The 115,343-nt window shown below is 35.3% G+C and carries 107 protein-coding genes and 5 pseudogenes (2 of these 112 only partly in view); 38 read left to right on the forward strand and 74 right to left on the reverse strand.

Annotation, left to right across the window (positions count from 1 at the left end):
• Together AB3U99_RS21545 and AB3U99_RS21550 are read left to right on the forward strand one after the other, a co-directional pair.
• A protein-coding gene (locus tag AB3U99_RS21545) for a cation:proton antiporter (RefSeq protein WP_400243800.1) crosses the window boundary here: on the forward strand, positions 1-168 show its end. The gene continues 1,410 nt to the left of window position 1, outside the view; 168 of the gene's 1,578 nt are visible here — the last part of the coding sequence; its start codon lies beyond the left edge, outside the window; its stop codon occupies positions 166-168.
• A gap of 553 nt (positions 169-721) precedes the next feature.
• On the forward strand, positions 722-1,375 hold the full coding sequence (locus tag AB3U99_RS21550) for a GyrI-like domain-containing protein (RefSeq protein ID WP_400243801.1): 654 nt from the start codon (positions 722-724) through the stop codon (positions 1,373-1,375).
• A gap of 214 nt (positions 1,376-1,589) precedes the next feature.
• Here AB3U99_RS21550 and AB3U99_RS21555 read toward each other — a convergent pair whose 3' ends face one another.
• The 13 genes from AB3U99_RS21555 to AB3U99_RS21615 form a co-directional block, all read right to left on the reverse strand.
• On the reverse strand, positions 1,590-4,097 hold the full coding sequence (locus AB3U99_RS21555) for an EAL domain-containing protein (protein WP_400243802.1): 2,508 nt from the start codon (positions 4,095-4,097) through the stop codon (positions 1,590-1,592).
• A gap of 23 nt (positions 4,098-4,120) precedes the next feature.
• Positions 4,121-4,357, reverse strand: coding sequence for a hypothetical protein (locus AB3U99_RS21560; RefSeq protein ID WP_400243803.1), 237 nt, complete (start codon positions 4,355-4,357; stop codon positions 4,121-4,123).
• 510 nt (positions 4,358-4,867) lie between these two features.
• A complete protein-coding gene (locus tag AB3U99_RS21565) occupies positions 4,868-6,568 on the reverse strand; it encodes a methyl-accepting chemotaxis protein (RefSeq protein ID WP_400243804.1) in 1,701 nt (566 codons plus the stop codon).
• 1,133 nt (positions 6,569-7,701) lie between these two features.
• Positions 7,702-8,478: an isochorismatase family protein gene (locus AB3U99_RS21570; RefSeq protein ID WP_400243805.1), complete on the reverse strand. Its 777-nt coding sequence runs from the start codon at positions 8,476-8,478 to the stop codon at positions 7,702-7,704.
• A 151-nt stretch (positions 8,479-8,629) separates the two neighbouring features.
• The gene (locus tag AB3U99_RS21575; RefSeq protein ID WP_400243806.1) at positions 8,630-9,904 is read right to left on the reverse strand and encodes a TRAP transporter large permease; all 1,275 of its coding nucleotides are present in this window, start codon (positions 9,902-9,904) and stop codon (positions 8,630-8,632) included.
• Between the two features lie 34 nt (positions 9,905-9,938).
• Positions 9,939-10,400 (reverse strand): TRAP transporter small permease, encoded by a 462-nt coding sequence (locus AB3U99_RS21580; RefSeq protein ID WP_400243807.1) that lies wholly within the window; start codon positions 10,398-10,400, stop codon positions 9,939-9,941.
• 172 nt (positions 10,401-10,572) lie between these two features.
• Positions 10,573-11,040 carry an IS200/IS605 family transposase gene (tnpA, locus tag AB3U99_RS21585; protein WP_100525941.1) on the reverse strand — a complete coding sequence of 156 codons (468 nt, stop codon included), beginning with the start codon at positions 11,038-11,040 and terminating at the stop codon, positions 10,573-10,575.
• Positions 11,041-11,221: 181 nt separating this feature from the next.
• Positions 11,222-12,283, reverse strand: a complete 1,062-nt coding sequence (locus AB3U99_RS21590; protein ID WP_400243808.1) for a TRAP transporter substrate-binding protein — start codon at positions 12,281-12,283, stop codon at positions 11,222-11,224.
• A gap of 33 nt (positions 12,284-12,316) precedes the next feature.
• The gene (locus tag AB3U99_RS21595; protein WP_400243809.1) at positions 12,317-13,126 is read right to left on the reverse strand and encodes a DUF3891 family protein; all 810 of its coding nucleotides are present in this window, start codon (positions 13,124-13,126) and stop codon (positions 12,317-12,319) included.
• 53 nt (positions 13,127-13,179) lie between these two features.
• Positions 13,180-14,376 (reverse strand): FAD-dependent oxidoreductase, encoded by a 1,197-nt coding sequence (locus AB3U99_RS21600; protein WP_400243810.1) that lies wholly within the window; start codon positions 14,374-14,376, stop codon positions 13,180-13,182.
• Positions 14,377-14,415: 39 nt separating this feature from the next.
• Positions 14,416-14,778, reverse strand: a complete 363-nt coding sequence (locus AB3U99_RS21605) for a DsrE family protein (protein WP_400243811.1) — start codon at positions 14,776-14,778, stop codon at positions 14,416-14,418.
• A 22-nt stretch (positions 14,779-14,800) separates the two neighbouring features.
• On the reverse strand, positions 14,801-15,436 hold the full coding sequence (locus AB3U99_RS21610) for an isochorismatase family protein (protein ID WP_400248145.1): 636 nt from the start codon (positions 15,434-15,436) through the stop codon (positions 14,801-14,803).
• Between the two features lie 38 nt (positions 15,437-15,474).
• Positions 15,475-16,233, reverse strand: coding sequence for an Asp/Glu racemase (locus tag AB3U99_RS21615; RefSeq protein ID WP_400243812.1), 759 nt, complete (start codon positions 16,231-16,233; stop codon positions 15,475-15,477).
• A gap of 618 nt (positions 16,234-16,851) precedes the next feature.
• On the opposite strand from AB3U99_RS21615, the gene AB3U99_RS21620 reads away from it, so the two are divergent.
• Together AB3U99_RS21620 and AB3U99_RS21625 are read left to right on the forward strand one after the other, a co-directional pair.
• Positions 16,852-16,962 carry a zinc-ribbon domain containing protein gene (locus tag AB3U99_RS21620; RefSeq protein WP_400243813.1) on the forward strand — a complete coding sequence of 37 codons (111 nt, stop codon included), beginning with the start codon at positions 16,852-16,854 and terminating at the stop codon, positions 16,960-16,962.
• A gap of 31 nt (positions 16,963-16,993) precedes the next feature.
• The gene (locus AB3U99_RS21625) at positions 16,994-17,926 is read left to right on the forward strand and encodes a S1C family serine protease (RefSeq protein WP_400243814.1); all 933 of its coding nucleotides are present in this window, start codon (positions 16,994-16,996) and stop codon (positions 17,924-17,926) included.
• Between the two features lie 281 nt (positions 17,927-18,207).
• On the opposite strand, the gene AB3U99_RS21630 is transcribed toward AB3U99_RS21625, so the two are convergent.
• From AB3U99_RS21630 to AB3U99_RS21670, 9 genes are all read right to left on the reverse strand, one after another.
• Positions 18,208-19,584 carry an APC family permease gene (locus AB3U99_RS21630; RefSeq protein WP_400243815.1) on the reverse strand — a complete coding sequence of 459 codons (1,377 nt, stop codon included), beginning with the start codon at positions 19,582-19,584 and terminating at the stop codon, positions 18,208-18,210.
• A 3-nt stretch (positions 19,585-19,587) separates the two neighbouring features.
• Positions 19,588-20,505 carry an acetamidase/formamidase family protein gene (locus tag AB3U99_RS21635; RefSeq protein ID WP_400243816.1) on the reverse strand — a complete coding sequence of 306 codons (918 nt, stop codon included), beginning with the start codon at positions 20,503-20,505 and terminating at the stop codon, positions 19,588-19,590.
• Positions 20,506-20,609: 104 nt separating this feature from the next.
• Positions 20,610-21,863 carry a hypothetical protein gene (locus tag AB3U99_RS21640; protein ID WP_400243817.1) on the reverse strand — a complete coding sequence of 418 codons (1,254 nt, stop codon included), beginning with the start codon at positions 21,861-21,863 and terminating at the stop codon, positions 20,610-20,612.
• Entirely contained in the window at positions 21,856-22,560 is a 705-nt protein-coding gene (locus AB3U99_RS21645) for a response regulator (RefSeq protein ID WP_400243818.1), read from the reverse strand. Before AB3U99_RS21645 ends, AB3U99_RS21640 begins: the two co-directional genes overlap by 8 nt.
• On the reverse strand, positions 22,557-23,291 hold the full coding sequence (locus AB3U99_RS21650) for a sensor histidine kinase (protein ID WP_400243819.1): 735 nt from the start codon (positions 23,289-23,291) through the stop codon (positions 22,557-22,559). Before AB3U99_RS21650 ends, AB3U99_RS21645 begins: the two co-directional genes overlap by 4 nt.
• A gap of 79 nt (positions 23,292-23,370) precedes the next feature.
• Entirely contained in the window at positions 23,371-24,258 is an 888-nt protein-coding gene (locus AB3U99_RS21655; RefSeq protein WP_400243820.1) for a hypothetical protein, read from the reverse strand.
• A 332-nt stretch (positions 24,259-24,590) separates the two neighbouring features.
• The gene (locus AB3U99_RS21660) at positions 24,591-24,869 is read right to left on the reverse strand and encodes a hypothetical protein (RefSeq protein ID WP_400243821.1); all 279 of its coding nucleotides are present in this window, start codon (positions 24,867-24,869) and stop codon (positions 24,591-24,593) included.
• A 673-nt stretch (positions 24,870-25,542) separates the two neighbouring features.
• Complete coding sequence (locus AB3U99_RS21665) at positions 25,543-26,556, reverse strand: hypothetical protein (RefSeq protein WP_400243822.1); 1,014 nt, start codon at positions 26,554-26,556, stop codon at positions 25,543-25,545.
• A gap of 163 nt (positions 26,557-26,719) precedes the next feature.
• Complete coding sequence (locus AB3U99_RS21670) at positions 26,720-28,036, reverse strand: SH3 domain-containing protein (protein WP_400243823.1); 1,317 nt, start codon at positions 28,034-28,036, stop codon at positions 26,720-26,722.
• A gap of 862 nt (positions 28,037-28,898) precedes the next feature.
• Here AB3U99_RS21670 and AB3U99_RS21675 point away from each other — a divergent pair.
• Positions 28,899-29,162 carry a hypothetical protein gene (locus tag AB3U99_RS21675; RefSeq protein WP_400248146.1) on the forward strand — a complete coding sequence of 88 codons (264 nt, stop codon included), beginning with the start codon at positions 28,899-28,901 and terminating at the stop codon, positions 29,160-29,162.
• Positions 29,163-29,807: 645 nt separating this feature from the next.
• Here AB3U99_RS21675 and AB3U99_RS21680 read toward each other — a convergent pair.
• From AB3U99_RS21680 to AB3U99_RS21690, 3 genes and pseudogenes are all read right to left on the reverse strand, one after another.
• A complete protein-coding gene (locus AB3U99_RS21680; protein ID WP_164463770.1) occupies positions 29,808-29,960 on the reverse strand; it encodes a hypothetical protein in 153 nt (50 codons plus the stop codon).
• Positions 29,961-30,260: 300 nt separating this feature from the next.
• Positions 30,261-30,459 (reverse strand): annotated as a pseudogene (locus AB3U99_RS21685) (IS66 family transposase); the annotation flags it as partial.
• A gap of 672 nt (positions 30,460-31,131) precedes the next feature.
• Complete coding sequence (locus AB3U99_RS21690) at positions 31,132-31,500, reverse strand: hypothetical protein (protein ID WP_400243824.1); 369 nt, start codon at positions 31,498-31,500, stop codon at positions 31,132-31,134.
• 514 nt (positions 31,501-32,014) lie between these two features.
• On the opposite strand from AB3U99_RS21690, the gene mntA reads away from it, so the two are divergent.
• The gene (gene mntA, locus AB3U99_RS21695) at positions 32,015-32,425 is read left to right on the forward strand and encodes a type VII toxin-antitoxin system MntA family adenylyltransferase antitoxin (RefSeq protein WP_400243825.1); all 411 of its coding nucleotides are present in this window, start codon (positions 32,015-32,017) and stop codon (positions 32,423-32,425) included.
• On the forward strand, positions 32,418-32,831 hold the full coding sequence (hepT, locus tag AB3U99_RS21700; protein WP_400243826.1) for a type VII toxin-antitoxin system HepT family RNase toxin: 414 nt from the start codon (positions 32,418-32,420) through the stop codon (positions 32,829-32,831). Before mntA ends, hepT begins: the two co-directional genes overlap by 8 nt.
• Before the next feature lie 317 nt (positions 32,832-33,148).
• Here hepT and AB3U99_RS21705 read toward each other — a convergent pair whose 3' ends face one another.
• Complete coding sequence (locus AB3U99_RS21705; protein ID WP_400243827.1) at positions 33,149-34,222, reverse strand: hypothetical protein; 1,074 nt, start codon at positions 34,220-34,222, stop codon at positions 33,149-33,151.
• Between the two features lie 865 nt (positions 34,223-35,087).
• Between AB3U99_RS21705 and licT (AB3U99_RS21710) the strand changes: the two genes are divergently transcribed.
• The 5 genes from licT (AB3U99_RS21710) (at position 35,088) to AB3U99_RS21730 (ending at position 40,516) form a co-directional block, all read left to right on the forward strand.
• Positions 35,088-35,918 carry a BglG family transcription antiterminator LicT gene (gene licT, locus AB3U99_RS21710; RefSeq protein ID WP_400243828.1) on the forward strand — a complete coding sequence of 277 codons (831 nt, stop codon included), beginning with the start codon at positions 35,088-35,090 and terminating at the stop codon, positions 35,916-35,918.
• Positions 35,919-36,020: 102 nt separating this feature from the next.
• Positions 36,021-37,973, forward strand: a complete 1,953-nt coding sequence (locus tag AB3U99_RS21715) for a beta-glucoside-specific PTS transporter subunit IIABC (RefSeq protein WP_400243829.1) — start codon at positions 36,021-36,023, stop codon at positions 37,971-37,973.
• Entirely contained in the window at positions 37,970-38,977 is a 1,008-nt protein-coding gene (locus AB3U99_RS21720) for an ADP-ribosylglycohydrolase family protein (RefSeq protein ID WP_400243830.1), read from the forward strand. Before AB3U99_RS21715 ends, AB3U99_RS21720 begins: the two co-directional genes overlap by 4 nt.
• A gap of 659 nt (positions 38,978-39,636) precedes the next feature.
• Positions 39,637-40,095 (forward strand): competence protein ComK, encoded by a 459-nt coding sequence (locus AB3U99_RS21725; protein ID WP_400243831.1) that lies wholly within the window; start codon positions 39,637-39,639, stop codon positions 40,093-40,095.
• A 151-nt stretch (positions 40,096-40,246) separates the two neighbouring features.
• Positions 40,247-40,516: a helix-turn-helix domain-containing protein gene (locus AB3U99_RS21730; RefSeq protein ID WP_400243832.1), complete on the forward strand. Its 270-nt coding sequence runs from the start codon at positions 40,247-40,249 to the stop codon at positions 40,514-40,516.
• 280 nt (positions 40,517-40,796) lie between these two features.
• Here the strand turns inward: AB3U99_RS21730 and AB3U99_RS21735 are convergent, their stop codons facing one another.
• Positions 40,797-41,348, reverse strand: coding sequence for a transposase (locus AB3U99_RS21735; protein ID WP_400248147.1), 552 nt, complete (start codon positions 41,346-41,348; stop codon positions 40,797-40,799).
• On the reverse strand, positions 41,345-42,880 hold the full coding sequence (locus AB3U99_RS21740; protein WP_400243833.1) for a YifB family Mg chelatase-like AAA ATPase: 1,536 nt from the start codon (positions 42,878-42,880) through the stop codon (positions 41,345-41,347). Before AB3U99_RS21740 ends, AB3U99_RS21735 begins: the two co-directional genes overlap by 4 nt.
• Before the next feature lie 655 nt (positions 42,881-43,535).
• On the opposite strand from AB3U99_RS21740, the gene AB3U99_RS21745 reads away from it, so the two are divergent.
• From AB3U99_RS21745 to AB3U99_RS21755, 3 genes are read left to right on the forward strand one after another with little or no spacing between them, the layout of a single operon-like run.
• Positions 43,536-44,450 (forward strand): hypothetical protein, encoded by a 915-nt coding sequence (locus AB3U99_RS21745; protein ID WP_400243834.1) that lies wholly within the window; start codon positions 43,536-43,538, stop codon positions 44,448-44,450.
• A 4-nt stretch (positions 44,451-44,454) separates the two neighbouring features.
• Positions 44,455-44,676: a hypothetical protein gene (locus AB3U99_RS21750; RefSeq protein WP_400243835.1), complete on the forward strand. Its 222-nt coding sequence runs from the start codon at positions 44,455-44,457 to the stop codon at positions 44,674-44,676.
• A 53-nt stretch (positions 44,677-44,729) separates the two neighbouring features.
• Complete coding sequence (locus AB3U99_RS21755; RefSeq protein ID WP_400243837.1) at positions 44,730-44,873, forward strand: hypothetical protein; 144 nt, start codon at positions 44,730-44,732, stop codon at positions 44,871-44,873.
• Between the two features lie 448 nt (positions 44,874-45,321).
• Here AB3U99_RS21755 and AB3U99_RS21760 read toward each other — a convergent pair whose 3' ends face one another.
• The 3 genes from AB3U99_RS21760 to licT (AB3U99_RS21770) form a co-directional block, all read right to left on the reverse strand.
• Positions 45,322-46,764 (reverse strand): glycoside hydrolase family 1 protein, encoded by a 1,443-nt coding sequence (locus AB3U99_RS21760; RefSeq protein ID WP_400243838.1) that lies wholly within the window; start codon positions 46,762-46,764, stop codon positions 45,322-45,324.
• Between the two features lie 59 nt (positions 46,765-46,823).
• Positions 46,824-48,671: a beta-glucoside-specific PTS transporter subunit IIABC gene (locus AB3U99_RS21765; protein WP_400243839.1), complete on the reverse strand. Its 1,848-nt coding sequence runs from the start codon at positions 48,669-48,671 to the stop codon at positions 46,824-46,826.
• A gap of 199 nt (positions 48,672-48,870) precedes the next feature.
• Positions 48,871-49,707: a BglG family transcription antiterminator LicT gene (gene licT / locus AB3U99_RS21770; RefSeq protein WP_400243840.1), complete on the reverse strand. Its 837-nt coding sequence runs from the start codon at positions 49,705-49,707 to the stop codon at positions 48,871-48,873.
• Positions 49,708-50,311: 604 nt separating this feature from the next.
• Here licT (AB3U99_RS21770) and AB3U99_RS21775 point away from each other — a divergent pair.
• Positions 50,312-50,572 carry a hypothetical protein gene (locus tag AB3U99_RS21775; RefSeq protein WP_400248148.1) on the forward strand — a complete coding sequence of 87 codons (261 nt, stop codon included), beginning with the start codon at positions 50,312-50,314 and terminating at the stop codon, positions 50,570-50,572.
• 932 nt (positions 50,573-51,504) lie between these two features.
• Here the strand turns inward: AB3U99_RS21775 and AB3U99_RS21780 are convergent.
• Positions 51,505-51,651: a hypothetical protein gene (locus tag AB3U99_RS21780; protein ID WP_235252859.1), complete on the reverse strand. Its 147-nt coding sequence runs from the start codon at positions 51,649-51,651 to the stop codon at positions 51,505-51,507.
• 738 nt (positions 51,652-52,389) lie between these two features.
• Between AB3U99_RS21780 and AB3U99_RS21785 the strand changes: the two genes are divergently transcribed.
• Positions 52,390-52,866 carry a hypothetical protein gene (locus AB3U99_RS21785; protein ID WP_400243841.1) on the forward strand — a complete coding sequence of 159 codons (477 nt, stop codon included), beginning with the start codon at positions 52,390-52,392 and terminating at the stop codon, positions 52,864-52,866.
• A 671-nt stretch (positions 52,867-53,537) separates the two neighbouring features.
• Positions 53,538-53,792 (forward strand): hypothetical protein, encoded by a 255-nt coding sequence (locus AB3U99_RS21790; protein WP_400243842.1) that lies wholly within the window; start codon positions 53,538-53,540, stop codon positions 53,790-53,792.
• A 387-nt stretch (positions 53,793-54,179) separates the two neighbouring features.
• On the opposite strand, the gene AB3U99_RS21795 is transcribed toward AB3U99_RS21790, so the two are convergent.
• Positions 54,180-54,326, reverse strand: coding sequence for a hypothetical protein (locus tag AB3U99_RS21795; RefSeq protein WP_235252859.1), 147 nt, complete (start codon positions 54,324-54,326; stop codon positions 54,180-54,182).
• 148 nt (positions 54,327-54,474) lie between these two features.
• Between AB3U99_RS21795 and AB3U99_RS21800 the strand changes: the two are divergent.
• The 3 genes and pseudogenes from AB3U99_RS21800 to AB3U99_RS21810 all read left to right on the forward strand — a co-directional run.
• Positions 54,475-54,746 (forward strand): annotated as a pseudogene (locus AB3U99_RS21800) (IS4 family transposase); the annotation flags it as partial.
• Between the two features lie 533 nt (positions 54,747-55,279).
• Positions 55,280-56,497 (forward strand): ATP/GTP-binding protein, encoded by a 1,218-nt coding sequence (locus AB3U99_RS21805; RefSeq protein ID WP_400243843.1) that lies wholly within the window; start codon positions 55,280-55,282, stop codon positions 56,495-56,497.
• A 3-nt stretch (positions 56,498-56,500) separates the two neighbouring features.
• Complete coding sequence (locus tag AB3U99_RS21810; RefSeq protein WP_400243844.1) at positions 56,501-57,043, forward strand: hypothetical protein; 543 nt, start codon at positions 56,501-56,503, stop codon at positions 57,041-57,043.
• A 722-nt stretch (positions 57,044-57,765) separates the two neighbouring features.
• Here AB3U99_RS21810 and AB3U99_RS21815 read toward each other — a convergent pair.
• Positions 57,766-58,014, reverse strand: a complete 249-nt coding sequence (locus AB3U99_RS21815; protein ID WP_400243845.1) for a CAT RNA binding domain-containing protein — start codon at positions 58,012-58,014, stop codon at positions 57,766-57,768.
• A 604-nt stretch (positions 58,015-58,618) separates the two neighbouring features.
• Here AB3U99_RS21815 and AB3U99_RS21820 point away from each other — a divergent pair.
• From AB3U99_RS21820 to istB, 5 genes and pseudogenes are all read left to right on the forward strand, one after another.
• Positions 58,619-58,879 (forward strand): hypothetical protein, encoded by a 261-nt coding sequence (locus tag AB3U99_RS21820; RefSeq protein ID WP_400248148.1) that lies wholly within the window; start codon positions 58,619-58,621, stop codon positions 58,877-58,879.
• 739 nt (positions 58,880-59,618) lie between these two features.
• Positions 59,619-59,968 (forward strand): annotated as a pseudogene (locus AB3U99_RS24430) (IS4 family transposase); the annotation flags it as partial.
• Positions 59,969-60,647: 679 nt separating this feature from the next.
• Positions 60,648-61,865, forward strand: coding sequence for an ATP/GTP-binding protein (locus AB3U99_RS21825; RefSeq protein WP_400243846.1), 1,218 nt, complete (start codon positions 60,648-60,650; stop codon positions 61,863-61,865).
• Positions 61,866-61,868: 3 nt separating this feature from the next.
• Positions 61,869-62,411 carry a hypothetical protein gene (locus AB3U99_RS21830; protein ID WP_400243844.1) on the forward strand — a complete coding sequence of 181 codons (543 nt, stop codon included), beginning with the start codon at positions 61,869-61,871 and terminating at the stop codon, positions 62,409-62,411.
• A gap of 694 nt (positions 62,412-63,105) precedes the next feature.
• A pseudogene (istB, locus tag AB3U99_RS21835) lies at positions 63,106-63,549 on the forward strand (IS21-like element helper ATPase IstB); the annotation flags it as partial.
• A 176-nt stretch (positions 63,550-63,725) separates the two neighbouring features.
• Here istB and AB3U99_RS21840 read toward each other — a convergent pair.
• The 4 genes from AB3U99_RS21840 to tnpB all read right to left on the reverse strand — a co-directional run bounded on the left by AB3U99_RS21840 (position 63,726) and on the right by tnpB (position 66,370).
• The gene (locus AB3U99_RS21840) at positions 63,726-64,037 is read right to left on the reverse strand and encodes an ATP-binding protein (protein ID WP_400243847.1); all 312 of its coding nucleotides are present in this window, start codon (positions 64,035-64,037) and stop codon (positions 63,726-63,728) included.
• On the reverse strand, positions 64,030-65,571 hold the full coding sequence (gene istA, locus AB3U99_RS21845) for an IS21 family transposase (RefSeq protein ID WP_400243848.1): 1,542 nt from the start codon (positions 65,569-65,571) through the stop codon (positions 64,030-64,032). The genes AB3U99_RS21840 and istA overlap by 8 nt, the downstream gene beginning before the upstream one ends.
• Before the next feature lie 105 nt (positions 65,572-65,676).
• The gene (locus tag AB3U99_RS21850) at positions 65,677-65,913 is read right to left on the reverse strand and encodes a hypothetical protein (RefSeq protein ID WP_400243849.1); all 237 of its coding nucleotides are present in this window, start codon (positions 65,911-65,913) and stop codon (positions 65,677-65,679) included.
• Between the two features lie 202 nt (positions 65,914-66,115).
• Positions 66,116-66,370, reverse strand: coding sequence for an IS66 family insertion sequence element accessory protein TnpB (gene tnpB, locus AB3U99_RS21855; protein ID WP_400243850.1), 255 nt, complete (start codon positions 66,368-66,370; stop codon positions 66,116-66,118).
• A gap of 69 nt (positions 66,371-66,439) precedes the next feature.
• Here tnpB and AB3U99_RS21860 point away from each other — a divergent pair, with 69 nt between their 5' ends.
• Complete coding sequence (locus tag AB3U99_RS21860; protein WP_400243851.1) at positions 66,440-66,565, forward strand: hypothetical protein; 126 nt, start codon at positions 66,440-66,442, stop codon at positions 66,563-66,565.
• Between the two features lie 567 nt (positions 66,566-67,132).
• Here the strand turns inward: AB3U99_RS21860 and AB3U99_RS21865 are convergent.
• The 19 genes and pseudogenes from AB3U99_RS21865 to AB3U99_RS21955 all read right to left on the reverse strand — a co-directional run bounded on the left by AB3U99_RS21865 (position 67,133) and on the right by AB3U99_RS21955 (position 86,149).
• Positions 67,133-68,299, reverse strand: a complete 1,167-nt coding sequence (locus AB3U99_RS21865) for a nucleotide sugar dehydrogenase (RefSeq protein WP_400243852.1) — start codon at positions 68,297-68,299, stop codon at positions 67,133-67,135.
• Between the two features lie 49 nt (positions 68,300-68,348).
• On the reverse strand, positions 68,349-69,731 hold the full coding sequence (locus tag AB3U99_RS21870; protein WP_400243853.1) for a sugar phosphate nucleotidyltransferase: 1,383 nt from the start codon (positions 69,729-69,731) through the stop codon (positions 68,349-68,351).
• A gap of 138 nt (positions 69,732-69,869) precedes the next feature.
• Positions 69,870-70,370: an acyltransferase gene (locus tag AB3U99_RS21875; protein ID WP_400243854.1), complete on the reverse strand. Its 501-nt coding sequence runs from the start codon at positions 70,368-70,370 to the stop codon at positions 69,870-69,872.
• Positions 70,351-71,709 (reverse strand): lipopolysaccharide biosynthesis protein, encoded by a 1,359-nt coding sequence (locus tag AB3U99_RS21880; RefSeq protein WP_400243855.1) that lies wholly within the window; start codon positions 71,707-71,709, stop codon positions 70,351-70,353. The genes AB3U99_RS21875 and AB3U99_RS21880 overlap by 20 nt, the downstream gene beginning before the upstream one ends.
• Positions 71,710-71,785: 76 nt before the next feature.
• Positions 71,786-71,992, reverse strand: a pseudogene (locus AB3U99_RS21885) (CatB-related O-acetyltransferase); the annotation flags it as partial.
• A gap of 474 nt (positions 71,993-72,466) precedes the next feature.
• Complete coding sequence (locus AB3U99_RS21890; protein ID WP_400243856.1) at positions 72,467-73,300, reverse strand: hypothetical protein; 834 nt, start codon at positions 73,298-73,300, stop codon at positions 72,467-72,469.
• A gap of 21 nt (positions 73,301-73,321) precedes the next feature.
• The gene (locus tag AB3U99_RS21895) at positions 73,322-74,410 is read right to left on the reverse strand and encodes an alpha-1,2-fucosyltransferase (protein WP_400243857.1); all 1,089 of its coding nucleotides are present in this window, start codon (positions 74,408-74,410) and stop codon (positions 73,322-73,324) included.
• A 6-nt stretch (positions 74,411-74,416) separates the two neighbouring features.
• Positions 74,417-75,592 carry a hypothetical protein gene (locus AB3U99_RS21900; RefSeq protein ID WP_400243858.1) on the reverse strand — a complete coding sequence of 392 codons (1,176 nt, stop codon included), beginning with the start codon at positions 75,590-75,592 and terminating at the stop codon, positions 74,417-74,419.
• 22 nt (positions 75,593-75,614) lie between these two features.
• Positions 75,615-76,760: a glycosyltransferase family 4 protein gene (locus AB3U99_RS21905; protein WP_400243859.1), complete on the reverse strand. Its 1,146-nt coding sequence runs from the start codon at positions 76,758-76,760 to the stop codon at positions 75,615-75,617.
• Positions 76,761-76,770: 10 nt separating this feature from the next.
• Positions 76,771-77,862: a glycosyltransferase family 4 protein gene (locus tag AB3U99_RS21910; protein WP_400243860.1), complete on the reverse strand. Its 1,092-nt coding sequence runs from the start codon at positions 77,860-77,862 to the stop codon at positions 76,771-76,773.
• Between the two features lie 9 nt (positions 77,863-77,871).
• Positions 77,872-78,960, reverse strand: a complete 1,089-nt coding sequence (locus tag AB3U99_RS21915) for a glycosyltransferase family 4 protein (protein WP_400243861.1) — start codon at positions 78,958-78,960, stop codon at positions 77,872-77,874.
• 13 nt (positions 78,961-78,973) lie between these two features.
• Positions 78,974-79,525, reverse strand: coding sequence for an acyltransferase (locus AB3U99_RS21920; RefSeq protein WP_400243862.1), 552 nt, complete (start codon positions 79,523-79,525; stop codon positions 78,974-78,976).
• 11 nt (positions 79,526-79,536) lie between these two features.
• Positions 79,537-80,793, reverse strand: coding sequence for a glycosyltransferase family 4 protein (locus tag AB3U99_RS21925; protein WP_400243863.1), 1,257 nt, complete (start codon positions 80,791-80,793; stop codon positions 79,537-79,539).
• 177 nt (positions 80,794-80,970) lie between these two features.
• A complete protein-coding gene (gmd, locus tag AB3U99_RS21930) occupies positions 80,971-82,050 on the reverse strand; it encodes a GDP-mannose 4,6-dehydratase (RefSeq protein WP_400243864.1) in 1,080 nt (359 codons plus the stop codon).
• A 23-nt stretch (positions 82,051-82,073) separates the two neighbouring features.
• Positions 82,074-83,015 (reverse strand): GDP-L-fucose synthase, encoded by a 942-nt coding sequence (gene fcl / locus AB3U99_RS21935; RefSeq protein ID WP_400243865.1) that lies wholly within the window; start codon positions 83,013-83,015, stop codon positions 82,074-82,076.
• 12 nt (positions 83,016-83,027) lie between these two features.
• Positions 83,028-83,702 carry a sugar transferase gene (locus tag AB3U99_RS21940; protein WP_400243866.1) on the reverse strand — a complete coding sequence of 225 codons (675 nt, stop codon included), beginning with the start codon at positions 83,700-83,702 and terminating at the stop codon, positions 83,028-83,030.
• A 119-nt stretch (positions 83,703-83,821) separates the two neighbouring features.
• Positions 83,822-84,586, reverse strand: coding sequence for a tyrosine-protein phosphatase (locus AB3U99_RS21945; protein WP_400243867.1), 765 nt, complete (start codon positions 84,584-84,586; stop codon positions 83,822-83,824).
• Positions 84,587-84,708: 122 nt separating this feature from the next.
• Positions 84,709-85,416, reverse strand: a complete 708-nt coding sequence (locus AB3U99_RS21950; RefSeq protein ID WP_400243868.1) for a CpsD/CapB family tyrosine-protein kinase — start codon at positions 85,414-85,416, stop codon at positions 84,709-84,711.
• Positions 85,403-86,149, reverse strand: coding sequence for a YveK family protein (locus AB3U99_RS21955; protein ID WP_400243869.1), 747 nt, complete (start codon positions 86,147-86,149; stop codon positions 85,403-85,405). Before AB3U99_RS21955 ends, AB3U99_RS21950 begins: the two co-directional genes overlap by 14 nt.
• Before the next feature lie 228 nt (positions 86,150-86,377).
• Here AB3U99_RS21955 and AB3U99_RS21960 point away from each other — a divergent pair, with 228 nt between their 5' ends.
• Positions 86,378-87,175: a hypothetical protein gene (locus AB3U99_RS21960; RefSeq protein ID WP_400243870.1), complete on the forward strand. Its 798-nt coding sequence runs from the start codon at positions 86,378-86,380 to the stop codon at positions 87,173-87,175.
• A 403-nt stretch (positions 87,176-87,578) separates the two neighbouring features.
• Here AB3U99_RS21960 and AB3U99_RS21965 read toward each other — a convergent pair whose 3' ends face one another.
• Positions 87,579-87,716, reverse strand: coding sequence for a hypothetical protein (locus tag AB3U99_RS21965; RefSeq protein ID WP_400243871.1), 138 nt, complete (start codon positions 87,714-87,716; stop codon positions 87,579-87,581).
• 146 nt (positions 87,717-87,862) lie between these two features.
• On the opposite strand from AB3U99_RS21965, the gene AB3U99_RS21970 reads away from it, so the two are divergent.
• Both AB3U99_RS21970 and AB3U99_RS21975 read left to right on the forward strand, forming a co-directional pair.
• On the forward strand, positions 87,863-90,601 hold the full coding sequence (locus tag AB3U99_RS21970; RefSeq protein WP_400243872.1) for an N-acetylmuramoyl-L-alanine amidase: 2,739 nt from the start codon (positions 87,863-87,865) through the stop codon (positions 90,599-90,601).
• Positions 90,602-90,760: 159 nt separating this feature from the next.
• Complete coding sequence (locus AB3U99_RS21975; RefSeq protein WP_400243873.1) at positions 90,761-91,876, forward strand: mechanosensitive ion channel family protein; 1,116 nt, start codon at positions 90,761-90,763, stop codon at positions 91,874-91,876.
• Between the two features lie 466 nt (positions 91,877-92,342).
• Here AB3U99_RS21975 and AB3U99_RS21980 read toward each other — a convergent pair whose 3' ends face one another.
• From AB3U99_RS21980 to AB3U99_RS21990, 3 genes are read right to left on the reverse strand one after another with little or no spacing between them, the layout of a single operon-like run.
• A complete protein-coding gene (locus AB3U99_RS21980; protein ID WP_400243874.1) occupies positions 92,343-93,044 on the reverse strand; it encodes a hypothetical protein in 702 nt (233 codons plus the stop codon).
• Positions 93,041-93,178 (reverse strand): hypothetical protein, encoded by a 138-nt coding sequence (locus AB3U99_RS21985; protein WP_400243875.1) that lies wholly within the window; start codon positions 93,176-93,178, stop codon positions 93,041-93,043. The genes AB3U99_RS21980 and AB3U99_RS21985 overlap by 4 nt, the downstream gene beginning before the upstream one ends.
• A complete protein-coding gene (locus AB3U99_RS21990) occupies positions 93,147-93,842 on the reverse strand; it encodes a hypothetical protein (protein WP_400243876.1) in 696 nt (231 codons plus the stop codon). The genes AB3U99_RS21985 and AB3U99_RS21990 overlap by 32 nt, the downstream gene beginning before the upstream one ends.
• Positions 93,843-94,036: 194 nt before the next feature.
• On the opposite strand from AB3U99_RS21990, the gene AB3U99_RS21995 reads away from it, so the two are divergent.
• On the forward strand, positions 94,037-94,984 hold the full coding sequence (locus AB3U99_RS21995) for an LPO_1073/Vpar_1526 family protein (protein ID WP_400243877.1): 948 nt from the start codon (positions 94,037-94,039) through the stop codon (positions 94,982-94,984).
• A gap of 557 nt (positions 94,985-95,541) precedes the next feature.
• On the opposite strand, the gene AB3U99_RS22000 is transcribed toward AB3U99_RS21995, so the two are convergent.
• The 5 genes from AB3U99_RS22000 to AB3U99_RS22020 all read right to left on the reverse strand — a co-directional run bounded on the left by AB3U99_RS22000 (position 95,542) and on the right by AB3U99_RS22020 (position 101,249).
• Complete coding sequence (locus AB3U99_RS22000; protein ID WP_400243878.1) at positions 95,542-95,724, reverse strand: hypothetical protein; 183 nt, start codon at positions 95,722-95,724, stop codon at positions 95,542-95,544.
• Between the two features lie 481 nt (positions 95,725-96,205).
• Positions 96,206-96,727, reverse strand: coding sequence for a MarR family winged helix-turn-helix transcriptional regulator (locus AB3U99_RS22005; protein WP_400243879.1), 522 nt, complete (start codon positions 96,725-96,727; stop codon positions 96,206-96,208).
• A gap of 82 nt (positions 96,728-96,809) precedes the next feature.
• Positions 96,810-98,660: an ABC transporter ATP-binding protein gene (locus tag AB3U99_RS22010; RefSeq protein WP_400243880.1), complete on the reverse strand. Its 1,851-nt coding sequence runs from the start codon at positions 98,658-98,660 to the stop codon at positions 96,810-96,812.
• Positions 98,653-100,410 carry an ABC transporter ATP-binding protein gene (locus tag AB3U99_RS22015; RefSeq protein ID WP_400243881.1) on the reverse strand — a complete coding sequence of 586 codons (1,758 nt, stop codon included), beginning with the start codon at positions 100,408-100,410 and terminating at the stop codon, positions 98,653-98,655. The genes AB3U99_RS22010 and AB3U99_RS22015 overlap by 8 nt, the downstream gene beginning before the upstream one ends.
• A 281-nt stretch (positions 100,411-100,691) precedes the next feature.
• Positions 100,692-101,249: a thioredoxin family protein gene (locus AB3U99_RS22020; protein ID WP_400243882.1), complete on the reverse strand. Its 558-nt coding sequence runs from the start codon at positions 101,247-101,249 to the stop codon at positions 100,692-100,694.
• Positions 101,250-101,416: 167 nt separating this feature from the next.
• Between AB3U99_RS22020 and AB3U99_RS22025 the strand changes: the two genes are divergently transcribed.
• Complete coding sequence (locus tag AB3U99_RS22025) at positions 101,417-102,487, forward strand: hypothetical protein (protein ID WP_400243883.1); 1,071 nt, start codon at positions 101,417-101,419, stop codon at positions 102,485-102,487.
• A 368-nt stretch (positions 102,488-102,855) separates the two neighbouring features.
• Here AB3U99_RS22025 and AB3U99_RS22030 read toward each other — a convergent pair whose 3' ends face one another.
• Positions 102,856-103,806, reverse strand: a complete 951-nt coding sequence (locus AB3U99_RS22030) for an NERD domain-containing protein (protein WP_400243884.1) — start codon at positions 103,804-103,806, stop codon at positions 102,856-102,858.
• A gap of 748 nt (positions 103,807-104,554) precedes the next feature.
• Positions 104,555-105,397, reverse strand: coding sequence for an aldo/keto reductase (locus AB3U99_RS22035; RefSeq protein ID WP_400248149.1), 843 nt, complete (start codon positions 105,395-105,397; stop codon positions 104,555-104,557).
• A gap of 209 nt (positions 105,398-105,606) precedes the next feature.
• Here AB3U99_RS22035 and AB3U99_RS22040 point away from each other — a divergent pair, with 209 nt between their 5' ends.
• Positions 105,607-105,897 carry an AbrB/MazE/SpoVT family DNA-binding domain-containing protein gene (locus tag AB3U99_RS22040; RefSeq protein WP_400243885.1) on the forward strand — a complete coding sequence of 97 codons (291 nt, stop codon included), beginning with the start codon at positions 105,607-105,609 and terminating at the stop codon, positions 105,895-105,897.
• A 74-nt stretch (positions 105,898-105,971) separates the two neighbouring features.
• Here AB3U99_RS22040 and AB3U99_RS22045 read toward each other — a convergent pair whose 3' ends face one another.
• From AB3U99_RS22045 to AB3U99_RS22055, 3 genes are read right to left on the reverse strand one after another with little or no spacing between them, the layout of a single operon-like run.
• Positions 105,972-106,292 (reverse strand): YnfA family protein, encoded by a 321-nt coding sequence (locus tag AB3U99_RS22045; protein ID WP_400243886.1) that lies wholly within the window; start codon positions 106,290-106,292, stop codon positions 105,972-105,974.
• A 54-nt stretch (positions 106,293-106,346) separates the two neighbouring features.
• Positions 106,347-106,817, reverse strand: a complete 471-nt coding sequence (locus AB3U99_RS22050) for a CBO0543 family protein (protein ID WP_400243887.1) — start codon at positions 106,815-106,817, stop codon at positions 106,347-106,349.
• 58 nt (positions 106,818-106,875) lie between these two features.
• The gene (locus AB3U99_RS22055) at positions 106,876-107,442 is read right to left on the reverse strand and encodes a CBO0543 family protein (RefSeq protein ID WP_400243888.1); all 567 of its coding nucleotides are present in this window, start codon (positions 107,440-107,442) and stop codon (positions 106,876-106,878) included.
• 156 nt (positions 107,443-107,598) lie between these two features.
• Here AB3U99_RS22055 and AB3U99_RS22060 point away from each other — a divergent pair, with 156 nt between their 5' ends.
• From AB3U99_RS22060 to AB3U99_RS22075, 4 genes are all read left to right on the forward strand, one after another.
• Positions 107,599-108,501, forward strand: a complete 903-nt coding sequence (locus AB3U99_RS22060; protein ID WP_400243889.1) for an HD-GYP domain-containing protein — start codon at positions 107,599-107,601, stop codon at positions 108,499-108,501.
• A 216-nt stretch (positions 108,502-108,717) separates the two neighbouring features.
• Positions 108,718-109,170, forward strand: a complete 453-nt coding sequence (locus AB3U99_RS22065; RefSeq protein ID WP_400243890.1) for a MarR family winged helix-turn-helix transcriptional regulator — start codon at positions 108,718-108,720, stop codon at positions 109,168-109,170.
• Complete coding sequence (locus AB3U99_RS22070) at positions 109,167-109,817, forward strand: HlyD family secretion protein (RefSeq protein WP_400243891.1); 651 nt, start codon at positions 109,167-109,169, stop codon at positions 109,815-109,817. The genes AB3U99_RS22065 and AB3U99_RS22070 overlap by 4 nt, the downstream gene beginning before the upstream one ends.
• A 9-nt stretch (positions 109,818-109,826) precedes the next feature.
• Positions 109,827-111,809 carry a DHA2 family efflux MFS transporter permease subunit gene (locus AB3U99_RS22075; RefSeq protein WP_400243892.1) on the forward strand — a complete coding sequence of 661 codons (1,983 nt, stop codon included), beginning with the start codon at positions 109,827-109,829 and terminating at the stop codon, positions 111,807-111,809.
• Positions 111,810-112,882: 1,073 nt separating this feature from the next.
• Here AB3U99_RS22075 and AB3U99_RS22080 read toward each other — a convergent pair.
• Complete coding sequence (locus tag AB3U99_RS22080; RefSeq protein ID WP_400248150.1) at positions 112,883-113,860, reverse strand: Gfo/Idh/MocA family protein; 978 nt, start codon at positions 113,858-113,860, stop codon at positions 112,883-112,885.
• 78 nt (positions 113,861-113,938) lie between these two features.
• Positions 113,939-114,847 (reverse strand): glycoside hydrolase domain-containing protein, encoded by a 909-nt coding sequence (locus AB3U99_RS22085; protein ID WP_400243893.1) that lies wholly within the window; start codon positions 114,845-114,847, stop codon positions 113,939-113,941.
• A 170-nt stretch (positions 114,848-115,017) separates the two neighbouring features.
• Between AB3U99_RS22085 and AB3U99_RS22090 the strand changes: the two genes are divergently transcribed.
• Positions 115,018-115,194 carry a hypothetical protein gene (locus AB3U99_RS22090; RefSeq protein ID WP_400243894.1) on the forward strand — a complete coding sequence of 59 codons (177 nt, stop codon included), beginning with the start codon at positions 115,018-115,020 and terminating at the stop codon, positions 115,192-115,194.
• A 57-nt stretch (positions 115,195-115,251) separates the two neighbouring features.
• Here AB3U99_RS22090 and mgrA read toward each other — a convergent pair whose 3' ends face one another.
• On the reverse strand, positions 115,252-115,343 hold the 3' portion of the coding sequence (gene mgrA, locus AB3U99_RS22095; RefSeq protein ID WP_400248151.1) for an L-glyceraldehyde 3-phosphate reductase. 898 nt of this gene lie beyond the right edge of the window; the window shows 92 of its 990 coding nt (coding positions 899-990); the start codon falls outside the window, past its right edge — the gene reads right to left on this strand; the stop codon is at positions 115,252-115,254.

A 115,343-nucleotide genomic window follows, 5' to 3' on the forward strand; every position in this document is an offset into this window, starting at 1 on the left:
CCTTCTCTCAAGGAACAACAGCACATATTATTAGAAAAGCAATCATTGTACGCCCAATATGAAGCGATTGAAAAGCTTCTTAAAGAAGAAATTATCTCGGATGAAACAGCCAAGGACGAGCAAGCAAATATAATCGATCAGCTTGTTAAATTAGAGAATAATCATTAGGGTAGTAATGCGACGGTTCTTGTGAGGTCAACATCTTTACAAGAATCGTCCTTTCTTCACCAACTATTTAACGTCCTCTTTAACTTCTCCTTCGCTCCTTTCTTTCAAGAATTTAGAATCAATACAACCATTTTCCCTCTCTTCCTTTCAAACGCATCACCTCTTTAGAACTATTATGCAGGAGACTAGTTGATGGCACCACTGCCTATAGGTAGGATTTTGTTAACATTTGTTACTTTTTTAGATATTAGATGTAAGAAGTAAAGGGAGGGTTCGAGACCACTGTAAAAGCTATCGAGTTCTAACTTATTTAGATGGAAGGTAGGGGATTCGTTGAGTCACCTATTGTTTTGGTGAACTTATTATATTTGAAAGCAATAGTTTGCTCATTCACTACTTTCCATTAACTGCCAATTGGATATTTTGCTTGTAAAGACATTTCTGTTACACTGAGTATCCTAAACCTGACATAACGTAGTCATATTAAACAATATATAATGAAAATTAAAATTGGCGGGCTTTTCTTAATAGAATAAAATGGAGGATAGGATATATGACTGAACACAGACAAAATAAGACGAATAGCAACTACACGAAAAGAAAAATCATCGATGAGCTTCCCACAACAGATCACTTGCATGCTGCGGACATTCCTGAAATCGTAATAGCTCCTGAGGCTACATTTGTTTCCATCTTAGGAGTGGGTGCACCAGGAACAGATGCATTTTATCGAAAAATGGCGTTCATTACCGATATTGGGCGTATACTTACGTATGGAGCCAACCCGCCTAATGCCTCTCCAGTTGTCGAAATTATCTACTGGTACCCAGACGACGCAATACAAGTTGGTATCGCTGACTTCTATAGCGTGAATCCTATATCCTCATTGAAATATCGCATGATGGTACGAATTAACGAAACTACTACAAAGACAGATGTCGAAATGGCTCGTCATTCGGCAATGAGTGCATCTGATACGGAAAACGAAAAGCTGGAAATAGTAACAATCCCTGAGCAAGTGGTTGTACAGGTGATGCATCATGGCCCGTTTGCTAATGAAAACGACACTCTAGCTAGACTAGGAGCTTTAGCCGATCATTACGGAGTTAGAAGAAGCGGACCACATCATGAAATTCATCTTGACCCGTTCAATCGTAGTACACCTCAAGACACACTACGTACGATTCTACGTGATCCAGTTTCTTAAAAATACCATTAACATAGAAGACAGGGATTACTTATGTATTGTAAAAAGACATGTGTTTAAACTATAAGTTTGTTGAGTAAGGTGTAAAAATGTCAGCTCTATCAAAAAATAGAAATAATGCCAAGACCCCACTTGAGTGTAAACTACAAGCACAGGTCTTGGCACGTAATTATTTGGGAAATGACACTTAATATTGGAACCTTTCCCAACAGAATCAGTAGAGCCGTCCCTCTGCTTCCCTTAATAATGAAAGTATTTCGTTAGGTGGCAGGGGTTTGCTATATAAGTAGCCCTGGAGTTGACTGCATCCTTTGCCTTTTAGGAAGTCGAATTGTTCTTGCGTTTCTACACCTTCTGCAATCACATTCATACCTAATTCTGAAGCAAGAATGATGATGGCTGAAACAATGGCTGTATCTACCTGACTAGTAGGAAGATTGCTAATAAATGATTTATCAATTTTAATAGTATCCGCCTGAAACTGTTTTAAGTACATGAAGGAAGCATATCCAGTTCCAAAGTCATCAATGGAAACCTTTATTCCCATGTTCCGCAATTTAGAGACCGTATCCCTGACCAGCGATTCATGGTTAGATAACACACTTTCTGTTATTTCTACTTCAAGATATTCTGAAGAAATCTTAAATTCCATCAGCTTTTCGCTCACTAGTGTTGCGAAATCTTGTTTTAATAGCTGTTTAATCGATACATTTATGGCGATGGGCATTTTTATATTTAACTTTTCCCATTCTTTTATTTGCTCACATGCTTTATTAAGTATCCACTCACCTAGCAGTAAAATAAAATCACTTTCTTCCGCTAAGGAAATAAAGGTGGCAGGATTGATCATTCCTTTCTCTGGATGAATCCATCTAATTAATGCTTCCACTCCAATAATAGTACCTGTTTCGGTATTAATTTTGGGTTGATAATAAAGAACAAACTGATTTTCTTTCAGTGCTTTTCTGAGATTACTTTTTAATTGAAAAGCACTCATAGCATTTTTATTCATTTCTGGATCATACAGATTAAAGGCATTCCCACCCATTTTTTTCATACTATACATAGCAATGTCAGCGTTTTTCATAAGCTCCTCAAATGTTTGACCATGTTCCCCGCTAAGACTTATGCCTATGCTCCCAAAGGTGGAAAATTCTTGACCATTAATAATGATCGGCTCTTCAATTGCTTTAAGAATTTTATCAGCCAATGCACGTAGCATGGATTTATTATTACAATTACTAATTAATATAACAAATTCGTCCCCGCCCATACGTGCAACAACATTCGCTTCTCCAATGGCTTCTTGAATTCGTTTCCCTACTTCTTGTATTAACTTGTCTCCAGAAGAATGACCAAAAGTATCATTATGTGGTTTTAAGTTATCTAAATCTAAAAACATAACAGCATGGTTGTTCGTTTCTTGTAAGCGTTCCAGAAAGACCTCTTTTAAATATCGCAAATTCGGTAGATTTGTTAAACTATCATAATTAGCTAAATATTTAATCTCTTCTTCATGGTAATGGCGCTCCAATGCAATTCCAGTCAGATGACTAAAACTTTTAAGCATTTCTATATCAGAATCCTTTGGCTCCATTGATTCTTTATAATAAACAGCAAATGTTCCTAACACAGAGTCTTTAGAAGAGATAATAGGCATGGACCAGCAGGATCGCAACCCCTTTGTCAAGGCAATTTCCTTCCAATTTGACCATGATGGATCTGTTTTTATATCAGATACAATTTTTAAATCTTTCGAAAATGCTAAATGCCCACATGATGCAAAACTTTCATCTACTGGAACCTTATCAATTTTTTCAATAAATTCAGGGTCTAACTTTGGACCATAACCAAAACGCAACCAATTATTTTCTTCTTCATAATACATAATAGAACAAATCCCTTTTGTAAGTTCTTCTACACTTTCAGTAATGTATTCTATTATTTGTTCCAATGGCTCCCCAACGGCAATACTCGATAAGATAGTCTTTTGTTTCTTTTGTAGTTCCTCTATGTTTTTCTTTTCTGTTATATCTTGCGCGATTCCATATATACCGATAACTTGATCATTTAACTTCAATGGGATAGTCGTAATTTTGATATCCCTAATTCGACCATCTTTTCGAATTATTTGAGACTCAAGACCTTGAATACTTCCACTTATTACTTTGTTAAAACGCTGCATTACTTTCGGAAGTTTTTCAGGTACTATCAAATCGCGGAAATTTAATTTCGTTAATTCCTCTTTTTTATACCCACTAATTTCTTCTGTTACTTTATTAACATCTAAAAAATAGCCTGCCTTGTCCAAGGTGTATACTCCATCTGGATCGTGTAAAAATAGAGATTTATACGTTTGTTTACTTTTTTCCAATTCCGTTATGTCTCGCCCAAATACTATCAAGTTTTGGCGATTTCCTGCTGAATCAAATATCGGTATCTTAATTACCCCATATATACGTTCCGAATTATTGAAAATAACAGACTCTTTTACTTCTAACTGTTTTCCAGTCTCCCAAGCCTCACGATCACTCCTCACAAAAACAGGCACATATACAGCAAAATGAGGGTATAATTCTCCTAATTCATCTTCCGTTTTACCTTGATATTCCTCTATATTAAAAAGTTCTAAAGTTTTACTATTCGCTTGAATCCAGCGTCCATCTTTATCTTTTAAAACAATAATATCCGGACTTGCATTAATAAATGATTGTAATTTCATAGCTTTCTCCCTATTTTTCACGGTCATTTACAATATATTATAGCATTTTTCCAATATTCCAATTCTGGATGATCGATGCCTACAATGGAATAATAACTGTAGGCAGTATGTTCCATATCAATCAGAGCGGAGAAGAATTCCTTCTTCATGTGTTGGCCTATTTCAGGAAGTCCTTCTTCTGAGAACTGATGACAAAGGGCTTCTATTACTGTGTCTTGATCTTCCAAATTATCTAATGTGGAATAAGCTTTTTTTAACACCTAAACCGCCAAATCTGTTTTAAGATTTTCAATAATAGATGCGGCAAAAATAACGGATGCGGACTTCTTCACAAAAGGTTCTACAGATGTCACTACTTTGTCAGATTGAAAACTAATAAGAGCGATGGCAACTTCTTCTAATAAATCTGGACTGAGTAAGTGTGGTTGTATTTTTTTCTAAAAAAGTCATTTATCTCGTTCCCTTCCAACACATAGTATGGAGATTGTTTCTTTACCTTCAATATTATTTATTTTACTTTATGAAAATTGGAAAGTAAATTTAGCTTCGAAGACTACTTGAATGAATTTGATACATGAAACTGTTTATTATTTTCTCCAATGCACAAAAGCCCATCACCTATTTAAGGTGATAAGCTATTTTAAATTGAGATTATATGAATGGTTACCTAAAAGAACGTAATAGAATGGTACATATCTTCCTAGTCCTTCTCAGATAAATACTTTTGGGATTCTATCTTTTTATGGTGCCTGGCACCCATTAGACACCCATTATAATTTAAATCTATTAACAAGCATTTGCAAGTTTTCGGCCATCTTAGAAAGAGAAGCGGAGGAAGCTGTAATTTCCTCCATAGATGCCATCTGTTCTTCCGCAGCAGATGCAACATTTTGTGTATTGTTTGCAGAGCTTTGAGAAATACGAGCCATTTCCTCCATGGAAGCATTAACTTGTTCAATACTAGCGGACATTTCCTCTGTTACAGCAGAAACCTCCTGAATTTGAGTAGTAACTTCTTCAATTGATCGAAGAATTTTTTGAAAGCCTTCGCTTGTTTCATGTATTACATCCATTCCTAATGATGTTTCAACAGATCCTTTGTTCATTAGGTCTACAGCTTGTGTGGTATCTACTTGTATATGACTTATTAAACTAGCTATTTGATCTGCTGAATCCTTCGATTGCTCAGCAAGTTTTCTTACTTCTTCAGCAACTACAGCAAAGCCTTTTCCTTGTTCTCCTGCTCGTGCTGCTTCAATCGCTGCGTTAAGTGCTAATAGATTGGTTTGATCAGCAATTCTTGTTATCACTTCTGTAATTGTACCGATTTTATTGGATTGTTCTCCTAATTTTTTTATAACAGTAGCCGAGTCACTCACAGATGAATGAATAACATTCATTTGTCTTATTGCTTTTTGAATGGATTCATTCCCTAGATTGGCTTCATTATTAGTTTCCGCAGCTAATTCTGAAACAGAGGATGTAGTTACAGCTACTTGTTGCATTCCAATAGCCATCTCTTTCATTGCCTGTGAACCTTCCATTGCTCCTTGCTCCTGTATTTCTGCACCACTGGCCATTTCTTGAATAGAAGAGGCAATGTGACTTGTTGCTCGGGAGGTCTGTTCTGCACTTGCTGTTAACTCCTCTGAGGAGGCAGCTACTTGATCTGATGTAGAACCAATTTGTCCAATCATCTTGCGTAGGCTACCAATCATTCGATTAAAGGAATGAGCTAACTCTCCAACTTCATCTTGGGATTTCACTGAGAGCTCTTTCGTAAGATCTCCTTCTCCATCAGAAATTTCCTTTAACTGTTTATTAATTATTTGAATGGGACGTACAATTGTCCTTGTAAAAAATATACTGTAGATAATAGCAATTATTCCGGATATTAGCATCACTACTATGAGCATAGTTAGTAAAGACTGAACTGTATCATTAATTACCTTAATTTTCGGACCTACCATCCACATACCAATTACATTTCCATTTTTATCCTTAAGTGGTTTATACATCGTCAAATATTCCTGTCCAGCAATGTCCGCTTCTCCTACGTAGGTTTCCTCTGTTTTCAACACAACTTCTGATATCGAGGTATCTGCTTTTTGACCAATCCTTCTTTCTCCATTCACGATTACGTTGGTAGCAACGGTTGTATCTCCTTGAAAGATATTAGCTATTCCACTAGTTACTTCCCCTATTTTATCCAGCAGCTCACTATTATCGTTGATCTTTACATTTCCTTTATAAAGCTCACCATCTTTAATAGCCCAATCTCCTTTGTACGTTTCATCTAGCCAATTATACCCGAGATCAGAAACTACCCTTACTCTATCAGAAAATACATCCTTCATTGCTTTATTTACTTGAAAATACGTTACACAACCAATAATAATGGATAAAAATAAAATAACGACTATTATCATAAGATTAATTTTCATTCTAATCTTGAAGTTTTTAATTTTCATTCTTTCATACTTTCCTTTCTTATATAAACATACAAATTTATACACTATACTTTTGCTTACTAACAAACCGAACTAAATAGAATGTGGATATTGATCCAACCAAATAATTTCTTTTTATCACCTTCATACTTCAGCGTTATCGTTTTATATTCCCTATTTTAATAAAAGTCCTAAGACTAAAATGAACATAGGGATTTATACCCTTACTATCGGAAGAAAAAATACGATTTCTAGATTTTCTTATACTGAAAATTTTACCAATATATTATCTGAAGTAGCAGGACAAAAAAACTAAATTAGTATCCATAATCCTCCAAGACTCCCTACGTGTGTATGGGAGGCCACTGAAAAACTGTTAGCTATTGATGATTGAAAGTAACCTCTTTCTAAACTTAGATGTGGGAATTGTTTTCCGAGGTGACTTTCTCGCAGCTCCCATAGTCGAGCGGTCACCTCTCCAAACCAACATATTTTCGCTTTCATAGCTCAAAATCCTAGTTGAATTTAGATTAAACATACTTTTTCAGTGGCCTCTGTGTATGGCTAGTTCTTACTCGGTGGGAATTCCACCCACTATATATATTGCAACCTATGCTCGGTCGCTCTGCCTGACACCGTAATTCATTGTTTGATCTTACACAAAAAAGACCACAATCCTCAACAGAAGAACAGTTGTCTTTTTGTGGTGCCTACCTGGATTTTTCCTCATGGGTAATGGGTATCACTTTGGCCATTCCTTTAGTTGAAAACAATTGGTATAAGCAATATAAAAAATGTATATAGAAAAAGAGAAGTGCGCGAACACTTCTCCCTGCAACCTCTACCGTCAGGGTGTTGGCTGTCAATTAAATAGATTACTTTCGTTGAGAACCATCCTTCTACTTCCGACGAAGTAGGGTGGTTTTCTTGTTTTCTAATATATTTTTCCGAAAGAAATAAGCACAACAACCAAATACCCTCCAAATATGCAGTTGCAAATTCAGTTTATCCCATTCACACAATCTAACTCTCTATCAATCATCGACAAATTTCGAGGATTCCCTGTGACCAATAGTGAAATAGAGGGCTTTTCTTAATGTTTGCCTTTTTTCTAAGAAATTTTCATTTGACTTATTTACCATTATACGCTGACTCTACTTTTCCTTCCTTAAAAATTCTAATACCTTATTAATTGTCATTACGTCAGCATATCTAGCATTTAAATCCATTAGAGTAAAAGTTTGAATGGCAAAACTTCGATCAGCCACTGCCTCTTTTGGAATTATTACTTTAAATCCGTGCTGAAGAGCATCCACTGCCGTTGCTCTGATACTTCCACTTGTAGTTGTCCCCGCTAAGATTAGAGTATCGACTTCATTTTCTATTAAAAAGTCTTCAACTGGAGATTTATAAAAGTCTGTAATATACACTGTTTTGTTTACTAAGCTATATGCCTTATCTGCTAAATCAGGATGTATTTGAGTCCATATACTATTTTCATCTAGAAGTTGAATGTTAGGGAACTTTTGGCCCCATAATTTGGACGATTTATTTGATGCGTCATAAATTGTCATACTAAAAATGACCGGTACCTCGTTCTCTATTGCTTCATCTATTAATTCCGAAATTACTTTTATTTGGTCTTCCTCTAACTTTACTGTTAGCTGAGAATCATTTGTGGTAAATGCTACAGTTAAATCTCTTATCAAAAGAGCAGGTCTTTTACCTAATCCTAAATGCCCTGAAAAGCCTTGGTTTGTATAAAGGCTTTGCACCTCATCAAATACGTATCTTCTTTGACCGCCTGGTGTATAGTTAACTCGTAATCCATAACCTTCCACAACCCCATTTTTTTCAAGCCTTCTTAGTGTACTAGGCGAAATGCCTAACAATCTTGCTGTCTCTGATACGCTTAAAAACTCATCATTCATTACCAACTACTCCTTTAAATCACACCTAAATCAGATATCATTTTTGTTACTAGGCTTTCCATTTCGAAAAGGAAAAGAAATCGTTTTCATCTAACTACCTTACATAAAAGTAACATATTCTTATTCATTTAATCTATCTTTTGCCCGGTATTTATTTAAAAATTACATTTGGTAAATACATTGTAATTGCAGGTATATAAGTTATTATAGCTAAAGCTACTAACGAAACAATTAAAAATCTTGTTATTCCTCCTATCATTTCGTTCATCTTTAATCCCAATACACTATTAGCTACAAATATATTTAAACCAAAAGGTGGTGTAAATGTTCCAATTGCTAGATTTACAACCATAATAATACCAAGATGAACTGGATCAATCCCTAATCCTACCGCTGTAGTTAATATTAATGGAGCTATTACAATTAAGGAAATAGAAGCTTCCAAGAACATACCTAAGATTAATAACATAATGTTTAATAATAACAAAAATCCCCAAGCGGATGAAAATGTATTTAAATATTGAGCTAGTAATTGTGGTGCATGACCAATAGTCAAAATCCAACCTAACGAAGATGCAGCCGCAATGGTAATCATTATTTGTGCGGAAGTTACTGCGGATGATAAGCATAGTTTGTACAATCCCTTTAGATTAATTTCTCGATACACAAACATCCCAATAAAAATAGCATAAACTGCAGCCACTCCAGCAGCTTCCGTCGGTGTAAAAAATCCTAAGGATATTCCAAGGATAATAATTAGCGGAATTCCTAAAGACCATGAAGCATCTTTCGTGGATTTCCATAATTCACTAAATTTAAAGGATTCATCTTTGGGAAAGTTATTTCGTCTAGAATGTAAATAAATATACACTAGGAGGACAATTCCAAATACGATTCCTGCAGATAATCCGCCCATAAACAATGCACCTACAGACGTATTAGTAGCACTCGCAAATAATATCAATGTAATACTTGGCGGAATGACAAGGGATATAGAACCTGATTGAAGAATCAATCCACTTGCAAACTGTTTTGGATACTTTTGCTTCAACATCTCCGGATACATAATTCGTCCAATTGCAGCAACAGTAGCTGGACTAGACCCTGATAATGCTCCAAAAAACATTGCTGCAGTCTGAGCGGTCATCGCCAATCCTCCATGAAAGTGACCCACAAGTGACCTAGCCCATTTTAAAATTCGATCAGAAAGCCCGCCAACATCCATCGCATTAGCAGCTAATATGTAAAAGGGAAGAGACATTAGAACAAATTTATCAATTCCTCCAAAGGCCCTTTGTATAGCAATCATTGGTTGTATATCGGTAAATAACCAAATTACTACGATACTGGAGAGTAATAAGGAGATAAAAATTGGCACCCCAATAAATAACAAAATAAACATTAAAATAACGAGAGCTAAAATCATCTATTCCACCTACTTTATAATTAAATGACAAACATTAAATCGAGGACTTTCTTAATTGAATGATCTTTTGTACATAACGAATAACCATCAGTGCACCTGAAAGTGGCAGCGCGTAAAACACTAGATACATTGGGAGATGTAGAGCAGGAGATACTTGATGCGTGTTATAAGAAAATTGTATAAACTGTACACCTAGAACCGTCATTACCATGCTAAAAATAGTAGCAATTATATAGATTAGAGCAAAAATTAGTTTTCTGCTTCTCTCTTTTTTTACCATCTGCAAGAAAAAATCGATACTAATATGTGATCCCTCCCGTACACAGATGCTACAGCCAATAAATGTAACCCAAATCAGCAAGTATCGAATTAACTCCTCTGACCAGGAAAGTCCGCTACTAAAAAAACGTAATAGGACATTAATAAAGACAAAAATTGTCGCTATAAATAGAGATATGGCAATAAACCCTTCCTCCAATTTGTCTAACCATTTCATTTCAACTCACCTCACGTTTTAACGAATGTTTATTTAATCAAAACCACCAGTGTGAACTGGTGGTTTGCTCTGCGGCTAAAAGCCTCTCTTACCGGCCTCGGCCTTAAAGGCCCACTGAAAAGGTTTCCCTTCTGCACCACATTCACTCACCAATTCTAAAGAATTTCTTTATTTACTTCCGATTTTTCTCACCCGTGAACGGATCGAATTCTTCGAACAACGTTAGCTGATCAGCCATATAATCTTCTTTCAGCTGATTTCTTATATATTCTTGTATTTGTTTCTTATTTCTCCCCACGGTATCAACGTAGAAACCACGACACCAAAATTTCCGATTCCCATAGCGATATTTCAAATTCGCATGTCGATCAAATATCATCAGGCTACTTTTTCCTTTTAAGTAACCCATGAACTGCGATACACTTAATTTTGGTGGGATACTAACCAACATATGGATATGATCCGGACAGGCATTTGCTTCATGTATGATAACACCTTTTCTTTCACATAGCTCTCTTATGATTTGTCCAATACTCTTTTTGTATTTGCCATAAATAATTTGCCTTCTGTATTTTGGGGCAAAGACTATGTGGTACTTACAATTCCATGTTGTATGTGCTAAACTGTTCATGTCCTTCATAAGGGCATACCTCCTTCTTGCGTGAGATAAAGTGGTCGGGAAACCAACTTTATCCTACCATGAAAGGAGGTTTTTTTGTTACCTCGCTATAAGCTCTCCGGAACCCCCGGCATAGCCAGGGGTTTTCGAAACCATCAATAATATATAAGAGGAGTTTAAAACTCCTCTTATACTTCCACTTTTATTCCTTTACAGCATCCTGAATTTCTTTTAATAGAGCTGCTTTTTCTTCATTACTTGTAGCACTCTTATATAAACTTGTAGATAATTCTTGGAACTGTTTAATCGCCTCACTAGATAACTCATTCACTTCAATTCCTTCATCCTCTAATGCTTGAAGCTGTTCAGCATTTTGCTCTTGGTTCATATTTTTAGAAAATTCCCTTGCTTCCTTTTCCGCTTCTACTAGTAATTGTTGAACATTTTCATTTAAGCTATCAAACCAAGACTCATTTGCCATAATCATATGGAACTGATAGGCATGATTAGAGATGGTTAAGTACTTTTGCACTTCATAAAATTTTTGAGATAAAATGGTTACTAATGGATTTTCTTCTGCATCTACTACACCTTGCTGTAAAGAAGTATAAAGTTCAGCAAAATCGATTGGTGTTGGATTTGCTCCCCATGCTTTATATTGATTAATCAAAGATTCTGATGGAATAACACGAATATCTAAGCCTTTCATGTCTTCAGGAGATTCAATTGATTTCTTATTACTAGTAATTTGCTTAAATCCACCTGCCCAAAGACCTAACCCTTTTAAACCACTCCCTTTTGTAGTATCCAATACATCTTGCCCAACATTTCCATCAAGAACATCCCACATTACATCTTCATCATTAAACAAGAAAGGTAATTCTAATATTTGTAAATCATCCACAAAACTTCCCACTGTAGATACTGGAGCAATGGACATTTGGATAGATCCCATTTGCGTCATTTCTGTTTGATCTCTCATGGATCCAAGCTGCTGGTTCGGATAAACATCTACTTTTATTTGACCTCCAGACTTTTCTTCCACGATTTCCTTGAATTTTTTTGCCCCTTCTGTTGTATTATGACCGTCCGCTTCTACAGTAGCTAATTGAATCGTCATGGAATCATATTGTTCAGAATCTGTCGAGCCATCCGTATCTACATCTGCACTTGTCTTATTTGAACTGTCATTATTTCCGCACGAGGCAAGGATTAAGATCAGTATAAACAACAGACTAGTCCCTATTACTTGATTAAATTTCATTCCATTATCCCCCTCAGATAAATAAATCTCATTTTATTTAGCAACTAATGTACAAGTAATCATTTCTTTTTGTGTAGATTGATAGACTTCTTTAAAATGTTCGCGATTTTCATAGCTTATATTTGGAATTTTAAGAGCAGGTACCGAAATGCTAAACTCCCTATCAAAAGGAAATGGATCTACCTTGATTCTCCCATTCCCCAATGATTGAACATTAAGGTACTGTTGTTTTCCTTCTTGGGTAAAGCGAACTGGTCCAAGCTTAACAGAGCCTGTTTCACTTAAATCATTCAAACATATAAATAGGGAAAGGCGATCAATGACTTGAAAGATTTCATAATGCATCCAAATCTTATCTTCAAAATCCCTTCTAGATTCTAGTCCATTCCACATTGTTTCCTTAATATCAACCCAAGCCTTTTGTTGTTCGACAATCGTTTCGTTCATAAATGGTCTAAGTGCATCACTTGTTTCATATGTAAAGGTTGGGTCATATCCAAATCTACTAGTGTAGAGTCCAATCCAATGCATTCCAATTAATAAGCCTGCATAAGGGTCCTCCTCAAGTACGCTATTAAATCCTTGTCCATAAAACGCCACATGCTGTTTTAAGTCAACATCAATAAAGTTTAACGGTTTTCCTTCCTTTTCATTAAATAATAATTGATCATCTGAAACACCCCAGCCAACATCATGAAACCCAATCGCTTTTACAACCGATTCATTCGGTGTTGGTTTTCCAACTCTTTCATTTCCCCAATGTTTGGCTAGTTCACCTGCATGAGCCATATGTTCATCTTGCCGAACTAATACTAAATTTTCCTTTTGTTGAGAGATAATCAACAGGATCACTCCTAAATCTATAATTTTTTTACTTCTATTTCGTTACAAATATTTTATTGATTAATATGGAAATTCGAATCATCTAACATGTATCTAAATCCAGCTAGCATGGAGCTTCTAAGAAGAAATTCTTTGGATAAGAAAGGGTTTTGCGAAGTTTTTTGTAAGTCAATCGCTTGTTGTTCAACGCTTCTGATTAAACTAGTATTTTGTTTTGTAGACTTTTGTACAAACTCCCTATTAATCGTTAATCTACGATTTTCAAAATCTTTTAAAGCTTGTCTTTGTGCATGGTAATTATCACTAGAAGTCAACCGATCTACGAGAAGATAAGCATCATGAATGCCACTATTCATACCCATTCCACCAAACTCAACATTGACATGAGCCGCATCCCCCAATATGATAACTCGGTCTTTGACCATGTTTTCAGCTACAAGCTGATGCGTTTTATAAACAGTGTAATAGAAAAGATTATAACCTTCTTCTACAACACCAATTTCATTTATTTTACTATGAACAAAATCATCATTTATGGAATCTATCTGATTCTTTTCTACTGGAACAATTACTTTTAACATGTCAATATTCGTGATAATATCAACCCATTCATTTTCGTCTAAAAACATAGCAACTGGTCCTAGTCCAGGATACTTGTTACTAAGTTGATAATGCTTTAATCCCATTAATAAATGGTGTCCTGCATTTGTATAGCCATCATATGAGATACCTGATAACTTGCGAACGGAACTAGATAATCCATCAGCGCCAATTAAATAAGAAGATGAGAGTGTTTCCATCCCTGTTTCTGATTTCACTTGAATGAATACAGATTCATTTCTTTGTTCTAAGTCCATTAATTCCGTATTAAAACGAAACTCAGCCAACTCATTATTTAGAAGATATTCATAAAAAATCTTCGATAAGTAGTACTGATCTAGATGAAGTCTGAATGGAAACTTCGTTATATCACTCAGCATTCGATAGTCAAACTCTGAAATAATATTTTCCTTTAAACGATCCCAAAATTGCACCTTATGGATTATCTTTCCTATTTCTTTTATTTGTTGATATAAACCCCATTCATTTAAAATCTCCATCGTTGGAGGATGAATAGTGGAAGCCTTCGGATAATTAGATAACTCTTTTGCCTTCTCAATAATCGTTACTTTCACGCCTTTTTGAACTAATCCTACTGCTGTCGCAAGCCCTATCGGACCAGCTCCAATAATGATAATTTGGCTATGCATAGAATCCCTCATTTCTTCATACAGTCTCTAAACCTACTTTTATCCATAAGTAATTGTCGAATCTGCAGCTAAAGATAACTCAACTAATTTATTAGGAGGGGCAAGTTCTACTTTTTTCCCTTCCAATTCTTCAAGACTAATGCCACGAGACTCACATGACATTTTAGACAGATAGATTTTCCCTCCACCTTCAATAATCGTATTGTAGTAATCACGGAGAATTGGACCAAATCCATGTTGCCGATCTAGATTCTCGTTTGTAATCAATTTTGCTGCTTCTCCTGCTAGGAACATCGAAACTTCATGACCATCCTTAATAGCTGTTTGTGCAATTAAAAATGCTCTATCTGCTTGAGTCGGCGCCTCTGTTCCATGTGTAAGATGAATTAAAAGTTTTCCCATTATCCCTCATCCTTTATTTTTGTTATTTTATTTTTGTACTTAACTTTTCTAGGAGCTCTTCGGTTGTAGAAAGATCACCATATTTTTGTTCAATATCAAAGAGACTTTGATAATGTGATTTCTCAGACCGATCTCCCACTGCATCTGTTACTGTTATGGAGCGATATCCATATTGAACGGCGTCTACAACCGTTGCTCTTACACAACCACTTGTTGTGCAGCCTGCCACAATTAGTGTATCGATATTACCAGTATTTAATATGGAAACAAGATTAGTTCCAAAGAATGCAGATGCAAACTTTTTATAGATTAAATCATCCTCTTCTTTACAATAGTCCAACCTTGGATCAACCCTAACGAGATTCGTTCCAGCAATTAGAGTTTTTAGTCCTTGCATTTTTTCCTTCCATAATAAATCCTTTTCCAGCCTTGTATTGTTGTAAGAAATACTTGTAAAGATAACTGGAATATTAGAAGAACGTGCTGCCTTTATTAACCTGTTTGTATTCTCTATTTGCTTATCCAAGTTATATCCCATTGGCATGGATTCATTGGTAAAGCCCTCTACAAAATCTATTACGATTAAACAAGCGTTCTTCCCAAGTCCTAGATCATTCCCAAAGCCTCTTGCTTCAAAAAACTCTACATCACTTTTCATCACTATCTTTCCCTCCAAGTTCATCATCTAAAGTTGTATCAAAATTCCCCCGAAAGTAACTTTCCAGCTTTAGGTACGTAAGTCTGTATATTCAATTGCTTTAGAATTTGGTAAACAGTAGATGTCGCTGCTGAAAGAACGGGCAAATTAAGTTCTTTTTCTACAATATCGATAGCAGGTAAAGACTGCATTTGTACACAAGCAGATAGAATTACCGCATCCGCATCTGTAAGATCAAGTTGTTTAGCTATATCTATCAGATTGAATGGATCTAACCTTCCAACTTCTAGATTATCTGAAACTTCTAGACTTATAGAATCAACGACTTGTATACCAAAAGACTCTAAATAATCAATGACTAACTGTGTCAATGGTTTCATGTATGGGGTAATCATCGCTACCTTTTTTACTCCTAAAACATCTATTGCATTTACTAAAGCACCCGCACTACTAATAACGGATGATGCTAGACCATTGCTATGAACAATTTCAGTCAATCGCCTTTCAGAAGTAATATGATAATGAGAACCTTGTGACATAATAGCAACCAAGCACGCATATGCAAGTGAATCACATTGTGCATCCGATAATTCAAGCGCACAGCGATCACTCTCTATATCCATTCGACTTAGCTCTTCTTTAGATACAGTTTTCATGCGCATTCGACTAGAATGAAATGTAAATGTTTCACTCTCAATCATCCTCTGTCTTCTGCCTAGCATTTCTGGAATTTCTTTTTCCATTGTTGTATTAGAACTGGGAACAATTAAACCAATTCGATAATTTTTCGTAATCACTCATCCCCTTCATAAATCTTCAAAACTTATTCAAACTTACCAAACTTACCAGAACTAACAGTATTAGAATACGACCAAAAATGATAGAAGTCAATACTTTTATTTCAATTTTCTAAAAATTAAAAACAATTAAATGCGTTAAGGAATAGACAAAGCTATGAAAGCCGAAGTCCATCTTAAAATGGTATGTCTAGGAAAATGCTATAACGCTCAGGCTACATATAGATTTCTCTTTTTAGGTACAAGCGACTACCTCTATACTAAGGGGATTATACTCATGTGTGTAGATGAATCTATATTATGCTTTCATCCCTTCTTCTTGAGAACCCTAGTAAAAAAGGAACTCTTTTAATAAAAGGCCCTCTTCTTTTGTCCTTACTATATGTACAAAAAGATACTGTTTTTCTTTTTTGGATGCCTGACACCATTATTTCAACATTGTGTTATTATATAGATAAAAAGACCCATGAAATTGGAGGAAGAAGGGAATTCGATGTACTGTCAACAATGCGGAAATAAGCTCCATACAAAAGGGGGAAAATGCCCCGTTTGTGATTACTCAGCAAAAAGGTCAAGTACAGTTCTGCTCTGGATAGTTAGTATTTTCGTATTTTTTAGTTGTCTATCTTTAATTGGTGTATTGGTGATAAAAAGTGGTATCCTTCAAAGGGATTTAAACAACAAAGAACTCACTGCTTCCAATGTAGAATTAACTCCAACCAAAAATGAGACAGAAAAAATAGTTTACAAGCAAGTAGAAGTGCCTGTAGAAGAAAAAAAAGATACAACGAATCTAATACAGGCTGCGCAAAAAAAGGTATTTTCTATTTTCACTGAGGTAGGGCAGGGTTCAGGTTTCCTGATTAATAATAGTGGTGATGTACTAACAAATGCTCATGTGGTTGAAGGCTATACTTCTGTTGAAATAAAAGATATAAATGGAAATATGTATGCTGGTACTGTGATTGGATACAGCAATACTTCAGATGTAGCTATTATTCGTGTGCCTGCTTTAGTTGGTAAAGAACCATTGTTGATTGAGTCAGCAAATCCCACTGATATAGGTACAGATGTTATTACCCTCGGAAGCCCTCAAGGATATGAAAATACAGTTACTTTGGGTAATATTAGTGGAATAGATCGAACATTTGTTATTGATCAGTTTGAATATGAAGGTGTGTATCAAATTTCTGCCCCAATCGCTCCTGGCAGTAGTGGTGGCCCTCTTTTAGATAAATCGACAGGTAAGGCTATTGCGATAAACTCTGCGGAAGATACGAGAGATGAAAATATCGGTTTTAGTATACCTATCTATAAAATTTATTCTTTAATCTCTACCTGGATTTCAAATCCTATGAGCGAAGAAGAAATTGCTACTTATTTTTACAATGGCTTTGGCGACTTTTTCTATGAAAGTCTATACTCAGAACCTGGATACTTTGATGAAGGCAACTACGAGGATGAATATGATGAGTATTACGAATTACCGGATGACTGGTATGCTGACTACTCAGAGGAAGATTCTTATGAAGAAGACTATAGCGAAGAGGATTCATGGGAGGAATATGAATATGAAGAGGAAAAATCAGAAGAGGACTATTATCTAGAGGAAGAAGAATTCCTAGATGAACCGTATGCGGAAGAGGATTCTACCTATTCTGATGAATATTCTGAAGACGAAGCGATAGAATAAGAGCGAAATTCGGTGTCAGGCACCACAAAAAGACAAATGTTCTATTTTATCCGTTTGAAAAAGACACAGGTTCGAAGTAGTTATACTACTTGTAGCTATCATGACAGCGGTTGTTTGAACCAAAAAACAATAAATTTGACCCACTCAATTCCCAATTCTATTAATCTTGCCTGAGTTTAGAGCTCTATCACGTCGCTCATAAAGAAGGCCTGAGACAGCGATGCTGCCTCAGGCCTTCTGATCTTTGGAAGGATTACTTCAATCTATATGATAAGTTTCAACTATTCCTCCAAATCCAACGAAGTATCTTTCTTAAATACTTTCAACAGTATTAGATAGACAATTCCTATCGCCAACCAAATGAATCCTAATTTCTTTGATAGTGGATCTAGGTTAATCCATACGTAGCCAATTACAACAAACCCGATTAACGGTAACACTAGATGTCTAACATAATCTTTGCTTTTTTGTTTTTTAATAAAGTAAATGACAACCGATGCATGTAAGAATAAGAATGCTGATAGTGCGCCAAAGTTAACGACAGAAGCGAGTGAGTTAATTTTGGATGAAAAGAATGCTGTTACGAATAAAGAGATTACTGCTACTACTAATGTACTTGCATATGGTGTTTTAAATTTCGGGTGAATCTTTGATAGAAACTTTGGTAACTTACGGTCACGAGCCATACTGTAAAGAATTCTTGAAATAGCTGCTTGTGCAACAAGTGCGTCAGCAATCCCCCAAGCTAGGGCTGTAGCCAAGATTGTTGTCCATTTCAACCAAGTACCACCAGCTATTTCTGCGATTTGGTAGAAGGCAACGTCTGCATTCTCAAATGTAGTATAGTCAGGCCAGATTAGTGCTGCTACCCATGTTTGAATAATAAATAATAAACCAACCACAATTAAGGAGAAGATAATTGCTCGACCAATCGCTTTGCTACCACCCTTAGACTCTTCCGCTAACGTTGAAATCGCGTCAAAACCTAAGAAGCTTAATACCGCAATCGAAACTGCTCCCATGACCATGCTCATGCTGAAATTATCCGCATCATACAATGGCTTAAATGTGAATTCAGCCCCGTTCACCCCTTGTACAATGGCAACAATACCTGTTACCACAAATACAGCTAAAACAATAAGCTCCAATACAACAATAATTTTGTTCGCTTTTGCTGTAAATTCGATACCTAGTACGTTAACTACCGTGTTAATTCCTATGAAAACAACAAGCCATACTAAAAGTGGAATCTCTGGAACAATATCATGTAATGCCGCTGCACTAACTAAATATAAAAGCGCTGGTATAAAAATATAATCTAGTAAAATTAACCAGCCTGCAATAAAGCCAACTGATTCATTGATTCCACGTTGTGCATAAGAATAAACAGAACCTGCGATTGGAAATGCCTCAGACATTCTTGCATAACTTAATGCCGTAAAGATCATCCCAACCATACCTATTAAGTACGCTAAGGCAACCATTCCATTGGAGCCTTGAGCAACCGATCCGTAAATACCAAATGGTGCGATTGGCACCATAAAAACTAACCCGTAGATTAGTAGATCCCAAAACGTTAACGAACGTTTAAGCTCTTGCTTATAGCCAGTGGAAGACACTTGGGCATTGTTTGAAGTTGATTTCTCTGGAACTGTCATCGTTTAATTCGCTCCTTCTTGGAAAAGTTCGATGTTGTATGCTTCCAAAATGGCCCTTGGAACGAAGAAGCGTGCTGTTTTCAATGGATCGACAATTTGACTAATTTGCGAATCTCCAACTGCACTCATTAACATGGTGAATTCTTCTAACGATAAGTCTGTGTGTGGTCTTAACAGATGAATCATTTCTTTTACTGCCTGATTCGCGGCGTCATCCAATGATTTCATTGAAACTAAAGAAGCTACTCCTTTTTCATTTTCAATGACTGGAAAGTTTAAGCTATGTCCTTTAATCACATCAAGCGTTACGGTCACCTTTGCAGGAATTTCAATACCAGATACACCTATTTCACCGTCTCCCATCGCAGCGTGTAAATCACCTAATGCAAATAAGGCTCCTTCTTGGAAAACTGGGAAGTAAAGTGTTGCACCAGTTGTGATAAGTTTTGTATCCATGTTTCCACCGTGCGCACCTGGTGTTCCGTTATTAACTGCTTCCTTTTCAGGAGCAACACCAATTACACCAATCATTGGATTCAGTGGCAACGTTAGTTTGTCATTAAAGAATGCCTTGTTATCATGAACCGGAATTATCTTCACCGTGAAGTCTTTGATTTCATCTCCCATAACGCCAAGGTCAGGTCCAACTACCATAACCCCTCTTTCTCCAAGCTCCATGTTATCAATCTTCACTTTCAGAATATCTCCTGGCTGTGCTCCTTCAACGAAGATTGGTCCAGTTGCCGGATTAATTTGGTTCCAATCAATTGCTTGAAACACTGTATCATTGGAAGTAATCTGATCTTGGAAACAATCAAATGTATCAATGACAACTTGCGATCCTGACTGAAGTGTCATCGCTGGCTTATTTGCTTTATCCATTGCATAAATATACGAATCTTTTGATAAATGATTCACCATGTTTATCTCCTCCTAGAAATGTTAATACCTATTCTAGCTTGTTTAGAAGGAGAATGTTTGCAAAATTTTGAAGTCTTTTTGCACAAAAACAATGTATTTTCCGACTATTTGCATTTTTCCAAAAGAAAGGATACAACACAGCCAATCATTGCTGCGATTGGAGCTACTAACCAAATCTCTTCTATCCATATTGTCAATCCAATACTTACAAGTGTCATAATCAACATAAGCAGTGTAAAATCTTTTGCACGGAATGTTCGACCTATCACAAAAGGACAACCGGTAGCTCCAAAAAACCCCAGAAAAAACGGAAGCCATTCAGACATACTAGCAGATAATAAAATTGCCATTATACCTAATAAAATACAAGCGATAACCCCAATTAAGTAGCCATGCCTTAGTAATCTGTACGCATATTGATTCGTTCTGCCTATACTCTTTATCTTTAAAAAGACACTAATAAGGGAAAATAGGGACGTACCGATTCCAATCGATAATGCTCCCAATCCGATGAAGAGCATGACATGGATGATGACTTGATTCATTTGCTCCACTGCTTGATTTTGGACAAAGAGAAAGAAGCTTAAGGAAAAAATAGAAATCATAAAAGCAAACCAAATAAAAGTAGAAAGCCGTAATACGGTTATACGGTGATTGGACTTCACTGCACTTGCTGTTTGCCAGAAAGATAGATTTGTGCACGCTTGCCCAAATACAACCAATACAAATGTCATACTGGCAAAGATTACATCAGTAATATTGCCACTAAACATCTCCCCCTGATATTTATTGTAAATAGTCTGGACACCTTCACCTAAATATAAAAATAATGTAACAATAACCACGACAAGAAAGGTAACATAAAAAATGGTTGAGCCTATCTTGCTAACACCATAGCTTCCCCCTAAGCCAAAAAACACAAAGCAAAAACAGATAAAAATCACAATTCCGATAACCGATAAAAAATCCAATAAAAAATAAGCAAGGATAGTAAATTGCACGAACAGACTTGCCATGCTTGAAAAAGCAAAGAACCACAGATGAGAATTCCCTTCTGCGTCTGTAACCTGCTTTACTTTGTCGTTTGTTATGATGTGATTCAGTAATATGTATAAACCATACGTACAAATGATAAGGATAGGAAATGTCGTTAACTGAAACACTTGCATGGATAATGCGGGGACAGCAACCGTCACACCTGAGATAAATTGTAGAGAAATTCCGTACGTCCCAGCACTTAGACCCAGTTCACGACTTGTTACCATGTATTCGTGGACACTGCGATGTGCACCAATTTTTTCAATAAAAATGATAAGAACAAAAAAACCGATAAATAAGAGAATATACCAATCAATCATGAAGCTTCTCCTTTAATTGGCTTGGTGTGATTCCTTCCATTTTTTTAAAGGAATTACTAAAGTGATGCTGACTGGAATAACCAACTCTCTGGGCTACTTCAAATAAAGTCCAATGTGGGTTCTCCTGCATAAACTGTTTTGCTTTTGTTATCCGAAACCTTGTTATATACTCTGTAAACTTTTCACCTGTTTCTTCCGCAAATTTTTTACTAAGGTATGTTGGAGAGACATACACTTGACTCGCTACATCAGCAAGCTGTAGTTTTTCTTGATAATGTTCGCGGATAATCTGAAGTACGCTATTGACGAGCGCCGATTTGGTATCAATCCATGCATGTTTATCAATAAAGTCATCGAGCATATCATAGAATTCCTTCTCTATTACTGGTTTTACTAAGTAATCCATCACATGTAGCTTAATTGCTTGTTTAGCATATTGGAAGTCTTGATGTGCGGTAATAAGCACCACTTCTATTTGATCATTATTAGATTGCAAAAATTCACAAAATTCTAGACCTGATTCACCTGGCAATTGAATATCCACTAATGCTAGGGAGAAGTTCGTCTGTCTTAGCAAGAGCTTTGCTTCACTCGCATCTTCTGCCATATAGATATTCCAATCCGGAAATTTCTTCGCTACTAGAAAAGATAATTGTTCAAGCTCCAATGGTTCATCATCCACTATTAATATATTCATCTCTCACCCTCCGGCGTATATGGCCAAATGACTGTTGCCTCTGTTTCGTTTTCTTTACGTTTTAATGAAACATTTGTGTGCATCTCAAATAACAATTCCAACCGTTTTTTTATATTTTCCAAGCCTGTTCCATGCCCACTTTTTTTCTCAATCGTTTGATCTCCGTTATCGGATACCGTTAATCTCACCCAATCGCCATGTCGCTTTAATGCAATCACCAAATGCTTGTCTCCACGTTTTTTCTCCAAGCCATGCTTAAAGGCATTTTCAACAAGCGTTTGTAACGTATAAGGAGGTAGTTGCGTTTGATATGCTCGTTCATCTAGATCATACTTAATTGTTAGCTTTTTTCCAAAACGAAGCTGCTGAATCGATAAGTAGTTGTTTGTATGGAATAATTCCCTTTCAAATAATACAAGCGCTGTCTGATCTGTATGCTGATACTTTAGAAATAAAGAAAATTGCTCCATTGCTGTTATGAGGTCATCATTTCGCTTAAGACGAGCAAGGGACATCATCGCATTTAAACTATTAAACAAAAAATGCGGACGAATCTTTTGACTTAGCTGTTCATACTCCATTTGCTGCAGCTGCTTTTCTAATTGAATTTGTTTATTCTCCATATGCAAATAATCAAACTCTTGATTAAGTAGTTTAATAATACTCAGCAAGACTAAAGCAATAATGGGGATTAGTAGACTTACTATGAAAATACTAAAAAAAATAAACACAGCATACAATCCTTTTTTCGTTAAGCATAACGTTTTTTGTCGAAATGGACAATTTTTTAACAGAAACAGTGTGTCGGTTCTACTGCTTCCCCAGAGGATACAGCCGATACTCCCATTTATGCGTACATTCCTCTAACATATAATAATCACTTTCTTCATTTCTAACAATCCGAGAACACTGCTGTCTAGGTATCACTCCTAGGTCATTGTCATTCATGACATCTATCCAACTTTCATTCGCTAACTTGTCATAACGAACCTCTAAGCGATTACCATTTATCCTTATCGCTTGGCCATCCTCTTTCTTCTCTGCCATTTTTATAAAAGATTCTATGTCTTCCGTAATTATGGATGGGAACGAGGCATTTTCTTTTGTTTCTTCTTTTCCTTGTTGTTTATCATCGATCTCGGGATTATTGGTTGAAGAGGAATTCAAATAGACATCCTTGACTCCATCAAAAGTAGTGAAACGAACCACATCTTTTGTAATCCATTGTGCGTTATTCCATCCTATGGCTCTTTCATCCTCTATATCTCCCCTGTCATAAAAGTTAACCATAATTCTTATTGATTGGCCGTCTAGATGCTTGCCAACAAGACCGAACTTTGTTTTATAGAATTCGTAATAATAAGTCGTCTCACCAAGGGTAAAATTCCGATGTTCAATAACTAGTGATTGTCTATGATGGGGGGAGTCAATGATTGTATAGTTGTTTTCCAAAAGTGAAACCATTAGAGCGTGCAGGAGTAAAATAGGAACACTTAACATTAAACCAATAATCACCCAAAATGAACGGATACGAGCGGAACGAAATCCCATTATGGATAGAATAAGGATATTCAGTGTGATTGGAATGATATAACCAGTTGGTAAAAAGAAGATAATATAATAGTCCGTAAAGTGCATGATGATTAGCGTTATATCCATTGCTGCCAGAAAAGCTAAGATCCATTTGGTTTTTGTCATATTATGATTCTCTTCCTTCATATATAGAATTTCTATGTAGATGTATATATTTTAAAAAAATTCGCCTGAAAACAGCAAACCATCGGAGATAAATAATACTAAGGTAAAATACAAGAAATATAATTACTATGATTGGCATCACAATCAAAGCAGTCGTTTAGGAAAAAGGCATTTCTAATAAAAATAAAAATGTCATGCTCAAAGAAACAAATTGTGTTATATATCTTTTGGTGGTGTCTGAAACGATTTCTCACAGAAAATAGAAGTAATACAACGAGGTAGTTAATGGGTAGAATTTTTAGATGGTATAGCTTTCTTTACTGTTTTTTATTTTAATATTCAAGTACATCTTGATGCATTTTTTGTATATTGGAAACTTGCTTTATTTCGCTACTTAACTCTGTTTTATTTTCATCTAATTTCTTCATCAAACTTCCATAATAAAAACCTACTTCTTTTCTGATCTCCCTTTGCTCCACTCCAAAAGCTAATTGTATATCCTCTACTGAAGATAATTTTGTTTCAATGGAATCCATTTTTGTATCTATTGTATCCATTCTCGATTCCATTGAAATTACCTTTAAATCCATCGAATCTATCTTCTCATTCATCGATTCCATCTTTATATCCATTGAATCCAATCGATAAAGGATTTGATGTAAAATCCCTTCCTTATCTATTCGCCTCCCTTCTTGAAATTATATTATACTCTCCTTTAATCGTACTGTCATCCATACCTTAGCCAAATACTTCTTGAACTACTCGGCGCTAAAGTACCGAAATTCTATGAGATAGGATTAGAAATAGCCTTTTAGTTATACAAATTTCATGCTCATCAGGACCACCAAAAGCCCCCTAGCCACCTTGTCCGAAAGTTCGGATGTATAGTTACATTTTCTTAAGCTATTTGCCACTCCGTTCAGGTCAGCATTTACGAAAAAAAAGACATAGATGCTTGGTAGAGACCTCGAAACGCTCGTTTTCCAGAAAAAACGAGCGTTTCTATAGCCAGAGAATTCATCATTAGCTAGAAAACTAGCTGTAGATGTATAGCTCTCTTCTTGGACGATAAGTTCGATGCCTTGGCGTTGACTCATACTTTATCGGAATGAACGGACTGTGAGGAATTGGCACAAATTTTTGATTGTTTTTTTAATCGAGACTAATGGTTAGTTGAACCATTCGGACCTTTACGGACAGTAACAAATACCAACAGCAATCACACCCTAAGCCTCCCGTGAAACATTTATGTGAAACAAGATTATTCGAGGAGTCGCTGTGACCTTACCTTTTCCGCTTCTTTTTTCTTACCTTCTTTTTCTTACTTGGCGTTGTACTTGGCATTTGGTACGTCCGATTCCGTAGATTGATTTCCTTTGCCCGTATACCCATATACATTTCTGCAAGAGGATAGAAAGTACTTATTTCATTAGGATCTATATCTAATTCTATTTCTATACTATCGTAACCATTTGAAGATGAAAATCTACCTGTTGCTTGTCTTTCTTCTTCTGTCGGGATAAAAGGCACTGAACCCTCGGAATTATAATGTATGATCAATAAGGACTGCAGCCCGATTGCAAGCATTTCTCTTAGTTGCATAGCTTCTAGCTTTTTATATCCTTCTGCGTAAAGTAGTGACTGACGGATATGATAGCCTGCATTCAGGTAATCTTTAATATCCAATAATAATAATCCTAATGTATAATGAGACTCTACTTGTTTTGGGTCTATTGCAATAGAATGTTCATAAGCGCTTGTTGCAAGTTCTGGTCGATTTCCAGTACGATAAATATTTCCTAGACGGTTCCAGAGATATGAATCGTTTGGATTTTCTTGTATTAAATGTAATAAATACTCTTCAGCATCTGTTGCATGTTTATGCCAACTTCCATCAAAAAGTAAATTTTTTCCAACTAAACTTATTCCCTTGTCACCTAATGGAAGAGCAGCAGTTAGTGCTTGAAACAGCATGCTTTGCGGCAATTCCCAATTCCCAGCAGCATTGCAATGTTTACAGCGATAGTATCCTGTTGTTTGAATGTTATCAGACATGTTTCCATCTTTCTTATCTACATTAACTACTATCATTCCAACATCATATTTGCCCTTTCTGCCACAACTCGTACAAGTCAACGTTTGATGATTTACGACACTAATCGGATTAATAGCTTTGATTTGATTGAACATTTCTCTGACATACTTCCCCGGTACCGAACTTATTGTTGGAATATTCTCTTTCACTTCCTCATTTGATAGAACCTGAACCAATAAAGGATTTATTTGTGCATGTGTCATTTCAATCTACCTTTCTTCTTCCCTTTTTCTTTATAAATTAGTATATCAAATTATTCATTTAGAAAGTATGGCACGAAATACAGAAAACGAATGGGACAAGGAATCTGCCTCCTTGTCCCTGCCGTAAAACAAGTTATTCGAGGTGTCCCTGTGCACCAAGAATTTAATAGTTTCCTAATTCCGAAACAGGGGTTTGGATAATCACAGGGTTTTTTGCTGGATCTAACCATTTTAAGATGCTTATTACGTTTGCTTGAGATGTACCTGTGCAACCGAGAGTGTAACTACTGCTAACATGGAAGAAAATCGCACTACCCTTATTGGGTGTTCGTGCTGTATTATAATTTATTACAAATCCGTAATTGTAGGCTGCAATGTCCATGTTTTCGGCACTGTTCCACTGGTCTTTGGTTTTACTTTTTGATTGCCAAGTATTGTATAATTCGGATTTAGGATCATCTACCCAAACATCATCACTCGTAATTTTTCGATACGGTAATTTGGTACCAGGGTTATTAGAACGCCCGAATGCTGTCCCAATTGTATATTTTCCGGTTGGAGCCCGCTCACCACCTTCACTCATAGCGGAAGGTGTAGCGAATCCTTTTTTACCAATATAGCCTGAAATGTTAAGTATCGGGGTCCATTTTCCCTTCGAATCCTTTTCAAATGTACGAATAGTTGCAGAACTTGTATTAGCTCCATTCGTTGTAACGAGAATTAGTTGATGGTTTGCATCAACCGTTTTCAGTTGATCCGCTACGTTACCATTAGAAGCAGGGGTGCTTTGAGTAGGTGTAGTGGGCTTTTTAGAATCAGAAGTTGATGTTGATGTTGATGTTGATGTATTTTTATGAGCGTTACTTTCTGAAACTACTGTTTTTTTTGTAGACAGATATTTACTAGAAACCCATCCTGTTTTATTATTCACCTTTACTTTACTCCATCCATTAGAGCTTGTTTCAACTACTGTAGTGGCTTGTCCTTGATTAACGACGGTCACAACAGAATAACTAGTACCTGCACCGCTACGTACATTTAAGGAACTAACGTCAACATAATTTGTTACTGGTTTCTCAAGAACAGTAGTTGTAGGTTCCTTTTTTGCAGGAATGTCTGTTTTTTCCTCTGTCTTTTTTACTTCAACTGTTTGTTTTTTTACTTCAACTTTTTTGTCTTCCGTTGATTCTACCTTATCATCTATTATAATATTCTCTTCTTGCTTTTTCTTTTCATTTTCCTTTGTAACTTCGGTCTTTTCTGCCTTTGAATCAATATCACCTTTATTATCATTTGGCTTTTCGATAGCTTTTTCTTCGCTAGCTACTTTTGCCACAGTTTTTGTTGATTGATTAACCGATGTTTCTAAATTGTCCTTCCCGTTTTTGTTATCATTAGATAAAATAAATCCTAATACTAATACGACTGCAATAATAACCGTAGATAAACCAATCAAAATATTCCTTCTGTTTTTCTTCATGTTCGTTTTTCCCCCTTCTTGATAGTAAAAGCCGAAATGAATTCCCAGATATGTAAATTCAAAGCATTCAATGCGAATTTATCTAAATTAATTACTTTTGTCAAATAGAATAATAGAAGATCAAAAAATGCTATCAAGAAAAATCTGTTAACGCTTTGAATCTTGAATGGATACCTAGTTTTTGTTTAACTCTGAAATAAGAGTGAAGCTAATGACTAATTTCTTTTTTAGATCCAACTATTTTATGCTACTAACTACCTTTGCAAAAAAAGGTATAGTCACAGGAACGTCAAGGATTTTTTATGGTGGGGTCGTGAAACATTCCTGTGAAACAAGATTATTCGAGGCGTCACTGTGACCAAGAGTTCAATCCAAGAAATACACATCCCTTCTAATTCAATTGTTTCTAGAACCATTATACCATTATGAGAATTTTCGGAAATATAATAGACAAAAAGAACAATCTTCCAACTATAATTGAATACTAGGATTGTAGTTTTTTTGGTAGTTAGCCTTTATAATTAGGATAATAGTTGTAAATGGGAGCGATTTATTTTGGTAAAAGGGAAAACAACCAATGGGTTAATGCGTCATCTTAGGGATAAGCTGTAAACGAGCATAATATTCCAGATACTCTTTTCCACTTTAATCCGTATGGTTACTAGTTATTTCTGCATGGATGCTCATATTCTAGCGGCATTCGAGTCTAGTTAAAAAACGGATACATCATAAGAGAACACAACTACCGATACAGAATCTGCGGAATCAAAATGTTCTGAGAAACAAGATTTTTGATAGAAAGTTAGATTGTGTGAATGTGATAGAATTTAGAAATAAAGAAATGAGGTTGTAAATGATGGAAATAGATTGGAAAAAAGAAACGCTTATTTTTGAAACTTTAAGAGAATCAGAGGTATGGGCTGATTCTATAGCAAACGAAATACATGGTAGAACAATAAATGGATATATAACACCAGATTATAAAATAGCATATGCTCTTTCATTTTTTCTAGCTTCTAATCCTGATTTTGTTGTTCATACAGAAAAAAGTTTCAGTATTCGTCCAGGAGTAAAGGTTGAGGATTCATTTATTTATAAAGTTTGGGTAACTATTAATAGTTACTAAATCATAAATGAGGTAAAACTATATGATTAATACATACTAAAAACGTCTACATGTCAGTACAAAAATTTTAAATTTTTTCACTCATTTATTTTTGACGCTTTTACTTTTTCAACGTCGTTTACTTCACTTCATTCGAAAATACATTTTCAAAAACATTAGCGTTTCTTTTAATAGTCAATGCTTCTTCTTTTACAAACGAATATTTAGTTATTTAATTCCTAGAAAAAACAATGAAAAAAAGTCCTACAGTTTATTAAGTAATCTGTTGGAATTTACTATGCATGGGAAACGAATTGGCGCTATGTGATACATTTATTGGCGAAGACTAGTAAAAAATATGGCAAGCGTGGTAAAATCACCTGGCCGTAATCACTTCACAAAGAAATCTTTCTATGATTATTACCCCCTTTCCTAAACCGAAAACAACACCTCCAATATCCAGCTACTATTTCAGTTTATCATTCACACCATCTAATTCTCTATCAATCTTCGACATATTTCGGGGCGTCCCTGTGCAGTGAGTTTTAAAATAATCTGATTGAAATTTTTAAAGTATGGGTATATTATTATATATAAGAATCAAACTAAAAAAACCAAGGAGCTAGAACTCCTTGGACAACTACTTACGAGTGGTATGCTAAATAGTTATTTAGAAGACCCACCCTTATGCTTCCGACGGCGCGGGGTGGGTTTTCGCTTGTTCTTCTTTTTGCTTGCAAAGCGATTTGCATAGCCCGCAGCAAGAGTAGTAAAAAAGATTTTTGCTACATCTTTTAATAAGTCCAATACGAAATCCATTTGTATGTCACCTCCTTTCCTCTTAGACAGGAAAAGAGTGCATACCACCCGCACCTATGTAGTTGTATCACCATTATATCACACCACTTTTCCATTTGGGACAAACAAAAACCCCTTACAATGTGTAAATGGTGATAAATTATAAATTTTTGAAAATTTGCACTTCTCATAAAGCCTTTAGAAGTTAAACATTGGTAAGCGTCAAACAGGGCCCCACCTATTAATTTAGATGGAGCCTAAGTTACTATTCAGGTAACTTTTTATAAGTGATACAAGAGACTGGTAACATTGTTGATCAAGTAAGTACTTGGCTACGGCATCCATATCTGTCAAATTCACATTGGGAAGCTGCTCAAACAGATATCGAAGGTAGTAATATGGATTTAATCCATTTGCGATTTCCATTTGCGATTGCTGTCTTCTCCATACTGTATAGGATGGCACTAGCTTTAGCGCCCTGCGGTGTATTACTGATTAGCCGCGCCTTCCTTCCGATTACTACTGACTCGAGATCGAGCATCCCCCCTAAAAAGAGTGGCTGATTTCTTCTGCAATAATCTATTAACAAATATCTATAACCATCACACACAAAAAACCTCCCGTGAAACTTTCCTGTGAAACAAGATTATTCGAGGCGTCACTGTGACCATACCTTTGGTTAACAAATATAAAAGTTTCCGGAAAGAAACCAAGAGCAAAAGGGACATATCTCTTTCCTATGATTGTTTATTAAGAATAATTCAATCCAATATCAGTCTTATTTTTTATTTAGCAGGAAATGGAGCAAGAGTAATAGTATATATACTACATTAATATATTTAGATTCTACTAGCATAAGTTTATATTGTTATAAGCTTATTTTTTATAAAATAAAAGAAAGTATGGGTATAAAAATGAAAAGAAATCCATGGTACACAAAAGAAAAATTTATATACTTTATATCAATAGTAGCACCTATCATTGCGTATATAATCATTCTACTAAACAAGAAGAAATGGCAACATGTTAAATATATAGAATATTTATCATTTGCAACTATCACAACAAGTATATGGATTATCGGCTTAATACCTGGGTATTTCAGACTAGCATTCATTTTAACTATATTAATATTTTTCTTACTTCGAAAAATATTTAGAAGACGATAATATTCACGTGACCATCCATTATTTCACTCCCAAGATAACGCAAAACTTCCTCTATGCTTTTCTCCCTCTACCTGCAACTTATAGGTACCAAGTTGATTGAGTGTAAAAGTATCACCATCTTTTAAGGTTTTAAGTGTTTCTCCATTAGAATCCATTACCTTAGCAGTTAATTCCCCTTCTTCCGTGTATACCGAAAAGCTTACCTTATAGCTATCCCCTTTTTCTACGTTTACTTTTTTGAAATAGTCCCCAGAAAAGCTATTGTATTCTCCAACTATACTATTCTTTGAGGATTCAATCTCTCCAATACTTATGGCATACGACCCACCCGAACAACCTGCTACATTAAATAACAATAGGACCATTAAGAAAAGCATTTCTACCCTCTTCACTATTTACAACTCCCTTTTATTTGAGCATTCATTCTGCTAAAGAGTCTGTGTTAGTATGTTATACGTTCGAGAGTGTGTAAAAGTTCAACACTTCACATTTTTGTCAAAATAATCGTTAAATGAAATCGACCACCTTATGAAAAAAAAGAAGGTCTACCAGATAAATCTTGGGATTGGATTGTTATTTTCATCTAAGAAATTAAATTTATATTCTAGACATCCTTAGAGGAACCCTATTTAAAAGTAGTAGTTAGAGGTAGTATGAAGCAAAGATTGGTAGATTAGATGACGCAATATTTTAAGGGCGCTAATTCAAGAAGGATTAGCGCCTAATCTATTAACTTTTTGTATCGTATATTTTTCCATCGGTAATCCCACAGATATCTTCCTGTGACTGTGAAACAGGATTTTTCGGTGTATCTCTAGAGTTTGGGACAAGGAACCTGACCCCATGTCCCTATATGTGCGGTTTTTCCTTATAAGCTTTATAATATGAGAAAGGACGGTGATAAGCATGCTAAAAGAAGAATTACAAAAGAAGTTAGTTGATAAAATCATTCTAGACACAAACCCAGCCTTCGTCATTCTATTTGGTTCATTCGCTAAAGGCACGACACATGATGAAAGTGATATCGATCTTGCTTATTTCAGTGACAAGAAGCTATCATCTTATGAACGTTTTATGCTCGCTTCTAAGCTTGCAGCAATTGCCGGTCGGGAAGTCGATTTAGTCGATATTAAACAAATCGATACAGTATTTACAATGCAGATATTTGAGCAAGGCAATCCGCTTTATATACATGACGAGAACGAATTTATATGCCAAAAAATGCGTGCTTATAGCATGTATGCTACGTTAAGTGAGCAACGTGCTACAATTATTAATGCGATTAAAGAAAGAGGGAGTGTATTCGGCAATGAATGATGTTATTTTAAATAAAGCGACGACAATTGAACGTTGTGTTAAGCGTATTTATGAAGTGTACGAGGACAATCCTGCAAACTTAACGGACTTTACAAAACAGGATAGTATCATTTTAAATATTCAACGTGCTTGTGAGGCGAGCATTGATTTAGCGATGCATATTGTCAGTAAACGCAAGCTTGGAGTACCAAAAGCGAGTCGTGAAGCATTTAAATTGCTACTAAATGCTGGATTAATTGAAAAAAGCTTAGCAAATACATTGATGAATATGGTCGGATTCCGAAATATTGCTGTACATGACTACCAGACGTTAGAGCTTGATATATTAGAGGCGATCCTAGAAAAACACATTAATGATTTTAAAGTTTTTACGAAAGTGATTTTACAATTGGAGGAGAATCATTAATTCGTGGTCACAGTGACCACACCTGAGGATGAGGAGAAATTCGCACTTTCCCCTCTACCATCTAAGCCTTATAAAATGTCTAAATGGAAAACAGCGAAAGTACTGTCCGACTATCACCCCTCTGTCGATTGATATTCATATGGAACTGAATATCAATCGACAAGTCGAAGTGAAACATTCCTGTGAAACAAGATTTTTCGAGGCGTCCCTGTGACCAAAAATTTTGTGAAACAAGATTATTCGCGGCGTCCCTGTGAACATACCTTATGACCAAGAATTTTTTTAGATTTCGGTGCACTGTGACCAAGAATTGATATCTATAATTGAGATTCATAAAGAGGTAATCTCGAAAACTTATCCAATTCATCGCGTAGAATTTCCCAGTTTTTTTGTGTTGCTGTCGCATAGTTTCTATAATCTACACTATTAATAGTTTCCTCTATGCAATTATAATTTGTATAAAAACTCTTATTATAACACTTTTCAGCGTATATAAATCCATTTGTTAATGATTGTAATAATATCTCTTTGTTATCTCCAACCCTATAATTTATTTTATATGTATCTATTAGGTTTAACATTGAACCCAATATTAAGATCCAACGTGCTACACTTGGTAAATGGGTTTTATCAGCTTTATATTCTTCATCATTTAAGATCCTTTGGTTTATTAAAAAATTGCTTCTAATTGCAAATGACCACCAATAAAATAAATCAATTGGTTTTATATTTAAATCCCTGTCCACCTTTTCTTCAAAACGCTCATAAAGTAAGATTAAATTTCTAAAATTATCTGTTGCAGCAAATGCATCTGCATCCATTTCTAGAGTCCTGAAATCTAATGGAGAAATAGCCTTTGTAGTTTGATTATTCTCCTTCTCAAACATTGGGATATATTGTATGTTTTTTTTATCCTTCGAATTTATAAATTCACAATGCCCATTAAGTAAATGTCCTAATTCATGCGTTATTATAAAGCGTGATACAAAAATAGTAAGTAATCCAGCTAATTTATTATCTATAATTTTACTATCAAATATAGTTGATTTTCCATTATCATCAAATTTCAAAAACTCGAATGATACTTCATTGTCATCTTCATCATTAAAATGTAATTTTTCCAAGAAACTTTTACTTTGCATTTTTGTAAAGCTGTAAAAATAATCATAAAAATTATCTATAATCCCTTTATATATTAGTATATTATCTGTATTATTTTCATACCATGCTTTTCCACCTAATTTTGCGTCTTCTTCAATATAAAAATTCAGTTTATATTTTGAGATGTCGGCTTCAGTTTTTAAAATTTCTTTCATAAGAAATTGGTATTGTTCATAAATATCAAGTGCTCTTTTTTGTATATCAACATAAAAATCTTCTTTATTATTCAAATTTGCACCTCATTTTGCTGTATTATTTAGATGTTTTAATAACTAATATTAGATTTTATAAGTAAGCGTCAAACTGGTTATTTCCAAACTTAGTTGAATCTACGTGATTCAAGCAATAATAATTTATTCTTTAGAAATTCAAAACTACTTCTTCCATACATGATTCGTTTAATTGTTTTTAGCTTATTGCTACTTCCTTCGGCCAAACCATTATTAAATGAGAACATAAATTCATTCTTTACCGCATCTATGATTATAATTTATGAATCCTAATATTGTACCACTAATTAGAAGTATGCCGACTAGTAGGGATGACGTGACGATGATTCCTTTTTTTGAACGGTTCATTAAGAATTTATCCCCATTTCTTTTCTGAAATATATATGGTATTTCCATAGAGAATTTAGTTAATTTTTCCTGCTTATATTTTACCCTATAGGAATAAGAGATGTCTGAAAAGTTGCAAAAAAATCATAGGGAAGTATAGTATACAACAGGTGTTTTCTATCAGTTTTATACATTCGAAATATCTATTTATTTGATCTGGATTAGAACTAGATGAACACGAAAATAAAATGGACAGTTACTGCTAAATAAGATTGATTACAACAATCTAACTCTCTCAATCTTCGACAAATTCCGAGGCGTCACTGTGCAGTGAATTGATTATTATATTGACAAGTAAGCGTTTTATGTTTAGAATTCAAATTAGTAAAGTAATTAAATAATTCTAATTAATCTTTGAATTGTAACTGTATCTCACAGGCAAGATCAAGTTAATGTGGTCACATTGTTGTATTAAATGTGTCTGTATTATTTGGTCTTGTTTTTTTTCTATAGTTTAATGAAAGGAAGTGAATTCATTTTGAAACTTAAGAAGGTTTATAATAATAATGTTGTGCTCGCTGAGAACTCTCGAAGTTTGGAACATATTATTATTGGCAGAGGAGTTGCTTTTAATAAAAGGATTGGTGATCAAATAGAAGATTCTATGATTGAGAAATTATTCGTCCTGCATTCTCCACAAACAATGAATAGTTTTTTGAAATTATTGGATGAGATCCCTATTAATCATTTAGAGCTGACAAATAGAATCATAGAAGCTGCTGAGAAAAAATTGAATGTGAAATTTGATGACAGTGTCTATATAGGATTAGCAGATCATATTACTTATGCATTGGAAAGAAACAAAAATGATATAGCTGTTAAGAATGCATTATTATGGGAAATAAAGCAATTTTATAAAAAAGAATTTGAAGCCGCTTTCGAATCATTAAAAATAATCCATTATTATGAAAATGTGATGCTATCTGAAGATGAAGCGGCCTTTATTACACTCCATTTTGTTAACGCCCAACAAAATGGAATAGGGATGAAGCAGACAATTTTAAGTACAGAAATTATTCACGAAATTATAACTATAATTCGCTATCAATTTAAAGTGGTGCTTAATGAAGATTCTCTAAATTATGCTCGTTTTGTATCTCATCTAAAATTTTTCTTGCGAAGGGTTTTTGCAAATGAGCATAATGCTTCAAACAATCTTAACCTATTTGAAGAAGTTGTGCGAAAGTTTCCAGAAATATATGCTTGTGTTGATAAAATCGTTATTTATTTAGAGCAGCGATTAAAGATCAAAGTCCATGAAGAAGAAAAATTTTATTTAATTCTTCATATCAACAGAATACTAAATTAAGATTGTAACTGTTAAATCAGGCAATACTTAATAAGTGATTTTTTAAGCTTATTAAGTATTGCCTTTTTATTATATAAAAAATAAAGTTTAGGAGGTTTTTAGATGGAGAAATATGATGAACTTTCACATTTTATCATCGAAAATGTTGGCGGGAAGGATAATATTATTGGCTTAACACATTGTATGACAAGATTACGTTTTACTTTAAATGATTACAGTCTAGTAAACGAAGCAAAATTAAAAGGAAACAAAGAGATTGCAACAGCTCAGAAAGCTGGTGGGCAGTATCAAGTTGTAATCGGCACCCATGTTGGTGATGTTTATAGTGTCATTTTGGATAAAATCGGAACTAGAAAAACAATGGAAAGTGAAAAAAAAGGTGCACTGAATTCCATCATTGACATTATCACAAAAGTTATCACACCGATTTTAGGTGTATTACTTGCTAGCGGATTAATTCAAGGCGTGCTTATGATCCTAACATTTGCAGGACTCATACAGGAAACAGATGGTGCTTATATTATTCTTAATGCAATGGGTCAGGCTATCTTTAACTTCTTCCCTGTAATTCTTGGATACACAAGTGCAAGGGCATTTAAACTCGATCCAGCGATTGGAATTATTATTGGTGCCACTATTATTTTCCCTGGCATGGTGGAAAATCTGGCAAGCGGAGATGCGATAATGACATTATTTGAAGGAACAATCGCTGCTACGCCTGTTTACCAAACGTTTTTTGGCATTCCCATCCTGTTCCCAGTGATGGGATATGGCTCAACCGTTATTCCCATCATTTTTATCGTGTATTTTGCTTCTAAAATTAATCAATATTTGAAGAAGAAAATCCCAGCAGTTATGGCTTTTACACTTGTACCTTTTTTAACCATATTAATTACGATTCCAATTTCACTCTTAGTTATTGGTCCAATTACAAATATGTTAAGTGAACTGATTTCAAATAGCGTTTCCTCCCTTTACGGAGTTTCCACTATTTTTACATCTTTTATTGTGGCACTTATTTATCAGCCATTAGTTATATTAGGCCTGCATTGGCCGTTAATTACTTTAGGATTGCAGAATTTAGGCAGTCACGGATCAGATTACATTTTGCCTACACTGTTTACTGCTGCCTTTGCTCAAGCAGCAGTTGTAGCAGCTGTCTATTTAAAATCAAAATCAAAAGTCCAAAAAGAAATTGCTGTTCCAGCGTTTATCTCAGCTCTCTTCTGTATTATTGAACCAGCAATTTATGGTGTAACGCTTCCCATAAAAAAACGTTTTGTATTTTCCATGCTCGGTGGTGCCATTGGTGGGACTTTTATCTCCGTATTTGGCGCTGATATGTATGGAGGAGTTGTTGGCATATTTGGCTTTGTTTCCTTCTTAAACCCTAATGGGGAATATACAGGCCTAATCATTTCCATAATTGGTGTACTTATTTCCATCGTTGTTTCCTTTTTATTGACTTACTTTATCTTTGATGAAGCTGTTGAAAACGAAGATCGTTCAACCCAACAGAAAAGTTCTGAATCAATAGCAAAGGTCATCTATTCTCCATTGCGTGGGAATGTTACGGAATTAAAAAATGCAACAGATTCAGCTTTTGCAAATGAATTATTAGGAAAAGGTATCTTATTTTACCCAGAAGGCAATCAAATTGTAGCACCTTTTGATGGAATGATTACGACACTTTTTCCAACTGGCCACGCTGTAGGGATCACAAGTACGGATGGAGTAGAAATGCTTATACACGTAGGAAAAGATACGGTGAGACTAGATGGAAAGTATTTTAAAAAAATTAAAAAACAGGGAGAACTAGTAAAGCAAGGCGAGGTGATTGTGGAATTTGATTTAGAAGCAATTAAAAACGAAAACTTTAGCACAGAGACACCAGTAGTCATTACAAATTTAGACGATAACAAAAATATTTTAGTAACGAAAAATGGTTTGATAAATTATCAAGACGAATTCATGTCAATCCAATTAATACAGGAAAATGAAACGGAAGGTATCAACGGAGACAGTTCGACGAAGGATGGGGGTAGTTTTGCATGACAACAAATAATGAATTATTGAAAAGAATAAAAGGAATATTGATAGGTGGAGCGATTGGCGATGCATATGGAATGCCAACAGAATTTTGGACATATAGCCAAATAAAAAGAAGCTTTCCAAATGGCATTCAAACATTGCTGCCTTCTTTGGAAAATCAATTAATTCCAAGAACTTTGCCTGCCGGATCTATTACGGATGATACAATCAATACAATCATGATTTTAGAATCAATTGTAAAAAACCAAGGGAAATTAAATGCGATGGATTATATTAAGCATTTGACAGAGTGGATTTCTAATGCAGAAGATTCTAAATTGGTTTCCGGCCCATCAACACTTAGAGCTGTCCAAGCAATTAAAAATGGCGTTCCTATTAACAAAACTGGATATGGCAATACAACCAATGGCGCCGCAATGAAGATTTCACCAATCGGACTTATATCCGAATACAACCAATTAGATGTGTTAATGAAAAATGTGTATGACATTTGTTTACCAACACATAATTCGAGTATAGCCGTGTCTGGCGCTTGTGTAGTAGCAGCCTGTATTAGTTATGTTGCTGCTGGAGGGAAGGATCTAAACGAATTGTGGGAACTTGCTATAAAAGTTGCCGAAGACTCAAAAGGAATTGGGGCTGAGTTTCCGAGTCCATCCTTATCCTTTCGCATTCAATATGTCCGTGACATTGTTGATAATTATCTCGAAGAAGAAGCTATCATACGAATTGTCAACGAATTAGGAACTGGTGTAGAAACAATCGAAACCATTCCTGCTGTCTTGGCTGTTGTACAGCTTGCTAATGGAGACCCGATGAAAGCCGCAAAAATAAGTGCAAGTTTAGGAGCTGACACAGATACAATCGGCGCTATTTCAGCAAGCATTTGTGGAGGGATGACTCCAATCTTTGATGAAAGTGATGTATCAATAATTGAAGAAATCAATTCCTTAGATTTTGATAAACTCGCTGAGAAAGCACTTCCGTTCTCTCCATATTACATTTAAGAAAGGCTCTTAGGTTTTCGACGGATTACTAAAGTAACCATACACGAACAGTTGGCGAGCGGAACATTTTTTGCTTGCCAACTCACTAGGCCCCATCTAAATTAATAGGTGGGGCCTAGTTGATTGACGTTTACCTTGAAAAAAACATAGCAAGAGTGGTAAAATTACGCGGCTGTAATCATCTTCTAAACTTCACGAAGGAATTCAAGAAATGTTCTATGATTACCACCTCCTTTCCTTAACGGAAAAAAGCGCAACAACCAACCACCAATATCCAGTTGCTATTTCAGTTTATCATTCACACAATCTAATTCTCTATCAATCTTCGAAAAATTTCGGGGAGTCACTGTGTCCTTGAGTTCTCGAGGCGTCGCTGTGACCAATAATTCAGAAAATTACACAAACACCCACTATACTTGGTTTCCAACTCGTGTTTTTTATAGATAATAGGAGAAAAGGAGGATAAAAATAGTTAGCCAATAAATAGAGATAGTACTTTCAACTGTTTCTTTCGATTTTATATATGATTAATTGCTCACTATTACACATACTTTATCTTTACTTATGAAAATGCTAACTCCCCTCCATCCACATCTAGGTTAATGGGACATTCCTCCCTACTCCATGAAAAAACAATCCACTTGAAAAGGAGCATCCAAATGAAAGAAATTCTTACTATGTACAAAGTGAATGAAGAAACAAATGCACTAAAACCAGCTTTTCAGCTAGACTATCAAACAATCGTATTAGAGGGACATCGAGAACTCTATGTGAGACAAACTCCATTAGAAATAATCAAATTGGCGGCAAAGCAAGGAGGTGCCGAATATAATGGCCGACGAGTTTCCATGACTTACCTGACAGGCATTCATAAAAAAATTCCGATTCCAATTAATCCACAAAAAAACATCTATGCTTTTCCAACTACCTCCCCGAATCAAGCCCATTGCTGTTGGATATTCTTCCATCATGTCGACGAAATCAAACCAACAAGAGGCACCTATCGTTCCATTATCCAATTTAAAAATGGCAGAGAAATTAAAATGAATGAATCCTTACATATATTAGAAAAACAAATGTATCGAACCTGGTTATGCAAAAAAGCACTTAATGAGTAGGTTTGCTTGATAAGAAAACAGTTATTCATCCCTCAAACACTTCCATTTAAAATTTTCTTGTTGAATATGTAAAAATATAGAAAAATACACATTATCGTTTATGTTCATTCTTTTTTCCTCTTTAGATAATGAGGAAAAAAGAGGGATAACAGTGTCCAATGAGCTATATAAAAGCGATATTTATAAAACCATTTTAGGAAAACATATTCGAAACAAAAGGAAATGGAAAGATAAAAGCATTCAGCAACTTGCAGAAGATACAGGCTTTAGCATCAACCATATAAACAATATCGAGCTTGGCCATTCTCAGCCAGCCACAGGACTATTTCATGCTATTTGCGATGTCTTGAAGATTGATGCAACAGCGTTTCTTAAAGAAGTTAAGGAAGAAGTGGAGTTGTTGATGCCGGAAGAACAATAACGTAGTACACTAACTCATTCTTTTTCTAGCGCCTCTCCCCTATTATAATACGCTAAGAAAATAGGACTTTTTCTTCTAGGGGAAATCCAATTGTCCCTAGAAGTTTGCTATATGCTGACTTTTTTTGTTAATGCATAGAAATATTATCTTTCTTGTTGTTTTTGATAAATACAATTCTATTAAATTATTGACGGTTACAATTGCCCTTAACAGAGCGACAAGAATATAGCTGTTTGTCTTTTTGTGGTGCTTGACACTTGGTATTCACAATGAATCTATATCAATTTAAGCTTACGCTACTACAATACTTTTCCCGTTTCTGTGTCGATGTCCCTTCATAATAATCTAGTAAATAATTTACATTCATAAAACAAGGTACTGTGGAATGCTTATCCTTATAATATGGATAGCTACTCCACGGATAGTATTCTGCCAGCTTAACCATTCTCGCCTCAACTGGGTTAAGGTGAATATAACGGCTTACTTCTAACATTCCTTCTTTATCCTCAATCCTTTTGTCATAAAACCGTTTTTCAAAGACATGGCCTGTTAAACGGTATTTGGTGTTATAGTAATTGGCATAACGTTTATTGATCAGTGCCATTAGCTTTGAAATGGGTACTTCACTAGAACGCAATTGGAAATGGAAATGATTATTCATGAGGCAATAAGAGGCGATTTCAAAGGGGTACTTTTCGTAGAGTTGCGTTAGGATATGAAGAAAAGCTTGAAAATCACTGGCATTCCGGAACAATGGATCACGTCGATTTCCCCTGGAAACAATATGATAAAATCGCTCTGGTATATACACTCTTTTCTTATAGGGCATTATTTCTCCCTCGCAATCGTCATTTGTTTATTCTGTCCCCAGCGTCTTAAGGTCATCGCTTCCCAAATGGCTTGGTCAGCTATTCTTTCCTCTCCTGCTAAATCAGAAATGGTCCTTGCAAGTCTGATAATTTTAATCTGAACACGATTGCTCCAGTTTTGCTTAGAAGAAATTTGGGTGAGGGTCTTTTTCTGTTCCGTTGTCAAGGCACTCGTTTCCACCAAGGTTTCAAACGGAACCTTCGCATTGGAAACTTCTTGTTGATACCGATCAAACTGGCGCAGGCGTGCATTCTCCACTCGTTTACGAATAGCACCAGAGGATTCTTGTGTCGAGGAGTCCTGGTTAACATTTACCGACTGTAAGGATAAGAGGATATCCATTCGGTCATAGATAGGACCTGACAACCGATTTCGGTAGGATTGAATTTGCTTTTGGGAACAGGTGCAATAATGATGAAGCGAACCGAGGTATCCACATGGACAAGGGTTCATAGCACCTACTAGGATAAAAGAAGCTGGATACGTCACAGTAGAATGGGCTCGGCTAATGGTTACTTCACCTGTTTCGAGTGGTTGACGGAGCATATCAAGCGTTTTTTTGGAGAATTCTGCTATCTCATCGAGAAAAAGGATCCCATGGTGGGCCATCGATATTTCACCTGGTCGTGGGTTCGTTCCACCGCCAATAATGGCGACAGCTGAAGCAGAATGGTGGGGATGTCTGAAAGGAACAGATGGAACATGGATGCGTTTTTCACCGGCAAGCTGATACAAACTCATTACTTCGAGCTGTGCTTGATTCGTTAATGAAGGGAAGATAGAAGGAAAGGATTCAGCTAACAAACTCTTTCCACAACCAGGAGGACCATTCATCAGCAAATTATGCTCACCGGCAGCAGCGATTTCTAATGCTCTTTTCGCTTTCTCCTGTCCAATCACATGACAGAAATCCTTTTGATGTGTGGCAACATTTGAAATTAGATGATTTTCTGAGGAATAATGAGGTTGAGACAGCAGGCTTTCTTGCCCTTCCAAATGCTGAACAACTTCCTCGATATGACGGACAACTATACAATTTATATCCTGTAGCATATGGAGTGGCAGCACCGGATCATAAGGTAAATACACTTCTTTGATACCAAGTCCCTTGGCCGCAATAACAGCAGGTAGTATCCCTTCCCCACTCACAACCGAACCATCAAGGGATAACGCCCCAATGAACGCTGTATCTGTAGGAATCTCACGCTTCACCTCCCCCAGTTCCTTCAAAGCAGCCATTGCGATAGCCAGATCATACAGCGAACCATTTTTCTTTTGATCGGACGGAGATAGATTCACAACCACCTTCTTATCCGTCACATCCAAATCAAAATGAGCAATCGACGCCAACACTCTCTCCCTAGACTCCTTAACAGAAGCATCAGGCAAACCAACAATCACCATAGATTCCGTATCCTGCGATATCCGCACCTCCACCTGCACACGGTAGCCCTCCATCCCTTTCAAACCAATACTTGAAACTTTTGAAGTCATACAACTCCCTCCAAACTATTTATTTTTATAGTACGATGAATGAAAATTAACCGGGAAAGAAACAATTCGAGAAAGATTAAAATAGGAAGATAAATCAATCGAGGTTAATATAGAAGTAAGTTTTCTAGAACAAGAACAACCAACAGAGGGAAAGAAACATTCTATCACCCCAATATTCTACAAAATAATCAAATTTCCTGCCAAAATGAAAATAAAAAAAGAAGACAACAATACACTTGCTGTACTTCAAAAAAAGTGGCTCTTTTCTTCTGCAATATACGCACTGCCAGCTCAGTCTATTCGCAATACTCAACTATTTCAGTTTATCATTCACTCAATCTAATTCTCTATCAATCTTCGACAAACTTCGGAGCGTCCCTGTGACCTAGAATGTTGTTTACTTTTTGTAATTTCTGTCATATATTAAATCTATCTTAATTAGGAGGTAATATATGACAAAAATATTTTTAAAAAACTATTAATTGGTGCAGTCGTTTTTTTAGTTATTGTTTCTAGTAGTAATCTAGTAAAAGCAGAAACAAACGAAACTCAAAAAGAAGGTAATGTAAATGTTGTTAGTGATGGTGTCGTTATTTCAGATGCAGAGAGAAACAGATTAAAAGAGTTAGGATATATAGATGATTATATTAATAACATGACGGAAGAACAATATAATGCCACAAAAGAAGAAGCCGTTTTAGACACACAGGTTGTCACAGAATTCATAAAAACGACTGAATATTTTGAGGATGAAAATTGGGTTAACGAAGAAAACCCTGAAGTTATTGATACGGAACAAGAAATTTTAACACAAGCAGAGTTTAATGAAGAAGTAGCTGAATTGAAAGAAAATACTCAAGAAATATTAGAAGATGATAGTAAAGCTGCCCAATCAATTAAACAAAAAGCTTTAAGTAATGATTCTGTTTCACTGTTTGCAGTTGCAGATGATGGAGGATTGGCTTCCAGTATAACAGGCACTAATAGTAACAGTAACTATAAAAAGTTAACTATCACTATAAAAAAATTAACAAGCAATACTTTCCTACTCACTGCTAAAATGGATTGGAAAAAGGTTCCTGCAAATAGACTAAAAGATATTATATCTGTAGCTTGGGATTCAACAGATGATTACAATATTTTGTCGTCACTATATGGAACACAAGTAGCTACTGGAGTAAATCCATGGAATGGTAAGAAAAAAGTAATTACATATACGTATGATAGAGTGAATGAAGCTAACCTATGGGATGTTAATAAAACAGGAATTAGTTTAGTCCAGAATTTAAAAGATGATTGGGATGTATATGAAGTACAAGATATTGTTCAAACAATGCAGGTGATATTAGAAAAAGACACAACTTGGAATACAAAATGGTTAAATGCTGGAGCAGTTTATATGCATCAAACGAAGAATGTGAGCTTTGGCGTTGATTCTTTCTCTATTGGAGCAACTGGTGGAACAAGCGGTGTTGATGGAAGTTTAGAAATATCCTTTAAAGCTCCCGAAGTTAAAAAGAGTTTCGATACACAATTCAAAGCTTATGCACAATTACGTTTAAAGTGGTGAAGAAATGAGAAAAAAAATTAGTGTTTTTAGTGTTGTATTAGAAATACTTGGCTTATTATTGATTTTGCTGAGTCAGAAGATTGGAATGGAATTCACTATGTATTCTGAAGCTGGTGACCCGGCTGCTTTTGCAGGAAACTTGGTAATATTCTCATTAATACCAATAACAATAGGATTTTTACTTGTTTTAGCAGGTATTTTAATTCAAGTTACTAAGTTAAAATAGTATTAAAATATAGAGCTACCTTTCTAATTAATTTGAGGTGGCTTTTTTATTTAATGGAAAGGCTGAAAAATGGAATTAGAAAATATTTTTTAGATAATATCATATCTATGAGAAGAGAAGATGCTATTGCAGATGGTATCTTAGTAGATTTAACAGAAACAGCAAAAGTGAGTGGAATTAATTTTCAGTCGATGTAAACAATACTTTATTGGCTGAAGTAGTAGAATAGTAGAGCCAAATGAACTGGCAAAATCAATGGAGAATCAACTTCAGAAATAATGTGGGTGTCAAATGGAGAGGAAGGCTATAGTTATGAATGCAATCAGCACACAAATTGCGAACGAAAGGTAAATTGTGTAAATGAAATATATGTTTTATCAAAAAAAATGAAGTTCATGTTCAAATTGGTTTGCCAAGATTTTAAATCCTATTCGGGGCGTCACTGTGCAATGAGCCCCTATTAGTAAACATGTATAAATTCGGGAAAAAGTGACCAAAAAAGTGGCTCTTTCCCCGCACTTACTGGCTCAAAACTCCGCACTGCCGGCTCAATCTATTCGCAATACTCAACTATTTCAGTTTATCATTCACTCAATCTAATTCTCTATCAACCTTCGACAAACTTCGGGGCGTCACTGTGACCAATTACAGTTCTTCACCATTTGTTGCAATCACATTCTTATACCAATCAAATGATTTCTTCTTGCTGCGATTTAAAGTTCCGCTACCATCATCATGCTTATCGACATAAATAAATCCGTAACGTTTTGACATTTCTCCTGTAGATGCACTAACTAGGTCAATACAGCCCCATGGTGTGTACCCCATTAGTTCTACACCGTCTTGAATTGCTTCTGCCATCGCTTCAATATGCTCGCGAAGGTAGTCAATGCGGTAGTCATCATTGATTGATCCATCTGCTTCTACTTTATCGTATGCACCTAGTCCATTTTCTACTACGAATAATGGTTTTTGGTAGCGATCATATAGTTGGTTTAGAGAGATTTGTAATCCAGTTGGATCGATTTCCCAGCCCCAATCACTTGCTTTTACGAATGGATTTTTGATACCACCTAGGATATTTCCTTGGCCAACTTCTTCTGGTAATTTATCTTTCTTCTCTGTACGAGACATGTAATAACTAAATGCTACATAGTCTACTGTGTTTTCTTTGATTAATTCTAAGTCACCTTCTTGGATATCTAATTCAATTCCATTTTTTCTGAAGTAACGGTTGATAAATGCTGGATATTGACCACGCACTTGAACGTCTCCACAGAAATAGTTAAATAATTGCTCTTCTTTAAGTGCATAAAGAACGTTTTCTGGATTTGAATCTGCTGCATATGTTGGCAGATAAACAAGCATACAACCAATTTGTGCACCTGGAATGATTTCGTGGCAAAGTTGAACAGCTCGTGCACTTGCTACGAATTGGTGGTGAAAGGCTTGGAAAGTTGGTTGATAATGATCTTCTTCTTTTTGAATAGCGAAGCCTAAACCAAGGATTGGCATATGAAGACTGCTGTTGATTTCGTTAAATGTCATCCAGTATTTCACTTTATCTTTGTAACGATTGAATAGAACTGTAACATAACGCTCGAAGAATGTTACTAATTCACGGCTTTTCCAGCCACCATATTCTTTTACTAAATGAAGTGGTAATTCATAGTGAGAAATTGTTACTACTGGTTCAATATTGTATTTCAATAGCTCATCAAATACACGCTCATAGAATGCTAAGCCTTCTTCGTTTGGCTCTGTTTCATTTCCATTTGGGAAGATACGAGACCAAGCAATAGACATACGGAAAGTTTTGAAGCCCATTTCAGCAAATAGCGCAATATCCTCTTTATAACGATGATAGAAGTCAATTGCTGTATGGTTTGGATACGTATATTTATCATGATCTAATTCAAAGTTAAAGCCTGGATCTTTTAATACACTTAAGCGCACTTTTCCGCCTGGTAACACATCAGGTGTATTTAATCCTTTACCGCCTTCATTATAAGCACCTTCTAATTGGTTAGCAGCTGTTGCTCCACCCCAAAGGAATCCTTCTGGAAATTTAGATAGAGATGTTTTCATTCTTACTTCCTCCTTCTAGATCAGGAGAGAATACAGTGGCATTCTCTCCTTTTTTTTATTTAAACAATTACTGTTAATAATTTCTCTGATTGAACAATACTTTCTTCGCTTGTTCCTGCAATTTCAGTATAGTCATTTGTATTTGTAATGATAATAGGAGTTGTTACTGGGTAACCGGCTTCTTTGATTTTCTCAATATCGAATTCTACTAAGAGATCCCCTTGTTTCACAACATCTCCCTGTTTTACTGCCGGTGTATAGTATTGTCCATTAAGTTGAACAGTATTAATACCAATATGAATCAATATTTCCGCGCCATCTGTTGATACGATACCAATTGCGTGACCTGTTGGGAAAATAGTTGATACTGTTCCATCTACTGGAGAGACAGCTTTTCCGACAGTTGGTTCAACAGCAATCCCTTTCCCCATTGCTTCTGATGCAAACACAGGATCATCCACTTGAGATAATGGAAGAACATTTCCTGTTAACGGGCTAAGAATAGCTTCTTGTTTTAAAAGAGGTTGTGCTTTTTCTTCTTCTTTTACTACTGGTTCTGTTTTAACTTCTTCCTTCTTATTCTTATCTTCATAACCAAGCACTAATACCAATACTAATACTATAGCAAAAGCAATGAAGTTAACAATTAAGAATGTACTAATTGGTGAAAAAGCTGGTGCAGTTAAGATAGCTGCAAAAGCAAATGATTTAGCCACGATACCTAGAATACCTGTAATGGCACCACTAACTGCTCCTGCAATAATCAAATATGGAATCGTTCTTTTATAACGTAGAAGGAGACCATAAATAATTGGTTCTGTTACACCTGATAATGCTGCTGGTAAGAAAGTAGAACCAGCAAGTGTTTTCAATTTCTTATCTTTCGTTTTGAAAAAGATACCTACTGCTAATCCCATTTGTGCAAATACAGATGCTGCAACCATAGCAAGTAATGGATCTGAGCCTTTTGCCAGGTTTGCCAAAATAAGTGGTACAAGACCCCAGTGTAGTCCAAGTACAGTTAAGAATGTCCAACCAGCACCCAATACAGCACCCGCTAACCATCCACTCTTCGAACTTAAGAAACTTATTCCAGCGCCAATCCAATCTCCTACATATACGCCAAATGGACCAAATGCTAGTACTGTTAATGGAACAATAATGATCAAGGAAAGCATTGGAACTAAGAACATCTGTAAATCTTTATGAATAACTTTCTTCAAGAATTTATCTAAAAGTGCATAAATTGCTACCGCGATAAATACAGGGAATACAGTAGATGAGTAATCCATTAATACGACAGGAATTCCAATGAAATTAGAAACATCACCTGAAGCCATTAATCCAGTAAAGTTCGGCTCAAGTAAAGCTGCCCCAATTGTTCCACCGACATATGGATTTGCTCCCAATTTAGTTGCAACCGTAATTCCTAAGAAGATCGGAAGGAAATAGAATACTGCATTACCAGCAGCTGATAAAATAAAATATGTTCCACTTGTTTCTGATAGCAAACCAGTCATAGTTAGAACGGTTAAGAGTGCTTTTAGCATACCCGCTCCAGCTAGTGCCCCTAATAATGGAGAGAAACTTCGAGAAATTACTTCAAAGATTTGTGCGCCGATTCCTGGCTTAGGTGCATTAGAAGGAGCTTTCTCTCCACCAACATCTGCAATTTTACTAATTTCTTTATATACTGCTGGCACATGGCTTCCTACAACTACTTGGAATTGTCCACCACTTTCCACCACACTAAGTATACCCTCTAAGTTTTGCAGTGCCTCTTTATCTGCTTTCTCGTTATCATTTAGTTTAAAGCGTAAGCGAGTTGCACAATGAACTAAGCTATTAATATTTTCTTCTTCACCGACTAATTTGACGATGTCTTTAGCTAATTTTTCATAAGCCATGTCTATTTCTCCTTTTTTGTATTACTTTTAGTTATTTTTCTAACTTAAGTGGGCTACTATGCTTCCTTTTTAATTTGGCATAATAGAAAAGAATTAAGTCAAAAACTCACCCTTTTGGCAATAAAAAAAACCTAAATCAAGCATAATCACTTTGATTTAGGTTTTGCCCGAAAGGTAGCAACCCTACTATTCTATATCATTACTCTTTACTCTTAACCACTCTTTCAATATGAATGGTTAAATAAATCATTTCTTCATCTGTTAAAACATACGTATAGGTGCTTTCAATAAATTTCTTTACTTTCAGTGCACATGTATGCGCTTCAGGATATTTCTTTTCGATGACACTATATAAATCATCATCTGTTGAGCCGTTATAATGATTCCCTCTTACTAAACGCTGTGCAAAGAATTTAAGATGGGTAATAAAACGGTAAAAGGCTAATGAGTCTTCATTGAAATTGATTTTAAAGTGATACCTTACAAGCGTTAAGATTTCTTGCATAATCTTCGTCATATCCTGCACAACTGGCATCTCTTCATTCAATTCAGCGTTTACAATATGAAGTGCTAAAAATCCTGCTTCATCTTCTGGTAAGATGATGCCAAACTCATCACAAATCATATTTAATGCCTCTATCCCTATCTCATATTCATCTCTATATAATTGCCGCGTTTCCCAAATAAGCCCATTCTTAATCGGCAGGTGGTTCTTATAACGCTCCACCGCAAAGTATATATGATCGGTTAAATGAATATAAATACTTTCATTTAATTTCTTACCAAGCTTCATTTTGGCATAAGCAATAATCTTCTCCGATAATTGCATATACTCAATAGGACGATCAGCGATTAAGGTTTTGAGTTTCGTCAATATATCTTCGTTTTCTAAAGTGAATATCTTTTCTATTAAGTGCTCATCTATCTTATCACCAATGTGCTTTTGGAAAGCAATCCCACGGCCAATAATGATAACTTCTTGTTTATCTTTTATCGCAATAACTGCATTATTATTCAAAACTTTCTCGATTTTCACTTTATTACCCCCGATATATAGAGAAAAAGACAAAACCAATCCCTTTTCTTAAGGTAATCGGTTTTGCCTGATTTAACAGTTACAACCCGTTCTTGTATACGCTTCCTATATTATATCAAAGAAAGTAGAAAATAGCAACAGGATTTTCAATTTATTATCAAGGATATTATATCCTAACTATCTATCTCTTGCTCGCCTTTATTCTACCCTTCCTTCTCATAAATAACAACCCTTACATCTCCATTTCGCAAGTTATAATTTAGCCTTCTATAAATAGGATTTAACACATATTCATCACCGTTCTTTGAGTAAGCAAAAATTCTCTCTGAATGTACAAAATTCCCTTTCTCCGTTTCATGAATAGAAGTATCATTTTTCCTGTGTTAACAGTGATATAAAAGAAGCATATCCTTTTGGACGCTCTACAAAGTTCATTTCCCCTGCTTCAAGAAGCTGTTTTTTTTGAAAAGGGGTAGTAATCAATACTCTTTCTGAATAAGTGTTTACAGGGACGCCCAGAAATTTGTCGAAGATTGATAGAAAGTTAGATTGTGTGAATGTGATAGAATTTAGAAATAAAGAAATGAGGTTGTAAATGATGGAAATAGAATGGAAAAAAGAAACGCTTATTTTTGAAACTTTAAGAGAAGCAGAGGTATGGGCTGATTCTATAGCAAACGAAATACATGGTAGAACAATAAATGGATATATAACACCAGATTATAAAATAGCATATGCTCTTTCATTTTTTCTAGCTTCTAATCCTGATTTTGTCGTTCATACAGAAAAAAGTTTCAGTATTCGTCCAGGAGTAAAGGTTGAGGATTCATTTATATATAAAGTTTGGGTAACTACTAAATCATAAATGAGGTAAAACTATATGATTAATACATACTAAAAATGTCTACATGTCAGTACAACAATTTTGAATTTTTTCACTCATTTATTTTTAACGCTTTTACTTTTTCAACGTCGTTTACTTCACTTCATTCGAAAATACATTTTCAAAAACATTAGCGTTTCTTTTAATAGTCAATGCTTCTTCTTTTACAAACGAATATTTAGTTATTCAATTCCTAGAAAAAAACAATGAAAAAAAGTCCTACAGTTTATTACGTGATCTGTTGGACTTTACTATACATAGGAAACGAATTGGCGCTATGTGATACATTTATTGGCGAAGACTAGTAAAAAAAATGGCTAGCGTGGTAAAATCACCTGGCCGTAATCACTTCACAAAGAAATCTTTCTATGATTATTCCCCCTTTCCTAAACCGAAAACAACACCGCCAATATCCAGCTACTATTTCAGTTTATCATTCACAACATCTAATTCTCTATAAATCTTCGACAAATTTCGAGGCGTCACTGTTACTTCAAGTTAATAGATCCCAATCTATCTTACGAAGAGTTTGTAGGTAGTATTGATAGCAATTTAGGTACTCTAGAAGAAGTTGAATAACAGAAACCGTGCGTCAGAACATGCCATACTTAAATCAAGCGATTGGAAAACCCGTTCACTTTGCCTTACAGGCATTAAAAGGTTTTTAAAAAAGAAAAAAAACGAAATTTTGATGAAAGAAAACATTTAGAAAACGGATACAAAATTAGAAGTTTTACTTTATAAAAAGGGAGCTATAAAAAACTCCAACAAAAACTTGACTCAATCTTTAGCATGACACATAGTTGAAAGCAATTGTTATAAGCTATATAATAAACGTATATAATGAAAAAGAGAAGTGCGCGAACACTTCTCTCTGCAACCTCTACCGTCAGGGTGTGGTTGTCAATTAAATATTATTTTGGTTGAGAACCACCCTTTTGCTTGCGACGGCGTAGGGTGGTTTTCTTGTTTTCTAATATGTTCTTCCGAAAGAAATAGGCGCTTATCTCACGCACAATCCCCTTCAGAACTTCACGAAGAAATTCAAGAAATGTTTCCATGATTATCACCTCCTTTCCTAAACGGAAAGAAGCACAACAACCAACCACCCTCACAATATTCAGTTGCTATTTCAGTTTATCACATTCACACAATCTAACTCTCTATCAATCTTCGACATATTTCGGGCCGTCACTGTGACCAAGAGTTTCGCTGCACTGTGACCAAGAATTTGTTTTTCCGAAAGACATAAGCGCAACAAACAACCACCATCGTACTATTCAGTTGCTATTTCAGTTAATCACACACATAATCTAACTCTCTATCAACCTTCGACAAATCTCGGGTTGTCACTGTGACCTTACCTTCGGAACCCCCGGCATAGCCAGGGCTTTTCGAAACCATCAATAAAAAGAAGAAGACAACAATACACTTGTTGTACTTCTTCTTTAACAAATTCCAACAGCACTCACACACACAAAGCCTCCTGTGAAACATTTATGTGAAACAAGATTATTCGAGGCGTCACTGTGACCTTACCTAATATTGTCTACTTTTTATATCTTGGTTCGCCATTGGAAAGGGAAAAACGCCACCCCCCTCCAATATCCAACTACTAATTCAGTTTATCAATCACTCAATCTAACTCTATACCAATCTTCGACAAATTTCGGGGCGTCACTGTGACCAAGAATTAATTCGGTATTAGTTTAAGTTTATTAAGTACAAGTTTACCTATTGGTTCTCACGCTGCCTCTCCTAGCTATGATTCTATTATTGAACAACCTATAAGTGTAGATTTGGAAAATCTTTCTGCTGAACAATTGAAAGATTATAACGACTTAATTTCTCAAGGATATACAGTATCAATTGATACGGATGGTAAATATACATTTATTAATGGTTATAAATCTCCTTTTAACTCTACTTCAGGTATTGGAACTAGAGCAGTTATAGGCTCAATAAAAGTATCTAATAAAATATATTATGGCTATACTGGTATGGGTACATTATCTGGAAGTATTTCAGTCAGTAAATTAAGCTCAACTTCAATTTCAATTACTGGATATAGTTTATCTCTAAACGCTCCAGGTTCCTATGGAAATTCTGGTAGCTATGCCCCAAAAACCGGAAACCCAGCAATTCTCAATTATTTTTTTAATATCGATACTGGTCGTAGTATCGGAACTCATGGAATAGTACCTTTTTATACAGGATATAGAGTATATCCTAATGGATCAGTAACGTTCTTTAACGATAAATCAATGTATGATTGATAAAAAAAAGATTGAGTATATAAAATATCAATATATTAATTTTTAAATCTTAGTATTAGTTAAGAAGCGTCACTTGGATCTAGCAGGAACATAAGACCTTGCAAGACCAAGTGACGAAAAATAGATACTGGAATTAACTATTTCATAATTACATATACTAAATAAAATAAGATACTTAACATTTACACTTTGTTTTCATAAGTCTTTAATGAATATATTTAAAAGTCATGCTATAATAATAGTCAGTTGTTTCAGAATTTTACGGAAGTTCCGCATTGTCATGTGATAACATCATGTAATAGCAATAGGGATGGAGGTTTAATAAAATGACCATTTTCATCGTAATTCTTGTAGGTGTATTAGGCATTGTTGGTTTTTTTGCTTATAATGCTTTTTTTTATTATAGTGAAAAAAACGAAAAAAATAAGTCAAAAAAAAACTAGATAGTATACAAAAAAGACGATAGATTTTGTTCTATCGTCTTTTTGTATTTCTAATTTCCTATAGATTCACCTTTCATGAATTAGCAAATAAAATTCTTATTTTTCCCCTGCTATTGAGGTCAACTATTTTACTAAGGCGAACATGTAGATATTCATCTTTTGAATTAATTCCTACATCTTTATCAAGCGACATTAACTAATCCCCCTGGATTAAGAGTGGATGAAAAGTTGGTAAAGGAATGGGTCAAAGAAAACAATAAGAAGGCAAAGTGCAGTGACAGTCGTCCAATCGTTGAGGAGGATCTACATAGATATAATGATTGGTGTTTGGTAAAAGGAACTGCCTATGAGGAAGGCATAGATGACACAACAAAAATCGCTAGATTGTTAGAGGAGAATTCCCTTCTAAAAAAGGAAGTTGAGAAGTTAATAAATGAGAAATTTCAATTAGAAAATTCACTTGGACTGAATGACTGGATTTGATATGTAATATGAAATCCCCTGCCTTTATGGCGAGGGAATGATCAAAGTGTTGAATCTTAATTGATGAAAACTGTTTAAATTTATTTTATAAAAACTGTTTAATTCTACTTGACGGTTACAGGTGGCTCATTTCATCTGCAATAATTACCGTGAAACATTCCTGTGAAACAAGATTTTTCGAGGAGTCACTGTGCAGCGAGAATGAATCTAATATCCAAAATACTTGGTCACCAAACCTTCGTAAGAACCATTTTTTGATTGCCAAATACAAACTACTATTTCATCACACAATCTAATTTTCTATCAATCTTCGACAAATTTCGGGTCGTCACTGTGACCATGAGTTCATGCAACCTCTACCGTCAGGGTGTGGTTGTCAATTAAATATTATTTTGGTTGAGAACCACCCTTTTGCTTGCGACGGCGTAGGGTGGTTTTCTTGTTTTCTAATATGTTCTTCCGAAAGAAATAGGCGCTTATCTCACGCACAATCCCCTTCAGAACTTCACGAAGAAATTCAAGAAATGTTTCCATGATTATCACCTCCTTTCCTAAACGGAAAGAAGCACAACAACCAACCACCCTCACAATATTCAGTTGCTATTTCAGTTTATCACATTCACACAATCTAACTCTCTATCAATCTTCGACAAATTTCGGGCCGTCACTGTGACCAAGAGTTAAAGAACTAAACGTATTGAAACATCTTAGAAAAGCTGGAATTTCCAATCTTTTGGCTATACCTGTGCTTATTTATTTCAGCTCATTTTCTGTTTGATCTTTGAAAACAAAAACTGGTTTCGAACACTGGAAAGTAAGAAATCTACGGAAGTTCCAGCTAAAGACGCGGTCTATCGTTTCTTAAATCGTTCCACTTATTCATGGAGAAGGTTTCTACTTTTATTAAGCACACACTCCATTGAAAAAGTAAGTAAGCTTACGAATCATGAGCGTATGAACTAATAGCTCTGGCTATTTTTCGAAAGTTGTTGCAGCTGATTTAGAATTAACCACTTCTAGTTTAAGAAGATGGTCTATTGCTTAACCTAATTAGATTCATTAAACTAATCCGAATTTATATTGTCTACTTTTTATATCTTGGTTCGCCATTGGAAAGGGAAAAACGCCACCCCCCTCCAATATCCAACTACTAATTCAGTTTATCATTCACTCAATCTAACTCTCTACCAATCTTCGACAAATTTCGGGGAGTCACTGTGCAGTGAGCCCCTATTAGTAAACATGTATAAATTCGGGAAAAAGTGACCAAAAAAGTGGCTCAAAACTCCGCACTACCGGCTCAGTCTATTCGCAATACTCAACTATTTCAGTTTATCATTCACTCAATCTAATTCTCTATCAATCTTCGACAAACTTCGGGGCGTCACTGTGACCATGAGTTTGTCGGGAATTTAAATAAATATCTCATACGAAAAAATCGTATAAAACATAAATTTAGGATATAATGTAGGTAAGAGGTGAAAATAATGAAGATAAATTTATTAAAGTCGAGTATCAACGGTTTAAAACTGTTTAAGGATAGCCATCTAGAGGTTGATTTCATTACCTTGAAAAAGGTTAGTCAACAAGATGTAGATGACCATCTTGTTGAGAATTTATTTGGAAGTGTCTATAAACAAAATTTACTTGCCTTTGCGGGTATTAATGCTTCGGGGAAAACTACTACTTTGAAACTAATCACCATGATATTAGAACTTTTTATACAAAATAGAACATTAGAGACTTTATCAAATGATGAGATGTTCGATCATTTAGAAGATGAAAGCACCTTAATCAATATTTTTTATGCCGAAAATAAATTGTATGAGTTAACCTCGATTATTAAACGGGATGAAAATGGGAAGTTTCACTTCTTGTCAGAAACTTTAAAAACAAAACCAGCCCGTTCAAACATTAGCAAAGAAAAATTATTAAATTTTAAAGATATCCAACCTTATAGAACGCGGGATGATGTCGAAAAAATGGCAATGGGATACTTGCGAGGAGATACGAGCATTTTTATGCAAATTTTAAAAGAACTAAGCATTCTGGATGGCAGGCGATACATCTTTGATATGATACAGTTTACTAATTTCAATGTCTTTGGCACTCTAAACACAATCCCCTCTGGATATATACAATATTTAGATCCTGATATTGAAGAAATTGAATTTATTAATCGTGATAACTCTACGAATTTTGCAAAGCTCTTAATAAAAATAAAATTTTTCAATCAAGACGTAATTGAAATACCGGCTTCTGATTTGTGGAAATACTTATCTTCCGGTACCATTAAAGGTTTAAACCTTCTTCTTGCAATTGAAAAGGTGTTAAAGACAGGTGGCTATATTGTCATTGACGAAATTGAAAATCATTTAAATAAAACGGTTGCAATTACAATGATTAATCTATTTAAGAGTGAAGTTAATAAAAATAATGCCACACTTATTTTCTCGACACATTATAGTGAAATATTAGACGATATTGAACGAAGTGATAGCATATACTTTAACACTAAAAATAAAGGCAAGATAGAATTGGAAAACCTCTCTTCGCATGTTAATAGAGCAGATAAAAAGAAGAGCAACATTTATTTAAGCGGATTGCTAGGTACAGCTCCTAAGTATACTGGATATCAGGCATTAAAAAAATCTTTGAAGAATAAAATGACTCAAACATCGAATGCTGATTCAAGGGAGGCATAGGAGATGTTTGAGCATAAAGAGGGGAACTTGGTCGCATGTATTTGCGAAGGGAATGCAGAACAAGAAATTATGGAGATTTTATTGGAGAATGGCAAACTAAAGTTCCAACCAGAAGACTTGCTAGATGAAAGGTTATTTACAGGATCCATGCGTAGTTCCAGAAACCTTGAAAGAAGATACTTAACGCAAAACTATAAAGAAGGCCAGAAAATTGAGATCATTCGAATCCTAGACTCAAGGAATGAGAGCTATAAAATTGCGGATGAATTCAAAGGGAAATTAGCAAGTATCACAAATTGCTATACTCGACCAGAAATTGAACTCCTTATTATTTTGCATAAAGGACATTATGATAAATTTATGCGTTCCAAATATAAGAAGCCTAGTGATTATTGCATTCATGATTTAAATTTAGGGAAGAAAATAAAAAGTAAAGCGTTTATTTCAAATTATTTTCAAGATCCCGAAGAATTGGTTCAAGTATTGGAAATATATCATCGAGTCCGTTCTGATGAAGAGTGTACTATCTTTTCATTGCTTAAATAATGGGGATACTAAAACATTTGGAGTGGCACCGTTATACAAACTAATATTTCTTTTGCGATGAAAAACAGGCAATAGGTTTTTTTATGAAAACAATCAAAAACGTGCAAGGCATTGAATAAACACTTGCATATTTTTGGTTGTTGATTTTAACAATTCTTCCATTAACTATTACATTATGCAAAGACTCTTTGATAATTCTAGTTTTATGCTTATTTCATATTCACTCTGCTCTTAAATTTCTATAATTTAAATTTGTGCTCCTAATACATTGTAAGATTCTTCACTTAAACAATACTTCCCTTTTCTACAATAAGCAAGGTTCACTTATTACAGGGATGCTGCACTTATTGAGTCCATCAATTTCTGGACTATGACCATACTTTCCTGCCAAAATGATAATAGAAAGAAAACAACATATATTGCTGTACTTCTTCTTAACAAATATTATTACAATCATACAAAGTCTTCCGCGAATTATTCCTGTAAACAAGATTGTTCGGGGAGTCACTGTGCAGTGAGCCCCTATTAGTAGACATGTATAAATTCGGGAAAAAGTGACCAAAAAAGTGGCTCAAAACTCCGCACTACCGGCTCAGTCTATTCGCAATACTCAACTATTTCAGTTTATCATTCACTCAATCTAATTCTCTATCAATCTTCGACAAACTTCGGGGCGTCACTGTGACCATGAGTTGTAGAGTGGCTCATTTCATCTGCAATAATCACCCCAGTGCAATCCCACAAAACACTCTTGTGAAACTTTCCTGTGAAACAAGATTTTTCGGGGCGTCACTGTGACCATACCTAAATATATCTTCGTTTTCTAAAGTGAATATCTTTTCTATTAAGTGCTCATCTATCTTATCACCAATGTGCTTTTGGAAAGCAATCCCACGGCCAATAATGATAACTTCTTGTTTATCTTTTATCGCAATAACTGCATTATTATTCAAAACTTTCTCGATTTTCACTTTATTACCCCCGATATATAGAGAAAAAGACAAAACCAATCCCTTTTCTTAAGGTAATCGGTTTTGCCTGATTTAACAGTTACAACCCGTTCTTGTATACGCTTCCTATATTATATCAAAGAAAGTAGAAAATAGCAACAGGATTTTCAATTTATTATCAAGGATATTATATCCTAACTATCTATCTCTTGCTCGCCTTTATTCTACCCTTCCTTCTCATAAATAACAACCCTTACATCTCCATTTCGCAAGTTATAATTTAGCCTTCTATAAATAGGATTTAACACATATTCATCACCGTTCTTTGAGTAAGCAAAAATTCTCTCTGAATGTACAAAATTCCCTTTCTCCGTTTCATGAATAGAAGTATCATTTTTCCTGTGTTAACAGTGATATAAAAGAAGCATATCCTTTTGGACGCTCTACAAAGTTCATTTCCCCTGCTTCAAGAAGCTGTTTTTTTTGAAAAGGGGTAGTAATCAATACTCTTTCTGAATAAGTGTTTACAGGGACGCCCAGAAATTTGTCGAAGATTGATAGAAAGTTAGATTGTGTGAATGTGATAGAATTTAGAAATAAAGAAATGAGGTTGTAAATGATGGAAATAGAATGGAAAAAAGAAACGCTTATTTTTGAAACTTTAAGAGAAGCAGAGGTATGGGCTGATTCTATAGCAAACGAAATACATGGTAGAACAATAAATGGATATATAACACCAGATTATAAAATAGCATATGCTCTTTCATTTTTTCTAGCTTCTAATCCTGATTTTGTCGTTCATACAGAAAAAAGTTTCAGTATTCGTCCAGGAGTAAAGGTTGAGGATTCATTTATATATAAAGTTTGGGTAACTACTAAATCATAAATGAGGTAAAACTATATGATTAATACATACTAAAAATGTCTACATGTCAGTACAACAATTTTGAATTTTTTCACTCATTTATTTTTAACGCTTTTACTTTTTCAACGTCGTTTACTTCACTTCATTCGAAAATACATTTTCAAAAACATTAGCGTTTCTTTTAATAGTCAATGCTTCTTCTTTTACAAACGAATATTTAGTTATTCAATTCCTAGAAAAAAACAATGAAAAAAAGTCCTACAGTTTATTACGTGATCTGTTGGACTTTACTATGCATAGGAAACGAATTGGCGCTATGTGATACATTTATTGGCGAAGACTAGTAAAAAATATGGCTAGCGTGGTAAAATCACCTGGCCGTAATCACTTCACAAAGAAATCTTTCTATGATTATTCCCCCTTTCCTAAACCGAAAACAACACCGCCAATATCCAGCTACTATTTCAGTTTATCATTCACAACATCTAATTCTCTATAAATCTTCGACAAATTTCGGGGCGTCACTGTTACTTCAAGTTACATTCACACAATCTAACTCTCTATCAATCTTCGACATATTTCGGGCCGTCACTGTGACCAAGAGTTTATTATTTACTCAACTTTCGCACCAATTAAAGTTCAATAAGTTCAACCAGCAGTAGTTGCCGCTGGCATTCAAGTACTATTATTGACACATAAAAATGCATGAAAAAACACCTATCCGTTTGGTATAGTTGATTTGTCGAGAATCAAACATTCCATACAGAAGAGGTGTCCTCTATATGATAGCGAATCTGACCAAACGAAGCAACTACCAAATGAAATAAAATCTACCTTTAAAGAACTAAACGTATTGAAACATCTTAGAAAAGCTGGAATTACCAATCTTTTGGCTATACCTGTGCTTATTTATTTCAGCTCATTTTCTGTTTGATCTTTGAAAACAAAAACTGGTTTCGAACACTGGAAAGTAAGAAATCTACGGAAGTTCCAGCTAAAGACGCGGTCTATCGTTTCTTAAATCGTTCCACTTATTCATGGAGAAGGTTTCTACTTTTATTAAGCACACACTCCATTGAAAAAGTAAGTAAGCTTACGAATCATGAGCGTATGAACTAATAGCTCTGGCTATTTTTCGAAAGTTGTTGCAGCTGATTTAGAAATAACCACTTCTAGTTTAAGAAGATGGTCTATTGCTTAACCTAATTAGATTCATTAAACTAATCCGAATTTATATTGTCTACTTTTTATATCTTGGTTCGCCATTGGAAAGGGAAAAACGCCACCCCCCTCCAATATCCAACTACTAATTCAGTTTATCATTCACTCAATCTAACTCTCTACCAATCTTCGACAAATTTCGGGGCGTCACTGTGCAGTGAGCCCCTATTAGTAGACATGTATAAATTCGGGAAAAAGCGACCAAAAAAGTCGCTCAAAACTCCGCACTACCGGCTCAGTCTATTCGCAATACTCAACTATTTCAGTTTATCATTCACTCAATCTAATTCTCTATCAATCTTCGACAAACTTCGGGGCGTCACTGTGACCCACCTCCTTTCCTAAACGGAAAAAAGCGCAACAACCAACCACCAATATCCAGTTGCTATTTAAGTTTATCATTCACACATTCTAACTCTCTATCAATCTTCGACAAACTTCGGGGCGTCACTGTGACCAAAAATTATGTGACCATACCTATTTTGTCGGGAATTTAAATAAATATCTCATACGAAAAAATCGTATAAAACATAAATTTAGGATATAATGTAGGTAAGAGGTGAAAATAATGAAGATAAATTTATTAAAGTCGAGTATCAACGGTTTAAAACTGTTTAAGGATAGCCATCTAGAGGTTGATTTCATTACCTTGAAAAAGGTTAGTCAACAAGATGTAGATGAGCATCTTGTTGAGAATTTATTTGGAAGTGTCTATAAACAAAATTTACTTGCCTTTGCGGGTATTAATGCTTCGGGGAAAACTACTACTTTGAAACTAATCACCATGATATTAGAACTTTTTATACAAAATAGAACATTAGAGACTTTATCAAATGATGAGATGTTCGATCATTTAGAAGATGAAAGCACCTTAATCAATATTTTTTATGCCGAAAATAAATTGTATGAGTTAACCTCGATTATTAAACGGGATGAAAATGGGAAGTTTCACTTCTTGTCAGAAACTTTAAAAACAAAACCAGCCCGTTCAAACATTAGCAAAGAAAAATTATTAAATTTTAAAGATATCCAACCTTATAGAACGCGGGATGATGTCGAAAAAATGGCTATGGGATACTTGCGAGGAGATACGAGCATTTTTATGCAAATTTTAAAAGAACTAAGCATTCTGGATGGCAGGCGATACATCTTTGATATGATACAGTTTACTAATTTCAATGTCTTTGGCACTCTAAACACAATCCCCTCTGGATATATACAATATTTAGATCCTGATATTGAAGAAATTGAATTTATTAATCGTGATAACTCTACGAATTTTGCAAAGCTCTTAATAAAAATAAAATTTTTCAATCAAGACGTAATTGAAATACCGGCTTCTGATTTGTGGAAATACTTATCTTCCGGTACCATTAAAGGTTTAAACCTTCTTCTTGCAATTGAAAAGGTGTTAAAGACAGGTGGCTATATTGTCATTGACGAAATTGAAAATCATTTAAATAAAACGGTTGCAATTACAATGATTAATCTATTTAAGAGTGAAGTTAATAAAAATAATGCCACACTTATTTTCTCGACACACTATAGTGAAATATTAGACGATATTGAACGAAGTGATAGCATATACTTTAACATTAAAAATAAAGGCAAGATAGAATTGGAAAACCTCTCTTCGCATGTTAATAGAGCAGATAAAAAGAAGAGCAACATTTATTTAAGCGGATTGCTAGGTACAGCTCCTAAGTATACTGGATATCAGGCATTAAAAAAATCTTTGAAGAATAAAATGACTCAAACATCGAATGCTGATTCAAGGGAGGCATAGGAGATGTTTGAGCATAAAGAGGGGAACTTGGTCGCATGTATTTGCGAAGGGAATGCAGAACAAGAAATTATGGAGATTTTATTGGAGAATGGCAAACTAAAGTTCCAACCAGAAGACTTGCTAGATGAAAGGTTATTTACAGGATCCATGCGTAGTTCCAGAAACCTTGAAAGAAGATACTTAACGCAAAACTATAAAGAAGGCCAGAAAATTGAGATCATTCGAATCCTAGACTCAAGGAATGAGAGCTATAAAATTGCGGATGAATTCAAAGGGAAATTAGCAAGTATCACAAATTGCTATACTCGACCAGAAATTGAACTCCTTATTATTTTGCATAAAGGACATTATGATAAATTTATGCGTTCCAAATATAAGAAGCCTAGTGATTATTGCATTCATGATTTAAATTTAGGGAAGAAAATAAAAAGTAAAGCGTTTATTTCAAATTATTTTCAAGATCCCGAAGAATTGGTTCAAGTATTGGAAATATATCATCGAGTCCGTTCTGATGAAGAGTGTACTATCTTTTCATTGCTTAAATAATGGGGATACTAAAACATTTGGAGTGGCACCGTTATACAAACTAATATTTCTTTTGCGATGAAAAACAGGCAATAGGTTTTTTTATGAAAACAATCAAAAACGTGCAAGGCATTGAATAAACACTTGCATATTTTTGGTTGTTGATTTTAACAATTCTTCCATTAACTATTACATTATGCAAAGACTCTTTGATAATTCTAGTTTTATGCTTATTTCATATTCACTCTGCTCTTAAATTTCTATAATTTAAATTTGTGCTCCTAATACATTGTAAGATTCTTCACTTAAACAATACTTCCCTTTTCTACAATAAGCAAGGTTCACTTATTACAGGGATGCTGCACTTATTGAGTCCATCAATTTCTGGACTATGACCATACTTTCCTGCCAAAATGATAATAGAAAGAAAACAACATATATTGCTGTACTTCTTCTTAACAAATATTATTACAATCATACAAAGTCTTCCGCGAATTATTCCTGTAAACAAGATTGTTCGGGGAGTCACTGTGCAGTGAGCCCCTATTAGTAGACATGTATAAATTTGGGAAAAAGTGACCAAAAAAGTGGCTCAAAACTCCGCACTACCGGCTCAGTCTATTCGCAATACTCAACTATTTCAGTTTATCATTCACTCAATCTAATTCTCTATCAATCTTCGACAAACTTCGGGGCGTCACTGTGACCATGAGTTATCGTTTTCTTGGGTACAAGTGGTGTTGGAAAGACCCATTTGGCCACTTCAATCGGAATTGCCGCAGCGAAGAAACGAACTAGTACTTATTTTATTAAGTGCCATGATTTAATCCAGAATTTGAAGAAAGCACGGTTGGAAAACCGTTTAGAAAGTCGTTTAAAGCATTATGCCAAGTACAAGCTTTTAATCGTAGATGAAATTGGTTACTTGCCAATAGATGCGGAAGATGCGAAGCTCTTTTTTCAGCTCATTGACATGAGATACGAAAAGAAAAGTACGATTCTCACTACAAATGTAAATTTCAAAGAGTGGGATACAATTTTTCAAGAGACTAAACTAGCGAATGCGATTTTAGATCGTATTTTACATCACGCAACTGTCGTAACCATTGTAGGTGATTCTTATCGATTAAAGGCTCATTTAACGCAAGAAAACGAGTGATTTTGTACATCCTTACGCAAGCAAAATTGTACATATTTGTGTTGACATTTATAGCTCAAAACTCCGCACTGCCGGCTAGTCTATTCGCAATACTCAACTATTTCAGTTTATCATTCACTCAATCTAATTCTCTATCAATCTTCGACAAACTTCGGGGCGTCACTGTGACCAAGAATTTAATTATACTGTTTTTCTAGCCAGCTAAACTCTTGAAGTTGTGTTAACTGCCGTTCTGTAATGGCAGTTTGTTCTCCTACATTGAATTCATGAAGCGTTTTAACAAAAGGGAAACGAGCCCATTTCATTCTTCGCTCCATACTTTTTATCTCACGTTTATTTAGTTCGAATGTTGTAACTGCTTCTAAGAATTCTAAATAAGTCCATGATGCTTTTTCTGCTTCACGAAGGAGTTGAGGAAGTTCCTCTGCAGTTTCAGCTAATCTTAGTTGGCGAAAGTGGTCTTGTAACTCCTTGACGGTTTTATTCATTGGATACGCCCTCCAAAATGCTTGTATATGTACTTATAGAGCGTGTTGTTACTTTAATTTTCGTTTTAGAAGTTGGCACAATATTACTCTTATAAATTGCGGAAATAGATTCTGTATTTGACTTACTTAAATAATTAACCACATCGCGGAAATCATTGGCGCTATAAAGTTTTTCGTAGATACATTTTTGAAGTGCCTGATTAATCCATTCTGGATCGCTTTTTATGACAGATAAAAGAATAGCTAGTTGATCGCGTCGATAACGAGTATAGATTTGACAAATTTCATCTATATAGGCTCTTGCATCTTCCTGCTTTTCAAAACTAGAAATGACGCTTTGTTTTATCTCCTCAATTCCTTTAGAACGGTCGCGTGAATGATTTCTATTCTTAATAAGTCTACCTTTTTCATTACTAATTTTATGTTCAGCTAGTATCTCGCCATCTGCCTGAGTTAGAATAATCAACGTATCTTGCTTTATTTTGAGGTACACTTGATTGTCTGGTTGCGACCCATAAGTTCCAACAGGAACTGAATAACGATTTGACTTGAAGCGAATCGTATTGTCCTTATTTATGTTCCTTGGTATAATTACTGTATGGTTACTTTCTAATGAAAGTATAGGGGAGACTGGCTGTAAGTGTTGCTTTTCGACGAGAAACACTTCAACTGGTCTCTTTTTCGTTGTATTATGTACATTCTTATTACCTGTACGATCTAACCATTGTAATGCACTTACATTCCAACTCTCGATGTCTTTAAAGACGCGACTATCTGCGAAATTACCTTTTATGTATTTCACCACGTTTTCTATCATCCCTTTTGACTCAGGATCAGCTTTTCGACATAAGTGTACGCGAAACTTACGATCTTTTATATATGCTTGAAATTCTGACGTTAAAATTAAATCTCCTGCATTTTCACTAACGGAAAGTAAATGGTCTTGATCATAAACAATTTCCTCTGTATAACCACCAAAAAAGCGAAATGCATTTTCGTGACAGCGAATGGCATCCTTTGTTGTAAAAGGCCGGTCTAGCCACTCCATATATTTATAACGTGAATGCGCCAAGACAAAAGCGATGAAATACAATTTAACTTCTTTTTTCCTTATCGTTTTCTGCTTTGTTTCACCCCAATCCACTTGTAGCTGCTTAGCCATCGGCTGTTCAGGTACAGCCTCGTAATGTCTAACAATGGATTTTTTCTCAATCTGATATATTTCGCGAATTTCTTTTACATAAGAACGTACCGTGCTTTCTCCAATCTCTAAATTGGGATGACGTTCTAATAGCCAATCTTGAATTTGTGCAGCACTTAAATGAGGATACTCCTCTAACCAAGCTACAATCCAATCCCGATAGGGATCTAGTTTTTTAGGCTTTTGAAGTGGGTTTCCTAAATACTCCTGTGCTTCTTCAAAAGACATTCCTAAATACTTATAGACAGTCCCCCGATTAATTTTTAAATGTTTAGCAATTTGAGCAATCTTTAATTTACGCTTAAATAGTTGATGAATCTCAATATATAACACTAACTTTCCCTCCAAGTCTTTAACCTCCAGTAAACGAATAATTCTAGTTTACTAGATTGTTTATATGTTTGGCGAAAGTGTTCACGAGATTCTAGCGAAAACTGTCTATTTTATTCTAGCGGTTACATCTGGTAGGTTATATTTCGATTTTTCGGTTTTTGATCCATATAAAAGCTTAGTTAAATGGCGTACTTGATCGGTTAACGCTTCAATCTGTTTAGTTGATCGATCTAGCTTTTTCGATAAATCTTTGTTTTTTTGATTTGAATGAGCCAATTGTTCTTCGAGAAGTCGAATTAATTTCTCATATGGATTATTGTTATTGGAAGAAGCATTAACCATTTATTTCACCACTTTTCGTTCACATAAGTTATAGGTATATTATAACATTTTCAACATGAAAAAAAACTTAAAAATGGCTTTAAATCAACATTTCCAGCAGGTTTAGAATACTCCTTTTTGTGATTTTTGAATGGCGTTTGGTTGCTGAATCGATAACCCCTCAAGCAGCCACCTAACCTCCTGTTGGGAAAGTTTTCGCACCTCATTTTCGTCTTTTGGCCAATTGAAGTTTGCCTTTATCCAAACGTTTATAAAGCATGGCGAAGCCATCACCATCGAAATACAAACATTTATACCGATCCTTACTCCATCCTGAAAATAAGAAAATGGAATCACCATATGGGTCTAATTCAAAAGAATCTTGAATCAGTGTCGCTAATCCATCAATCCCTTTACGCATGTCAGTTTTTCCACAAATGATATATATATTTTTAACACTTGTATAGTCGTGTTTCACAGATGTTTCAGCTCCCTCATAACCGTTTGAATGATGTGCTGATCCACGCCGTTGTTGAAGGAGATTTCTATGCTTGCCGTTTTGATCGTGCAAGCGTTACTGGAAGAGGCTGTTGATGACGTGGATGAATATGAAACCTTATTTTCGGAATGTAATGTAACGGGGACGATTGTTAGTTTTTGTTCTGGCATATGAAAAGCACCTCCTTAAATTGATACATTCATCGTACCAGGAGGCACTGCGTGTTTATATGCGTTGTTTGATTGGGGGCTTACTACCTCCATATAAAAAATGTCACACCCGTAGGTGTGCTCATTAATTATACAAAGGTATGAAGTGGTAAACGCATGGAATTTACTGGTACATTCCGTGTCATTCAATGGTAAAAACTATGTCAGGGGTGGTACATTTCAGTGGCTGTAATCAACATGTATAAATTCGGGAAAAAGTGACCAAAAAAGTTGCTCTTTCCCCGCACTTACTGGCTCAAATGTCCGCAAATAGTGGCTCAAAACTCCGCACTGCCGGCTCAATCTATTCGCAATACTCAACTATTTCAGTTTATCATTCACTCAATCTAATTCTCTATCAATCTGACAAACTTCGGGGCGTCACTGTGACCAAGAATTCATTTATCCATAGCGCGATCACTCCAGTGATTTATTGTTGTCTTAAGTATAACAAAGTAAAATACTAATTCAACTAACTCTGGAAAGAACCTATTTGACGCTTACGGATATTTTATATTATTGCTAGTCACAGTCAATCTCTACTAAACAAATCTCTAGTATAAACCTTCTCTTCAACATCTGTTAAATCACTAGATAATCGATTAGCAACTATCACATCAGAAATTTCCTTAAACTGATCAAAATCATCAATTACTCTAGAATTATAGAAAGTCTCTTCCTGCAATGTTGGTTCATAAACAACAACTTCAATACCTTTTGCTTTAATTCGTTTCATTACACCTTGGATAGCAGATTGCCTAAAATTATCCGAATCCATTTTCATCGTTAATCTATAAATACCAACAACTTTTGGATATCTTTGAATAACCATATCTGCTATATGATCTTTTCTTGTTCGATTGGCATCGACAATTGCTGTCATGATATTATTTGGAACATCTGCATAGTTGGCAAGTAGTTGCTTTGTATCCTTTGGTAAGCAGTAACCGCCATAACCAAAGGAAGGATTATTATAATGCGTTCCGATTCTTGGATCTAAGCCAACTCCATCAATAATTTGTTTTGCATCTAATCCTCTTACTTCAGCATAGGAATCTAACTCATTAAAGAAGGCCACTCTCATTGCTAAATAAGTATTAGCAAATAGTTTAATAGCTTCTGCTTCTGTAGAATTTGTAAATAATACATTTATATCTTGCTTAATTGCACCTTGAACTAACAGCTCTGCAAATACTTTCGCTCTTTCTGATTGTTCGCCTAAAACAACTCTTGAGGGATATAAGTTATCATAAAGTGCTTTTCCTTCTCTTAAAAATTCAGGAGAGAAAATAATATTATTAGTTTCAAATTTTCCTTTGATTTTCTCAGTATATCCAACAGGCACAGTAGATTTTATTACCATAATGGCATCTGGATTGATAGATAATACATTAGCAATTACAGCCTCCACTGTTCTCGTATTAAAATAATTTTTTTCTGGGTCATAATTAGTTGGAGTAGATATAATTACGTATTCTGCATCTTTAAAAGCTTTAAAATTATCGGTTGTCGCTGTTAGATTTAATTCCTTTGTAGCTAAGTAATCTTCAATTTCATTATCAATAATTGGTGATTTTTTATTATTAATTAAATCTACTTTTTCTTGGATAATATCAAGTGCAACTACTTCATTATGCTGGGCTAAAAGTATTGCATTGGATAAACCAACATAGCCTGTTCCTGCTACCGTTACTTTCATTGGTTAGCCTCATTTCTTAACGAATATAAATAGTCCTTTTTAATTCAACTTATAGGATTACACTAGCTTTTGATTTTTTAAAATGGGCAAGAATTTCTTGCCAATCATATGCTATACGATGAACATCTTGATTACTAATACTAGAACCAGTTTGAACTTCAATAAATTCCAATTCAGTAATAGCACGAACTCCATGTTTTTTCCCTGCTGGAAGATGTACAACATCTCCTGCTTTTACACGAGTAATACTATTATCAAGAATTAATTCCCCCTCTCCTTTAACAATAGTCCAAACTTCATCTCGAAGTTTATGATAATGATAAGTGGAATTCTTTCCTTCATGTATACATATTCGCTTAGTGACCATTTCCTCCATAATATCATATTGAGAATAATCCAAAGTACGTGACCATCCCCAAATACGTTCTTCATACATTGGTGGTTGATCAAAATCTTTAATTAAATCTTTTATCTTTGGACTAGAGGCTTTGTCACTGACTAAAATACCATCTGGGCTAGCTGCAACTACAACATCTTTAACTCCTAGCACTGTAATAGGTATATCTAACTCATTAATTAGATGTGTATTGGTTGAATCCTTACTAATGACGCCTTTTCCAACTTGTGAAGTTGCCATCTCCTCAGTTAACGTATTCCATGTACCAAGATCCTTCCAATAACCATCGTAAGGAATTGCAACAATTTTCTTTGCCTTTTCAACTACTTCATAATCAAAACTAATTTTTGGTAAATCAGAATAAGTTGAAACTAAAGAATTATAATCCAAAGTAATTCCTTTTTCTTTTATTAAATTGAGTAAATATCCTAACTTAAAAGCAAACACACCACAGTTCCAAAGTGCATTTTGTTCTAATAACAATTGGGCTTTCTCTTCACTTGGCTTTTCTGTAAAATGACTAACTTCTACATAACCTTCTGATATCGTATTCGGTATAATATATCCATATTTTGACGATGGATATGTTGGAGTTACGCCTATCAAAGCTATATCCGCATTAGAATTTTCAATTAAATATTCTAGATTTTTCACTCTTTGAAAAAACTCATTTTCTACATAAGGATCTACTGGCAGTACAACAATGACTTCCTCTTCTGAAACTGATTTTATTGAATATAGATAACTCGCAGCAAGAACTATCGCTGGGAAAGTATCCCTTCTCTCTGGTTCAGTGATTATGTTTATATCGATTCCTAATTGACTATGAATCATTTCACGCTGTATTTTAGATGTAGCTATAGAAGCATCCTGAGAAAGACCGACTTCCTTCAATTGTTTCCATACTCTCTGAACCATGGATTCTTTACTAGCAGAATCATTCTCTAAAACTTTTAAAAATTGTTTTGAACGGGTATCATTTGAAAGTGGCCATAGCCTTTTACCTGAACCACCTGAAAGTAAAATTAACTTCATATGAAATTATCACCTACATTTTTATTTTTGACTCCTTATTCTCCTTAATAAATACTACCATGTTTTTACTATCTACCGATACACCAATTAATGTAAAAATACTTATATTATATAATATTTAACAAACAAAATTATAGGCTATTTTCTTTCTCCTATTTTTTTAAAGGGTACTCCTACATTAATAGAATATTGTTCTGTAATCCCATTTACTATGCATCCAGCCCCAATAACTGATCCTTTTTGAATTAATGAACCTTTTAAGACTTTAACCCCCGCGCCTAACCAACAATCTTCTTCAATTGTAATTGGAACACTTAGCAATCCCTGTTCTTGTATCCTTTTATCTCTTGAGATCCCATGGTCAGAATCTATTATATAACATTGTGCAGCTATTATTGTATCTTTCATTATTTCAATGGAATCTTCAGATAAAATTAGTGTATCCTTACCAATCGCGACATTATCTCCTAATATTATTCTCCCCCTACCCGACAACTGAACCCCAGAATATAGTTTTATATTTTCTCCCCAAACAATATTATTTGCATTAATTTCAACTTGCCCCAACACTTTAACTTTTGCACCATACTTAATAAAAATTTTTAATTCTTCAATTTTATTAGACAGTTTTCTGATCATATTTTACTCCTTTACTTATATACCGTTCTAACCAAATAGTTTGTCCAATACAATAAGGTAGTAATGCAATGGAATGCGCTAATAGAATACCAGAATAAGTAGGAAGGAATTTTGTAAACATCATGGCCGCTGGAAACATTATAAAAGCCCCCATAGTCATAAATACAAATTGCCATTTCATTTCATTCAAACCACTACAAATTGATGCATTAATACCAGACCATATTATTAGTGTCTGTTCAATAGCAAAATACACCATAATATATCCATTTATCGGAAAAGAATTTTCATTTAACCAGAAGTCAAGAATATTCTGCATGATTAGAAAAAATAATAATTGAGAAATACTAAAACAAATAGCTACTACTTGCAATGTCCTAGTTGTTTTCTTAATCCATAGATAATCATTTTCAGCATTTGCCTTTGTGATTGCAGACCATATCGGAACAGTAATTAGGGAAAAAATAGTACTAACTAATGAAAACACTTTAAAATAGATATTGTATTCAACTACATAGACACTTCCCAATAGCCAAGTGATTAAAAAAATGCTTGTATTATTTATTATCATTGCCTCTAGTTGCAAACCTAAGAATACACTACCAACTTTTAAGGTTTCTAGTGCATATTTTAAATCAAAATATTTAATACTTGGAATTGAAGTTTTCAGTCTAGTGGAAAAAATCAGTATACTAGCTATAACTAATGGTAAATTTACTGCTATTAAATATACAATTGACATGAAAATAATTCCGTTGTTGAATCCAATGTAGTTACAAATAATTACCGTAGATAAAATCAAAATATTTGTAATTAAATTTAAGAAGTTAGGTATGAAGGATTCTTGTAAAGCATATAATATTGAGCCAATTAACCTTAGTACAAACTGCATCATAATAGCAATAATAACGATACAAATTGAAGTTTTCAGTGTATTTTCGCTTATAGTTTCTATTGATACATCAAACACATCCATCCAGGGGATATATTGTACCAATATCAAAAGTACACATAGTATTAGAATAGAGATTGAAATTAGAAATATATAAGCCGATGAAATATATTTCCTAGTACCTAATTCGTCATTTTTTGAAATAGTATATACCAACTTATTTCTTAGACCATTCCCAATCCCTAAATCAAAATTTAAAATCCAACTAAGAATAGAAAGTAAAGTAAACCAAACACCTAATATTAGATTATTTTCAAAATAATTCATATATACTGGTATAGTTAAAAATCCAATTAATATAGAAACACCCTTAATGCCTATACCATTAATCACATTGACAATAACTTTTTTCGTATTTCCTTGTAGGTTTGCAAACTTATTCTTCATTAGTATTTATAACCTCTATCAATCTAGAAATGTCCTCAAAGTAATCTGCATACTTTACTATCCACTCTTGATCTCTATTCCACCATTTTATTTTTTTTAAAAATTCAATCTCTTTCTCCGAGAATCTATATTTAATAATTTTTGCTGGTATTCCACCAACTACCGCATATGGTGGAACATCTTTTGTCACTACTGCACCTGAAGCTATAATCGCTCCATCACCAATTTTAATGCCTTCTAATAAAATCACATGGGATGCTATCCAGACATCATTTCCTATAATAACGGAATATTTATTTTCTTTGTCTGCATATAAAAATTCGTTATACTTTTGTTTATTTACATACGTAAATCCATACTGTCTTTTCAAAGAGTAGAAAGACGGATGAATTGAGGCAATTGTTGATGTAGGATGTTGACCAATTGAAATTTTCACTCCGGGTCCTAAAGTTGTATATCTGCCGATTTTTGTATTTACTATTTCTGAATTTCTACTTATACCCGACGCATATCCAAGGTCGACATTATTAACAATTGAATTTTTTGCAATGGTATTATACCCTTCACACTTAATGTTATTAATATATTTAGATGGCCACACTCTGCAAGTGTTGTCTATTGAATATTTTATAGAAGAATATAAATATATAGATTTTTTAAGAAAAAAATTAACATTAGACATTAATCTCCCACCTCCTCATATACGTTCATATTAGTCGACTTGGAGTAGTTTACTTCACAACATATTTTTCTTATCCTACTTTAAAGTACTTACGATTTTCTTATATTTAAATTTTTTGTAAACCATTCTAATAGCTATTCTTAGGAAACCAATTAAATTAACGTAAGCAAATTTATGCAAAAAAACTATCGGCTTATATGTATCCTTATGACTTGTCCTAATAAACGGATAGTTGGGCGTATAATATAACTCCTGATACCTCCCCCTATTCGAAGGGTCCAAATGAGGGTGAATTCCTTCTTTCTTACACAATAAACTTAGTATTGATTGATCCTCTCTATGTGATAAAAAATCACATTGATTACTTTTTAAACCATCTGGAGAAGAAGTAGGTGATAATAATTCATAATCTTCACAAAGCTCTAACCACTTTTCCACAAATTTTTTAGACTCATCACAGCATACTGCCATAAAAAATGTTCCTTGTATTTGATTAGTATATTTAAAAAATTTTTTATCACACCCCATCTTTACAAAGCAATCAGGCTTTGTAAAATTCACTTCTAAAAGTGGAATATCGGATACCCATATTTTTTCACTTTGTTCCATTGAGTCAATTAAATAGTCTATTTTCCTTACAAAGAATGATCCACTATCACAATAAAATACAATATCTCCTTCATTACATGATAAGAGAGTTTTATATATAAAATATGGCTTCCACAACCAAAGACCATTACCTCGTTTAGTTTCCAGTATATGTTTATTTTTTTCTTTAAAATAAGAATCAATATCATTCGGACCAAACGAAATTACTTTATCAAATTTCCCAATATATTTACCTGTTAAAGAATTAAATTTTTGTGTTCTGCTGTAGTTAATATCAGCATAGTTTATAAGAATTTTCATAAATTTTCTCCTTTCTTAAAGTTAAAGGAAAATTGAAGCATTAGCCCAATATCCCTTTGGAGCAATTACAACTTTATTAGGATTTTTATTTAGATAAGAGGCCCACCATGAAAAAGTACTGATTGGGATAATATTATTCTTGCATAATGACATTAATTGCATATCCTTATAGGAATCATTTCCAGAATTATTATCCACAAAATATATTTTATCCTCTTTTTTAAGTCCTAGGTTAGATTGGTTCATTTTACACCATTCTATATCATCAGAAAAAACAAAAAATTCAGGTTTGTCAACAACACTTTTTATATAGTTTACACTTTTTATAAAATAATTATCTTTTCTTTCCATGTTAACATTAGAAACTAAATGATCCCCTCTTCTCACATGAAGAGATACTGATTCAGAGTCATTTATTTTTTCAGCAATTTTATTATTAATACTATCTAATTCTGGGAATGTAAAGGCTGATTTTATCTCATTTTCAACGGGATGAAAGTATTTAGTACCATCTTCAAAATTCCCAATATAATACCAATTACCACCTTTATGTCGCATTATATTAATTAAATAACTTTTGTCTTCTAATCTGTACTTTTTTATATTTATCATTCTAGATATTGATCTATAAAATTCACGCATATTATAATAACTATTACTCTTTGCTTTAATTCTGTAAAATAAATCTGCTAATATAGGTGTACGTTTTAAGAAAAGCAAAGTTTCATATTTTAAATTATAGGTTGTATTCGAAACTAAATCTGTAATTTGTCCAAAATTCGAATACCCATCTTTTTCTAGAGTCTCTAATAATAAATGTCTACACATTATTGCAGATTTACTTAACCAATTATCTGGTAATGTATTGCTAATTTTTTTAGATTCATTAATATAATTTAGGTAAGTTTTTTTATTTATAATATTCTCCAATTTAGGAATTTCCAAATCGAATATTTCTTCTAGTTGGTACTTTTTAGGTTTACCACATATTTCAAATATGCTATTTTCCATATAAACTTCCTGATCTTTATTATAATGTTTTAAAGCAAGGTATAGGGCATAATGATACATTTGATTCCCTAATCCACTATTGACGTTAACTATAATCATTCTTTACTATCCTCCATTATTATCGTACTTACTTTTTTTATTTATATCATTCAAACAAATTCCAATTGCAGCATAAACCAAGAGCATGGCAGGAGTTAATGTAAAATAGTCTGTCAAAAAAGCAGCAACTCCTATTGATATATATATATTCTTTAAAGTAAACTTATCTTTCGATTGTTTTAATAGCATCCTAAAGAGCAAAACTATTACTATCAATCCACTAATTCCCATATTTAAATATACTCTTAGGAAATTATTATCTGATACATAATAAATGGCTTCTGAATTAACACTCCGTCCTACCGTTCCAAAGCCGTTTCCCCAAAAAAAGGAATCAATTTTCAAAGATGGCCAAGTATTTTTTATTCTGTCAATAAAAGAGTCATCAGATAGTAAATTAGAATCATCACCATAATTTATAAAAATTAATGTACATAGTAAAATTACAAGTATATTTATGACTACTTTTAAAAATATTTGTACAGGTACTTTATTTGATAATTTTCTTACTATATAATGTACACTAAATAAAAAAATAAATAATATTAACGAGAGATAAATACTCCTAATATAGGATAAATATGCTAAGTAAGAGTAAAAAACTATAACAATTAAATTATATAGTTTTAGCTCATGTTTTCTAATTAGAATAAGATTAAATAATATACCAATTACCATTAAAGCACCAAAGTCTACACTAGTACTAACAAATGATTTAATTGCATATAATTGAAAGGCACTTCTCCATTGTAAAAAAAGCAAATTTTGAGTGAAGTAGAAAAATAATCCCGTTATACCAATAGTTAAACATATTAAGTTAATGTGCCATACTAATTGTTTGAGTCTGTCTAAATTTACTATTAAACTTGAAGATATATATATAAATACTGCCCATATTAAATAATATTTAATATCAATATAAACATAAGTTAATGTATAACTTTTAATACTTGCAATAATGATACATATTATATAAAAGAATAGAGGATATGAAGTTTTTTTCACTTTAATTTCCATTCCAAACTTTTCATTTTTGCTATTTCTATATAGACACAAAAAAAATAATACTATTATTAATATTTCCTTTACTCCAGATATTAGAATAAAATTACCAATTGAAAATATATTTAATATATAGAAAAATGAAAAATAATATATTATTAAATAATATAATCCGTACATCTAATCATATCCTTTATCGATTTCATTTTTTAAATATTTGATTCTCATAAATCTCTCTATGTAAATCAATATTAATCTTTCCACTAAAATTATCTACATATCTCTTATAAAAGCGTTCTTTTTCAACTTCGATATCTTTCTCTTGAAATTTTGTGAATTTATCTACAAAATCTTGCAAATTTTTATATTTGTAATCATTAAAGTTAATAACCTCTGCTAGTCCATCTATATCGGTTCCAAAAACAGTTGATTTCCTAGACATAGCTTCCACAGCTGTTCTACCAAATGACTCTCTATTTGATGTCAAAATAAAAATATCTGATAAATAATATAAATCACTGAGTTCTAGTAAAGATAAATCTATAAAAGAAATTATATTTCTTTTACCTACTATAGACTCAATCTCACCAATGAGTTTTTTGCATTTTTTAATATCTTCTTCACTCTTATCACTACCTAAAACCACCACAAAAGAGTAATCAAATTTTGAGGTTAAGTATTTAATTATTTCCTTAGCCAAGCTCCAGTTTTTATCATCTGTATATCTCCCATTAAACATTACAACTTTTTTTGAATACCCATATGCTTTTTTTATTGATGTTTCCTTTTCACTATCATAAATATCAAATAGAGGTCCTGCAGTATTGGGTATAGTAGTTACCTTATCTTTAGGAGCAGAATACATTTCTAAATATTTTTTTCTATTGATATTGGTAGTAGTTATAATTTTTGAGAAGTTTTGAATAGCATATTTAATTACAAATTGGTTAATTTTACTATAGTAGCTTGGAACTCCTCTTTCCGTATAAATAAGTTGAATATTTTTTAATAGCTTTAACCACTTTAATAATCCAACTCCACTCATGGAGGATACCATATGAGTGTGTATTACATTGGGTTTAATTATATTAATTTGTTTCATTAAATCAAATAGAATTTTTGAAGATTTAATGACATTCTCATTAATTAGAAGATTATCAAAATCCTCTAAAAAAATAATTTTATAACTTTCTTTGTACTCGTATTTTTCCCCAGGCATTATGACATAAAATTCAAATTCAGAACTAAGCCCCTGCATAATAATTTCCATAGATTTTTGAGCACCACCAGGCACATTAAAGCTATAATCGCTAATGAATAATATTCTTTTCCTCATGGTTTCCTCCATCTTAAACTTCCTATGTTAATTCCTTTAAAACCTTTAATGTTGTGTTTGCCATATTTTCAAAAGTATAATTAGTAATGACTTCTATGGAGGATACTCCCATCTCATAAAGATCATTTTTAAATACCTTTGTTATACTTGATTGAATATCATTAATATTATCCACTTCCATTATATAACCATTTTTACCTTCAATAACTAACTCCATCCCTGCGATGCAACGATTTGTTGTAATAACTGGTAAACCAAATGCCATAGCTTCATTTATGACTAGGCCCCATATGTCCTCTCTGGTAGGTAAAATAAAAACATCAGCACATTTATAATAATCAGCTAGTTGTTCTTCTTTTAAAAACTCTACAAAATGTACATTTTTTAAGTTATATTTATCTTTTATTCTTAAATATTCATCCGTTGGTTTTCCACCTATTATATATATACCTATATCTTTATCAATCTCTTTAGTTGCATTTAAAAGTAAATCAAACCCTTTTCGGTGTATAAATTGCCCAACTGATAAAACAACTCTATTTTCAGTTATATCCAATTTCGATCTTATTTGATACTTCTCATTCTTAGCTAAGGGCTTTTCTAAAATATCCTTCTTTGCCAATGAAGTAAAAGGATAAGTATATGTTCTTTTTCTATTAGCTCCATAGTTAACTAAATAGTCAGTAGTTAAACTTCCTGAACTTAACCATCCACTTGCAGCACTAATAAAAAATTTTTTAATATTGTAGTTAAGTTTTTTTTCTTTTTTTATGAATCCACCGTCAGAACTAATTATAAATGGTATATTCTTAATCTTCATGTAAGCAATCGCCACCATCGCTGTCACTGTACTATACATACCTACAATTATATGGTCGAATTTGTTATTTAAGTATTTTAAAACCTCAATACTAACTGAATTATCAGTTCCTATTTTTATTGAATCTAGATAAATCTCTTTGTAACTCTTTTCTATTTCAACTGACCAATTTTCATTTCGATCACTTGCGGACCTTCTTTCATATAACACTGTAAGATCACATTTTTTTCCTAACTCCGAAAAAAAATATACCCGATATGGTGATGGTAAATTAGTTAAAAATAAAACTTTCATACAGACCTCTCAGTTCATTTTTAAAATACTTTTAAAAAGTGTAATAAAATTACTTAAATATGAAGATTCTAAATAACTTTGAATAATTTTATTACGATTGTTACGCATTATATATTCGTTAATAAAGATATTATTATTCAATTTCTCTATTTTTCTTTGTTCATTTTCTGAACATAATATTCCATTTACCTTATCAATCACTATGTCGGGAATCCCTGCATGATCTGTAGTTACAATTATTAACCCATTCCCCATAGCCTCCAATATCGAGATGGGCTGTCCCTCTTTCTCATAACGGGTTAACAATATAAAAACATCATTTTTTTTTAATAAATCCTTTTTCTTTTCCCCTTCAACAATTCCATGATATTCTACTATTTCCTCTAAGCTATATTTTTTAATGTAATTGAAGAAATACTCCCTTTCCTTATCATCAAAAAAACTACCTGCAAAATTAAAATTATATCTTCTTTTACCACTAGATTCTATGCTATCTCTTTCTAATTTAGCCATTTCTAAAACCTGTTTATATCCTTTTGACTCTATAAAATTACTAAGATATAAAATATTAAATATAGACTTGCTTTTTAATAGTGATACTTTTTTTTCAAATTCATTATTTGTTATTAAATATTCATCATCTACACAATTAGGAATTACATATATTTTTTCTTCTGGTAGTAAACCTTGAAATATTTTTTTGAGAGAATTACTTAAAACTATTGCACCATCTAATTTACTAATTAGTTTGTGGTTCATTTTTCTTTGAAGATAATTCATATCCTCATCTAAAAGTTTCCTAAAATACCCTCCATGTAAATGAATTATACATTTCTTCTTTTTAAGTAATAGCGTCTTCATTATTAACAAATCTCGAAGATTTCCTCCTTTAGTTTGGCTAATAGTAAGATAAAATAAGCTTGCATCACTATTCCAAATATTAATTAGGTTTCTTAAAAATTTTTTATTATTTGTTATATCTATTTTTTCAAATAAAAACTCGTCTTTTAAATGAGACTTAAATAATGTATCTACTGCCTTTGAAAGACCATGGATTGGGGGTGGAAATTGTGCAATAATTCCTATTTTATTTTTCATTAATAAGTCCACCTTATAATTTTCTTATTGCTTTCGCTGGATTTCCAACAATTATACTATTTTCTTCAAACTTTCCACTAACTACTGCTCCTGCGCCAACTATACATCCATTACCAAGTACTGTTCCCTTTAAAATCAATACATTACATCCAATAAAGCAATTTTCCCCAATCACTATTTGCTTTGCACCAATTTTCTCTTTAATATCCGCGTTTCTAGCTTCAATTTCTAAAGGGTGGAAATCATTATCCAATATTTTAGTATTTCCACCTATATGGGTATTGTTACCTATAATAATTGATTTTCTAGCATATATTGTTGCACCCGAAATACCTACATTATTGCCTATGTTAATTTCTGCTTTGTCTGTTCTTGTCACAATTATTGTTCGTTGGTACAATCCTACCAAATTAGATAAGAATGAGGATTTAATAGTCACATTATAACCTATAATCAGTTTAGCACCCTTTTTATTAAATATAACTGGTATACCTTTTAATATTAGGTTTTTCCCATAGTTCACCCTTGTTACTTTCATGAAAAGCTTGAACCAATTACTATTCATCTTTTTACCTCTTATTTACACGATTTTATCTCATTAATATATTTTGTAATTGATACTTCTTTAGTTAAATTTTCTACTAAGTAGGACCTTCCTTTTATGCTCATCTCAGTTAGATTATTAGTATCTTTTTCATTTATATATCTTTCTATAATCTCAATAACTGCATCATAATTTCCTGGTTCAGTCACATAACCACAATCAGATTCTTCAATAATCAATCTTGCTTCTGAATTTTTATCAAGTACACCAAGTACAGGTTTTCCTGCTGCTATTATTCCGTAAAGCTTACTAGGTACTGATATACCTTTTATTCCTTTAGCATTAATACACCAATGAACGTCACCTGCATTCAAACTATAAATCAAATCAGACTTCTCTTGATATGGAATAAAGGTTACATTAGAAAGAGAGTATTTTTGTTTAATATATAGTAAACGTTCTTTAATAGAACCTTCTCCAACAAAAGCAAAAATTATATCTTTTCTATCTTTAAAATTTTCGAGCAGTCTCACTATATTTTCAAGATCATAATAGAGGCCTAAATTACCGGAATACATAATTATAAACTTATCTTCCAACTCATATTTCTTTTTAAAAGCTAATACCTTTTCATTGTTTTTTGACAAAGGAAAAATTTCCTCTTCATCTATCCAATTATTGATAAACACATGGTCTGGAAGCTTTTTGGATTTATATCTACTTCTCAAAGTCTCTACCATATCACGACCAACAACAATAACCTTATCAGCATGTGTACAACTAAATTTATCGCACCACAACATGATTTTTAGCATCACTTTATTTTTACTATAACCAACTGCCATTGTCTGCTCTGGATTAAAATCTTGGATATTGTAAATAAATTTAGCATTTTTCATCCACTTACCCCAAACACCTAGTAAGCCCCCTAATATAGGAGGCTGTGATATAGAGTACACATAATCCATCTTTCCTACTTTAAATGTAGCTAAAATTGCTCCAATAAAATAAGATACAATATTTTTAATTCTACTAATTTTACTAATTTTTGAAAATTCCGGTACACGAAGCCTAATAATCTTTACTCCATTAAGCTCTTCTTTATAAAACTTTTCGGCTCTATACTCTTTAGAAATTTTCCCTGTATATGATGGTACAACACATATTATTGTAATATCAAATTCACTTAGCATTCCTTCAGCAAGTTCCTTTAATATTTGACCTGTAGAAGCAACATCTGGACTATAATAATGAGCATAAATTAAAAGTTTTTTCTTTTTTTCAACCATGTATTATCTCTTCCCTTAATCATTTATGATCATTTATGACCTTTTAAAGATCAATTTTGAAATATGATTGGACCATTCCAACTATTTTTTCAATATGAATAAAAATTTTTTTGCTTTAACTTTAATTGTTATAAGAATTAAATTAATAAAATTTTTCCATACTTATATTTTAGATTATTAATCAAACATCTTTTTAACTTTTTCTTCCATCTCAACTTTCTTTGAATCTGAAATTACCATTTTACGAACTAACTCTTCAAATGGAGTCTTAGTAGGATTCCAACCTAACAAAGTTTTAGACTTAGTCGGATCCCCCAACAACTGATCAACCTCAGCAGGACGGAAAAACTTAGGATCCACCTCAACAATAACCTCACCAGTAGATTTATTAATCCCTTTCTCCTCTACACCTTGTCCAGTCCATTCAATCTCAATATCAACATGCTTAAACGCAAGCTCAACAAACTCACGAACCGTATGCATCTCACCAGTAGCAATAACAAAATCTTCCGGCTTATCATGTTGAAGAATCAACCACATACACTCCACATAATCTTTCGCATAACCCCAGTCACGCAATGAATCTAAATTACCCAAAGTAAGCTTTTTTTGCTTTCCTTGCGCAATACGTGCAGCAGCTAATGAAATTTTTCTAGTTACAAAAGTTTCCCCACGTCTTTCTGACTCATGATTAAACAAAATACCATTAACAGCAAACATATTATATGACTCACGATAATTCTTAGTAATCCAAAAACCATAAATCTTTGCTACTCCATAAGGAGATCTTGGATAAAATGGTGTAGTTTCCTTTTGTGGAACTTCTTGCACCTTACCGTAAAGCTCAGAAGTTGAAGCTTGATAAACACGAGTTTTTTCTGTTAACCCTAAGATACGAACAGCCTCCAAAATATTCAAAGTACCTTTCGCATCAACATCCAATGTATAACCAGGCATATCAAAAGAAACACGAACATGAGACTGTGCAGCCAAGTTATAAATTTCATCTGGCTTAATTTCCCCAATAATACGAGTAATATTTAATGCGTCAGTTACATCTCCGTAATGTAGGTGAAAATTAGAATTATCTAATAAAGCCTTAGCTTCTTCCTCTGTTAACAGATCTTCTAAACGTTCTTGGTTATAAGAAGAACTACGACGAATAATTCCATGTACTTCATAACCCTTCTCTAATAATAACTCCGCTAAATATGATCCATCTTGTCCAGTAACACCCGTAATTAATGCCTTTTTCATCATAATCCCCCAAAAAAAATATATTATTTAGATACTTCTAATTCATTTTCTAAGAACCAATTATATGCTTTTTGCAATCCCTCTTCTAAAGAAGTAGTTGCCTTCCACCCTAAAGAATTTATCTTAGTTACGTCTACTAATTTCCGTGGTGTTCCATCTGGTTTTGATGTATCAAATTTCAATTCACCTTGGAAACCAGTTACCTTTTTAACCAAGTTAGCAAGATCTTTAATAGGTAAATCATCACCAACACCAATATTCACGATTTCATTTCCTTCATAATTATTCATTAAGAATAAACATGCATCTGCTAAATCATCAGAATAAAGAAATTCTCTTTTAGGTGTACCTGTACCCCATACTTCTACATACTCACTATTATTCACTTTAGCTTCATGGAATTTTCTTATTAACGCAGGCAATACATGAGAAGATTTCAAATCAAAGTTATCATTTTCCCCATATAAGTTAGTAGGCATTGCAGAAATATATTTTGTTCCATATTGTCTGTTATAAGATTCACACATTTTAATTCCAGCAATCTTCGCAATAGCATACGGTTCATTTGTAGGTTCTAATACTCCTGTTAGTAAATACTCTTCCTTAAGTGGCTGAGGTGCCATTTTCGGATAAATACAAGTACTTCCCAAGAATAATAGCTTCTTCACATTTGTACGATAAGATGCGTCAATTACATTTGTTTGAATCATCAAATTATCACGAATGAAGTCAGCTGGATATTCATTATTAGCAACAATCCCACCAACCTTAGCTGCTGCTAGGAATACATATTCAATTTGTTCTTCATCAAAGAACCTATTTACTTCTGTTGGATTTCTTAGATCCAATTCTTTACTTGTTCTAGCTACTAGATTTGTGTATCCTTCTGATTCTAGCTTTCTATAAATTGCTGAACCAACTAAACCTCTATGACCAGCTACATAAATTTTCGAATCTTTATTCATAGATAACTCCCCTTAAAATGCATTCTTTGAACCAAAAAGTACTAATACTGTTTTTAATATTATCTTTACATCATAGAAAAAAGATCTTTCTCTTATATACTCCAAATCCAACTCAACCATCTCATCAAACCCAACATTACTTCTCCCACTAACCTGCCAAAGCCCCGTACACCCCGGCGTCACTAACAACCTCTGCTTATCATAAGCCGAATACTCCTCAACCTCCCTAGGAAGCGGCGGTCTCGGCCCAACCAAACTCATATCCCCTCTAAACACATTAAACAACTGCGGCAACTCATCCACACTAGTCTTCCGAATAAACTTCCCAATCTTCGTAACCCTCGGATCATCCTTCATCTTAAACATCGCCCCAGAAACCTCATTCAAAGCCAATAACTCTTTCAATCGCTCCTCCGCATCCGATGCCATCGATCGAAACTTATACATATAAAACTCTTTCCCATCTTTGCCAACTCTTAATTGCTTAAAGAAGACCTTCCCCTTTGGATCCTCTAATTTAATCAATAGCGCAATAATAACAAAAAGTATACTTAGCACAACCAACCCACAGAACGAACCAATGATGTCTATCGCCCTTTTCATTACAAGGTAACTTCGAGCTGTATTTACAGATATATTCTTTTTCTTTTCCAAATACAGAGATTGATCCTTATAAAACTCAGACATCACCATACCACCTATCTTCCCTTAATTTTTTCTGTCTCTCTCTATGTAACTTTCAAATAACTAACGATAAAATATATTCACTAGTACATTGTATCGTTAGTTATCTAGTAAACTCTCCTTTAAAAAATCCCCAAAAACTTCTTTCTCTGTATACGTTCAGGAATTTCTTTCATCACATTCCTATCTTCCAAAAGCAATTCCGCATTCTCTTTAAAAAGATAAATATAATCCACTCCGAAATTATCTTCAATCGTATCAAAAGCTTCCATCACTTTAAAACTACGATTATGGACATTATGCGCATCCGAAGCCAAAAAATGAGTCAAATTACTCTCAATCAACTGCTCCGAAAACTTCTTCACATTCTTCCCAAAATAACCAGCCACACTAGAAGCTGTCACTTGCGTTAACGCCCCATTTTTCACAAACTGATAAAGAAGATCTGGCTTTTCCTGCAACTCTTTATTTCTCTCTGGATGAACAATAATTGGAATGATTCCCTCTGTTTGTATTTCATACAGCAATCTCTCTGCATATCGTGGTACAGAGGAAGAAGGAAACTCAATGAAAAGGTATTTTGTATGATTAAGTGTTAGAATTTCTTCCTTATAATAGTCTTCTAACACTTCTCCATAAATTCTTACTTCCTGTCCAGGAAGTATCGTAAGAGGAATATTTTCTTGTTTTAAAACGGTGTTTAAGTCATTTACCTTTGTAAGAATAGTAGATTTTGGATTACTAAACTGGTTGTTCTTATGATGAGGTGTAGCTATAATCGTTGTGATTCCCTCTTTAACAGCGGCTCTTGCCATTTCTAAACTATCTTCTATTGTCGCTGCCCCATCATCCACACCAGGTAATATATGACAGTGAATATCAATCATATCGCTACACCTCTCTATTTTTTTACTAATCTATTATTATTTTCCTATAACACTACAAAATAGTATCATTGAACTATTTGTTCGTAAATAGCGAAAAATGTCGAATCTCGTCTAATTGATTGTTAATTTGTCCCATAATAATAATAATCGCTTTTTTTGTCGGCTTTTTTATTATTTAGGACAACACCTAATATCTTCCCTGAAGTCGCTGATAGCTGTTCTTTCGTTTTTACAACCGCCTCTTTATCAGTAGTTCCACTGCTCACTACTAATATACTTCCATGGCAAAGATTAGCGAGTACTTGTGCATCTGTAACGGCCAATACTGGTGGAGTATCAAATAGGACAATATCAAACTCTTCTAAAGCGCGCTCTAAGAAATGATTCATCGCACGGGAACCTAATAACTCAGAAGGATTTGGTGGAATTGGACCACTAGGTAAGACATACAGGTTCTTCTCATCATTTTCGTGAACGGCTTCCATTAAGTTCATTTGATTCGTTAATACAGATGTTAACCCAGCTGTATTATTCAAATTAAACGTATAATGAACAGTTGGCTTACGTAAATCAGCATCAACAAGTAGCACTGTTTTTCCTTGCTGGGCAAAAACAATCGCTAGATTTGCTGCTGTTGTCGATTTTCCTTCTCCTGGCCCTGAAGATGTCACTAAGATGGAACGAATTTCTTCATCTATACTAGAATAAAGGATATTTGTTCGGATATTTCTATATTGCTCAGAAATAGGAGATCTCGGATCATATTTTGTTACTAGCTTTCTTCTATTTAAGGCTAATCCGCCTTTTTTTGCTTTCTTACTTGCTGCCAAGTAAATCCCCCCTACTTCTTCCTTTTTGAGTGCCTCTTAACTTTGCTTCTTGGCTTTCATCAATGGTTGTAATTGCCCCTAATACTGGTAAATTCAGCAATTTTTCAATATCTTGTTCTGTTTTTACCGTGTTATCCAAGTATTCTAGTAAGAACGCTAATCCTACCCCAATCATTAACCCTACTACTGCAGCAATCGCAATATTTAGTGGCGGATTTGGACTGATTGGTGCTTGATTTTCTTGATCTTCCGCGAGTGGCAATACTTTCACGTTATCAATCGACATAATATTTTTAATTTCTTTTTCGAATACTTCTGCCGTTTTATTAGCAATTTGCAAAGCTACTGTTGGATCAGCGTCTGTAACAGAAAGAGTCATTACCTGTGAATTTTGTGCACTTTCCACGGTAATTTTGCTGTTTAACGCCGAAACACTCATATCTAAATTTAATTCTTCTTTTACAATATTTAAGATAGCCGCACTTTTTAGTATGACACTATATGTGCTAATCATTTGCACGTTTGCCTGTACTTCACCTGAATTAATGACAGCTGATGATTCATCTTTCTTTTGGTTAACAAGAATCTGCGTTGAAGACTTATACTCCGGGGTAATAATAAAATAACTAACTACTCCACTTACAATCATTGCTACTAAAGTAAGGGAGATAATAAGCACGATACGTTTCTTAAGTGTGTCGAATAATTCTTTCAGACTAATCGTTTCTTCCATGACTTCCTCCTAGAAAAATATAAAAAACTAAAAATATTATATCATATATCATTGCATATACTGTCATTTCTTGTCATAATTTTAATTGTATTGTTATTACGTGTTTTACTATACCAATTAATTGACATTTTTGATATATATTTTTAAAAAAAGGGATAACTTTCCTATGTTGTAATGTACGATTATGGTAGATTAATGAACGATTATACTTATTTTTTGGAGGTTTCAATGAAAGCTACTATTCTATCCGTCCTTTCTATTATTCTTGTTGTGGTTCTGGTAATCGGGAATATCCATTGGAAAATTCCCTCGGAAAGTCCTCTATCTAAAAGCGACCCTACTGAAAGTGCAAATACTGAAGTAGAAAATAAAGTGCCGTACTTTAGTCTTGATTACTATTTGAGCTTTGCCAAGTCATGGCCGGAGAATGCACAGAAAGTGCTTGAGAACAAATTAACAGAAAAACAATCCTTTCACATTTTACTCGTTGGTTCGGACGCCATTGGTAATCAAGACCTTGGCTTAATTACTCCTTTAAAGGAAGCATTGGCTAATAAATACGATCAATATGTAACCATTGAGAGTATTGTATATGATGGAACTACATCAGATTATGTAAAAAATGAAGCTTATGAAGCACTGATTGACAAGAAACCAGATATGGTTATCTTTGAGCCTTTCTTGTTGCATGATAATAGAGAAAAATTTGATACTTCCAAAACGTTACTTAACATCAATAAGGTAATTAATGCAACAAAACAGGAGTTACCTGATGTTACGTTTATTCTGATGCCAGCACATCAGCTGTATGATGCGAATCTCTATCCTATGCAAGTTAGTGATATAGAAAAGTATGCCACAGCACAGGATATTCCTTTCTGGAACCACTGGGAAGTTTGGCCAGATGGCAAAGATGAAAAGGTAAAAGATTATTACAACGAATTAGCTGACAATACATCAATGGCAAATGAACAAGGTTTTGAGCTTTGGAGCAATTACTTAACGAAAAAACTAATTTCTGAATAATGTCAAGATATCATATAATATCTAGCATTACCTTCTAAAGCGAGTACTACTCGCTTTTCCATTCGTTCGATATAACGTACAGTCATCATAGCACACTTTCTGAATATTCGTAAATATGTTTTTTCAACATTCTAAATGTAAGCGCATCCTAGTTTCTTCTATTATATAAGTTTTATTTTCTGTATTAAATTTTAATAACTACTTATTAAATCGATATGAAGCAATTATTAATTCTATGCATTCCCCATTATCGCTCTACTTAAAATAAGGGATAGAACTACAATCGTTCATGTATGATCCGTATTATTAAATTCTTATCCTCTAATGAAGAATTACTGTTTATCATTACTGGAATTACCTTCTTCTGTAACCATTTCAGGCTGAATTGGTTGAATATCATTTATTACAAAACAACCCCTGAAACTTCGTCGATAAATAATACATATTCTCCTATAAAGAACAAAGCGGCTTCTCCTTTAAACTCAATCTCCACTCCTTCTGCATTTTGAGCAATTAGTACCACGGTGCTAGCAAAAGACAACTTCCTTTGTGCATCCTTTTTAAGGAGTTTATTCTTATATATACCAAAATTTAGTAGGAAAATAGTACTTTTTTCTACCAAAATTATGCTAGAATAGTAGTGTTATACAGATTTTCTCTGTAAAAAAAAGAAGAAGGGTTTTGGTGATGAGGAAAAAAGTTTTATTATTAGTTGCTGTAATGGTATTTAGTTTGGTATTTCCTTCTAACTTAAGTATCAGCCATGCCATGGAAAATGGCGATACGGATATGTTGGATATTAGCTCTAGCTATTATTTCATCTATTATAATGGCGAAAAGCAGGCAATGAACCTAAATGAGGAAGTAGTTTTACACCTAAATGGCTGGACAGATGACACACAAACATCCGTTCAAGGTTATCTAACAGATAAATTAGGTGATCATGAAGCATTTTCCATGAATGTTGGAGAAGAGCGGGAACAGCTTTCGATTTCTGATGAAGAAAATATTCTTTATCGAATAGCACCCTCTGATTCATATAAAGCGGAAAAAGTAGAACCGGTTACATTCACAAATCAAGTTACTGTGGTGACTGAAAATGACAATGGTACTTCTATAGAAGACATAAAGACAGTGGATGAATATGGTACAATCGTTCACAATCAAGGCTTAACATACTATTCTACTGACGAGAATCAGCAAAAAACGGTGATTACGAAGGAAGAATATGATGCTTTAAATCTTGTAACAGATCCCACTTCTTCTGAAAATGCCGAAGAAGCTGCCACTCCAAGTGAAGTAGTTCCGGAAGAATTACCAACAGATGAAAAGGTGCAGCAAGAGAATGAACAGGATGCTTCCGTAGAAACGGAAGATAAAGATACTTCGGAAAGCACAGCAAAAGAGGAAGCCCCTGCTGTAATGCAGAAAGCAAAAGCCTCTCGCGCTATGATAGCATCTGTTTTAAATCCTTCCATTAACTATGCAAGCTATGTTCAAGATACCGACTGGCAAGATGCAGTTAAAGATGGCGAATTATCAGGAACAAGCTGGCAAGCGCAGCGATTAGAGGGATTAAAAGTTACCCTAGATAACAACAGCGTATATTCTGGTGGAGTAACGTATAAAACACATGTCCAAGGCATTGGCTGGACAACATATGCGAAGGATGGAGCAATCAGTGGTGCTCCAGGTAAAAATAAGCGTCTGGAAGCAATCCAGGTTCAATTAACTGGTGAAATAGCAAAACACTATGATATTTATTATCGCCTTCATGTACAAACATTTGGCTGGCTGGGCTGGGCGAAAAATGGTGCATCTGCTGGTACGGAAGGTCTTTCCAAACGAGTAGAAGCCATTGAGATTAAATTAGTAGAAAAAGGCGAAAAGGCTCCTGGTTCTACAGATAAATCCTTTATTACCAAACCATCTGTTACCTATACAACACATGTTCAGACAATCGGCTGGCAGCCTAATGTTGCAGATGGAGAAATGAGCGGAACTTCTGGACAAGCCAAACGACTAGAAGGAATTAAAATTGACTTAACAAATAAGCCATATGGTGGAAGTATCGAGTATTCCACACATGTCCAAAGCATTGGCTGGCAAAATTCTGTGTCTAACGGGGAGCTATCTGGAACTTCTGGACAAAGTAAGCGTCTTGAAGGTATCCGTATAAATCTGACTGGCGATATGGCGAAACACTATGATGTTTACTACCGTGTTCATGCTCAAAGCTATGGCTGGCTAGGATGGGCGAAAAACGGGGCATCTGCTGGTACAGAAGGTCTTTCGAAGCGTCTTGAGGCAATTGAGATTGTCCTAGTAGATAAAGGGGCAAAGGCTCCTGGTTCTACTAGCACATCCTTTATCAAGAAGCCTACTGTCACATACAGTACGCATGTACAAAGCAAAGGATGGCTTTCTAACGTCACAAACGGTGCTACTAGTGGTACGACAGGACAAGCGAAGCGATTAGAAGCAATTAAAATTGATCTAACGAATACGGCTTTTAGCGGAGATATTATTTACTCCACTCATATACAAGGCACAGGCTGGGTAACGAACTCTTCTAACGGAGATATCTCTGGTACGGTTGGAAAAAGTAAACGAATGGAAGCTATAAAAATCAGTTTAACTGGTGATATGGCGAAATATTTCGATGTTTACTATCGTGTTCATGCACAAAGCTACGGCTGGCTGGGCTGGGCGAAAAATGGAATGGAAGCCGGATCAGAAGGTTTGTCGAAGCGATTAGAAGCCATTCAAATTAAGCTTGTTCCAAAAGGCAGTGGCTCGTCTGTGAGTGCAACAAATGCATTTAAAAAGGCAAAATCTGTTTTCTTAGATCCAGGACATGGTGGATCTGACCCAGGTGCAATGGCAGGTGGGTATACAGAAGCAAGCTTAAATTTAACGGTTGCGAAGAAAGTACAGAAGCTACTTAAGGACCGCGGCTATATTGTCTATATGTCTCGTACGAATGATAAGTATGTTTCATTAATCGACCGTGCCCAAGAAGCAAATGAGCTTAATCCCGACATCTTTGTGAGTATTCATCATAATTCAACAGGAGCTGGTTCGACGACTGCGTCTGGGATTGAATCATATTACTATAAGTACAATCCAGCTTATCCATCTGTCATCAATAGCAAAAATCATAATGATCCAAACCGCGTCATGAAAAGTACATTGCTAGCGGACTTGCTTCAAAAAGAAATGATTAATGCAACTGGTGCCAATAACCGCGGTATAGATGGCGAAACACTTGCCGTGCTGCGTGAAACAGCTATGCCTGCTACGTTATTGGAAGTAGGGTTTATCAACAATACCGCCGAACGCAAAAAGCTTGTAACAAGCAGCTATCAGAATAAAACGGCAAAAGCAATTGCAGATGGAATTGAAACTTACTTTAAAAGATTTTAATAAATGAAGCTTTTGAAAAAGGATCAGTGTGAATGCTGGTCCTTTTTTCTATGGATTATAGGTGCATTTCCCTCGTCATATTACAATTTATTTACTCTTCTCTTAGGACGCTTGGGTTCGTCCCTTCCTATGCTATAATGATTCTCGAGGTGATTTTAGATGGGTGATTTGCAAGTATGGTCACAATGGGAGCGATTCATTGCTGCATTCCAAAAATTTAACTGGATTGATATAGGGATCGCCTTGCTAATCTTTCTTGTATTCCTAGGCTTTAGAAAGCTTTTTACAACCTACATATTTAAGTTAGTATTAGCAATGGTGAAGAAACTACCAGTAGATATTGTTTCAAAAATATTACTAGCGTTTGAAAAACCACTTCGTTGGTTCTGGGTCATTATCGGAACTTACTTGGCATTAACTTATTTGCCATTTCCGATTACAACATTCAACTTTGTGCTCCAGATATATAAGTCATTTATTATCGGATTAGTTGGCTGGGGAATCTTTAACTATTTTTCCGATGAATCCAATCCTTTCGAACGAATGGTGTCGCGAACAAAGCTAGATTCTGATAGTATGCTGATTCCTTTCTTAGGCAAAATATTCCGCATGCTTGTCGTAATCTTTACTGCTGTTAGCATTCTAGATATATGGGATATTCAAATTGGTGCCTTTGTTGCCGGTCTCGGGGTTGCAGGTCTTGCCTTCTCCTTAGCTGCACAGGACACCGTTGCTAACTTCTTCGGCGGTGTCGTGATTATTACGGAAAAACCATTTTCCAAGGGAGATTGGATTCAAACTCCTTCTGTCGAAGGAACAGTCGAGGATATCACATTCCGCAGTACGCAAATTCGCACATTTGCTGATTCGATTGTGACAGTACCTAACTCGAAGCTTTCCAATGAAGCCATCACAAACTGGTCCAAAATGTCAAAGCGACAAATCAGTTACGAATTGGCAGTCTCCTATCACACGCCAAACGAAAAATTAAAAGCAGCTTTATTAGAAATAGAAGAAATGCTACGCGCACACCCTGGTGTAAATCAAGATGTCATCATGGTACGCTTCACGGAATTCCGTGATTATAGCTTAGGAGTATTCGTCTATTTCTTCACAAAAACAACCGTTTGGGCTGAATACTTAGGAGTCAAAGAAGATACAAATTTACAGATACTTAGTATATTAGAGAAACATGGAATTGAAATAGCCTTGCCAAGTCAGCAGATTTATTTGCCGGAGAAAGAGGACGGGAAGAAATGGATGGCTGGAGAGTGATTATTTGGGGACAGACCTTTTGGGTACTTATCGTGCTTAAGGTTTGTCCTTTTTGTTATTGGTTAATCACTAATTTATTTTCCAAGTCGAACATCTTCCATTCATTTAACTTTTCTACTCTCCCTCCCCACTTTAACCCCATCGTACTTCTTATAGAAATGAGCAACATCTATCGCACAGTTGGCGACTATTTTACGGTAAACAGAATACGATTAATTAAAACGAAGCCATTAAAATATGGGCTTTTTTTTTGTTTAAATGGAGATGAAGGCAATCCCTTAATATGTATATTAATTACAGATATTACATAGAGGCTCGGAAATTAAATGACTGATTCTGGGTCTTAAGGGGGATGATAGCTAAATTTTGGAGGATAAATTGGAATTTTCAAAGTCGTTTTTAAAAAAGTGCATATCAAATAAACCACCTATAGTGGATTTTTTTAAAAATGTATTTTAAGATGACTTTATAAGGACAAAAGAGATTTAATTAATGTGTTAAGATTTGCAAAATGATTCTTTTTTGCCTCCTTTAACCACGCATCGGCATGCTGGCACATGCCGATGATATAGGTTCGAATATTCCAATGCCTTGAACTACGTCCTCTTGAATCCTCTAAATGATAATCAATCTTTTGCCGTTTAATACAGCGCTCAATCCCAGTACGCAAGGAATAACGCTTATACCATTCCTTACTGTCACGTTTGACACGTGGAAATAGACGAGGATTATCCTTTGTCGATGTATAAAAAGTTCGTCCATATGTAGAGGTAGAACATGGGTTTGGGCACTTCCATTTTCCAACTACAGCTGGGCATCGCCATTTACGACGGTAACGTTTTTTATCCGCTCCCCAATCAAGCATTTTGCGACCAATTGGGCAAATCGGAACACCGTCTAAATTAATATCCATTTCATTGTAAATAAACTGCTTAGAACGCCTAGGATTGAGGTCAATGATGGCTGAAACATCATAGTGTTCTAACATTTTATAAATGGGATAAGCGTCTAAGGCTGAATCTAAGATGACTTCCCTAAATTTCCAATCAGGATACCAATGTAAAAGTTCATGATATGTACTTACAAACAGAACAGAATCGTGTTTACTAGCTCGATACATTCTTGGGTAGATTGGCAAATTATACGGACTATCTGAGGCACCTATCATAAAGAGATTTCGTCCATAATAGTACTTTTCTCTAGAGCTATCCCAGCCATAATCAGCATCAGGATCTGAAAATTGTCGTTTACATTGGCACTTCCAAATTCCTTATTTTCGACAATCACAAAGGAATTTCCCATATGACCGACCTCCCGTTACAACAGGAGTTCCGTCAGCCAAAATGCTGAGTGACTGCGTATTTCCTAATAATCCATCTGATGCCGATTTATTTACGAATAGTGATTGAAATAGGAGTTGGAGTTGATCGTGTGCCTTTTGTTTATAATGAACTTTCTTGTTTTTTAGTGCACGGTTAACTAGCTTCTCCACAATTTTTGGATTTTTAGGTTCAAGTTTTTGATTCTTTTTGCCTTTCTTTCTTGGCTTTTTCAACCTTCTCTTCTTTCGATTGGATAGATGAGGAGTTGATGTAAGCCAAAGGCGTTTGAAAAAGTCATAAAACGTACCAACTCCAGGAACGTTGTCTGGAGAAAAGCCACTAAGAATGGCGAATATGGGAGTTGTTTTTAAGATAAAAACCCAGTGATCCACACTGGTTTCCTTTTGATAATGCATAAGCATTAAGCTTCGAAGCATATCACAAGGATTCCGTGGTTTTCTTCCTCTTGGATTAGAGGAATACCGTTGTTTCAGTAATTCTGTGGTGTCAGTTAGATCGATTAAAGAACACCAAATGATTGGTTCGAAGTAGAAATCTTTTAAAAACTTTTTATTGTAGTGTATGTCTAGCTGCTCTACAACAAAGTGTAGATAGGATTCATGAGAACGAATATCTGTAAGCATAAGTTTTCCCCCGTTTAAGTGATTAAAAAAATACCGTCACTTAATTATTTAGGGAACGTATGTTTGTCAAGAGGAAAGTTTGTTCGCATCTCCGTTTTGGGGGTGTCACAATAAAAAAGCCCTAGTCAAAAGACTAGAGCTTATGCGGAAAATTTAATTCCGAGAATCTATATTACATATTGGGGGGGAAACTTATGTGGGAATGGATTACGGATAATAAAGTTTTTAGTGGAATTGGTGGAACGGTATTAACTCTTGTGGCTGATTATCTAGGATATTTATTTAAGAAGAAAGGTAAGGAAGAACCTACTCAATCTATTCAAACAGGAGATAATTCAAATAATATCCAAGGTAAAAAAGTTATTGTTAATCAAACCAATCACTATGAAGGTTTTAATTACTCAACTGTTAAAGAAGTTGCTTTAGATATATATAGGAGCAACTTTATGCAACTAAGTGAAGAAGCAGCTGATATTGCTTATAGGAGAGTCGAGAGTTTAGTTACTGCGTATTTAGATAGATTAGTTAAGGATTCACCAGAAGCGCTAAAAAATACTATAGATCCAGATGTGCAATATGCAATTTTTAACGCTCAAAAAGTGCATGCAAGACTAGGTGATAAAGATATTGCTAATATGTTAGTTGAATTATTAGTAAATAGGACCAAAAACAACGACTATTCGACATTGAGAATAGTCTTAAATGAAGCAATTGAAGTTATCCCTAAATTAACTAAAAAGCATATTAATACTCTAACATTTCTTTTTATTATTAACGAGGTAACATTGGAAAATAATGATTTAAAAGGATTTTTATTTCTTTTGAAGGAATATCTACCTGATTTATCGAAGGAAACGTATTTCTTTAAACATTTACAGTATTCAGGATGCTTTTCAACATTACCTGGCAAAAAAGATTTTTACAATCAAATATTTATGAAATTCCCACAACTTTTATATGGTAAAGATGTTAAAAAAGAAGTGTTAGCAGTTGACAGTGATATTGAAAAGGTTGAGTCATATTGGAGAGGAACTTATGCTAGTAGTTTAGAAATGACTAGTGTATGTATGACTATCGCTCATGCAAATTTAGCTAAATTTCCGAGTATGAAAAGCGAGCTAAGTATATGGATAGATGACTGAACTAGAGTCCTGCCGCACTCTTTTTTAGTACCTTTAAAAGGTACAGAAAGAACTGCAGGTTGAAGGGGAGAGAATGAAGAAGAGGCTGGGACATAAGCATTTCAATCAGTAACAAACACGAATATTCATGCGATGCATACGCATTATTGTTCGTGTTTTTTTGCTTTAGAAAGAAGGTTTCAAAAAAATACACTTCGCTTTCTCGCAGCTCCCATAGGAGTCTACGTGTATTCAGGCTGCTCAGTTCTTCCAAATAATTAGTTTTTTTCATAAAAATTTTAGAAAAAACTTTAAAAACGAAGTGAAGTGGAGCGGAGGACGCTCGACTCCTGCGGGAAATAGAGGAAAGGCTGAGACCCCGCAGCGCAGTGAGGAGGCTCAGCTTCCTCCCCGCGGAAAGCGAGCGTCTGTAGCGCAATGGAACGACTTAGTTTTTGCAATGGACTATTTTTAAAAACTTTGATACCAAGTATGAGAAGGTACCTTTATTTAAAAGCAAAATTAGAGATTGTTCGTCTTTACAGATTGGCTATTTAGTTTTGTCCCAGCCTCATTTTTTATTTATCATAATTATTTAACTCATTTAAAAGAGTTTCATAATCATAATCATCAACGTTTTCATCACCAATGAAATTGTTTTTAATTTCATCATCGCTCAAAGTGTTATTTTCAAAGTGAAGTGATAAATCGGCACCTATAAATGGTGTGAAAATGGATAAGTTTAAATCTCTTAATGTCATAGCAGTAACCTCCAATTTTTAAATGTTTTAGATATAGGATAAACAAAAAACTTTGATTTTAGACATATAACCTTCAAGGTGGTGAGTCCATGATTACAGAGAGAAAAGGGGTAGGATGGGACACTGGGGTCAGGTTCCTTGTCCCTTTACAAAACATTTATAAATACACCACATATTATTCATAATACTTTTATAAAATAAGGGTATAAGAATATTACACGAACGAAATGAGGTGCTTTAGAATGTTTGAAAAATTGTTTAACTATATTATAGAAAAACCTTTATTAAGTGCCGAAGATAGTATGGAATATGAATGGCTATTGTTAGTAGATTATGAGGATAGCGACATAGAGATCAATAAATAATATCATTACTGGGCACCTTTTTAGGTGTCCTTTTGTTTTAGGTAGATCAACAGTGGCTATTGATTCTTAAAACTAAAAGCAATTCCGATCGCTTATAATAAGTAAAAAAGCCAGGTCTAGCTTCGACCTGACTTTCCTTCCTTTTTATTCCCTTTCGGCAAAAATAGCACCTCAAAATCCTCTAAGCTATCAATTCCATCTGCTTCCATCTTCTCTCCAACCGCCGCGACCAATAACCTTATTCCTTCTTCTACTGTCGCTTGCTCGCTTGCTTGCAAATTGTCTAATACTGATCCCATTATTCGATGAATCGGCTTTGGAGACGTTTCTTCGATTATTTTTACCATTCTTTCTGTTAGCATAATCTGAACAGATCGCTTGTCTTTCGGATTCGGTTTCTTAATCAGCATCCCTTTTTCTGTCAGTCGTTCCACAATATCTGAAACGGTACTTTGTGTCATGCGGAGGTTTCGGGTAAGCTGTTTTACACTAATTTTTTTATTAAGAAAGACCTCTAGCAATACTCGTGCTTGCGGAGCGGTCAGCCCATGCTCTTCTGCATGACGCTGGAGGCTCTTCATGATAAATCGATTCAAGAAATCGATTGATTCCCAAATATACGTGGCCCTATCTAGCATTTGTTAACTCCTTTCTTCCAAAAGTTATTTTTACAGAAAAACTCGCAATCCTGCTGCGAGTCTTTCTTTGCCTAAGTAAAAGTTAGGACGCCTCTTCAAACTGACTATTATAAAGTTCTGCATAGAATCCATTCTTTTCAATTAGTTCCTGATGCGTTCCAGCTTCGATAATATCTCCCTCTTTCATCACGAGAATTAAGTCAGCATTTTTTATCGTCGACAGTCTATGGGCGATAACAAAGGAAGTTTTTCCTTCTGTCAGCTTATCCATCGCTTGTTGAATCAGCAATTCTGTGCGCGTATCGACAGAGCTAGTCGCTTCATCTAAGATAAGCAATGGTGCCATTTTGACCATCGCACGGGCAATTGTGATAAGCTGCTTTTGCCCTGCCGACAAGCTCGTCTTGTCATCTAAAATGGCGTCATAGCGGTTTGGCAGGGTTTGGATGAAATGATGCAATCCAACTGCTTTGCAGGCTGCTTCCACTTCTGCATCGGATACGTTTTCTCTTGAATAAACGATATTATCACGGATAGAGCCTTCAAATATCCATGTATCTTGGAGCACCATGCAGAATAGATCATGGAGCGATTCTCTTGTCATTTGATTGGTTGGAACCCCATCAATGGTTATCTCCCCACCATTTAACTCATAAAAACGCATAAGCAAGTTAATTAACGTTGTTTTCCCCGCTCCAGTTGGTCCCACTATTGCGACTTTCTGACCAGCATTCACACGTACGGAGAAATCTTGAATAACCGTTTTATCTTCGTCATATCCAAAGCGTACATGCTTAAATTCCACATCGCCTTTGACATTCACCAGTTCTTCTTTCTTCTCGTCTTCTCTTACAAGCTCTTCTTCTGACAGGAATTCAAAAACACGCCCACTTGCTGCTGCCGTTGACTGTAGATTTGTCGCTGCTTGCGCAATTTGTTGGAGTGGCTGTGTAAATAAGCGAATGTACAGCATAAAGGCAACAATAACCCCAAACGAAATACTGCCATTAACGGCTAGAGCTGCACCAACAATACAGACAACCACATAGCCAAAGTTTCCAATAAACAGCATTAATGGCATCATCAGTCCTGACATAAATTGCGATTTCCAGGCACTTTCAAATAGTCGCGTATTAATGGAAGAAAAGGCATCCTTCGCCTGTTGCTCCCCATTATAAGCCTTCACAACATTATGGCCAGAATAGATTTCCTCAATATGACCATTTAGTTTCCCAAGCTCTTGCTGCTGTTGAGCAAAGTACTTTTGTGATTTCGAAATGATAAAAAACATAAAGGCAAAGCCTATGAAAGTGGATAGGATAGCTGCAATAGCCATGATCCAGTTTGTATAAAACATCATGATTAAGGAACCGACGAACATCGTAACAGCCGTAATTAAGCTACTAACACTTTGGTTCATCGTCTGTCCTACCATATCAACATCATTTGTTACACGGCTAAGGACATCACCTGTTGTTGTATTATCAAAATAGCTTAAAGGCAATCGATTAATTTTTCCCGAAATATCTCTTCTTAATTGTTTGGAAATCCTTTGTGTTACGGTTGCCATAATAAAGCCTTGAACATAGTTAAAAATATAGCCTAAACCATAGAGGAACACGAGAAAAATTGCAATATCATATACAGCATCAATGTTAATTTCTCCCATTAATCCTTCTGTAATATAGTCAGTCATTTTGCTAAGCTGGTCAGGGCCAATAATACTAAAGATTGCGGCTGCCATCGCAAGGATTAATGCCAATATAATGATGGGAAAATACGCCTTGCAGTAAACCGCCAGTTCCTTTAAACTGGAAAAATTCATGCCTTTTGCACCTGGAGGGATCGATTTTGTTGGCTGTTTATCCAGCTCCTCTGTTTGGGATTGACTTCGTTTATTTTCCGCTTCTTTTTCATGACCTTTTTTACCCAATTTCAAGCTCCTCCTTCGATAATTGTGATAAGGCAATTTCTTGATAGACATCGCAAGTGATCATCAGCTCATCGTGTGTACCCATTCCAACTACTTCCCCATTATCTAATACAAGAATTCGGTCAGCATCCTTAATGGTTCCAATGCGCTGTGCAATAATAATGTTTGTAGCATCGTTTATTTCTTCTTTTAGCTTGGAACGCAACACGCGATCTGTTTTATAGTCCAATGCGGAAAAGGAATCATCAAATAAATAGATTTCCGGATCTTTATAAACGGCACGTGCAATCGATAATCTTTGTTTCTGACCACCAGAAAGATTGGTTCCACCTTGTGAAATCGTTGCTTCATATTGTTGATCCATTTTTTCAATAAAATCCTTCCCTTGCGCAATTTCCACTGCGCGTTTAACTTCCATTTCCTCTTTCGATTGCTTGTTCTCTGTACCAAAAGCGACATTGGAAGAAACGGAACCACTGAACATAACGGCTTTTTGGGACACATACCCAATTTTGTCTCGCAATGTTTCTAGCTTATAATTTTTCACATTAAGACCATCCACCAAAATTTCGCCATCTGTTGCTTCCATAAAGCGTGGAATCAGGTTTAGTAGTGTACTTTTTCCACTACCTGTTGAACCAATAATGGCTACTGTTTCCCCCTTGGAAGCAGTAAAGCTGATATCTCGAAGAATGTAATCACTCGCACCAGGATACTTAAAGCTAACATGGCGGAATTCAATTTCCCCTTGGCTGTCTCCTTCTGTCTTCGATCCACTCTTTATTTTCACCTCTGTGTCCAGCACTTCGCTGATTCTTCTTGCTGAAACAGCAGCACGAGGAAGCATGACAAATGCTATAGAGAGCATCATAAAGGCCATAATGATCTGCATCGCGTAAGAAGAAAACACCACCATATCCGAGAACAAAGGTAGTCTACCCGCAATAGGAGCATTATTGATTAATACCGCTCCAATCCAATAAATGGCAAGACTCATCCCAGACATAATAAGAGAAATGGTTGGCATCATAACAGCCATTATTCTAGTGGTAAAAAGATTCGTATCTGTCAGTTCCTTATTCGCTTTCTCAAACTTATCTTCGTGGTAACGCGTTGCATTATAAGCATGAACAACACGGATACCCGTTAAATTCTCTCTTGTCACCATATTAATATTATCTGTTAACTTCTGGATTACTTTGAATTTAGGCAGTGCAACAAGAACAACGATTGCAATTAAAACTAATAGGACAGCAATCGCAACACCTGTAGCAGCGGTCCATTCCCAGCTTTTTCCCATTATCTTCAAAACGCCCCAAACCGCAATAATCGGAGCCTTTATCACAATTTGTAAGCTTAAGATAATCAGCATTTGCACTTGCGTAATATCATTAGTAGAACGAGTAATTAAGCTCGCTGTAGAAAAACTAGACAGTTCTTCCATCGAAAAGGATAAGGTTTTATCAAAGACCTTTTTACGCAGTCGATTCGAAAATCCGGCAGCAACCTTTGCCGCAAAATAAACGGTTATAATGGAAGCAGCCATGCTCCCCACTGCACAAAGCAGCATAAACGCCCCTTGTGTGAGAACGTCACTTAACTCACTACCTTCTGTCTGAACCAGTCTAGTGATTTCAGCCATATAATCTGGAAGCTTCAAATCAAGCCATACTTGCCCAACGATAAAGACTAGCGCACATGAAATGAGCATCCAGTCCTTTTTCTGAAAGTTTTTAAAAATATTTAACATGAATCCATTCCTCCCCATGCAGCCAAACATTATTCCATTTGCTGTTTTGTTTCAACGGTTTTCTACATCTTGTGTCCCAGTCCACTGTTTTATTCTGGATCCATATTTTTGGATTTTTTTCTGAAACTAAAATTATATCGAACAAGATGCATCGCATACGATATATCGTATGCGATTATATTAATGATTTTATGGTTCTTTGTCAAACGAAATAATTTACCAACTCGTTTGCGAAGGGAGGGGAAAGAAAAAACAGCCCCACTGGATAGGAGCTGTTCCCTTTATTTTATGATTTCTTTTAACGTGCTCTGAAAGCTATTGTACACATATGTCCAAATAGCTGGGTCAGTGCGATACCTCTTTTGTAACTGGGTATAAAATGCTTTTTGCTTTTCCTCAAATGTCGGATCCTCTTTAGCTGGAAGCTTAGCGCGACCCTCTGTTACCATCGCTTGTACTTCCGGTGCACGCGGTCCCCATTTGCCGACTAACTCCCCTTGTTCATTTAAAACAAGCACCATCGGAATCGCTCTGCCACCGTTCGTTAAATGTCTATCAATTAAATCAGTGTCCGCATCTCTAAGTGCCACATGCATCTGTAGATCAGCAGCTTCCACGATTTTGCGAAGAACAGGATTAATCACCATCGCATCCCCACACCAATCTTCTGTAATCGTTAAGAAGTGGAGGTTGTGCTGCTTTAATTCTTCGGCAAAATCATCATTAGGCAGCGTGAAGTTTTGATACACCTCATAGCTTTCCTCTTTCAATGTACTCATATTGTCCATATATACTTGGATGCTTGATCCTTCTTCGAAATACTGTTGTTCTGTCTTCATTTATGTACCCTCTCCTTTTTATGTAAGCCTTGTCTATTATTTTACTATTTAACTGCTTTTCATTCTATTTTTTGGATTTGGGATAATTTTCTTTTTTTAATAGATGGTTGAATAGTCGTTTGTTACAATTATGGAATAGTAGATTAATTTGGGATGGGAGTTATGGCATGAAGAAATTTCTTTCTACGCTTGTTATGGTTGTGATTGGCGCGGCATTTGGCGGTGTGCTGTCTCTTGTTATTTTATCAGGGGATGTAAGTGTTGCTAGTGTTGTTATTGGGGTCGGTTGTTTAATTGTATTTTATGTTTTGCATATTATTTTACATGAAGCGGGACATCTTCTTTTTGGAAAAATAACTGGCTATTCTCTCGTTTCGTTTCGAATTTTTTCATGGATGGTTGTGGCGACAGAGAATGGCTTGGAGCGAAAAAAGCTGTATGCGCCAGGGACGCTTGGGCAATGTTTAATGGCTCCGCCGGCCTATGAGGAAGGGAAGTATCCGTTTAAGCTGTATTTATGTGGTGGGGTAATCATCAATTTTCTTGCAAGTGCTGTGGTTGGGCTAGTTGCTTGGATGGCAGGAGAATTACCTTTAGCTGCAAGTGTGTTTATTCTCCTTGGGGTGTTTATCGGATTAACGAATATTATTCCCTTTAGCTTTAATGATGGCATGACATTAAAAATGGCTTGGAATCGGGGGAGTAAGCAATGGCAGCTGTTTTCCCAGTTTTATATCAATGCCCAAACTTCCAATGGTGTTTCTTATCAGGAGCTGCCAGATGAATTTTTTGCGTTGCCCGCAGGTGATAATGGTCGCGATTATTTTTCCCAATGGACTCTCTGTATGCAACTCGCTCGGGCAATGGATCGCCTTGATTTTGAAGAGGCAAAAAGGATTAATGATTTGTTGTGGGAAAGAAAAGAGCAGCTTATTGCCCTTTACCGAGTCGAGATTGCAAAGGAACGATTGTTTTTGTTGGCTGTTTTGGAGGGGAATAAGGAAGAAATTCGTTCCATTTATGCGTCGAAGGAAGTTAAACGGTTTTTGGCAATGAAACAGATGAGTAATAAGCGGATTGCTGCTGCATATGCGTTGTATGTGGACGGGGACCGGGATAAGGCGGTTGGGCTTTGTGAAGAGGGTGTGGCGCTGGAGGCTTATAATCCGAATGCGACTGATGTTGTGTTGGAGAAGAAGTTGATGGGGGTTTTGTTGGGGTTGGGTGATGTGGCCTGAGTTGGGGTTTGGATCATTTCCGCGCTGGGTTGGATCATATAGTTGGGGTTTGGATCATTTCGGCAATATTTACATCTTGACTATTTCAGCTCCCATATAAATAAGATTAATTTCTTTATAGTTTAACTCCAAAAGAGTCATTTTCATTCCTCTCCTATTGTTTTTTCGTGGTGATTAAACAATTGGGTTTAAGAAGGGGAAAAATGACTCTTTTTTTAATTCATGGTCGCTTTCTTTCTGCTTTGGATCATATCCGTTCTACTTTGGACAATATATCTGTTTTTTGGATCATATCTGCTCTGCTTTGGACAATATAATTGATTTTTGGATCATATCCACATTTTCACTACTATTCTCCTCTCGCGAAGTCATGGTTTATAATACACTCTGCCTTTATTTTTCCCTTTACTTGGTAAATTCATTTTCACTAGCATTTTGGAGGCAATTCCACTGGAGGAAAGATGGGTGAATTTACGAAATTCTTTATTGGTGATGGTGGGTTTTATTAATGAAAAGTAATCTAGCACGGATTTTTGATGAGCCTTTGCGTCATAGGTGTTACAGTGTGGGCAATACCATTTTCGCTTTTGACGAATCATTGCTAATTTTCCACATGTGGGGCATTGGACTCCTGTTATTAGCTCGTTTGCTTGTATTCCATATTTTTTAAGTAAATCAACGGTTTCTGGTGTGTTATGTTTTAAGAGGTTTTTGGATATTTTGAGGAGCGTTTTTCTATCAATCGCAGGCGTTTTAAATTTCGCAGAGAGCTTATCCCATTTTTCTAAAAAACTGTGTCCGTGGATGACTTTGTCTTTCATAGCAGGATATCCTCTTATTATGGTGGATGGATTGCTGAAAACAACTAAAAAATCGCTAGGAATTGGTGGGAGGTTGTGCCGCTTGAGATAAATTTGTAATTGACGCTGGTGCCTTTTTGCTTGGGAAATTGGATCAGAATAGCCTTGTTCCTTTCCATTTGCTTTACGAATCATTTGATCATACTCGGGATCAAACGTGACTTCACCGAAATAATTTTTGCATTCTACAATGAGGGCAAGCCTTTGCGTAAGAATGAGATAGTCTATCTGAAAATAGGTTTTTCCATCATAAAGGCGAAGATTATGAATAAGGAGGCAATCTTTTTCCGGCAGAAACTGTAAATAATACTTTAACTCTCTCTCGCCACGATAACCAGCCGATAAAGTTCTCAAGTCTTCTATTATATTTGGCCGCATTTTATACGTTTCTTTTATCCTTTTGGCCAGTGCCTCTGTCGATAACACTCTATTATTCTTGCAAATTTCGTTTAAAAACAATTTTCCACTTCCTTTCTCTTTTTCTATTTTAATTATTCTATTTGATTGCTTGAAATTCCTTTTTTGGTGGAGGGCGGAATTTGGGTTTGTTGGATATATTTTTTTGGGTTGGTGGTTATCTACTCTGCTTTGGATCATATATTCGTTTTTTTGGATCATATCCGCGCAGGGTTGGATCATATATTCAATTTTTGGATCATATCCACTCTGCTTTGGATCATATATTCGTTTTTTCGATCATATCCACTCTGCTTTGGATCATATATTCGTTTTTTCGATCATATCCACTGCTTTGGATTATATATTTAATTTTTCGATCATATCCACTCTGCTTTGGATCATATATTCGTTTTTTCGATCATATCCACTGCTTTGGATTATATATTTAATTTTTCGATCATATCCACTCTGCTTTGGATCATATATTCAATTTTTGGATCATTTCCGCGCTGGGTTGGATCATATATTTAATTTTTGGATCATTTCCACGCTCGGTTGGATCATATGCTTAATTTTTGGATCATTTCCACGCTCGGTTGGATCATATGCTTAATTTTTGGATCATTTCCGCGCTGGGTTGGATCATATGCTTAATTTTTGGATCATTTCCACTCTGCTTTGGATCATATATTCAATTTTTGGATCATTTCCACTCTGCTTTGGATCATATATTCGTTTTTGGGATCATATCCACCCCACTCCAACCAAAAAAACCCCCCATTGCTCAACACAATAAGGGATTCTAACCTCAAAACTCCTCATAAACAGCGGGATCCTGGTCTGCAATCCGCCCATCATCGCGGGTTAATCCGGAAATTTGCTGTATTTGCTCTTCTGTTAACTGAAAATCGAATATTTCTAGGTTTTCTCGTTGGCGTTGTGGGGAGCTTGATTTTGGAATCGGCAGGGCTCCTAGTTGGGTGTGCCATCTTAGGATGACTTGGGATATTGTTTTTCCATGTGCTTCTGCTATTTGTTGAATGGTTTCGTTTTCTAGGACATTATTTGCTCGGCCAAGTGGGCTCCATGATTCGGTTACAATGCCGTTTTCTTTGTCGTAGGCTAGTTGCTCTTTTTGTGAAAAAAATGGATGTAGTTCTACTTGATTAATACTCGGCAATACGCCTGTTTCTTTTTTCAAGCGATCGAGATGCTCTGGTAAGAAGTTGCACACGCCGATGGAGCGAATGAGTCCCCATTTTTGTGCATCGATTAATGCTTGCCATGCTTCTACGTATAAATCTTTGTTGGGGTTTGGCCAGTGGATAAGGAATAAATCGTAATAATCTAGTTTTGTGCGGTAGAGTGATTCTTGGATGGTATAGATGGCTTTGTCGTATTGATGATGTCTTCCTGGAAGTTTGGAGGTGATGAATAAATGCTCTCTGCTTACGGTACTACGGCGAACAGCTTCTCCTACTGCCCCTTCGTTTTCGTAATTAAAAGCAGAATCTAGTAGTCGATAGCCCATATCAATTGCCGATGTCATCGCCTGAACGCCAGACGCACCTCGTAAATTATATGTACCAAGACCAATGGCAGGAATAACAAGACCATCATTTAGCGTGATTTGTGGAATAGTTGTAGACATGATTGATATCCTCCTTCTGTTCATTAGGAAAAGATTTCCTCTCCTAAAAGTATAGAGGATAGTCTATCAAAAATTCTACTGATATGCTTAGAGAATATTTGTAATAGTTCAGCAAATTTATCTTCACTTCAAAACATTTTTCTTTCATTCCCTATCCAATATGTTAAAATATTGGATATATATTAAAAAATGTATAAGGAGGGAAAAGTATGAAAAGCACAGGAATTGTTCGGAAAGTGGATGAGTTAGGTCGTATTGTTATTCCAAGAGAATTGCGAAGAACATTGGGAATTGAAATTAAAGATCCTTTGGAAATCTTTGTTGAAGGGGAAAAAATCGTTTTCCAGAAGTATAAAGCCTTTGAGGAATGTGCGATTACTGGGGAAGTCTCACCAGATAATATCACAGTCGGGAACGGGAAACTTGTGTTAAGCAAAGAAGGCGCAGAATTGTTAATGAAAGAATTAGAGACGGTCTTTGCAAATGATTCTCAGAAGTAAGCTATATAACCCCATTTATAATAGGACAATTCCCTCTCTTTTCGCTCGATAGATGGAATTGTCTTTTTTTCATGTTATTGTCTCGGCGCAAACAGCATCACGCCTACTCCTACTAGGCAAATTCCTGCACCTATCCAGTCATACAAATCAGGTGACTTTCGATCTATCCCCCATCCCCATAAAACAGAGAGAATGATAAAGATGCCTCCATACGCAGCATACACTCTTCCAAACGACATAAACGTTTGAAATGTCGCAATAATCCCATATAAAACGAGCGATATTCCGCCCAAAATCCCCCAATAATAGGACTTCCCCTCACGAAGCCATTGCCAAATGAGATAGCCTCCACCGATTTCAGCTAAACCAGCTACTATAAAAATAAGTATTGTCATGATAAACCACCCTAATATCCGGTTTTCCAATCATTATACCAAATAATAGGGTAATTAATCGCTTCTTTCCCTTTTACTTCTTTCAATCATTTTCACCGTGAATTTGTGAAAGAGCATCAGAATGACATAAAGAACAGGATACGTAAAAATGGAATAAGCTTGTTTCCATCCATTCAAATAAAAAGTTCCACTCCAAATAAAGAGGGTTTCATAAATCATTGCAATGACTCCCCAAATGAAAATATAGATTATCTTTTTACGAAGACCACTTTTATACGGAAAGTAATTTAGAAAAATGACATTAATTGCCGGATAGATTCCCCCAATATAGATCAAGCTCTCCCAATCTACCCCTATACTGAAATAGCCATATAAATCGTATTTCAAATCAAGAAAAGTATCTATTATTAGCTGAAGAAATGTGGCAAACAATGACGTTGTCAACATTTCAATAGATGTTAATCGTTTAGGAATAAAATAAGCAATAGCATTAAATAAGATTACCATAAAGATAAGAAAGAACATAAAATGACTCCTTTCTTTATTGACTTGTCCGTTCTTATCCTTGCCCAAAATGGATAAATTACTCGTATCCCTCCTGCCACTTCATAAATAATCTTGTCAATAAATACCCTCCAACATATAGGAACCAATAAATCAGAAAAATATAGAAATAATTAACCCATTTATAGGGTTCAAATAACCCGAGATTTGTTAACAATGGCTTAAAGCCAAAACCAAAAATAAGCGCTAATATTGTTGCATAAAGATAGAAGTTTTTATTATGCTTTAATGTCCATTGAAATACGAGCATAATAGCCACTGGAATAATAGCCCCATCTAGCGAGAAGCTTGGTAAGAATGGAAGAAACTGATAAGGGTAGGCCCATAAACCAAAGTGAATACCGGTTGCATCGACATAGGAGAATAACATATGCACAGCAAAACCAAAGAAACCAATTATGAATATACGCTTTCGATCAATAGAAAAAAATAGGACGATTAGTGGAATAACTAACATAAGCACTCCCACCCAAAACTGCCATGTATCCAAACCGGAGTACATACTCCAATACTCTTGTGCCTCTTTTGTATACTTCTCTTGTATGGAAACTAATCGATCAAAAAAAGAACGTTGTTGGTCATTCATCGGATCACCTCCGTAATTAATTCATTTTTTTAGTATCGACTATTTTTTAGAAAATATTTCTCTTTTCTTTCGCTTATTAAATGGGGAAAATGGGGAAAGCTTCAATTAAAAGGGGTTTCTTCCGATTGAAGTAGAAGACAGCACTGGGGGTACTTTATGCATCATCGAATATGGAATAACCCTGTTTATTTCCGGTATTTTTTCTTTATTCTCTTATTTGTTAGTGTCATATTGAATCACTATATTCTTGAAAATCACGAAAACTATTTTATCTTCTATATCCTATGTTCCGTTTCTCTAGGAATCGGCTTTTATAAAAGCCCTTTTTGGGTGATTTTCTTGCTTAATTTCTTGGTGGTTTCTTGTAGATTTTTTTTCGTCAAAGATCAATCGCCCGCTGTTTCTACCTTTGTCATCTATTTATTCACCTATTTTCTCATCACCCTTATTTCTGTTGGCTTTATGTCTAGAGTTCAAAGAGTGCTTGAAGATAATTTAGCGTTAACAAAAGTGCTCTCCAATGCGCTAGATTCAAGAGACTCCTATACTATGCACCATTCTAAAAATGTCGCAAAATACGCAATGAAAATTGCAAAGGAAATGGATTTACGCCCTTCTTTATGTGATGTCATTCATATCGGAGGACTACTTCATGATATTGGAAAAATTGGCATACCAGAGTATGTCTTAACCAAGCCCGGGAAATTAAATGAGGACGAATATGAATTAATAAAAACACATCCGATAAAAGGCAATGAAATCATTAAACACGTTAAGCAGTATAAAAATAATGGGATATTAGACATTGTTTTATACCACCATGAGCGGTTTGATGGAAAAGGATATCCAAAAGGGTTAAAAGGAGAAGAGATTCCATTAGTCGCCCGCATCGTAGCAGTAGCAGACAGCTTTGACGCAATGTCTTCCCAGCGTGTCTATCGTCGTGAGCTCCAATTAGAAGAAGTACTCTGTGAAATACGTTCAAACAAAGGAAAACAGTTCGATCCAGAAGTAGTCGATGCCTTTTTATCTTTATTTGAAGAGGAAAGAATCCATTAGTAAATAGCAGAAAAAACGAGAATCCAAAAGCATAACGATGTAGGTAGTATTGCGAGGCAAGCAATTTCCTCCGAATACTACCCTAAACATTTCCAGCATTCCCCCATTTTTATGCTATATCAAAACAATTGACTAAAATACAAAAATATGCGACAATCCAATAGTTCGTATACGAACAGTTTCTATATTAACAAAAAAGAAAGGGAGAAATTTCAGATGAACGGGTCGTTAAATAACGAATTAATTCGCTCCTATTCTCGCATTCACAAAGCCTATAACCACCTCGTACAGCTTGATGCGAAAAAATTGGATTTAACAGCGGTACAGCTTAAAACCCTGTACAGGATTTACTTTCAGCCCAATATTGGAATCGGAGAACTAGCTACGAAATTATCATTAACCAAAAGCACCGTTAGCGGAATTATCGATCGACTATCCCAAAGACAATTAATCGAACGAACCATTCCTGAAGACAATCGTCGAGTGGTAAACATCCAATTAACGGCAGAAGGAAACAAGGTAATGGAACAATATTTCGCTGGAACGTCCATCCTCGCTAACAAAGTGAGAGAAGTTATGGAGCTTTCAGAAGAAGAAATAAACAAAATACTAGAACTAAATGGGAAAATATTAGCCATTTTAAATGAATTGGAGGAGGAACAGCAATGAATAACAAACGCATGATTTTATTAAATATTATCCTTTTAGTCGTTTTAGTAGGAGGAGGATTTGCCGGTTATTACTTTTACGATCAATCGGTTTCCTATATTAAAACAGATAATGCCCAAATTGCCGGCCAACAAATCAGCATCGCTTCACCAGCTACCGGAAAATTGAAGGAATGGAAAGGCGAAACAGGAACAACTTTTAGCAAAAACCAAAAAATTGGTACTGTAGCAGTTGTAACAGAATCAGGTACAACAGATATGGATATTACCGTTCCAGAAAATAGCACCATCGTTCAATCAACTGCCGTGCCAAATACCTTTATCGCAGCAGGAACATCCCTTGCAAAAAGCTATGATTTAGAAAACCTTTGGGTTACAGCAAACGTCGACGAAACAGACATCAACAAAGTAAAAGTCGGCCAAGAAGTAGATTTATACGTAGATTCCTATCCAGATACCGTACTAACAGGTAAAGTAGACAGCCTAGGACTTGCAACAGCAGGCACCTTCTCCCTACTGCCAAGCAACAACAGCTCAGGAAACTACACAAAAGAAACACAAGTCATTCCCGTAACCATCTCCATTGACAATTACGGCGGCCTAAAACTAATTCCAGGTATGAACGTTTCCGTAAGAATTCATAAGTAGGTGATGGACATGACCACTTACATCACAAGCTATATTATCGGAAGCATACTCCTGCTACTCATCATCAATCTTTTTTTACGAAAAAAGAAAACAGTGGCGAAACAAGAAAACGTCCTAGATGATGCCAAGCGGAATAATGACATTCAGCCATCCCTTGGAAAATCGGATCTAGCTGAACCTGTAGAAGCGTCTAAGGAAGCGGATAAGTCGAAAGCTCCTTTTGAAAAAGTGGAGGCTATGGAAGAAAAGAATCTAGCTGAAATGCCGGAAGCTAATAAACCGAATGCCACTTTTGAACAGGTAGAGGCTATGGGAGAAGAGGATCTAGCTGAAATGCCGGAAACCACTAAAGCGAAGTCTCCTTTTGAAAAGGTGGAGGCTATGGAAGAAAAGGACGCATCCGAAGAGGCAGAACGTTCTGCGGAATCCAATAAACCGAAAGCTCCTTATAAACCATTGGAAACTGCCGAAGAAATCAACCGCGGCAAAGTAATCGTCGCCCTTATGCTCGGCGCATTTGTCGCAATTCTTAATCAGACTTTACTAAATGTGGCCATTCCACATATTATGAATGATTTAAATGTATCGACAAGCACTGTCCAATGGCTATCCACTGGATATATGCTGACAAATGGAGTGTTTATCCCAATCACCCCATTTTTGATTAATAAACTAGGAACAAGGAAATTGCTTATTGCAGCGATTTCTGCTTTTACCATCGGTTCGATTGTGTGCGCCACCTCTGTTGGATTTTCGATGCTCTTAATTGGACGCATCATTCAAGCAGCAGGAGCAGGTTTATTAATGCCACTTTTGATGACCGTCTTTTTAATTATTTTCCCACCAGAAAAACGCGGAACAGCGATGGGGATTATGGGTGTTGTGATGATTTTCGCTCCTGCCATCGGTCCAACTTTATCAGGCTGGTTAATAGGTCATTATTCTTGGAGAGTATTATTCGAGCTTGTTATTCCAATTGGCATCCTCGATTTAATTATCGCCCTTGCATGGATGAAGGATGTAACAAAAGTTTCGAATCCAGTCTTTGATACGATTGGCTTTATCACTTGTACCGTCGGCCTAGGGTCCTTGCTTTACGGATTCAGTGAAGCAGGAAATAATGGCTGGGACAGCAGCGTTGTTGTTCTTTCTCTAATTATTGGCGTTATATTCTTATGCCTATTCGTCTGGAGAGAACTTACAACCGAAGCGCCTATGGTTGACTTGCGTGTATTCAAATATAGTATCTTTACCTTAACAACCTTAATAAGCATGATTGTCAATATGGCCATGTTCGCAGCAATGCTGCTTCTACCTATTTACTTACAAAATATCCGTGGCTTCACGGCACTGGATTCTGGATTATTAATGTTGCCAGGTGCAATCATCATGGGAATCATGTCCCCGATTGCTGGAAAGCTATTTGACCGATTTGGCGCAAGACCACTCGCGATCATCGGCCTAATTATCACGGTACTCACTACATGGGGATTCACGCAATTAACGATGCAAACATCCTATTCCCATTTAATGATGCTCTATATTTTCCGGATGTTTGGTATGTCCTTTATTATGATGACGGTTATGACAGAAGGTATGAATCAGTTACCATTAAGCTTAACAAGCCACGGTACCGCCGTATCCAACACAACAAGAACCGTTGCCGGAAGTATCGGTACTGCCTTCTTGATCACAGTCATGACAAATCGTACAGCATTTCATTTAGATAACTATAACAACATTATCTCTTCTGCAAATCCGTATATTGCAGAGAAGTTTGCTCAGCTTGGTCAAGGTTTAGCAGGGCTTACCGGATTACCAACAGGGGCTGGCCAAACCCTAGCTATTTCCACTATTTATGGAAAAGCAGCACAAGCATCTACGATTAGCGGCATTAACGATGCATTTATCGTGGCAACGATTATTGCTAGTGTTGCGTTGGTTCTTTCTCTGTTTATCCGTAGAGCCACAACCAGTTCTAAAGATAGTTAATAAAGGCAGTATTTCCATCCCAGAGCATAGTAGTTGCTCTGGGATTTTTTTGGTGGGGATGGGGGATGTGGAATGGGGGGTTCATTGCTTTGATGAACATCTCTTTTTCTTGCTTTCGGGCACAGAGACGGCTCCTCTGTTACCTTTTCCTCTTCTTTTTCTTGCTTTCGGGCACAGAGACGGCTTCTCTGTTACCTTCTCCTCTTCTTTTTCTTGCTTTCGGGCACAGAGACGGCTTCTCTGTTACCTTTTCCTCTTCTTTTTCTTGCTTTCGGGCACAGAGACGGCTTCTCTGTTACCTTCTCCTCTTCTTTTCCTTGCTCTCGGGCACAGAGACGGCTTCTCTGTTACCTTCTCCTCTTCTTTTCCTTGCTCTCGGGCACAGAGACGGCTTCTCTGTTACCTTCTCCTCTTCTTTTTCTGCTCTCGGGCACAGAGACGGCTCCTCTGTTACCTTCTCCTCTTCTTTTCCTTGCTCTCGGGCACAGAGACGGCTCCTCTGTTACCTTCTCCTCTTCTTTTTCTTGCTCTCGGGCACAGAGACGGCTCCTCTGTTACCTTCTCCTCTTCTTTTTCTTGCTTTCGGGCACAGAGACGGCTTCTCTGTTACCTTCTCCTCTTCTTTTCCTTGCTTTCGGGCACAGAGACGGCTTCTCTGTTACCTTCTCCTCTTCTTTTCCTTGCTCTCGGGCACAGAGACGGCTTCTCTGTTACCTTCTCCTCTTCTTTTTCTTGCTTTCGGGCACAGAGACGGCTTCTCTGTTACCTTTTCCTCTTCTTTTCCTTGCTCTCGGGCACAGAGACGGCTCCTCTGTTACCTTCTCCTCTTCTTTTTCTTGCTCTCGGGCACAGAGACGGCTTCTCTGTTACCTTCTCCTCTTCTTTTCCTTGCTCTCGGGCACAGAGACGGCTTCTCTGTTACCCTCAAACCGGCTTTTTAGACTCTTCTTCCATCAAAACCCCATCTTTCAAATTCATCTAATAACTTCAGCAGTTCTCCCCCATACTCTTTCACACTTCCCCCCACAAAAAAAGAAACACTCCCCAAAAGAAATGTTTCTCTCCCAGTTTTATTATTGATAATACCCTTTTATCAGCTGGTCCATTACCCAATTTGTTCTTGCTCCACTTTCACCTGTGCTAGGGCTAGTTCCTTTTCCAGTTAACTCATCTACCATCAATTGAATCAGATGCTGTTGGATGTGGCGGGGATTTTCGATGACCCACTCTTCCGTTGCCCCCACAGTTGTTAAGGTTATTGGGCCGTTTCCAAAGGTTGCGAAGGTAAGTTTGCCTTTGCTTCCGACGATTTCGTTTTCGTCGATATGGTCGTGGGCGCTGAAACACCAAGTGCCTGTCCCATGAATGCCTGACTCAAATAGGTAGGTGCCGGTTACGATATCTTCTGCTTGGTAGCTCCCATTTTGATTCGATGCGAACCCTTTTGCTTCTTTAATTGGTCCAAACAAGAAATCAAGAATATCCAATGTATGACTAGCTAGATCAAGGAAAAGTCCACCGCCAGCGAGCTCGGGCTGCACTCTCCATGCTTGATCGTCATTTAGCGGAGGCTGATATTGAATCGTCCGCACAAATCGAATATCACCTAATACGCCGCTGTCGATGATCTCTTTTATTTTCAAAAAACGAGGAAGTGCTCGTCGATAATAGGCTACAAATAAAGGGACTTCTGCTTGTTTACATACTTCAATCATCTCAAGGCATTCCTGATAATTTCTTGCCATCGGTTTTTCCACATACACCGGTTTGCCTGCTTTAGCCGCAAGAATGGTGTATTCCTTATGAAAACCTGGAGGGGTAGCGATATAAACAGCGTCAACTTCTGGATCATTAATCAGAGCTACGGCATCGTCATACCATTTTGGAACGTTATGGCGCTTGGCATAATCCTTGGCTAATTCGCCATTTCTTCTCATTACCGCCACTAGCTTCGAATTTTCCGCTCGTTGAAAGCCTGGTCCGCTCTTGACCTCTGTTACATCTCCACAGCCAATAATTCCCCATCGAACTTCCTTTTCAAATAATTTCATCTTTGTATTCACCTCGCTTATTCATTCGCTCTTCCCTCTTGAAAACCCTTTATTATTAATAAAATTTGTCTAGTCAAATCAGATTTTTATCACTTGTCCTGCATAGATAAGATTAATATTCTTAATCTGCGGATTCTTTGCTTGGATTGCGTGAATGGTGGTACTATAGGTTTTCGCAATTTTCGTTAAGGTTTCGCCACTTGATACAATATGTATCGTTTCTTGGTGGGGATTAATCCAAGATCCAGGTTTTCCTTCCGCTTTCGTGACATTTATCATTCCTTGGGATGTATTAAAAATAGAATAGGCTCCCGGCTTGACGGTTCCCTTTTGATTTTTGCCAGCTTTGGCATCTGCTGCTGTCATAAAAGCGCCTGTTTCCTGCTGAACGGTATACTCACTGATCTTTGCAGTTTCCGCGCCCCAATGTCCTGGACTTTGCATAATCCGATTGCGATCGATATTGACGCCTTCAATGATAATATTATTTTCGTGCTGATACATATGAATAAATGGGGCAACCTCTCCCCGGGACCATGCATAGGTTTGCCAAAAATAATCGGCATCGTTCTTCATCGCATACATCACTGCATAAGATCCATAGATCCCTACCTTGTAGGACGTCAGCTGCTTTTTCACGGCTAAAAAATAGGTTTGGATAATCGACATTTGCTTACCTGTCATATCACAATCGACGGCAAAATAGATTGCTGTTCCTTCTGGTTGGCCGACTGCTTTCGCCCATTTTTCTGCGTCTATTCCATCTGCTATTCCTTGCTTTTCAGTAAAATAAGAAAGTTTATTGGCGCTTTTTTGAAAAATACTAATTAGCTTGATCCCAGTTTTTTGGATGATCTCCGCCTCTTTTTTATCAAATGACTTCCAGCTATCACCTAAATATCGCGCCGCATATTCAAAGCCTGCCCTCTTTAAATCCCTCGCCATTTTCTCTGTTAATTTCGTCGCACAATCAAATCCTAGTGTCATATCAACAACTCCTTTTTTCTTTCATATAGAAAAAAAGCTAGCAATGGGACAGGAAAGGAGCTAACTTTTTCCTATTTTATATAAAAGATATTCCGTATTGCTATTCCATATAAGCAATTGAATAAGAATTACCCATTCTTATCAAACTAAAGAAAAAAAGGGTGATTTTTATGACCAACTTGTTGAACATGTTGCTGACAAACTTATTTTCTTCCTATTTACTCCATCGTAATTTGCATTGGCACCGTAAGCTTGTCGTGCTCGCTATTCCTTTATTTATGCTTTTCATGATTGTGCAGGCTGAGTACATCGTTGCCCGTTTGAAAAAGAATACCCTTCATTTATAAATCATTTTACAAAAAACACCACAACCATGGAAAAGTTGTAGTGTTTTCTTTTGCTTCTTATCCCTTTAATACACGATCAATTGCGGCAAGCTCTTCTTCGCTGAAGTGAATGTTGTCTAACGCTTTGACATTATCTTCAATTTGACTAA

The organism is Niallia tiangongensis (genome assembly GCF_044704065.1).
In the GTDB taxonomy this organism is placed as follows: domain Bacteria; phylum Bacillota; class Bacilli; order Bacillales; family Cytobacillaceae; genus Niallia; species Niallia tiangongensis.

Excerpts from the sequence above, each read along its gene's own strand:
- AB3U99_RS22065 (WP_400243890.1), top strand. The coding sequence starts at position 108,718 with ATGAACGGGTCGTTAAATAACGAATTAATTCGCTCCTATTCTCGCATT.
- AB3U99_RS21875 (WP_400243854.1), bottom strand. The coding sequence starts at position 70,370 with ATGATCAGAAAACTGTCTAATAAAATTGAAGAATTAAAAATTTTTATT.
- AB3U99_RS21840 (WP_400243847.1), bottom strand. The coding sequence starts at position 64,037 with ATGAATAAAACCGTCAAGGAGTTACAAGACCACTTTCGCCAACTAAGA.
- AB3U99_RS21920 (WP_400243862.1), bottom strand. The coding sequence starts at position 79,525 with ATGAATAGTAATTGGTTCAAGCTTTTCATGAAAGTAACAAGGGTGAAC.
- AB3U99_RS21720 (WP_400243830.1), top strand. The coding sequence starts at position 37,970 with ATGACAACAAATAATGAATTATTGAAAAGAATAAAAGGAATATTGATA.
- AB3U99_RS21870 (WP_400243853.1), bottom strand. The coding sequence starts at position 69,731 with ATGAAGTTAATTTTACTTTCAGGTGGTTCAGGTAAAAGGCTATGGCCA.
- AB3U99_RS21755 (WP_400243837.1), top strand. The coding sequence starts at position 44,730 with ATGGAAAGGCTGAAAAATGGAATTAGAAAATATTTTTTAGATAATATC.
- AB3U99_RS21990 (WP_400243876.1), bottom strand. The coding sequence starts at position 93,842 with ATGCTTACAGATATTCGTTCTCATGAATCCTATCTACACTTTGTTGTA.
- AB3U99_RS21590 (WP_400243808.1), bottom strand. The coding sequence starts at position 12,283 with ATGAAATTTAATCAAGTAATAGGGACTAGTCTGTTGTTTATACTGATC.
- AB3U99_RS22080 (WP_400248150.1), bottom strand. The coding sequence starts at position 113,860 with ATGAAATTATTTGAAAAGGAAGTTCGATGGGGAATTATTGGCTGTGGA.
- AB3U99_RS21565 (WP_400243804.1), bottom strand. The coding sequence starts at position 6,568 with ATGAAAATTAAAAACTTCAAGATTAGAATGAAAATTAATCTTATGATA.
- AB3U99_RS21810 (WP_400243844.1), top strand. The coding sequence starts at position 56,501 with ATGTTTGAGCATAAAGAGGGGAACTTGGTCGCATGTATTTGCGAAGGG.
- AB3U99_RS22045 (WP_400243886.1), bottom strand. The coding sequence starts at position 106,292 with ATGACAATACTTATTTTTATAGTAGCTGGTTTAGCTGAAATCGGTGGA.
- AB3U99_RS21555 (WP_400243802.1), bottom strand. The coding sequence starts at position 4,097 with ATGAAATTACAATCATTTATTAATGCAAGTCCGGATATTATTGTTTTA.
- AB3U99_RS21645 (WP_400243818.1), bottom strand. The coding sequence starts at position 22,560 with ATGAATATATTAATAGTGGATGATGAACCATTGGAGCTTGAACAATTA.
- AB3U99_RS22055 (WP_400243888.1), bottom strand. The coding sequence starts at position 107,442 with ATGAATGACCAACAACGTTCTTTTTTTGATCGATTAGTTTCCATACAA.
- AB3U99_RS21725 (WP_400243831.1), top strand. The coding sequence starts at position 39,637 with ATGAAAGAAATTCTTACTATGTACAAAGTGAATGAAGAAACAAATGCA.
- AB3U99_RS22075 (WP_400243892.1), top strand. The coding sequence starts at position 109,827 with ATGACCACTTACATCACAAGCTATATTATCGGAAGCATACTCCTGCTA.
- AB3U99_RS22005 (WP_400243879.1), bottom strand. The coding sequence starts at position 96,727 with ATGCTAGATAGGGCCACGTATATTTGGGAATCAATCGATTTCTTGAAT.
- AB3U99_RS21880 (WP_400243855.1), bottom strand. The coding sequence starts at position 71,709 with ATGAAGAATAAGTTTGCAAACCTACAAGGAAATACGAAAAAAGTTATT.
- AB3U99_RS21940 (WP_400243866.1), bottom strand. The coding sequence starts at position 83,702 with ATGTCTGAGTTTTATAAGGATCAATCTCTGTATTTGGAAAAGAAAAAG.
- AB3U99_RS21970 (WP_400243872.1), top strand. The coding sequence starts at position 87,863 with ATGAGGAAAAAAGTTTTATTATTAGTTGCTGTAATGGTATTTAGTTTG.
- fcl (WP_400243865.1), bottom strand. The coding sequence starts at position 83,015 with ATGAATAAAGATTCGAAAATTTATGTAGCTGGTCATAGAGGTTTAGTT.
- AB3U99_RS21960 (WP_400243870.1), top strand. The coding sequence starts at position 86,378 with ATGAAAGCTACTATTCTATCCGTCCTTTCTATTATTCTTGTTGTGGTT.
- AB3U99_RS21640 (WP_400243817.1), bottom strand. The coding sequence starts at position 21,863 with ATGATTGATTGGTATATTCTCTTATTTATCGGTTTTTTTGTTCTTATC.
- AB3U99_RS21895 (WP_400243857.1), bottom strand. The coding sequence starts at position 74,410 with ATGATTATAGTTAACGTCAATAGTGGATTAGGGAATCAAATGTATCAT.
- AB3U99_RS21655 (WP_400243820.1), bottom strand. The coding sequence starts at position 24,258 with ATGACAAAAACCAAATGGATCTTAGCTTTTCTGGCAGCAATGGATATA.
- AB3U99_RS21610 (WP_400248145.1), bottom strand. The coding sequence starts at position 15,436 with ATGAAAAGTGATGTAGAGTTTTTTGAAGCAAGAGGCTTTGGGAATGAT.
- AB3U99_RS22085 (WP_400243893.1), bottom strand. The coding sequence starts at position 114,847 with ATGACACTAGGATTTGATTGTGCGACGAAATTAACAGAGAAAATGGCG.
- AB3U99_RS22015 (WP_400243881.1), bottom strand. The coding sequence starts at position 100,410 with ATGTTAAATATTTTTAAAAACTTTCAGAAAAAGGACTGGATGCTCATT.
- AB3U99_RS22050 (WP_400243887.1), bottom strand. The coding sequence starts at position 106,817 with ATGTTCTTTCTTATCTTTATGGTAATCTTATTTAATGCTATTGCTTAT.
- AB3U99_RS21780 (WP_235252859.1), bottom strand. The coding sequence starts at position 51,651 with ATGGAAACATTTCTTGAATTTCTTCGTGAAGTTCTGAAGGGGATTGTG.
- AB3U99_RS21635 (WP_400243816.1), bottom strand. The coding sequence starts at position 20,505 with ATGGTGAATCATTTATCAAAAGATTCGTATATTTATGCAATGGATAAA.
- AB3U99_RS21890 (WP_400243856.1), bottom strand. The coding sequence starts at position 73,300 with ATGAAAATTCTTATAAACTATGCTGATATTAACTACAGCAGAACACAA.
- AB3U99_RS21665 (WP_400243822.1), bottom strand. The coding sequence starts at position 26,556 with ATGACACATGCACAAATAAATCCTTTATTGGTTCAGGTTCTATCAAAT.
- tnpA (WP_100525941.1), bottom strand. The coding sequence starts at position 11,040 with ATGAAGGACATGAACAGTTTAGCACATACAACATGGAATTGTAAGTAC.
- AB3U99_RS21680 (WP_164463770.1), bottom strand. The coding sequence starts at position 29,960 with ATGGATTTCGTATTGGACTTATTAAAAGATGTAGCAAAAATCTTTTTT.
- AB3U99_RS21750 (WP_400243835.1), top strand. The coding sequence starts at position 44,455 with ATGAGAAAAAAAATTAGTGTTTTTAGTGTTGTATTAGAAATACTTGGC.
- AB3U99_RS21860 (WP_400243851.1), top strand. The coding sequence starts at position 66,440 with ATGCTTGCCGTTTTGATCGTGCAAGCGTTACTGGAAGAGGCTGTTGAT.
- AB3U99_RS21605 (WP_400243811.1), bottom strand. The coding sequence starts at position 14,778 with ATGGGAAAACTTTTAATTCATCTTACACATGGAACAGAGGCGCCGACT.
- mntA (WP_400243825.1), top strand. The coding sequence starts at position 32,015 with ATGCTAAAAGAAGAATTACAAAAGAAGTTAGTTGATAAAATCATTCTA.
- AB3U99_RS22060 (WP_400243889.1), top strand. The coding sequence starts at position 107,599 with ATGCATCATCGAATATGGAATAACCCTGTTTATTTCCGGTATTTTTTC.
- AB3U99_RS21985 (WP_400243875.1), bottom strand. The coding sequence starts at position 93,178 with ATGGGAAATTCCTTTGTGATTGTCGAAAATAAGGAATTTGGAAGTGCC.
- AB3U99_RS21745 (WP_400243834.1), top strand. The coding sequence starts at position 43,536 with ATGACGGAAGAACAATATAATGCCACAAAAGAAGAAGCCGTTTTAGAC.
- AB3U99_RS22090 (WP_400243894.1), top strand. The coding sequence starts at position 115,018 with ATGACCAACTTGTTGAACATGTTGCTGACAAACTTATTTTCTTCCTAT.
- AB3U99_RS21600 (WP_400243810.1), bottom strand. The coding sequence starts at position 14,376 with ATGCATAGCCAAATTATCATTATTGGAGCTGGTCCGATAGGGCTTGCG.
- AB3U99_RS21850 (WP_400243849.1), bottom strand. The coding sequence starts at position 65,913 with ATGGTTAATGCTTCTTCCAATAACAATAATCCATATGAGAAATTAATT.
- AB3U99_RS21900 (WP_400243858.1), bottom strand. The coding sequence starts at position 75,592 with ATGTACGGATTATATTATTTAATAATATATTATTTTTCATTTTTCTAT.
- AB3U99_RS21740 (WP_400243833.1), bottom strand. The coding sequence starts at position 42,880 with ATGACTTCAAAAGTTTCAAGTATTGGTTTGAAAGGGATGGAGGGCTAC.
- AB3U99_RS22020 (WP_400243882.1), bottom strand. The coding sequence starts at position 101,249 with ATGAAGACAGAACAACAGTATTTCGAAGAAGGATCAAGCATCCAAGTA.
- AB3U99_RS21630 (WP_400243815.1), bottom strand. The coding sequence starts at position 19,584 with ATGACAGTTCCAGAGAAATCAACTTCAAACAATGCCCAAGTGTCTTCC.
- AB3U99_RS21670 (WP_400243823.1), bottom strand. The coding sequence starts at position 28,036 with ATGAAGAAAAACAGAAGGAATATTTTGATTGGTTTATCTACGGTTATT.
- AB3U99_RS21925 (WP_400243863.1), bottom strand. The coding sequence starts at position 80,793 with ATGGTTGAAAAAAAGAAAAAACTTTTAATTTATGCTCATTATTATAGT.
- AB3U99_RS21980 (WP_400243874.1), bottom strand. The coding sequence starts at position 93,044 with ATGATAGGTGCCTCAGATAGTCCGTATAATTTGCCAATCTACCCAAGA.
- AB3U99_RS21805 (WP_400243843.1), top strand. The coding sequence starts at position 55,280 with ATGAAGATAAATTTATTAAAGTCGAGTATCAACGGTTTAAAACTGTTT.
- AB3U99_RS21580 (WP_400243807.1), bottom strand. The coding sequence starts at position 10,400 with ATGAAATGGTTAGACAAATTGGAGGAAGGGTTTATTGCCATATCTCTA.
- AB3U99_RS22035 (WP_400248149.1), bottom strand. The coding sequence starts at position 105,397 with ATGTCTACAACTATTCCACAAATCACGCTAAATGATGGTCTTGTTATT.
- gmd (WP_400243864.1), bottom strand. The coding sequence starts at position 82,050 with ATGAAAAAGGCATTAATTACGGGTGTTACTGGACAAGATGGATCATAT.
- AB3U99_RS21830 (WP_400243844.1), top strand. The coding sequence starts at position 61,869 with ATGTTTGAGCATAAAGAGGGGAACTTGGTCGCATGTATTTGCGAAGGG.
- AB3U99_RS21765 (WP_400243839.1), bottom strand. The coding sequence starts at position 48,671 with ATGGCTTATGAAAAATTAGCTAAAGACATCGTCAAATTAGTCGGTGAA.
- AB3U99_RS21570 (WP_400243805.1), bottom strand. The coding sequence starts at position 8,478 with ATGAATGATGAGTTTTTAAGCGTATCAGAGACAGCAAGATTGTTAGGC.
- AB3U99_RS21995 (WP_400243877.1), top strand. The coding sequence starts at position 94,037 with ATGTGGGAATGGATTACGGATAATAAAGTTTTTAGTGGAATTGGTGGA.
- AB3U99_RS21575 (WP_400243806.1), bottom strand. The coding sequence starts at position 9,904 with ATGATTTTAGCTCTCGTTATTTTAATGTTTATTTTGTTATTTATTGGG.
- AB3U99_RS21865 (WP_400243852.1), bottom strand. The coding sequence starts at position 68,299 with ATGAAAGTAACGGTAGCAGGAACAGGCTATGTTGGTTTATCCAATGCA.
- AB3U99_RS21945 (WP_400243867.1), bottom strand. The coding sequence starts at position 84,586 with ATGATTGATATTCACTGTCATATATTACCTGGTGTGGATGATGGGGCA.
- AB3U99_RS21550 (WP_400243801.1), top strand. The coding sequence starts at position 722 with ATGACTGAACACAGACAAAATAAGACGAATAGCAACTACACGAAAAGA.
- AB3U99_RS21910 (WP_400243860.1), bottom strand. The coding sequence starts at position 77,862 with ATGAAAGTTTTATTTTTAACTAATTTACCATCACCATATCGGGTATAT.
- AB3U99_RS21795 (WP_235252859.1), bottom strand. The coding sequence starts at position 54,326 with ATGGAAACATTTCTTGAATTTCTTCGTGAAGTTCTGAAGGGGATTGTG.
- AB3U99_RS21915 (WP_400243861.1), bottom strand. The coding sequence starts at position 78,960 with ATGAAAAATAAAATAGGAATTATTGCACAATTTCCACCCCCAATCCAT.
- AB3U99_RS22000 (WP_400243878.1), bottom strand. The coding sequence starts at position 95,724 with ATGACATTAAGAGATTTAAACTTATCCATTTTCACACCATTTATAGGT.
- AB3U99_RS21825 (WP_400243846.1), top strand. The coding sequence starts at position 60,648 with ATGAAGATAAATTTATTAAAGTCGAGTATCAACGGTTTAAAACTGTTT.
- AB3U99_RS21760 (WP_400243838.1), bottom strand. The coding sequence starts at position 46,764 with ATGAAAACATCTCTATCTAAATTTCCAGAAGGATTCCTTTGGGGTGGA.
- AB3U99_RS21715 (WP_400243829.1), top strand. The coding sequence starts at position 36,021 with ATGGAGAAATATGATGAACTTTCACATTTTATCATCGAAAATGTTGGC.
- AB3U99_RS21660 (WP_400243821.1), bottom strand. The coding sequence starts at position 24,869 with ATGAATGAGAAGATAGATTCGATGGATTTAAAGGTAATTTCAATGGAA.
- AB3U99_RS21975 (WP_400243873.1), top strand. The coding sequence starts at position 90,761 with ATGGGTGATTTGCAAGTATGGTCACAATGGGAGCGATTCATTGCTGCA.
- AB3U99_RS21905 (WP_400243859.1), bottom strand. The coding sequence starts at position 76,760 with ATGGAGGAAACCATGAGGAAAAGAATATTATTCATTAGCGATTATAGC.
- AB3U99_RS22070 (WP_400243891.1), top strand. The coding sequence starts at position 109,167 with ATGAATAACAAACGCATGATTTTATTAAATATTATCCTTTTAGTCGTT.
- AB3U99_RS21955 (WP_400243869.1), bottom strand. The coding sequence starts at position 86,149 with ATGGAAGAAACGATTAGTCTGAAAGAATTATTCGACACACTTAAGAAA.
- AB3U99_RS22040 (WP_400243885.1), top strand. The coding sequence starts at position 105,607 with ATGAAAAGCACAGGAATTGTTCGGAAAGTGGATGAGTTAGGTCGTATT.
- hepT (WP_400243826.1), top strand. The coding sequence starts at position 32,418 with ATGAATGATGTTATTTTAAATAAAGCGACGACAATTGAACGTTGTGTT.
- AB3U99_RS22025 (WP_400243883.1), top strand. The coding sequence starts at position 101,417 with ATGAAGAAATTTCTTTCTACGCTTGTTATGGTTGTGATTGGCGCGGCA.